The sequence below is a fragment of the Ruegeria alba genome (assembly GCF_022321465.1).
Lineage (GTDB): Bacteria > Pseudomonadota > Alphaproteobacteria > Rhodobacterales > Rhodobacteraceae > Ruegeria_B > Ruegeria_B alba.
The window spans coordinates 1-101,563 of sequence record NZ_JAKOEM010000016.1; the positions used below are offsets into that span (position 1 = coordinate 1).

Annotated in this window: 109 protein-coding genes and 2 tRNA genes; 40 read left to right on the forward strand and 71 right to left on the reverse strand. The window is 62.7% G+C overall.

The window, feature by feature from the left end:
• Window positions 1–183: 183 nt before the first annotated feature.
• On the reverse strand, window positions 184–783 hold the full coding sequence (locus tag MB818_RS15715) for a hypothetical protein (protein ID WP_234163923.1): 600 nt from the start codon (window positions 781–783) through the stop codon (window positions 184–186).
• 100 nt (window positions 784–883) lie between these two features.
• Window positions 884–3,232, reverse strand: a complete 2,349-nt coding sequence (locus MB818_RS15720; protein WP_238905704.1) for a DNA topoisomerase IV subunit A — start codon at window positions 3,230–3,232, stop codon at window positions 884–886.
• Window positions 3,233–3,446: 214 nt separating this feature from the next.
• Between MB818_RS15720 and MB818_RS15725 the strand changes: the two genes are divergently transcribed.
• The 4 genes from MB818_RS15725 (at window position 3,447) to MB818_RS15740 (ending at window position 5,852) form a co-directional block, all read left to right on the forward strand.
• Window positions 3,447–4,094, forward strand: coding sequence for an SH3 domain-containing protein (locus tag MB818_RS15725; RefSeq protein WP_238905705.1), 648 nt, complete (start codon window positions 3,447–3,449; stop codon window positions 4,092–4,094).
• 75 nt (window positions 4,095–4,169) lie between these two features.
• Window positions 4,170–4,997 (forward strand): SDR family NAD(P)-dependent oxidoreductase, encoded by an 828-nt coding sequence (locus MB818_RS15730; protein ID WP_238905706.1) that lies wholly within the window; start codon window positions 4,170–4,172, stop codon window positions 4,995–4,997.
• 78 nt (window positions 4,998–5,075) lie between these two features.
• Window positions 5,076–5,276, forward strand: a complete 201-nt coding sequence (locus MB818_RS15735; protein ID WP_234140789.1) for a twin transmembrane helix small protein — start codon at window positions 5,076–5,078, stop codon at window positions 5,274–5,276.
• A 3-nt stretch (window positions 5,277–5,279) separates the two neighbouring features.
• Window positions 5,280–5,852 (forward strand): cob(I)yrinic acid a,c-diamide adenosyltransferase, encoded by a 573-nt coding sequence (locus tag MB818_RS15740; protein WP_234176858.1) that lies wholly within the window; start codon window positions 5,280–5,282, stop codon window positions 5,850–5,852.
• Between the two features lie 228 nt (window positions 5,853–6,080).
• On the opposite strand, the gene MB818_RS15745 is transcribed toward MB818_RS15740, so the two are convergent.
• Window positions 6,081–6,446 (reverse strand): VOC family protein, encoded by a 366-nt coding sequence (locus tag MB818_RS15745; protein WP_238905707.1) that lies wholly within the window; start codon window positions 6,444–6,446, stop codon window positions 6,081–6,083.
• Window positions 6,447–6,644: 198 nt separating this feature from the next.
• On the opposite strand from MB818_RS15745, the gene MB818_RS15750 reads away from it, so the two are divergent.
• Together MB818_RS15750 and MB818_RS15755 are read left to right on the forward strand one after the other, a co-directional pair.
• Window positions 6,645–7,403 (forward strand): electron transfer flavoprotein subunit beta/FixA family protein, encoded by a 759-nt coding sequence (locus tag MB818_RS15750; RefSeq protein ID WP_234140783.1) that lies wholly within the window; start codon window positions 6,645–6,647, stop codon window positions 7,401–7,403.
• Complete coding sequence (locus MB818_RS15755; protein ID WP_234145625.1) at window positions 7,403–8,332, forward strand: electron transfer flavoprotein subunit alpha/FixB family protein; 930 nt, start codon at window positions 7,403–7,405, stop codon at window positions 8,330–8,332. Before MB818_RS15750 ends, MB818_RS15755 begins: the two co-directional genes overlap by 1 nt.
• 60 nt (window positions 8,333–8,392) lie before the next feature.
• Here MB818_RS15755 and MB818_RS15760 read toward each other — a convergent pair whose 3' ends face one another.
• Window positions 8,393–9,223, reverse strand: a complete 831-nt coding sequence (locus tag MB818_RS15760; RefSeq protein WP_234217519.1) for a DUF6473 family protein — start codon at window positions 9,221–9,223, stop codon at window positions 8,393–8,395.
• A 168-nt stretch (window positions 9,224–9,391) separates the two neighbouring features.
• Here MB818_RS15760 and MB818_RS15765 point away from each other — a divergent pair, with 168 nt between their 5' ends.
• On the forward strand, window positions 9,392–10,267 hold the full coding sequence (locus tag MB818_RS15765) for a 3-hydroxybutyryl-CoA dehydrogenase (protein WP_234140777.1): 876 nt from the start codon (window positions 9,392–9,394) through the stop codon (window positions 10,265–10,267).
• Between the two features lie 92 nt (window positions 10,268–10,359).
• Here MB818_RS15765 and MB818_RS15770 read toward each other — a convergent pair whose 3' ends face one another.
• From MB818_RS15770 to MB818_RS15800, 7 genes are read right to left on the reverse strand one after another with little or no spacing between them, the layout of a single operon-like run.
• Window positions 10,360–11,244 (reverse strand): lysophospholipid acyltransferase family protein, encoded by an 885-nt coding sequence (locus MB818_RS15770; RefSeq protein ID WP_439653293.1) that lies wholly within the window; start codon window positions 11,242–11,244, stop codon window positions 10,360–10,362.
• A 41-nt stretch (window positions 11,245–11,285) separates the two neighbouring features.
• Window positions 11,286–11,555, reverse strand: coding sequence for an HPr family phosphocarrier protein (locus tag MB818_RS15775; RefSeq protein WP_011046465.1), 270 nt, complete (start codon window positions 11,553–11,555; stop codon window positions 11,286–11,288).
• Window positions 11,556–11,571: 16 nt separating this feature from the next.
• Window positions 11,572–11,964 carry a PTS sugar transporter subunit IIA gene (locus tag MB818_RS15780; protein WP_011046464.1) on the reverse strand — a complete coding sequence of 131 codons (393 nt, stop codon included), beginning with the start codon at window positions 11,962–11,964 and terminating at the stop codon, window positions 11,572–11,574.
• A complete protein-coding gene (gene rapZ / locus MB818_RS15785; protein WP_234140769.1) occupies window positions 11,961–12,842 on the reverse strand; it encodes an RNase adapter RapZ in 882 nt (293 codons plus the stop codon). Before rapZ ends, MB818_RS15780 begins: the two co-directional genes overlap by 4 nt.
• Window positions 12,839–13,309, reverse strand: a complete 471-nt coding sequence (locus MB818_RS15790; protein ID WP_234140768.1) for an HPr kinase/phosphorylase — start codon at window positions 13,307–13,309, stop codon at window positions 12,839–12,841. Before MB818_RS15790 ends, rapZ begins: the two co-directional genes overlap by 4 nt.
• 4 nt (window positions 13,310–13,313) lie before the next feature.
• Window positions 13,314–15,023, reverse strand: a complete 1,710-nt coding sequence (locus tag MB818_RS15795; protein WP_238905708.1) for a sensor N-terminal transmembrane domain-containing protein — start codon at window positions 15,021–15,023, stop codon at window positions 13,314–13,316.
• 32 nt (window positions 15,024–15,055) lie between these two features.
• On the reverse strand, window positions 15,056–15,760 hold the full coding sequence (locus MB818_RS15800) for a response regulator transcription factor (protein WP_234140766.1): 705 nt from the start codon (window positions 15,758–15,760) through the stop codon (window positions 15,056–15,058).
• A gap of 337 nt (window positions 15,761–16,097) precedes the next feature.
• Between MB818_RS15800 and MB818_RS15805 the strand changes: the two genes are divergently transcribed.
• Window positions 16,098–17,696, forward strand: coding sequence for a phosphoenolpyruvate carboxykinase (locus tag MB818_RS15805; protein ID WP_234172546.1), 1,599 nt, complete (start codon window positions 16,098–16,100; stop codon window positions 17,694–17,696).
• Between the two features lie 51 nt (window positions 17,697–17,747).
• On the opposite strand, the gene MB818_RS15810 is transcribed toward MB818_RS15805, so the two are convergent.
• Window positions 17,748–19,115: an FAD-dependent oxidoreductase gene (locus tag MB818_RS15810; protein ID WP_238905709.1), complete on the reverse strand. Its 1,368-nt coding sequence runs from the start codon at window positions 19,113–19,115 to the stop codon at window positions 17,748–17,750.
• 237 nt (window positions 19,116–19,352) lie between these two features.
• On the opposite strand from MB818_RS15810, the gene MB818_RS15815 reads away from it, so the two are divergent.
• From MB818_RS15815 to MB818_RS15885, 15 genes are all read left to right on the forward strand, one after another.
• The gene (locus tag MB818_RS15815; RefSeq protein WP_234145632.1) at window positions 19,353–20,228 is read left to right on the forward strand and encodes a DeoR/GlpR family DNA-binding transcription regulator; all 876 of its coding nucleotides are present in this window, start codon (window positions 19,353–19,355) and stop codon (window positions 20,226–20,228) included.
• Window positions 20,225–22,264 (forward strand): ABC transporter substrate-binding protein, encoded by a 2,040-nt coding sequence (locus MB818_RS15820; RefSeq protein WP_234237777.1) that lies wholly within the window; start codon window positions 20,225–20,227, stop codon window positions 22,262–22,264. The genes MB818_RS15815 and MB818_RS15820 overlap by 4 nt, the downstream gene beginning before the upstream one ends.
• A gap of 60 nt (window positions 22,265–22,324) precedes the next feature.
• Window positions 22,325–23,329 (forward strand): ABC transporter permease, encoded by a 1,005-nt coding sequence (locus tag MB818_RS15825; protein WP_234176860.1) that lies wholly within the window; start codon window positions 22,325–22,327, stop codon window positions 23,327–23,329.
• Window positions 23,330–23,333: 4 nt separating this feature from the next.
• The gene (locus tag MB818_RS15830; protein WP_234163931.1) at window positions 23,334–24,458 is read left to right on the forward strand and encodes an ABC transporter permease; all 1,125 of its coding nucleotides are present in this window, start codon (window positions 23,334–23,336) and stop codon (window positions 24,456–24,458) included.
• Window positions 24,455–25,450 carry an ABC transporter ATP-binding protein gene (locus MB818_RS15835; protein WP_234145634.1) on the forward strand — a complete coding sequence of 332 codons (996 nt, stop codon included), beginning with the start codon at window positions 24,455–24,457 and terminating at the stop codon, window positions 25,448–25,450. The genes MB818_RS15830 and MB818_RS15835 overlap by 4 nt, the downstream gene beginning before the upstream one ends.
• Window positions 25,447–26,433, forward strand: a complete 987-nt coding sequence (locus MB818_RS15840) for an ABC transporter ATP-binding protein (RefSeq protein ID WP_234217522.1) — start codon at window positions 25,447–25,449, stop codon at window positions 26,431–26,433. The genes MB818_RS15835 and MB818_RS15840 overlap by 4 nt, the downstream gene beginning before the upstream one ends.
• Window positions 26,434–26,581: 148 nt before the next feature.
• Window positions 26,582–27,607, forward strand: a complete 1,026-nt coding sequence (gene gap / locus MB818_RS15845; protein ID WP_234217523.1) for a type I glyceraldehyde-3-phosphate dehydrogenase — start codon at window positions 26,582–26,584, stop codon at window positions 27,605–27,607.
• Between the two features lie 81 nt (window positions 27,608–27,688).
• Window positions 27,689–28,060 carry a winged helix-turn-helix domain-containing protein gene (locus MB818_RS15850; RefSeq protein WP_238905711.1) on the forward strand — a complete coding sequence of 124 codons (372 nt, stop codon included), beginning with the start codon at window positions 27,689–27,691 and terminating at the stop codon, window positions 28,058–28,060.
• Window positions 28,061–28,125: 65 nt separating this feature from the next.
• Window positions 28,126–28,875 (forward strand): molybdate ABC transporter substrate-binding protein, encoded by a 750-nt coding sequence (gene modA, locus MB818_RS15855; RefSeq protein WP_238905713.1) that lies wholly within the window; start codon window positions 28,126–28,128, stop codon window positions 28,873–28,875.
• Between the two features lie 3 nt (window positions 28,876–28,878).
• On the forward strand, window positions 28,879–29,571 hold the full coding sequence (modB, locus tag MB818_RS15860) for a molybdate ABC transporter permease subunit (RefSeq protein WP_238905715.1): 693 nt from the start codon (window positions 28,879–28,881) through the stop codon (window positions 29,569–29,571).
• A complete protein-coding gene (gene modC / locus MB818_RS15865; protein ID WP_238905717.1) occupies window positions 29,568–30,647 on the forward strand; it encodes a molybdenum ABC transporter ATP-binding protein in 1,080 nt (359 codons plus the stop codon). Before modB ends, modC begins: the two co-directional genes overlap by 4 nt.
• Window positions 30,648–30,710: 63 nt before the next feature.
• Window positions 30,711–30,786: transfer RNA gene (locus MB818_RS15870), tRNA-Val, on the forward strand.
• Between the two features lie 329 nt (window positions 30,787–31,115).
• Entirely contained in the window at window positions 31,116–31,361 is a 246-nt protein-coding gene (locus MB818_RS15875; RefSeq protein WP_234140739.1) for a helix-turn-helix domain-containing protein, read from the forward strand.
• A gap of 8 nt (window positions 31,362–31,369) precedes the next feature.
• A complete protein-coding gene (locus tag MB818_RS15880; protein ID WP_234140738.1) occupies window positions 31,370–31,933 on the forward strand; it encodes a hypothetical protein in 564 nt (187 codons plus the stop codon).
• A 124-nt stretch (window positions 31,934–32,057) separates the two neighbouring features.
• Window positions 32,058–33,752 (forward strand): acyl-CoA dehydrogenase family protein, encoded by a 1,695-nt coding sequence (locus MB818_RS15885; protein ID WP_234140737.1) that lies wholly within the window; start codon window positions 32,058–32,060, stop codon window positions 33,750–33,752.
• A gap of 53 nt (window positions 33,753–33,805) precedes the next feature.
• Here MB818_RS15885 and MB818_RS15890 read toward each other — a convergent pair whose 3' ends face one another.
• Entirely contained in the window at window positions 33,806–35,191 is a 1,386-nt protein-coding gene (locus tag MB818_RS15890; protein WP_238905720.1) for a multicopper oxidase family protein, read from the reverse strand.
• Window positions 35,192–35,372: 181 nt separating this feature from the next.
• Between MB818_RS15890 and era the strand changes: the two genes are divergently transcribed.
• Window positions 35,373–36,278, forward strand: a complete 906-nt coding sequence (gene era / locus MB818_RS15895; protein ID WP_234140734.1) for a GTPase Era — start codon at window positions 35,373–35,375, stop codon at window positions 36,276–36,278.
• Between the two features lie 58 nt (window positions 36,279–36,336).
• Window positions 36,337–36,669 carry a DUF1491 family protein gene (locus MB818_RS15900; protein ID WP_234140733.1) on the forward strand — a complete coding sequence of 111 codons (333 nt, stop codon included), beginning with the start codon at window positions 36,337–36,339 and terminating at the stop codon, window positions 36,667–36,669.
• Window positions 36,670–36,987: 318 nt separating this feature from the next.
• Here the strand turns inward: MB818_RS15900 and MB818_RS15905 are convergent, their stop codons facing one another.
• The 6 genes from MB818_RS15905 to MB818_RS15930 all read right to left on the reverse strand — a co-directional run bounded on the left by MB818_RS15905 (window position 36,988) and on the right by MB818_RS15930 (window position 48,482).
• Complete coding sequence (locus tag MB818_RS15905; RefSeq protein WP_234176865.1) at window positions 36,988–39,261, reverse strand: DUF6851 domain-containing protein; 2,274 nt, start codon at window positions 39,259–39,261, stop codon at window positions 36,988–36,990.
• A 359-nt stretch (window positions 39,262–39,620) separates the two neighbouring features.
• A complete protein-coding gene (locus tag MB818_RS15910; RefSeq protein ID WP_238905721.1) occupies window positions 39,621–44,189 on the reverse strand; it encodes a LamG-like jellyroll fold domain-containing protein in 4,569 nt (1,522 codons plus the stop codon).
• Between the two features lie 600 nt (window positions 44,190–44,789).
• Window positions 44,790–44,866, reverse strand: a tRNA-Arg gene (locus MB818_RS15915).
• A 63-nt stretch (window positions 44,867–44,929) separates the two neighbouring features.
• The gene (locus MB818_RS15920) at window positions 44,930–46,315 is read right to left on the reverse strand and encodes a sensor histidine kinase (RefSeq protein ID WP_234140584.1); all 1,386 of its coding nucleotides are present in this window, start codon (window positions 46,313–46,315) and stop codon (window positions 44,930–44,932) included.
• Window positions 46,316–46,329: 14 nt separating this feature from the next.
• A complete protein-coding gene (locus tag MB818_RS15925; RefSeq protein ID WP_238905722.1) occupies window positions 46,330–47,748 on the reverse strand; it encodes a dihydrolipoyl dehydrogenase family protein in 1,419 nt (472 codons plus the stop codon).
• Window positions 47,748–48,482, reverse strand: a complete 735-nt coding sequence (locus MB818_RS15930; RefSeq protein ID WP_234178059.1) for a TVP38/TMEM64 family protein — start codon at window positions 48,480–48,482, stop codon at window positions 47,748–47,750. The genes MB818_RS15925 and MB818_RS15930 overlap by 1 nt, the downstream gene beginning before the upstream one ends.
• 304 nt (window positions 48,483–48,786) lie before the next feature.
• On the opposite strand from MB818_RS15930, the gene rpmH reads away from it, so the two are divergent.
• From rpmH to yihA, 9 genes are all read left to right on the forward strand, one after another.
• The gene (rpmH, locus tag MB818_RS15935) at window positions 48,787–48,921 is read left to right on the forward strand and encodes a 50S ribosomal protein L34 (protein ID WP_008554144.1); all 135 of its coding nucleotides are present in this window, start codon (window positions 48,787–48,789) and stop codon (window positions 48,919–48,921) included.
• Window positions 48,922–48,945: 24 nt separating this feature from the next.
• Window positions 48,946–49,371, forward strand: a complete 426-nt coding sequence (rnpA, locus tag MB818_RS15940) for a ribonuclease P protein component (protein ID WP_234163758.1) — start codon at window positions 48,946–48,948, stop codon at window positions 49,369–49,371.
• A gap of 60 nt (window positions 49,372–49,431) precedes the next feature.
• Window positions 49,432–49,695, forward strand: a complete 264-nt coding sequence (yidD, locus tag MB818_RS15945) for a membrane protein insertion efficiency factor YidD (RefSeq protein ID WP_234140574.1) — start codon at window positions 49,432–49,434, stop codon at window positions 49,693–49,695.
• 118 nt (window positions 49,696–49,813) lie between these two features.
• On the forward strand, window positions 49,814–50,743 hold the full coding sequence (locus MB818_RS15950) for a calcium/sodium antiporter (RefSeq protein ID WP_238905723.1): 930 nt from the start codon (window positions 49,814–49,816) through the stop codon (window positions 50,741–50,743).
• A gap of 44 nt (window positions 50,744–50,787) precedes the next feature.
• On the forward strand, window positions 50,788–51,672 hold the full coding sequence (gene ttcA, locus MB818_RS15955; RefSeq protein WP_234140569.1) for a tRNA 2-thiocytidine(32) synthetase TtcA: 885 nt from the start codon (window positions 50,788–50,790) through the stop codon (window positions 51,670–51,672).
• Window positions 51,673–51,744: 72 nt separating this feature from the next.
• The gene (locus tag MB818_RS15960) at window positions 51,745–53,286 is read left to right on the forward strand and encodes a putative bifunctional diguanylate cyclase/phosphodiesterase (protein ID WP_238905724.1); all 1,542 of its coding nucleotides are present in this window, start codon (window positions 51,745–51,747) and stop codon (window positions 53,284–53,286) included.
• A 125-nt stretch (window positions 53,287–53,411) separates the two neighbouring features.
• Window positions 53,412–55,241, forward strand: coding sequence for a membrane protein insertase YidC (gene yidC, locus MB818_RS15965; protein ID WP_234140564.1), 1,830 nt, complete (start codon window positions 53,412–53,414; stop codon window positions 55,239–55,241).
• Window positions 55,238–55,975, forward strand: a complete 738-nt coding sequence (locus MB818_RS15970) for an MOSC domain-containing protein (protein WP_238905725.1) — start codon at window positions 55,238–55,240, stop codon at window positions 55,973–55,975. The genes yidC and MB818_RS15970 overlap by 4 nt, the downstream gene beginning before the upstream one ends.
• Window positions 55,972–56,625, forward strand: a complete 654-nt coding sequence (gene yihA, locus MB818_RS15975) for a ribosome biogenesis GTP-binding protein YihA/YsxC (RefSeq protein ID WP_234184396.1) — start codon at window positions 55,972–55,974, stop codon at window positions 56,623–56,625. Before MB818_RS15970 ends, yihA begins: the two co-directional genes overlap by 4 nt.
• A 12-nt stretch (window positions 56,626–56,637) precedes the next feature.
• Here the strand turns inward: yihA and MB818_RS15980 are convergent, their stop codons facing one another.
• Window positions 56,638–57,366, reverse strand: coding sequence for an SDR family NAD(P)-dependent oxidoreductase (locus MB818_RS15980; RefSeq protein WP_234140558.1), 729 nt, complete (start codon window positions 57,364–57,366; stop codon window positions 56,638–56,640).
• 115 nt (window positions 57,367–57,481) lie between these two features.
• Between MB818_RS15980 and argB the strand changes: the two genes are divergently transcribed.
• The 4 genes from argB to MB818_RS16000 are packed head-to-tail and all read left to right on the forward strand — an operon-like array spanning window position 57,482 to window position 60,323.
• On the forward strand, window positions 57,482–58,345 hold the full coding sequence (gene argB, locus MB818_RS15985; RefSeq protein WP_238905726.1) for an acetylglutamate kinase: 864 nt from the start codon (window positions 57,482–57,484) through the stop codon (window positions 58,343–58,345).
• A gap of 57 nt (window positions 58,346–58,402) precedes the next feature.
• Window positions 58,403–59,197 carry a sterol desaturase family protein gene (locus MB818_RS15990; protein WP_238905727.1) on the forward strand — a complete coding sequence of 265 codons (795 nt, stop codon included), beginning with the start codon at window positions 58,403–58,405 and terminating at the stop codon, window positions 59,195–59,197.
• Window positions 59,134–59,829, forward strand: a complete 696-nt coding sequence (locus MB818_RS15995) for a ferredoxin (RefSeq protein WP_369426335.1) — start codon at window positions 59,134–59,136, stop codon at window positions 59,827–59,829. The genes MB818_RS15990 and MB818_RS15995 overlap by 64 nt, the downstream gene beginning before the upstream one ends.
• On the forward strand, window positions 59,826–60,323 hold the full coding sequence (locus MB818_RS16000) for a SixA phosphatase family protein (RefSeq protein WP_238905729.1): 498 nt from the start codon (window positions 59,826–59,828) through the stop codon (window positions 60,321–60,323). The genes MB818_RS15995 and MB818_RS16000 overlap by 4 nt, the downstream gene beginning before the upstream one ends.
• A gap of 48 nt (window positions 60,324–60,371) precedes the next feature.
• Here the strand turns inward: MB818_RS16000 and MB818_RS16005 are convergent, their stop codons facing one another.
• The 34 genes from MB818_RS16005 to MB818_RS16170 form a co-directional block, all read right to left on the reverse strand.
• Window positions 60,372–61,163, reverse strand: a complete 792-nt coding sequence (locus tag MB818_RS16005; RefSeq protein WP_275671098.1) for an amino acid ABC transporter ATP-binding protein — start codon at window positions 61,161–61,163, stop codon at window positions 60,372–60,374.
• A gap of 10 nt (window positions 61,164–61,173) precedes the next feature.
• Window positions 61,174–62,487, reverse strand: a complete 1,314-nt coding sequence (locus MB818_RS16010; protein WP_238905730.1) for an amino acid ABC transporter permease — start codon at window positions 62,485–62,487, stop codon at window positions 61,174–61,176.
• Window position 62,488: 1 nt separating this feature from the next.
• Entirely contained in the window at window positions 62,489–63,757 is a 1,269-nt protein-coding gene (locus tag MB818_RS16015; RefSeq protein WP_238905732.1) for an amino acid ABC transporter permease, read from the reverse strand.
• Window positions 63,758–63,891: 134 nt separating this feature from the next.
• Window positions 63,892–64,908 (reverse strand): amino acid ABC transporter substrate-binding protein, encoded by a 1,017-nt coding sequence (locus MB818_RS16020; RefSeq protein ID WP_234140545.1) that lies wholly within the window; start codon window positions 64,906–64,908, stop codon window positions 63,892–63,894.
• 195 nt (window positions 64,909–65,103) lie between these two features.
• Complete coding sequence (locus MB818_RS16025) at window positions 65,104–65,811, reverse strand: ATP12 family chaperone protein (RefSeq protein ID WP_234217465.1); 708 nt, start codon at window positions 65,809–65,811, stop codon at window positions 65,104–65,106.
• Window positions 65,812–65,816: 5 nt separating this feature from the next.
• Window positions 65,817–66,488 carry an HAD-IA family hydrolase gene (locus MB818_RS16030; protein ID WP_238905734.1) on the reverse strand — a complete coding sequence of 224 codons (672 nt, stop codon included), beginning with the start codon at window positions 66,486–66,488 and terminating at the stop codon, window positions 65,817–65,819.
• Window positions 66,485–67,528, reverse strand: coding sequence for an RluA family pseudouridine synthase (locus tag MB818_RS16035; protein ID WP_234140538.1), 1,044 nt, complete (start codon window positions 67,526–67,528; stop codon window positions 66,485–66,487). Before MB818_RS16035 ends, MB818_RS16030 begins: the two co-directional genes overlap by 4 nt.
• A 162-nt stretch (window positions 67,529–67,690) precedes the next feature.
• A complete protein-coding gene (locus MB818_RS16040) occupies window positions 67,691–69,007 on the reverse strand; it encodes a replication-associated recombination protein A (protein ID WP_234142743.1) in 1,317 nt (438 codons plus the stop codon).
• Window positions 69,008–69,010: 3 nt separating this feature from the next.
• Window positions 69,011–70,393 carry a trypsin-like peptidase domain-containing protein gene (locus MB818_RS16045; protein ID WP_234140533.1) on the reverse strand — a complete coding sequence of 461 codons (1,383 nt, stop codon included), beginning with the start codon at window positions 70,391–70,393 and terminating at the stop codon, window positions 69,011–69,013.
• A 63-nt stretch (window positions 70,394–70,456) separates the two neighbouring features.
• The gene (locus tag MB818_RS16050) at window positions 70,457–70,864 is read right to left on the reverse strand and encodes a hypothetical protein (RefSeq protein ID WP_234140532.1); all 408 of its coding nucleotides are present in this window, start codon (window positions 70,862–70,864) and stop codon (window positions 70,457–70,459) included.
• 105 nt (window positions 70,865–70,969) lie between these two features.
• Complete coding sequence (rplQ, locus tag MB818_RS16055) at window positions 70,970–71,392, reverse strand: 50S ribosomal protein L17 (protein WP_011046271.1); 423 nt, start codon at window positions 71,390–71,392, stop codon at window positions 70,970–70,972.
• A gap of 135 nt (window positions 71,393–71,527) precedes the next feature.
• The gene (locus tag MB818_RS16060) at window positions 71,528–72,544 is read right to left on the reverse strand and encodes a DNA-directed RNA polymerase subunit alpha (protein ID WP_234140529.1); all 1,017 of its coding nucleotides are present in this window, start codon (window positions 72,542–72,544) and stop codon (window positions 71,528–71,530) included.
• 116 nt (window positions 72,545–72,660) lie between these two features.
• On the reverse strand, window positions 72,661–73,053 hold the full coding sequence (gene rpsK / locus MB818_RS16065) for a 30S ribosomal protein S11 (RefSeq protein ID WP_011046269.1): 393 nt from the start codon (window positions 73,051–73,053) through the stop codon (window positions 72,661–72,663).
• A 14-nt stretch (window positions 73,054–73,067) separates the two neighbouring features.
• Window positions 73,068–73,436, reverse strand: coding sequence for a 30S ribosomal protein S13 (rpsM, locus tag MB818_RS16070; protein ID WP_234140526.1), 369 nt, complete (start codon window positions 73,434–73,436; stop codon window positions 73,068–73,070).
• A gap of 202 nt (window positions 73,437–73,638) precedes the next feature.
• Window positions 73,639–74,280, reverse strand: coding sequence for an adenylate kinase (locus MB818_RS16075; RefSeq protein ID WP_234140524.1), 642 nt, complete (start codon window positions 74,278–74,280; stop codon window positions 73,639–73,641).
• Window positions 74,277–75,644 (reverse strand): preprotein translocase subunit SecY, encoded by a 1,368-nt coding sequence (gene secY / locus MB818_RS16080; RefSeq protein WP_011046265.1) that lies wholly within the window; start codon window positions 75,642–75,644, stop codon window positions 74,277–74,279. The genes MB818_RS16075 and secY overlap by 4 nt, the downstream gene beginning before the upstream one ends.
• Window positions 75,645–75,756: 112 nt before the next feature.
• Entirely contained in the window at window positions 75,757–76,230 is a 474-nt protein-coding gene (gene rplO / locus MB818_RS16085) for a 50S ribosomal protein L15 (protein ID WP_234140516.1), read from the reverse strand.
• A gap of 192 nt (window positions 76,231–76,422) precedes the next feature.
• Complete coding sequence (locus tag MB818_RS16090; RefSeq protein WP_234142737.1) at window positions 76,423–76,638, reverse strand: DUF1127 domain-containing protein; 216 nt, start codon at window positions 76,636–76,638, stop codon at window positions 76,423–76,425.
• Between the two features lie 148 nt (window positions 76,639–76,786).
• Window positions 76,787–77,428: a 2-hydroxychromene-2-carboxylate isomerase gene (locus MB818_RS16095; RefSeq protein ID WP_238905736.1), complete on the reverse strand. Its 642-nt coding sequence runs from the start codon at window positions 77,426–77,428 to the stop codon at window positions 76,787–76,789.
• 133 nt (window positions 77,429–77,561) lie between these two features.
• Complete coding sequence (rpmD, locus tag MB818_RS16100) at window positions 77,562–77,750, reverse strand: 50S ribosomal protein L30 (RefSeq protein WP_234140505.1); 189 nt, start codon at window positions 77,748–77,750, stop codon at window positions 77,562–77,564.
• Between the two features lie 12 nt (window positions 77,751–77,762).
• Window positions 77,763–78,335, reverse strand: a complete 573-nt coding sequence (gene rpsE / locus MB818_RS16105) for a 30S ribosomal protein S5 (protein WP_011046261.1) — start codon at window positions 78,333–78,335, stop codon at window positions 77,763–77,765.
• Between the two features lie 112 nt (window positions 78,336–78,447).
• On the reverse strand, window positions 78,448–78,807 hold the full coding sequence (gene rplR / locus MB818_RS16110) for a 50S ribosomal protein L18 (protein WP_234140503.1): 360 nt from the start codon (window positions 78,805–78,807) through the stop codon (window positions 78,448–78,450).
• A gap of 11 nt (window positions 78,808–78,818) precedes the next feature.
• Window positions 78,819–79,352, reverse strand: a complete 534-nt coding sequence (rplF, locus tag MB818_RS16115; protein WP_234142733.1) for a 50S ribosomal protein L6 — start codon at window positions 79,350–79,352, stop codon at window positions 78,819–78,821.
• Between the two features lie 12 nt (window positions 79,353–79,364).
• Entirely contained in the window at window positions 79,365–79,757 is a 393-nt protein-coding gene (rpsH, locus tag MB818_RS16120) for a 30S ribosomal protein S8 (protein WP_234140501.1), read from the reverse strand.
• A gap of 12 nt (window positions 79,758–79,769) precedes the next feature.
• On the reverse strand, window positions 79,770–80,075 hold the full coding sequence (gene rpsN, locus MB818_RS16125; RefSeq protein ID WP_234140500.1) for a 30S ribosomal protein S14: 306 nt from the start codon (window positions 80,073–80,075) through the stop codon (window positions 79,770–79,772).
• A 17-nt stretch (window positions 80,076–80,092) separates the two neighbouring features.
• Window positions 80,093–80,653 (reverse strand): 50S ribosomal protein L5, encoded by a 561-nt coding sequence (rplE, locus tag MB818_RS16130; RefSeq protein WP_234140498.1) that lies wholly within the window; start codon window positions 80,651–80,653, stop codon window positions 80,093–80,095.
• Complete coding sequence (gene rplX, locus MB818_RS16135; RefSeq protein WP_234140497.1) at window positions 80,646–80,957, reverse strand: 50S ribosomal protein L24; 312 nt, start codon at window positions 80,955–80,957, stop codon at window positions 80,646–80,648. The genes rplE and rplX overlap by 8 nt, the downstream gene beginning before the upstream one ends.
• Window positions 80,958–80,959: 2 nt before the next feature.
• On the reverse strand, window positions 80,960–81,328 hold the full coding sequence (rplN, locus tag MB818_RS16140) for a 50S ribosomal protein L14 (protein WP_005621870.1): 369 nt from the start codon (window positions 81,326–81,328) through the stop codon (window positions 80,960–80,962).
• A 101-nt stretch (window positions 81,329–81,429) separates the two neighbouring features.
• Entirely contained in the window at window positions 81,430–81,660 is a 231-nt protein-coding gene (rpsQ, locus tag MB818_RS16145; protein ID WP_011046254.1) for a 30S ribosomal protein S17, read from the reverse strand.
• A gap of 12 nt (window positions 81,661–81,672) precedes the next feature.
• Window positions 81,673–81,873, reverse strand: a complete 201-nt coding sequence (rpmC, locus tag MB818_RS16150) for a 50S ribosomal protein L29 (RefSeq protein ID WP_234140496.1) — start codon at window positions 81,871–81,873, stop codon at window positions 81,673–81,675.
• Window positions 81,874–82,056: 183 nt separating this feature from the next.
• Entirely contained in the window at window positions 82,057–82,755 is a 699-nt protein-coding gene (locus tag MB818_RS16155) for a Crp/Fnr family transcriptional regulator (protein WP_234219541.1), read from the reverse strand.
• 92 nt (window positions 82,756–82,847) lie between these two features.
• Window positions 82,848–83,345 (reverse strand): hypothetical protein, encoded by a 498-nt coding sequence (locus MB818_RS16160; protein WP_234217460.1) that lies wholly within the window; start codon window positions 83,343–83,345, stop codon window positions 82,848–82,850.
• 126 nt (window positions 83,346–83,471) lie between these two features.
• Window positions 83,472–84,092 (reverse strand): 2OG-Fe(II) oxygenase family protein, encoded by a 621-nt coding sequence (locus MB818_RS16165; protein WP_234140492.1) that lies wholly within the window; start codon window positions 84,090–84,092, stop codon window positions 83,472–83,474.
• Between the two features lie 66 nt (window positions 84,093–84,158).
• On the reverse strand, window positions 84,159–84,860 hold the full coding sequence (locus tag MB818_RS16170; protein WP_234163769.1) for a winged helix-turn-helix transcriptional regulator: 702 nt from the start codon (window positions 84,858–84,860) through the stop codon (window positions 84,159–84,161).
• Window positions 84,861–85,029: 169 nt separating this feature from the next.
• Between MB818_RS16170 and MB818_RS16175 the strand changes: the two genes are divergently transcribed.
• Window positions 85,030–85,278, forward strand: a complete 249-nt coding sequence (locus MB818_RS16175; RefSeq protein WP_234140488.1) for a YjiS-like domain-containing protein — start codon at window positions 85,030–85,032, stop codon at window positions 85,276–85,278.
• A gap of 87 nt (window positions 85,279–85,365) precedes the next feature.
• Here the strand turns inward: MB818_RS16175 and MB818_RS16180 are convergent, their stop codons facing one another.
• From MB818_RS16180 to pdxR, 16 genes are all read right to left on the reverse strand, one after another.
• Window positions 85,366–85,914 (reverse strand): amino acid synthesis family protein, encoded by a 549-nt coding sequence (locus MB818_RS16180; protein WP_234140486.1) that lies wholly within the window; start codon window positions 85,912–85,914, stop codon window positions 85,366–85,368.
• A 108-nt stretch (window positions 85,915–86,022) separates the two neighbouring features.
• Complete coding sequence (rplP, locus tag MB818_RS16185) at window positions 86,023–86,436, reverse strand: 50S ribosomal protein L16 (protein WP_234140485.1); 414 nt, start codon at window positions 86,434–86,436, stop codon at window positions 86,023–86,025.
• A 12-nt stretch (window positions 86,437–86,448) separates the two neighbouring features.
• A complete protein-coding gene (gene rpsC, locus MB818_RS16190) occupies window positions 86,449–87,156 on the reverse strand; it encodes a 30S ribosomal protein S3 (RefSeq protein WP_011046247.1) in 708 nt (235 codons plus the stop codon).
• Window positions 87,156–87,536 (reverse strand): 50S ribosomal protein L22, encoded by a 381-nt coding sequence (gene rplV / locus MB818_RS16195; protein WP_234140484.1) that lies wholly within the window; start codon window positions 87,534–87,536, stop codon window positions 87,156–87,158. The genes rpsC and rplV overlap by 1 nt, the downstream gene beginning before the upstream one ends.
• 3 nt (window positions 87,537–87,539) lie before the next feature.
• A complete protein-coding gene (gene rpsS / locus MB818_RS16200) occupies window positions 87,540–87,818 on the reverse strand; it encodes a 30S ribosomal protein S19 (RefSeq protein ID WP_093029006.1) in 279 nt (92 codons plus the stop codon).
• Between the two features lie 3 nt (window positions 87,819–87,821).
• Window positions 87,822–88,664, reverse strand: a complete 843-nt coding sequence (gene rplB, locus MB818_RS16205) for a 50S ribosomal protein L2 (protein ID WP_011046244.1) — start codon at window positions 88,662–88,664, stop codon at window positions 87,822–87,824.
• A 540-nt stretch (window positions 88,665–89,204) separates the two neighbouring features.
• Window positions 89,205–89,939 (reverse strand): hypothetical protein, encoded by a 735-nt coding sequence (locus tag MB818_RS16210; protein ID WP_238905738.1) that lies wholly within the window; start codon window positions 89,937–89,939, stop codon window positions 89,205–89,207.
• A gap of 226 nt (window positions 89,940–90,165) precedes the next feature.
• The gene (locus MB818_RS16215) at window positions 90,166–90,351 is read right to left on the reverse strand and encodes a helix-turn-helix domain-containing protein (protein WP_234140480.1); all 186 of its coding nucleotides are present in this window, start codon (window positions 90,349–90,351) and stop codon (window positions 90,166–90,168) included.
• Between the two features lie 68 nt (window positions 90,352–90,419).
• Entirely contained in the window at window positions 90,420–92,045 is a 1,626-nt protein-coding gene (locus MB818_RS16220; RefSeq protein ID WP_238905740.1) for a GMC family oxidoreductase, read from the reverse strand.
• Window positions 92,046–92,074: 29 nt separating this feature from the next.
• Window positions 92,075–92,440: a cupin domain-containing protein gene (locus MB818_RS16225; RefSeq protein WP_234140476.1), complete on the reverse strand. Its 366-nt coding sequence runs from the start codon at window positions 92,438–92,440 to the stop codon at window positions 92,075–92,077.
• 41 nt (window positions 92,441–92,481) lie between these two features.
• Window positions 92,482–93,318, reverse strand: coding sequence for an ABC transporter permease (locus tag MB818_RS16230; RefSeq protein WP_234140473.1), 837 nt, complete (start codon window positions 93,316–93,318; stop codon window positions 92,482–92,484).
• Window positions 93,318–94,202, reverse strand: a complete 885-nt coding sequence (locus tag MB818_RS16235) for an ABC transporter permease (protein WP_238905741.1) — start codon at window positions 94,200–94,202, stop codon at window positions 93,318–93,320. The genes MB818_RS16230 and MB818_RS16235 overlap by 1 nt, the downstream gene beginning before the upstream one ends.
• Before the next feature lies 1 nt (window position 94,203).
• Entirely contained in the window at window positions 94,204–95,292 is a 1,089-nt protein-coding gene (locus tag MB818_RS16240) for an ABC transporter ATP-binding protein (RefSeq protein ID WP_238905742.1), read from the reverse strand.
• Window positions 95,293–95,368: 76 nt separating this feature from the next.
• Window positions 95,369–96,409, reverse strand: coding sequence for an ABC transporter substrate-binding protein (locus MB818_RS16245; protein ID WP_234140465.1), 1,041 nt, complete (start codon window positions 96,407–96,409; stop codon window positions 95,369–95,371).
• 195 nt (window positions 96,410–96,604) lie between these two features.
• Window positions 96,605–97,912 (reverse strand): NAD(P)/FAD-dependent oxidoreductase, encoded by a 1,308-nt coding sequence (locus MB818_RS16250; protein ID WP_234140461.1) that lies wholly within the window; start codon window positions 97,910–97,912, stop codon window positions 96,605–96,607.
• Between the two features lie 125 nt (window positions 97,913–98,037).
• On the reverse strand, window positions 98,038–99,513 hold the full coding sequence (gene pdxR, locus MB818_RS16255; RefSeq protein ID WP_234145522.1) for a MocR-like pyridoxine biosynthesis transcription factor PdxR: 1,476 nt from the start codon (window positions 99,511–99,513) through the stop codon (window positions 98,038–98,040).
• A gap of 119 nt (window positions 99,514–99,632) precedes the next feature.
• Between pdxR and MB818_RS16260 the strand changes: the two genes are divergently transcribed.
• On the forward strand, window positions 99,633–100,736 hold the full coding sequence (locus MB818_RS16260; RefSeq protein WP_238905743.1) for a mandelate racemase/muconate lactonizing enzyme family protein: 1,104 nt from the start codon (window positions 99,633–99,635) through the stop codon (window positions 100,734–100,736).
• 273 nt (window positions 100,737–101,009) lie between these two features.
• On the opposite strand, the gene MB818_RS16265 is transcribed toward MB818_RS16260, so the two are convergent.
• Window positions 101,010–101,563, reverse strand: a 554-nt coding sequence (locus MB818_RS16265) for a DDE-type integrase/transposase/recombinase (RefSeq protein WP_234237798.1), incomplete at its 5' end; no start/stop codon positions are given.

Below are 101,563 nucleotides of genomic sequence, written 5' to 3' on the forward strand. Positions count from 1 at the left end.
TCTTGCCGTGGTCAACGTGGCCGATCGTGCCAATGTTGACGTGCGGTTTATTACGCTCAAACTTTTCCTTTGCCATTCCTCAGGCGCCCTTTTGCGGTTTGGGGGACCCTTCGTCCCGGTTTCCTACTGCGCGCGCGGGATATTTGGTTCAAAGAAGAAAATCAAGCCAATCCTGACCGATTGTCAGCCCTGCGCCGGTTTCACCGGCGCTTGCGGCGTCCCGGTCGCGGATTCTGCATCCGGTCGAGGCGCAAACCAGCCGTTTTCCTTGTGCTGCTCGACCAGCCAGTCCTCGATCTCGCCAACGGCGTTGCGCGAGAGGCCCATCAGCTGCTCTTCCTTGGTGCGCGCGTTACCCGACCCCATCAACCAGGATTCGCCTGTGGTGGCCTCGAACACGGTGAATTGCTCGACCTCGGGGTTCAGCTTGGTCTGCGAGGCATCGTCCCAGACGGTGACATTGATGATCAGCGCCGATTTCGGGCTGTAGATCACCGGAACGCCCGGCGGCGCCAGCATATACCCTTCGACGCTGATGCCCAGGTGGTAGTATTGCTCCCCCTGATAACGAGAGAAGCGTTCACCCACCGCGGCCTTGAGCGCGGTTTCCCATTCCTCGGCAGTGGCATCGCGCGAGATCGGGCCTTTTTGCGCCTTGGACGCGACCACCACATTGTGTCCCAACTTGAAGGCGCCCAGTTCCTCGAGCGGCTCGTCGGGCGTTGCAGCGGTACAGGCGGCCAGCAGGGCAAGCCCGGTCAGCAGGGTAAGAACTCGGATCATGATCGCATCTCGGCACACGTTGGGTTGGGGCGGATGTAGCGCACCGATGCGGCCCGTGCCAAGCCGCATCGGCAGGAAATGGCAAAGCGCGGCGGAAGTGTCACTTGAACTTGTAGCTGCGCGGGAAGCCGTAGGGTGGGCGCTTGCCGACGCTGGCGCGCTTGGCCAGCCATTGGCTCAGGTCGGTTTCGTGGCGGGTCTTGTCGCCGCCCATCGACCATTTCAGCCCCTCGGCCCAGGCGAATGTCGTCACATCGCTCAGCCCGCCATCCAGTTCCAGCGCCCCCTGCTTGCCGCGCGCCATGTTGTATTTCTGCAGGCGGACGCCCTTGCCCCGGCCCATTTCAGGCATCTCTTCCAGCGGGAAGACCAGGAACTTGCCGTTCTGCGACACCACCGCCACGTGATCGCCCGCGACCGGCACACAGATCAGCGCGCGTTCGTCATCGCGCACGTTCAGCACCTGCTTGCCGGTGCGGGTCTGGGCCACCACCTCGGTCTCGGGCACGACAAAACCGTTGCCAGCGGTCGAGGCGACCAGCAGCTTGCGGTCCGGTTGGTGGATCAGGATATCGACGATCTCGGCCTCGTTGGGCAGATCGACCATCAGGCGTAGCGGTTCGCCCATGCCGCGCCCGCCGGGCAGGTTGGCGGCACTGACCGTATAGAACCGCCCGTTCGAGGCAAAGATCAAGAGCTTGTCGGTGGTTTCCGCATGGAAGATGAAGCGTGGGCCGTCGCCATCCTTGAACTTCAACTCGCGGGTCAGGTCGATATGGCCGGTCATGGCGCGGATCCAGCCCATCTGCGAGCAGACCACGGTGATCGGCTCGCGCTCGATCATCGCCTCCAACGGCACCTCTTCGACCTCGCCTGCCTCGGCAAAGCGGGTACGGCGGGCACCGCCGGGATAGTCCTTGCCAAAGGTCTTCTTGGTCTCTTTGAGCTGATCGGCTATGCGCGCCCATTGCAGGGCGGGATCGGCCAGCAGGTCTTCGATCTCGGCGCGCTCGGCCATCAGGGCGTCGCGCTCGCGGATCAGTTCCATCTCTTCCAGTCGGCGCAGGCTGCGCAGGCGCATGTTGAGGATCGCCTCGGCCTGCACCTCGCTCAGCTCGCCCTCGCCCGGCGCGGGCGAGACATAATCCGCCTCGTTCAGCGCGCGGGGATGGTCGATGCCCCATTCCTCGCGCATCAGCGCGGCCTTGGGATCCTCATCATAACGGATGATGTCGATCACCCGGTCGAGATTGAGGAAGGCGATGATAAAGCCTTCGAGCACCTCGAGCCGGTGGTCGATCTTGCCCAGCCGGTGGCGCGAACGCCGCAAGAGCACCTCTTGCCGGTGATCGAGGAAAGCGCGCAGCACCTCTTTCATCGAGCAGACCTTGGGCGTGACCCCGTCGATCAGCACGTTCATGTTCAGGCTGAACCGCACCTCTAGGTCCGAGTTGCGATAGAGCATGCCCATCAGCACCTCGGGGTCGACGTTCTTGGTGCGCGGCTCCAGCACCACCCGGATATCGTCGGCGCTCTCGTCGCGCACATCGGCGAGGATCGGCACCTTCTTGGTCTGGATGACCTCGGCCAGCTTCTCGATCAGCTTCGATTTCTGGACCTGATAGGGGATCTCGGTGACCACGATCTGCCATTGGCCACGGCCAAGATCCTCGACCTCGTATTTGCAGCGCAGGCGGAAACTGCCCCGACCGGTGCGATAGGCCTGGGCGATGCTTTCGGCCGGTTCGACGATGATTCCGCCGGTGGGGAAATCGGGACCGGGCACATAGTTCAGCAGCGTGTCGTCGCGCGCGTCGGGCGTCTTGATCAGATGCAGGCAGGCGTCGCACAGCTCGGCAATGTTATGGGGCGGGATGTTGGTGGCCATGCCCACCGCGATGCCACTGCTGCCATTGGCGAGCAGGTTCGGAAACTGCGCGGGCAACACCACCGGCTCGGTGAGCGTGCCGTCATAGTTATCGCGGAAATCGACCGCATCCTCGTTAAGACCATCCAGCAGCGCCTCGGCGACGATGGTCATCCGCGCTTCGGTGTATCGGCTGGCGGCCGGGTTGTCGCCGTCGATATTGCCGAAATTCCCCTGCCCGTCGACCAGCGGGTAGCGGACGTTGAAATCCTGCGCCAGACGCGCCATCGCGTCATAGATCGCGGCATCCCCATGCGGGTGATAGTTGCCCATCACGTCGCCCGAGATCTTGGCCGACTTGCGGAACCCGCCCCCGGAACTGAGTCGCAATTCGCGCATGGCGTAAAGAATCCGGCGGTGCACCGGCTTCAGCCCGTCGCGTGCATCGGGCAGCGCCCGGTGCATGATCGTGCTTAGCGCATAGGTCAGATACCGCTCGCCAATGGCGCGGCGCAGCGGTTCGGACACCTGCTGCCCACCGCCGTCTTGCTTCATGTTGGGGTCGTCGATCGTATCGCTCATAGATGATGTGATACGCGCTCTGCTGTTTCTGGTAAAGCGACAGGCGGCGATTTTGCTGGGGACAACTTGCCGGACATCGACAATACCGGGGAAAACAATCCGTCTTTACCCCATTTTTGGACTCCATTTACGGGATATGCTAAGATTTGAGCGGTCAGTCTGCGGCCCGTTTCAATCAGTCGATTTTCATTTCCTGCGTTCACGGGAGGCGCGCATGCGCTTTGTCATCATCTCTTTCGCCGTTCTGGGCTTTGCCTTCTGGGAATTGAGTGGCGGCGCCGATTTCGAACCGCGCGGCATGCGCCCGGCCAAGCCCGAGCGGGTCGCGGCCAAGACGGTGGAAAAGGCCGAACCCCTGGTTCAGGTCGAACCCGCAAAGCTGGTGGCCAAGGTGTCGCTGACGCCCTACACGCCCGAACCGGCGCCGGTCGAAAAGGCGATACTGACCTCGGAAGAGCAATTGGAATGTCTGGCCCGCGCCCGCGCCAGCCTGAGCAAGGGGCTGACCCTGTTCGACGATGACACCGAGACGGGGACTTTGACACTTGCCTCGCTCTCAGGCGGATTGAGAGCGCTCGAGGTCGAGCCCGGCGAACCCGAGCCCGAAACCGCCCCAGCAAGCTCCACCACCGAAACGCAGCCTTATGACCGCTCTGCGCCCGATCTGCGCGAGATCACCGGATCAAGGGTCAACATGCGCGATGGGCCGGGCACGATCTATCCGGTCATCAACCGGTTGACCGTCGGTCACAAGGTCGAGGTTCTGGACGATTCGGGCACCGGCTGGCTGCGCCTGCGCGTGCTGCCCGAGCAACAGATCGGCTGGATCGCCGCATCTCTGGTCAGCAAAAAGCCCAACTGAGGCAACCGGCCCATTGCCCAGCCCCACCCGGCGCCCTAGCAATAGGCAGCAATCGGGACGGTTCTGGAATTTCTCATGGCAAAGACAATCCTCATCACCGGCTGTTCGTCGGGCATCGGACTTGCCGCCGCCCAGGGCATGCGGGCGCGGGGCTGGCACGTCTTCGCGTCCTGCCGGCAACAGCGCGATTGCGACCGGCTGCGCGCGATGGGCTTTGACAGCCCCCGTATCGACTATGACGACGCGGCTTCGATCGCCTCGGGATTGGCCGAGGTGCTGGAAGCCACCGGCGGCAGGCTTGACGCGCTTTTCAACAATGGCGCCTTCGGCATGCCCGGCGCGGTAGAGGATGTACCGACCGAGGCGCTGCGGGCCATTTTCGAGACCAACCTCTTTGGTTGGCACGAACTGACCCGGCGGGTGATCCCGGTGATGCGCGCCCAGGGCCACGGCCGGATCGTACAATGCTCCTCCGTTCTTGGACTGGTCGCCTTTCCCTGGCGCGGCGCCTATGTGGCGACAAAATACGCGCTGGAAGGGTTGAGCGACACGCTGCGCCTGGAACTGAAGGGCACCGGCATTCACGTGGTGCTGATCGAGCCGGGCCCGATCACGTCGAAACTGCGCGAAAAGGCGATCCCGCATTTCGAACGTCATATCGACTGGCAAGGGTCAGCCCTGCGCGCCAAATACGAGGGCAGCCTGCTGAAACGGCTCTACGAAGATCGCGGACCGGACCGTTTTGAACTGCCGCCCGCGGCAGTGACCGCCAAGCTGATCCGCGCGGTCGAAGCGCGGCGACCGGCCCCGCGATACTATGTCACCACACCCACCTATATCGCCGGAATCCTGCGCCGAATCCTGCCCACGCGACTGAGCGACCGCGTACTTGGCAGCATCTGATCGCAAAAACCGGTTCGCTTTTTGCGACCGGACCGCTAGATCAGGCGCGACACAGGGATTGGGAAAGCGAGGCTCTGCATGGATCTGTTGATGATCGTGATGTTGATGGCGATGGGCGCCGTCGTCATCGTGCTGATGATCGGGCTTGGTGGTTTCGCCAAGGGCGGGACCTTCAACGCCAAATACGGCAACAAGATGATGCGGCTGCGCCTCTTGTTTCAATTCATCGCGGTGGTGCTGATCCTGCTCTATGTCTATCTGCGCGGACAAGGGAGCTGAGCCATGGTGGTCCTGAACAAGATCTACACCCGCACCGGCGACAAGGGGCAAACCGCCCTGGGCAATGGCACGCGGGTCGCCAAGTATTCCGACCGCGTGGCGACCTATGGCACCACGGACGAGCTGAACGCCTTTGTTGGGGTGGCCCGACTGGAGGCAGCCGGTGACATGGACGCGGCCCTGTCGCGCATTCAGAACGATCTGTTCGACCTTGGCGCCGATCTGTGCCGCCCCGAGATGGAGAAGGATGCCGAGGCGGAATACCCGCCGCTGCGCATGGCCGCGGCGCAGGTGACCCGGCTGGAACACGAGATCGACGCGATGAACGCTGGTCTCGACCCGCTGCGCAGCTTCATCCTGCCCGGCGGATCGGCATTGGCAGCACATCTGCATGTCTGCCGCACCGTGGCCCGGCGCGCCGAGCGGCTGGCGGTGGAACTGAGTGAGGCGGAAACGGTGAACCCGCAGGCCATCACCTATCTGAACCGGCTCAGCGACTGGTTCTTCGTCGCCGCGCGCACCGCCAATAGTGGCGGCAAGGACGATGTCTTGTGGGTTCCCGGCGCGAACCGCTGAGCGATGCGAGGCGGCGGGGCGTCCAGTGGACGGCCCGGCGACGGGAAGCGCGAACCGCTGAGCGATGGCGAAGCGGCGGGGCGTCCAGCGGACGGCCCGGCGACGGGACGCGCGAACCGCTGAGCCGATCCGAAACTCCTAAACCTGTTCGCGCCCCTCAAGGCGGCGAGAAAATTCTTGAGAAAGAATTTTCCTCAAAAAATTTGCAATTTTTTGGCCCCGCCGGGTTCAGGCCGGTTGCCACAGCTCTATCGGGTTGCCTTCCGGATCGGTCAGCCTGGCGAAGCTGCCATTGGGATAGGGCGAACCCGGATCCGGCTGCACCTCGATACCTGCCGCGCGCAATTGCGCGATCATCGCCGCTAGATCGCGCACCCGAAAATTCAGCATGAACCCTTTTCCGGGATCGCCGAAATATGCGGTGTCCTGGGCAAAGGGGGCAAAAATTGTCGCACCCTCGCTCTGCTGCCAGCAGCGTCCGGAATAATCCCCTGGCGCCGGGTCGATCCCCATATGCCGCTGATACCACTCCGCCAGCGCTTTGGGGTCTTTTGCCCTGAAAAAGAAGCCTCCGAACCCGTCGACGCGTTCCATCTCTCCCTCCCGGCACCTTCCTGCCTGCAGGGTAACAAAATTTCCTTCGCGGCGCGAGAATTGGCGAAAACGCGACGTCGATTGCACATGACGTGACGATTTTGCCCTGTCCCGGCGCGCGCCAAGCCGCTATCAAACGCGGCGAGAGCATTGGGAGTCGCATGGCGGCTTGCCGTTTTTGAAGGAGAAAACGCAAAGATGAAGGTCCTTGTACCCGTCAAGCGCGTGATCGACTACAACGTGAAGGTTCGCGTCAAAGCGGACGGATCGGGTGTCGATCTCGCCAATGTGAAGATGTCGATGAACCCGTTTGACGAGATTGCCGTCGAAGAGGCCATCCGTCTGAAGGAAGCCGGCAAGGCCGACGAGATCGTCGTGGTCTCGATCGGTGTCAAGCAGGCACAGGAAACCCTGCGCACCGCGCTGGCCATGGGCGCCGACCGCGCGATCCTGGTTGTGGCCGCCGATGACGTACACACCGATATCGAGCCGCTGGCGGTTGCCAAGATCCTCGCCAAGGTCGTCGAGGAAGAGCAGCCGGGCCTCGTGCTGGCCGGCAAACAGGCCATCGACAACGACATGAACGCCACCGGCCAGATGCTGTCGGCGCTCCTGGGCTGGAGCCAGGGCACCTTTGCCTCGGAACTGAATGTCGAGGGCGATCACGCACTGGTCACCCGCGAGGTGGACGGCGGCCTGCAGACCATCAAGGTCAAGATGCCCGCCATCATCACCGTCGACCTGCGCCTGAACGAGCCGCGCTATGCGTCGCTGCCCAACATCATGAAGGCGAAGAAAAAGCCGCTGGACGAGAAAACCGCCGCCGATTACGGCGTCGATGTCAGCCCGCGTCTGGAAATCGTCAAGACCGAAGAACCGCCGGCACGGGCCGCGGGCATCGTGGTGGGTTCGGTCGACGAACTGGTTGCGAAACTCAAAGAAGCGGGGGCTGTGTAATGGCTGTTCTTCTCCTTGCCGAAGTCACCGGTGGCGAGCTGTCGGTTGACGCAACCGCCAAGGCGGTGAGCGCCGCCAAGGCGCTGGGTGACGTGACGGTGCTGGCCGCTGGTGCTTCCGCTGCCGCCGCCGGCGAAGCCGCCGCCAAGATCGACGGTGTCTCCAAGGTGCTGGTCGCCGAGGATGCCTCGCTGGGTCATCGCCTGGCCGAAGCGACCGCGGCGCTGATCGTGAGCCTCGCCGACGGCTACGAGCACATCGTCGCCCCCGCCACCACCGACGCCAAGAACGTGATGCCGCGCGTGGCCGCGCTGCTGGACGTGATGGTTCTGTCGGATGTGTCCGGCGTCGTCGACGGTTCGACCTTCGAGCGTCCGATCTATGCCGGTAACGCGGTGCAGACCGTAAAGTCGAAGGATGCCAAGAAGGTCATCACCTTCCGCACCTCGACCTTTGACGCCGCTGGCGAAGGTGGCGCAGCCCCGGTCGAAACCATTTCGGTCGGCGCCAACCCGGGCCTGAGCGAATGGGTCGAGGACAAGGTTGCCGCTTCTGACCGCCCCGAGCTGACCTCGGCCGGTATCGTGGTGTCGGGCGGCCGTGGCGTGGGTTCGGAAGCGGACTTCAAACTGATCGAAGCCCTGGCCGACAAGCTGGGTGCGGCGGTTGGCGCATCCCGCGCGGCGGTCGACTCGGGCTATGCGCCGAACGACTGGCAGGTCGGCCAGACCGGCAAGGTCGTTGCGCCGCAGCTTTACGTCGCGGTTGGCATCTCGGGCGCGATCCAGCACCTGGCCGGCATGAAGGACTCCAAGATCATCGTCGCCATCAACAAGGATGAAGAAGCGCCGATCTTTCAGGTCGCCGACTTTGGCCTGGTGGCCGACCTGTTCCAGGCCGTGCCGGAACTGACCGAAAAGCTCGGCTGAAGCCGGGGACAAGATTCTTCAACGAAAAATCTGCAAAGGCCCGCCCGGTGGCGGGCCTTTTCACGTATCGATGTCCTGAAGCGCGCGATAGATGCGATTGGCGATGACGCGATGCATGACCGGCCCGATGGTATGCTCTGCTGCCGGTTCCTGAAGCATGCCAAAGATCATGTCGTCCAATTCATCGGACTGACCCGCCATCTGTACTGGCACCTCGACGGTCGAGCGGACCCGTGGCGCCAGGGCTGCAACCATATCGGGCGAGACCATCAGCGGCTCAGGGCCCAGAGCCTCGGCGGGATCGTCAGGTCGCTGGTGGCGATAGCGCAGCCAGAGCAGGACCACACCATCCCCCAACGCATCTATGGCGCTGCGCATCCGCGCTTGCCACGCTTGTTGAAGTTCGGCACGGACAACCCCGAACCGCTCCTCCGAGATCTCGTTAAGACGACCCAGCATGTGCTTGTTGAAGTGGAATTCGGTAAAATCCACCTCGTCATACAGCGCAGTCAACATGGGCGAGGCTTCGAGAAACCGGTCGTTGCGACGAGGATGCACCCGGTAGAGGCGGTTTGACAGATTCTGCGCGCCGGGCACCTGCAATATGCAGAACTCGGCCGCCCGGGCCAGACGCGCCAGCTCCGGGTCTAACAGGATCGCATCGAGCCCGCTGTTGATGCTTCCGAGATTGACACAGGTCTCTCCTAACCGCCGTTCCAGAAGAGCGGGATAGGGGTCGGACACGAAACGTCCGAATGTTTCGGTGCCGCCGATACAGGCCACATAGGGTGCGTTCAGGTCCCGCTCGGGACCGCGAAAACGCAGTTTCGACACACCATAGCGACAGGTTACGGCATCGGACGCCCCCGCGCCCGGCAATTCATAACTCATGGCTCCCACCATTTTCGATTTTCACCCAATGGTCACTTTGCCGCCGCAACCGTTGCGATTCGCCTAATGCGCGGATTTGAAGCGAATTGTCCCGGTCAGCCCCTCTTGCCGCGCCCCCCGCCCTGCCGATAAGGTCGCGACAACCTCACATGAAGGGCAGATACGGTAATGGATATTCAGAAGGTCGGAGTGATCGGCGCAGGCCAGATGGGCAACGGGATCGCTCATGTGATGGCGCTGGCGGGATATGACGTGCTGCTCACCGATATCAGCCAGCAGGCACTGGACGCCGCGCTCTCTACCGTGCGTGGCAACCTGGCCCGGCAGGCCGGGCGCGGCAAGATCAGCGAAGCCGATATGGAAGCGGCGATGGCGCGCATCTCGACCACGCTGACGCTGGGCGATCTGGGACAGACCGACCTGGTGATCGAAGCCGCGACCGAACGCGAGGCCGTGAAACAGGCGATCTTTGAGGATTTGCAGCCGCACCTGTTGCCTCATACCATCCTGACCTCGAACACCTCGTCGATCTCGATCACCCGTCTGGCCAGCCGGACCGACCGGCCCGAGCGTTTCATGGGGTTCCATTTCATGAACCCGGTGCCGGTGATGCAGCTGGTGGAACTGATCCGGGGTATCGCCACCGACGAGGAGACCTTTGCCGCCTGCAAGGCGGTGGTCGACAAGCTGGGCAAGACCGCTGCAAGCGCAGAGGATTTTCCCGCCTTCATCGTGAACCGTATCCTGATGCCGATGATCAACGAGGCGGTCTATACCCTTTACGAAGGGGTGGGCAATGTCCGCTCCATCGACGAGTCAATGAAACTGGGCGCCAATCACCCGATGGGGCCTCTGGAACTGGCCGATTTCATCGGGCTGGACACCTGCCTGGCGATCATGAATGTGCTGCATGACGGGCTGGCCGACACCAAGTATCGTCCCTGCCCCTTGCTGACCAAATATGTCGAGGCCGGGTGGCTGGGCCGCAAGACCCAGCGCGGGTTCTACGACTATCGCGGCGAGATACCGGTTCCGACACGCTGAAGCGGGAAAGAGTCAAGGGGGCGCTGCCCCCGCCGCCCGTTCCGGGCGACTCCCCCGGAGTATTTGAAGCAAAGTGAAAGAAGGGCCGTATGCTATCCCTTGAGCGATAGCGTGTGCTGGCGCAGCCAGGCCATGAAACCGCGCGGGTCACGGCCCAGCATCTCCATGTCCTGATCCGGGATCGGCGCGCCAATCACCGGCGCCTGCGGTTTCTTGCAGGAACGGACGATTTCATGCAACAGGAGACCCTGCCGCAGGATCGGCGAGACCTGACAGGCAATCTGATAGGCGCGCGAGTTGCGACCGGGGAAATAGATCGGCACCACGCGCGCGCCGGACCGGCGGATCATCTGGGCGGTGAACACGTTCCATTCCCGTTCGACCGGCGGCCCCCACCAGCTGTCCGAGGACATCACCACGCCCGACGGGAACAGGGCCACCACGCCACCGGCCTTGAGGTGAGCCATCGCATTTGCACGCATCTCGACCATCTTGCGTTGGGCTTCGGGATCATGCGGAAACGGTACCGGGATCATGAAGCTGGTCGCCGCCTCGTCCAGCCCGGTCAGGACCGAGCGGGTCAGAATGCGATAATCCTGCCGGACCCGGCCAATCAGCTCGGCTAGGATCATCCCATCGACCATGCCATGTGGATGGTTGGCAACCACCACGACCGGTCCCTCCTTGGGAATGTGGGCGATCTGTTCGGCAGGCGTCAGCAGATCGATCCCCATTGTCCTGAGCGCGCCGCCCCAGAACTTCTGCCCACGGTATTGTTCGTTGGTCTTCTCGAAACGGTTGACCATGCGCAGAATGGTCAGCTTGCCCGTCATCCATTCGATCGCCCGGATCCAGGTCGAGGTCCAGCGGTCGTCAAAGGAGTTGGCATAAGTCAGGGTCCGGCGGTCATAGACTTCGCCCGGCGGGGTGAACGGTTGCGCCGCCGTTCCTGTCTTGCTGTTCTGCGCGGTTTCCACCACTTGGTCTTTTTCCGTTCTTCAGGTCGCGCACGACAGGGTCAGAAACCCTCGCCGAACTTGTCGTTCACCAACGCCTCGAGCGCATCCGCTAGGGCATCCGCATCCGGGCCGGAGGTCTCGACGTCAATAGTGGTTCCGCGCGCCGCTGCCAACATCAAAAGCCCCATGATACTATCCCCCGAGGCGGACAGACCGTCGCGGGACACCTCAGCGGTTGCGTCGAACCCTTCGACAACCTCGACCAGCTTGGCCGAGGCCCGGGCATGCAGGCCCTTTTCGTTGATGATCTTCAATGTACGTTGCGCCATTCGGTTCCGTCCAGGATCAATCCAAAGTCACGTTCTGGGTGTTGATGTATTTGCGGCCCGCTTCGATCGCCGCGCGCACCGCGTCCCCCACCGGCAAGTGCCGGCTTTTTGCCAGCTTGATTAGCATCGGCAGGTTGGCACCGTAAAGGATGCGCCGGTCCGCTGGCGCGCAGGCCCGCAGACTGAGGTTCGAAGGCGAGCCACCGAACAGATCGGTCACTACGACGACACCGTCGCCGGTATCGACCGCATTGGCGGCGGCGAGGATTTCCTGCTGCTTTTCGGCCCGATCATGATCGGCCTCGATCGCAATCGCGACCAGACCCGGTTGATGCCCGACCACATGTTCGACCGCGGCCAGATACTCCCGGGCCAGCCCCCCATGTGCAACGATCACTATTCCGATCAATCCGGCCTCGCATCCGGCTTGCGCCGGTCCATTTCGCGATGCCTAATTGACACCTGCTCGCCCGCCTCTGCAAGGGCCTTTGCCACCGCTTCGGCCATTACGACTGATCGGTGTTGCCCCCCAGTACAGCCGAAACCTACGCTGAGATGCGTTTTCCCCTCGCTGCGAAAGGCCGGGAGCAGGGATTGCAGCAGGTCGATGACCCGCGAAAAAAACGGCAGGTATTGCGGATCGGCATGCACAAACGAGGCCACCGCCGAGTCGCGCCCATCCGCTGCACGCAGATCGGGCTGCCAATGCGGATTGGCCAGAAACCGGCAGTCGAACACCATGTCAAGCCCGCGCGGCAGGCCGCGCTTGAAAGAGAAGCTCTCGACCGAGATGGCCAGCGGTCCACCACCGGGCGGGGCGAACCAGTGCGCGACCTCATCCCTGAGCTGATGCACATTCATACTTGAAGTGTCGATTAGCGTATCGGCCACATCGCGGATCGGTCCCAACAGGTCGAGTTCTCGGGCCACTCCTTCGCCGGGGCTGGCTCCGGCAGCCATCGGATGACGTCGACGCGTTTCGGAGAACCGACGCAGTAGAACCTCGGAGCTGCAGTCGATATAGAGCGTCGTGACCTGTAACCCGTTGCGCTTTGACAGGCGCTTCAACAGTTCGAGAAATCCGTCAGTTGAGAAATCTCGATTTCGCACATCCAATCCCAGCGCCAACGGGCGGCGTAAAGCCGGTCCGTCAAGCAATCGCAGCACCAGCCCCATCGGCAGATTGTCGATGGCCTCAAACCCAAGGTCTTCGAGCACATGAATGGCCGTCGAGCGCCCTGCGCCTGAGGGGCCCGTCACGAAAACGACCTGCGAAGTTGCGCTCATGAGGAAATCGCTTCCGGGGCCGCGCGCCCCGCCCTGAGGAGTTGCACTAGTGATGCCGCCAAATGAGGGGGCGCCGGCCGGAAAAGCAAGGGAACGGAATGTCTCAGCAATCGGATTTCGTGGGCATCCGGCAGGCGCGCCGTCTCTTTGCGGTCCAAGTCCAGCACATAGGATAAGCGCACGGGCCCCGCAGCGTCAGCCCTCAGCAGGCCCAGCCCACGCACCTCGATCAGACTGCGGATCGGTTCCGGCACATCGGCGTACACCCCTTCGGGGCTGGAGAAGAGGATCACCCGATCATCCGCAACCAAGTCCGCACCCAGGGCCATCATGTCCAGCGCCAAGCCTGACTTGCCGCTGCCAGAGACTCCCAAGATCAGCAATCCGCGTCCATCGACGGCGACACAGCTGGCATGGACAATGGCTTGCTCACTATCCTCCAGGCCTTGCAATGCGGCGGGTTCCACAGGCTTAGATCGGCAGGCCCACGACAAAGCGCGCGCCCAGCGGATCCGAAGTGACATCGGCCTCGGTCGGGCGGATGTTCTCAGCCCAGATCACGCCGCCATGCGCCTCGACGATTTGTTTTGAAATTGCCAAACCAAGGCCTGAATTGTTGCCGAAATGCTCTTCTGGGCGCTGCGAATAGAACCTCTTGAAGATCTTTGACAGGGCCTCGTCGGGAATGCCTGGTCCGGTATCCTCAACCACAATTAGCACTCGGTTGGCGCGGCGGCGCGCCCAGACACGAATTGCATCACCATCCTCGCAGAACGAAATCGCATTGGTGATCAGGTTAACAAAGACTTGTGCAAGGCGCGCTTCAAGACCCTGAATCATGATCGCATCAGGCGGCATGTCGGTGATATAGTCTATGCCCTTCGAGCGGGCATCTTCGCCCAGATATTGATTGAGGTTGTCCAGCATGGTGAGAAGATCAAAGGATTTCTCCTCTTCCTTGACCAATTCGGCATCCAGCCTTGAGGCATTCGAGATGTCGCTGACCAACCGGTCGAGCCGACGCACGTCATGCTCAATCACCGATAAAAGCTTGTCACGCTGATCGTCGCGCTTAACCATGCGCAGGGTCCCCACCGCCGATTGCAAGCTGGCGAGCGGATTCTTGATCTCATGTGCAACATCGGCAGCAAACTGTTCGTTCCCTTCGATCCGGTTATAGAGCGCAGAAACCATACCTCTCATCGCGCGGCTCAACCTGCCGATTTCATCGGGACGGGCAGAAAGATCAGGGATACGGACGCGGCCCGGGTTCATGCGCCTTGAATTGCGATCGCGGCCCAGTTCAGCAGCCTCGGCGAGATCGGCCAGCGGATTGGCGATGGTCGAAGCAAGCACCAAGCTCAAGCCGACCGACACCAGCAAAGCGACGACGAACATCTGCAATACCCGCTCGCGATCGCGGCGGGCCAGCGCATCGATCTCTCCGGCGGGGCTGGCCATTGCAACGGCCCCTATGGGTGTCCCATCCTGCAGGATCGGCGTAGCCGCAGCGATTACGGTGCCGCCCGCCGTGTTCAGGACAGTTTCGATGCGGGTATCTCCTGCCAATGCATCGGGCAGCAGCAATCCAATCTGTTGTTCCAGAGAGGGTGCCCCGGTTTCCGCACTCGAGACAAATACGGACGACACTCCCCGCCACACCCCGGTGAGTGCATCGGTGATGATCGTACTGCCAGCCTTGTCCTCAAACAGGGCTTGGAGGCCCGGATTGACGTCCATACCTTTGGTTTGGCCCACGATACTAAGCGCGGCATCGAATACAAAGACCTCGGCACCGCGGCGCAAGCTTAGACCGTCGAGCGTGGCAATCACGTCGATCCCGTCTCCGGTGGCTAGGTTGACCGGCGCACTGCCAGTTATCTGCGCCTCAAACACATCGGCCACAAGCTGGGTTTCTCCCACCAGGGCGCCAGCACGCTGAACAACCAATCCGTCGCGGGCGTCGTTAAGGTAGAGAATGCCAGCAACCAGAATGATCAGGGCTATCAGGTTGAAGGTAATGATCTTGCGCGTCAGCGGCGAGCCGCGCAGCGAAAACAGGCTGCGGCGAGCCCGTTTGACCCGCAGTTCTTTGGACACAGTACTTTGCGGAGCGACCCAATCGTCGCCCAGCACAACGTCCCCGCTGCGATCACTTTCTGAAGTGCCGGTGTCGCGCACGCGCTCCCCCTAGAGGCGCCCGATCCGGGCGGTTATTCTTCGTTATACCTGTAACCGATCCCGTAGAGCGTCTCAATCGCTGCAAAATCCGGATCGGCACTGCGCATCTTCTTGCGCAGGCGCTTGATATGGCTGTCGATCGTACGGTCATCAACATAGACCTGATCGTCATACGCCACATCCATCAACTGGTCGCGACTCTTGACGAAGCCGGGCCGTTGGGCCAGCGCCTGCAACAACAGGAACTCTGTGACGGTTAGCGAAACGTCGGCCCCTTTCCAGCTAACCGCATGGCGCAGCGGGTCCATCCGCAAATGGCCGCGCTCCATCACCTTGGTTTCGCCAGTTGTGGTTCCGGCCACATCGCCCGCCACCGCTTCTTGCCGCCGCAGCAAGGCTCGGATCCGCTCCACCAGCAGTCTCTGCGAGAACGGTTTCTTGACATAATCGTCAGCGCCCATGCGCAAGCCAAGAACCTCGTCGATCTCGTCATCCTTCGAGGTCAGAAAGATGACAGGCATCTGACTTTTCTGACGCAATCTCTGCAGCAAATCCATGCCGTCCATGCGGGGCATTTTGATATCCAGCACCGCCATGTCCGGCAATTTCTTGTTGAACGCGTCAAGGGCGGCTTGACCATCGTTATAGGTTTCGACTTCGAATCCCTCCGCCTCGAGAGTCATCGAAACCGATGTCAGGATGTTCCTGTCATCGTCAACCAAAGCAATCTTTGACATTTTGGGTGCCCCTATACTGCTCGCATCTGCCTTATTTTTTTCCATTCATCGCTCTTTTGGCTTTGCGAATCAATCCGAAACTACGAATCGCCCGCTCCACAACGCCAATTGGTGCAAAAAAATCCTAATGTGTTCTGAATTCTGGCCCAGAAAAATGGCGCGCTTTTCGTGGTTGCGCTAAACTACGCCCTGGTTGCGCTAACTGCGCCAAAGCGTCCTGTTCATGTCCCAAAGCGTCATGTTAAGACCCCGCTCACCGGCCGATTTGCCGGGTCCAAGCCCCAAGGGCGCCAGCATACCCACGCGGTGCACGCGCCGACACACGGAGAAAAAACGCATGACATCTGGACGGGTTAACCCGCAATTCCGCCTCGAGGATCAGGGCATCGAGGGTCTGGGCAATGTCTATTACAACTTCATGGAACCGGCGCTGATCGAAGCGGCGCTGAAGCGGGGCGAGGGAACGCTGGGCAATGGCGGCGCCTTCCTTGTCACCACCGGCAAGTTCACCGGTCGCTCGCCCAAGGACAAGCACGTGGTCAAGACCGCCAGCGTTGCCGACAGCATCTGGTGGGACAACAACGCCGCGATGACCCCCGAAGGGTTCGACGCGCTCTATGACGACATGCTGGCCCATATGAAGGGCAAGGATTACTTTGTGCAGGATCTGGTCGGCGGCGCCGACCCAGCCTATTCGATCAACGTGCGCATGGTCACCGAACTGGCCTGGCACAACCTGTTCATCCGCCACCTGCTGCGCCGCCCGGCGCGCGAGGATCTGAACGAGTTCGTGGCCGATTTCACCGTCATCAACTGCCCCAGCTTCCAGGCCGATCCGGCCAAGCATGGCTGCCGCAGCGAGACCGTGATCGCGATGAATTTCGACCGCAAGCTGATCCTGATCGGCGGCACCGAATATGCGGGCGAGAACAAGAAATCGGTGTTCACCCTGCTGAACTACATGCTGCCGGAAAAAGGCGTGATGCCGATGCACTGCTCGGCCAACCACGCGGTCGGCAACCCGGTCGACACCGCCGTCTTCTTTGGCCTCAGCGGCACCGGCAAGACCACGCTGTCGGCCGATCCGGCGCGGGTGCTGATCGGCGATGACGAGCATGGCTGGTCGGATCGCGGCACCTTCAACTTCGAAGGTGGCTGCTATGCCAAGACCATCAACCTCAACCCCGAGGCCGAGCCGGAAATCTACGCCACCACCACCAAGTTTGGCACCGTCATCGAGAACATGGTGTTCGATGAAGAGACCAAGGAACTGGATTTCGACGATGACAGCCTGACGGCCAACATGCGTTGCGCCTATCCGCTGGAATACATCTCGAACGCCTCGGCCTCGGCCCTGGGCGGGCATCCCAAGAACATCATCATGCTGACCTGCGACGCCTTTGGCGTGCTGCCGCCGATCGCGCGGCTGACCCCGGCACAGGCGATGTATCACTTCCTGTCGGGATTCACCTCGAAAGTGGCCGGAACCGAGCGGGGCGTGACCGAGCCGCAGCCGACCTTCTCGACCTGCTTTGGCGCGCCCTTCATGCCGCGCCGCCCCGAGGTCTATGGCAACCTGCTGCGTGACAAGATCGCCCGTCACGGCGCAACCTGCTGGCTGGTCAACACCGGCTGGACCGGCGGCGCCTATGGTGTTGGCAGCCGGATGCCGATCAAGGCCACCCGCGCCCTGCTGACCGCCGCGCTCAACGGCTCGCTCAACAATGCCGAATTCCGCAAGGACGCCAATTTCGGCTTTGACGTGCCGGTATCGGTGCCTGGCGTTGCCGAGGTTCTGCTGGACCCGCGCCGCACCTGGGACGATCAGGGCGCCTTTGACAAGCAGGCGGCCAAACTGGTGCAGATGTTCGCCGACAATTTCGAACAGTATGTCCCCTATATCGACGAGGACGTGAAGGCCGTCGCCATCGGCTGATCCGTTGGAAACCAGATCAAAGGCCCCGCCACCCGGCGGGGCCTTTTTCGTTCAGTGGTGCCGCCCGCCCTGACGCTCCAGTTCCTGCTGGATCAGCAGCGGGTCGATTTCGTCCAGCGGGCGGTTCGATTTCACCGACAGCGCCGCCGCGATACCGGCCCCCTGTCCCGTCACCGCGCAGCAGGCCATGTTGCGGGTGGCCGCGTGGCTGATCCGGTCACCGCCGGTGATGCGCCCCGCGACCAGCAGGTTTTTCACCTTGCGCGGCAGCAGGTTGCGATAGGGCATCTGGAAATAGCGCCCCGTGGTGGGCAGGATCAGGATGCCGTAGCCATCAATGAACTCGGGGAAGATACCGATGGAATCCTCGAACCGACCCTGTTCGCGTACATCCGTCTCGGTCATGTTGTAAAGGCAATCGACCTTGCGGGTATCGCGGATACCGATCGACATGCCGAAGTTGCGCAGGCGAATATTCTCGCATCCGGGCGTATAGCGGCGCAGCGCCTCGATGGCCAGCATGGTCTGGCGGCGGCCCTCGATCTCGTAAGTGGTCAGGCTGTCGGGGTCGGTGCCGTCGCATCCATCGAGATGGATTAGGTTCATGTATGTGAGCTCGCCGGTGTCATGCACCGCGCCCCAGGTGCCCGAGATGGTGTTAAGGTGCGGCGGGATCAGCCCGTCGCGGATCGCCTGCTGGAACGGCTTCTTGAGGAAGGGCGAGAACATGTCATCCTCTTTCCCCGAGGTCTCGATATTCCACTCGCCGCCGCCCCAGTCCTTGTAGGTCTGCGGATCGGCCTTGATCCCGTCCATGAACCGCTGCTTGTCCACTCCGGCCAGATGAAACATGACCGAGGCCGCCATCATCTGTTCCGCAGGCGTCTTGTGAACGGGCGCTCCGGCGCGGGCCACGACGTCGGCATCGCCGGTGGCGTCGATCACCCGCTTGGCCAGGATCGCCTCGCGCCCGGATTTCGATTCGGTGACGATGCCGATGATCGTGTCGCCCTCCATCAGGGGTGCCACAAAGAAGCGGTGCAGCATGGGGCGGATAGCGGGCTCGTCCAGCACCATCCGGTCGGCGACCAGCTTGAACCCCTCGCTGTCGATCTCGTGACTCAGCGACTGGCTTTCGGGCACGGCGGCCCCCATTTCCTTGGCCTTCTCCTCGAACTCGCGGGCGATGCCGTTGGATTCGATGGTCTGTTCGTGGCGATACCAGTGCATCCCCTCGACCCCGACGACGGTCAGGTTGCCGCCGAAACAGCCAAACCGTTCGACCAGCGTGACCTCGGCGCCAGCCCGTGCAGCTGCCAAGGCGGCAGGAAGGCCACCCGGCCCCGAGCCCACCACCAGCACATCGGTTTCATGTACGATGTCGATTTCGCGCGCCGGTTCGGAGATGCGTCTGGCCATATGTGCCCCTTGTCGAGAATCTGTTGAACGCTCGCCGCAGCTTTCGCCCAACCGAGACAGGTTCTCGTCGCCGGCGCGACCGATTCTCTTCCATTTGCGACGTTTTCTGTGCCCGACCGGGCGAACTGCCCGCAAAAAACATTCAGAGTTAACAGAAATAACACCCGTAAGTCATACGCCTGTTACACGTGTTTGTTTTTTGTGGATTAATGACGGCATTTGTGTGTTTCATTCCCCATGTCCGATGCAGACCCCAAACTCCCCCATCGGGGCCACGAGCTTCTCGACGTTCTCGCCCGCCTCGGCGGATCCGCGCGCAACGCCCAGATCGCGCAGGTGATGGACGTCTCAGAAGAGACGGTCCGCCGCCTGGTCAAAACCCTGGCCAAGCAGAGCAAGGTCGAACGGGTGCATGGCGGCACCTACCTGCGTGGCTCGCAGGACGCGCCGATGTACTCCGGCGCGCTGGAGCAGCAACCCAAGGAAAAGACCCGCATCGCCAAGGGTGTACTCGAACTGATCCGAGACGGCATGACCCTGTTCATCAATGTCGGTTCGACCACAACCTATGTCGCCGAACAGCTGCGGGAACGGCGCGACCTGACCGTGGTCACCAATTCGATCTCGACCGTCGCGTCGCTGGCAGAACACAATGGCAGCCGCGTGTTTCTTGCCGGGGGCGAGGTGTCGCGCTCGGAACGGGGGTGTTTTGGCCGTGCCACCGAGGAGTTTGCCCGCCAATTCGCCTTTGACGCTTTGGTGATCGGCGCCGATGCGCTGTCGCCGGAACTGGGCGTGCTTGCCGCCAATCCGCGCGAGGCCGATCTGACCCGCGCGCTATTGGGCAATGCCAGCCGGGTGATCGTGGCCGCCGATTTCCGCAAGTTCACCGCTCTTGCCCCCTGTATCGCCGCACCGCTGGAGGCGGTTACCGACCTGGTGACCGACGCCGCACCGCCGGATGCGCTGCAAGACGCTCTCGACCGTTGCGGGGTGGCTACGCACCTCGCAGCAAAATCGGGCCGTATCACGACCCGGACACCGCCGCCCCGGGACAAGGGGCACTCAAACACAAACCACAAAACGCTAACCATTCCGACGGAGGTCTCATGAAACGCATTCTTCTCTCCGGCGTCGCCGCCCTGGCCCTGCCCGGTGCTGCGCTTGCCGCCTGTCCCGCCGTGACCGTTGCCGACCCGATGGGTGTCGCCTCGGGCACCTTTCCGCAGCAATACGACCTGGCCGAGTTCCAGTCTGCTGCCGGCTGCACCATGGATTTTGCCGAAAACCCTGCGATTGGCGACCTGAACGCCCGCATCAAGGGCAACCCCGCTCTGCCGCCGTTGGCCGAACGCCTGCCGTCCGAGCCGCTGGTTGTCGCTCCCTATGACGGGATCGGCCAGTATGGCGGTCAGTTCGACGCGCTGTCGAACGCCACCGAATCCGGCACCTCGGATTTCCTTTCGGTGCGCCATGTGAACCTGTTCCGCTATTCGGACGACCTGCAAACCGTGGTGCCGAATGTCGCCAAGTCCTGGGAATGGAACGGGGATTTCACCCAGCTGACGGTGCATCTGCGTGCCGGTCACAAATGGTCGGATGGCGCGCCCTTTACCGCCGCCGACGTGGTGTTCTGGTATGACAACCTGATGATGGACACCAATGTCATGGCCGAGCCCAAGGACTATGCCCTGGCCGGTGGCAAGCCGATGAAGGTCGAGGCTGTCGATGACACCACCGTCCGGTTCACGCTGGAAGCGCCCAAGCCGGGCCTGATCGAGACCTTCTCGTTCACCTATGTGCAGCCCTTCCAACCCAAGCATTTCTTTGGACAGTTCCACCCGGCGCTGGATGCCAACGCGGACGCCAATGCGCAGGCACTCGGCTATGAAAACGGGTATGAGCTGATCAAGGCCTATTACGGCAACTCGGACTGGATGGACACGCCCTCGCCCATGCTGACGGCGGGCGACAAGCTGGCCGGGCTGCCCAAGGACACCATGCCGACGCTGGAAAGCCATATCCTGGTGAAGGAAACCACCGAGGGCCGGCACTATGTCGCGAACCCCTATTTCTTCCAGGTGGACACGGCGGGCAACCAGCTGCCCTATATCTCGGAAATGGACGAGACCTATGTGGGCGACGAAGAAGTCCGCACGCTGAAACTGTTGAACGGCGAGGTGGATTACAAGTCGCAGGCGGTCAACCTGACCCAGGCGCCGGTGCTGCTGGAAGGCCAGGAAAAGGGTAACTACACCGTCGACGTGAAACCGGGCATCGCCAGCGCGACGCTGACCTTCAACGTCACCTCCGAGGACATGGGCAAGCGCGCCGTCTTCAACGATGTGCGGTTCCGTACCGCCATGTCGGTGGCCATCGACCGCGATCAGCTGAACGAGGTGGTGGCATTTGGCCTGGGAACGCCCAACCAGTATATCGGCTTCTCGCCGCGCCCCGATTTCATCGACGAGAAATGGTCGAACCACGAGATCGCCTTTGACCCCGACCGCGCCCGCGCCCTGCTGGACGAGATCGGCCTGGTCGACAAGGATGGCGACGGTGACCGTGACCTGCCCAATGGCGACCCGTTCGTTCTGGACTGGCAGTTCTCGACCCAGGCCAGTTCCTCGCAGCTGGTGGAACTGATCGCGCAGAACTGGACCGAAGTAGGCGTGACCACCACCATCAAGGAAGTTACCTCGGATGAATACCGCTCGTCGCAATCAGCCAATACGCTGGACGTGATGATGTGGGGCAAGGGCCAGCCTGCCGGTTCGATCCTGGGCGATGGCGAGATTTGGGTGCCGCCGTTTGACGGCTATTTCGACGTGCGCACCGGCATGCTCTGGGCCGAGTGGATCAGCTCGAACGGATCCGCCGGGGTGGAACCCCCCGCATGGGTGGCCGAGTTGAAAGGCGAACTGGACACCTACCAGTCGAGTGCACCGGGCACCGAAGCCTCGATTGCCGCCGCGCAGAAAATGGTCGAGATCATGACCGGCCAGGTCCTGTTCATCGGCACCATCAACGCCCCGGCCCCGGTCTATCACTCGAACAAGCTCAAGAACTTCCCCGAGTTCAAGACGCAGTCCTACGAGTTCTATCGGACCTATCCCTATCGCCCCGCCCAGTGGTGGCTGAGCGAATAAGGACGCCTTGGAAACGGGCGGCGCGGCTGCCCGTTTCCCCTTCCCTTCAACGAGGTCTCGATGCTTCATTTCGCGCGCTTCGCCGCCACACGGGCGGTCATGGCATTCGTCACTCTGGTGATCGTGTCGCTGATCGTCTTTTCGCTGATGGAGCTGGTGCCCGGCGACTGTGCCGAGCGTTACCTCGCCTACAAGAATACCCAAGGCTCCGCCATCACGCTGGCCGATATCGCGGCCGAGCGCGCCCGGCTTGGGCTGGATCAACCATTCCTGACCCGCTGGACCAGCTGGCTGGCCGGCGCGTTCCAGGGCGATTTCGGCGATAGCTGCATCCTGCGCGTCGATATTGCGCAACTCTTGGGCGACAAGTTCTGGATCTCGCTCTGGATATGTCTCGGCGCGCTGTTCGTGGCCTATATGATCGCCATTCCGGTCGGCATCATCTCGGCCGCCTCGCGCAATCCGTACCTGAACAACTCGCTGCGCGTGGTCAGCTATCTGGGGCTGGCGATGCCGAACTTTCTGCTGGCGCTGATGGTGATGCTGATCTCGACCGTCTATTTCGGCGAGACGCTGACGGGCCTGTTTTCGCCCGAATACAAGGAGGCGCCCTGGTCGGTGGACCGGGTGCTGGACCTGCTGAAACACGCCTGGCTGCCGGTGTTTATCCTGGGTTGGTCGGCCACCGCCTTTGCCCTGCAAACGGTGCGCGCGCTGATGTCGGACGAGATTGGCAAGCTTTACGTCACCGCCGCCGCCGCGCGCGGGCTTTATGGCCGGCGCCTGTTGTGGCGCTATCCGGCGCGGCACGCGCTGGGGCCGATTGTCAATTCGCTGGGTTTCGACCTCAACCGTATCTTCAACGAACTGCCCATCGTGGCGCTGATCCTGACCCTGACCGAGGCCGGATCGCTGCTGCTCGAAGCCCTGGCGCGCTCGAACGACCAGCAACTGGCGGGCGCCATCATTTTCCTTCTGACCGCCTCGATCGTGACGTTGAACTTTGCCACCGACATTCTGCTGGCGGTGATCGACCCGCGCGTGCGCAAGAGCATCCTGAGGTGATCCGATGACAGCCCCAAGCCAGACCGCCAAGGAAGCCTATTTCACCGCCTCGCAGCGGCAGTTGATCTGGGCACGTTTCAAGAAACAGCGCGCCGCCATGGTGGCGGCCACCGTGTTGGTGGTACTGATCCTGTCGGGCCTCTTTGCCCCCTTCCTGTCACCCTATGACCCCACGGTCGCGGGACGCGACAAGGATTATCTGAACGGCGCGCCGCAGGTACCGAAGTTCTGCGACAAGAACGGCTGCTCGCTGCGCCCCTTCCTGCATACGGTCACCCGTGAACGCTCGCTTGCCACCAATTTCCGCTGGGTGGAAAAGGTGAACGAGGATGAACGGCGCTATGTGCAGTTCTTCGTTCAGGGCGACAGTTACAAGCTCTTTGGCTTCATCCCCGGCAACATCCACCTGTTCGGCATGGATCAGGGCTATGTCCACCTGTTCGGCACGGACAGCGCGGGCAAGGATATCTTCAGCCGCACCCTGCACGCGGTCTGGACCTCGCTTCAGGTCGGAACGCTAGGGGTTCTGATCTCGTTCGTGCTGGCGCTCGCCATCGGCGGGATCGCGGGCTATTACGGCGGCATGGTGGACAGCGTGATCCAGATGGTGACGGATGCGGTCCGAACCATACCCTCGATCCCGCTCTTCATGGCCATCGCCGCTTTCATCCCGCCGGAATGGTCGGCCGAGACGCGGTTCTTTGTCATTACCCTGATCCTTGGGCTGGTGGGCTGGCCGACGCTGGCGCGGCGGGTGCGCACCCATCTCTTGACCGAGCGCAATCAGGAATACGTGCTGGCAGCCCAGCTGTGCGGCGCCTCGCCCAGCCACATCATCCGGCGCCACCTGCTGCCCAGTTTCACCAGTTACATCATCGTCGATCTGGTGATCTCGTTTCCTTATGTCGTGCTCAGCGAAACCGCGCTCAGCTTCATCGGGCTTGGCCTCAAGGACCCGGTCAACAGCCTGGGCGTGATGTTGCAGAACGTGACCAAGGCCGACGTGCTGCTGAACTATCAGTGGTATTTCATCCCGGTCCTGTTCTTCATCGCGCTGGTCATGGCCTTTGTCTTTGTCGGCGACGGGCTGCGCGACGCGGCCGATCCCTATTCGGAGAGCCGCAAATGAGCCTGATCGACGTCGAGAACCTGACGCTGCAATTCCGCACCGACGAGGGGCTGATCACCGCGGTCGAGGATGTGTCGTTCTCGCTCGCCCCGGGCGAGGTTATGGGGCTGGTGGGCGAAAGCGGTTCGGGCAAATCGGTGACGGCCAAGGCGCTGATGAAACTGAACGCCGCCAATGCCGTCTATGACCCCGCCACCCGGATCACCCTGCACCTGGACAGCGGGCCGGTGGATGTGATGTCGCTGAAGCGCCCGCGCGACATGGAGATCGTGCGCGGCGGCGCTGTCAGCATGATCTTTCAGGAACCGATGGCCAGCTTTGCGCCAGCGATGACCATCGGCAGCCAGATGGTTGAACAGCTGCTGATCCACACCGATCTGAGCAAACGCGCCGCGCGCGACCTGTCGATCGAGATGCTCGACCGCGTCGGCATCTCGGACGCGGCCAGCCGGTTCAACCAATACGCGTTCGAACTGTCGGGCGGCATGCGCCAGCGCGCGATGATCGCCATGGCACTGTCGACGCGGCCTAAGCTCCTGATCGCCGACGAACCGACCACGGCGCTGGATGTGACCATCCAGGCGCAGGTGATCGACCTGATGAAGGATCTGGTGGCCGAGTTCGGCATGGGCATCATCTTTATCACCCATGACCTTGGCGTGGTGGCGCAGACCGCTGACAAGGTGGCGGTGATGTATCTGGGCCGCATGGTCGAACAGGGCCCGGTGCGCGAGGTGATCCGAAACCCGCGCCACCCCTATACCCGTGGCCTGATCGACGCGCTGCCGCAACTGGACGATCTGGACAAACCCTTGATGCCGGTGCCGGGCGACATCCCCTCGCCTCTGGAACGGCCCGAGGGCTGCGTGTTCCACACCCGCTGCACCCGGATCATCGGCGATATCTGCCGCACGGCAGTGCCCGGCTGGGCCGATACCGGCCCGGATCACCGCACCGCCTGTCATCTCTGCCATCAGGACACCGCCGCATGACCGAGGAACTGCTGATCGAGACCCGCGACCTGACGGTGGGCTTTCCCGTGGGCGGGCGTCTCTTCAACAAGAAGACGCTCAAGGCGGTGGACGGGATATCCATCGGCATTCCGCGCGGGTCGTTCTTTGGCGTGGTGGGCGAAAGCGGCTCGGGCAAGACCACGCTGGGCCGGGCGCTGCTCAACGCGGTGCCGATCACCGGCGGCCATGCAACCTATGACGATGGCGAGGTGCGTTACGACCTCGCCACCCTGTCGGGCGGTGAGTTGAAGGATTACCGCAAACGCGCGCAACTGATCTTTCAGGACCCTTATGCCGCGCTCAGCCCGCGAATGACGGTGCGAGACATCATCGCCGAACCGCTTGAGGTGATGGGGCTGACCGCCTCGCGCGAGGAGACCGACACCCGCGTGCGCGAGATCGCGGCGAAATGCCGGTTGAACCTGGAACATCTGCGGCGCTTTCCGCATGCCTTCTCTGGCGGGCAGCGGCAGCGGATCTCAATCGCGCGCGCGCTGGTGTCGGGGCCGCGTTTCGTGGTTGCCGATGAATCCGTCGCGGCGCTGGATGTGTCGATCCAGGCCGATATCCTGAACCTGCTGAAAAACCTCCAATCCGAGCTGGGCCTGACCTATATGTTCATCAGCCACGATCTGAGCGTGGTGGCCCATAGCTGCGACCATGTGGCGGTGATGTATCTGGGTCGGATTGTGGAAAGCGCGCCGACCCGCAAGCTGTTTGCGGCGCCGCGCCACCCCTATACCAAGGCGCTGTTTTCAGCGATCCCGTCGCTCGACCCCGATGACCGGGACCGTGCGCAAAAGCTTGAGGGTGAGATCCCCTCTCCCACCAACCAGCCCCCTGGGTGCAAGTTCCACACCCGCTGCCCGCATGCGACGGATCTGTGCAAGACCCGCGAACCCGTGTTGCAAACAGAGGGCGGCCACGCGGTTGCCTGCCACCGCTGGCAAGAGCTTCTTTAGACCGAGGTTATCAAGAGCGTTGCGCTGCAGGATCGCCTGACCAGGTCAGGCGCCCCCTTCACCTGTCCCAGAAAGCGGTTGCTTTTTCGATTTGTTAGCGCTAACAGATTCTCAACCGAGCCAACCGGGCACATCGATGGAGGACGGCATGACACTGAAAGTGGCAATCAACGGCTTTGGCCGCATCGGGCGCGGGGTGCTGCGGGCGCTGGTCGAAAGCGGCGCCGAGGATATCGAGGTGGTGGCGATCAACGACCTTGCCAGCCCCGAAACGCTGGCACATCTGCTGAAATACGACAGCGTGCATGGCCGTCTGCGGGCGCGGGTACTGGTCGAGGGCGACCGCATGATCGTGGGCCGCAACAGCATCCGCCTGACAGCGATCCGCAACCCCGAGGATCTGCCCTGGTCCGATGTCGATATTGCCTATGAATGCACCGGGCTGTTCACTGCGCGCGAACAGGCCGCGCGGCATCTTGAGAACGGGTCGAAACGGGTGCTGATCTCGGCCCCCGGCAAGGATGCGGACCGTACCGTGGTCTTTGGCGTCAACGACAATACGCTGACCGCTGACGATCTGATCGTGTCCAATGCCTCGTGCACCACCAATTGCCTGGCGCCGATGGCGATGGTGCTGGACCGCGCCTTTGGCATCAAGACCGGCTACATGACCACCATTCACGCCTATACCGGCGACCAGCCGACCCATGACACCGCCCATCGCGATCTCTATCGCGCGCGGGCGGCCTCGGTGTCTATGATCCCCACCTCGACCGGCGCGGCACGGGCCATTTCCGAGGTGCTGCCGCATCTCAAGGGCCGGCTCGAAGGCTCGGCGATCCGGGTGCCCACCCCGAATGTCTCGCTGGTCGATCTGAGCTTTGTGCCCGAACGCCCGGCCACCCGCGAGGCGGTGAACGCCGCTATCCGCGCCGCCGCCGAGGGGCCGCTGGCCGGTATCCTTGCCTATGAAGAGGATCCGCTGGTCTCGGTCGATTTCAACCACGACAGCCACTCCTCGTGCTTTGCCGCCGCCCAGACAAGCGTCACCGCCGACGGGCTGGTGCGCGTGGTCAGCTGGTATGACAACGAATGGGGCTTTTCCAACCGGATGCTGGATACCGGGCGCCGGATCGGCGCGTTGCTGATCGCTCCCCAGCGGTTGGCGGGTTGAGCCATCTGGCCGGGCCCTGTTCCCTCTCATCCGGGTCCGGCCTCTCTTGCACCCGCGCGGATGACGCGCCAGACTCGGGCTATGAGCGACACGCGCCCGCCCCCTGCCTACAAGCTGCGCCTCGTTTTTGGCGAAACCGGCATGATTGGCCCGGGCAAGGCGGCGTTGCTGGACCATATCGCGCAGACCGGTTCGATCGCGGCGGCGGGGCGCGCGATGGGGATGAGTTACAAGCGGGCCTGGCAATTGGTCGAGACGATGAATGCCATGTTCCGTGACCCGGTGGTGACGCGCGCCCGAGGCGGCGCCCAAGGTGGCAGTGCCACGCTTACCCCGACCGGACAGGAGGTTCTGGCCGCCTATCGCCGGTTCGAAACCGCCTGCCACAAAGCGGGCGCCCCACATGCGAAGCAGCTGCAATCCCTGCTACGAAAGGACGAGACCGGCAGTTAGCCCTTGCACCCGCTGGCGCCCATAGCGATATTTCCGTCCAGACATATCGCCTGCCGGAGCCTCGCTTGCCATTTACCCTGTTCTTTCGTGCCCTGCTTTGCGCCCTGCTGCTTGCCGGACCTGCGCGCGCGGAACAGGTTACCGTCTTTGCGGCCGCCAGCCTGAAAACCGCGCTGGACGAGATCGCCGCCGGTTTCGAGGCGGCGACAGGCAACAGCGTTACCCTCTCTTTTGCGGGGTCCTCGGTTCTGGCGCGGCAGATCGGGCTGGGTGCCCCGGCGCAGGTATTTGTCTCGGCCAATCCCGGCTGGATGGACTGGTTGGCTGATCAGGGCCGGATCGACCCCACCAGCCGGCGCGACTTGGTGTCGAACCGGCTGGTCTTGGTCGCCCCGGTGGAACACGCTTCGTCGGACCCACTTAACGAACTGGCCGCCGGGACAGGGCGGATCGCCATGGCACTGGTCGACGCAGTACCGGCAGGGCAATACGGCAAGTCGGCACTGACCCAATTGGGGCTGTGGGAGCAGCTTTCGCCGCGGGTGGTCCAGACCGACAACGCCCGCGCCGCGCTGGCGCTGGTGGCCACCGGCGCCGTGCCCTTTGGCATCGTCTATGCCACCGATGCGCGCGCCGACCCGCGGGTCACTCAGCTGATGACCTTTGCCACCGACAGCCATCCGCCGATCCTCTATCCAGCCGCATTGGTCGCGGGGCAAGAGAATGCCGCGGCGCGTTCATTCCTTGTGCATCTATTTGGCACCGAGGCGCAGGCGGTCTTTGTCCGGCATGGTTTCCTGCCGGTGGAGGATTGACCGATGGACTGGCTCGGCCCCGATGAATGGCAGGCGGTGGCCCTGTCGCTGAAGGTCTCGGCCTGGGCCACGGCAGTGTCGCTTCCGCTGGCGCTGTTGGTGGCACATGCGTTGGCGCGCGGGCGGTTTCCGGGCAAGACGCTGCTCAACGGGCTGGTGCACCTGCCGCTGATCCTGCCCCCGGTGGTGACGGGCTATCTGCTGCTGCTCGGTTTCGGGCCGACTGGCACGCTGGGACAGGCGCTGGCTTCGGTTGGCCTGACACTGGCCTTTCACTGGACCGGGGCGGCGCTGGCTGCGGCAGTGATGGGCTTTCCGCTGATGGTCCGCGCCATCCGCCTGTCGATCGAAGCGGTTGACCCGAAGCTGGAACAGGCCGCCGCCACGCTGGGCGCCTCACGCATCTGGGTCTTTGCCACCGTCACCCTGCCCTTGATCCTGCCCGGCCTGATCGCCGGGGCGATCCTCGGCTTTGCCAAGGCGATGGGAGAGTTCGGGGCGACGATCACCTTTGTCTCGAACATACCCGGCCAGACCCAGACCGTGCCCTCGGCCATCTATGCCTTCTTGCAGGTTCCCGGCGGGGAGAGCGCTGCTGCGCGGCTGGTGATGATCTCGGTCGCGCTGGCGCTGGGGGCACTCCTGGCCTCCGAGGTACTGGCCCGGCGCGCCGCCAGACGGGTGGCCGGCACATGAAGCTCGAGGTCGAACTGCGCCATCCGATGCAGGGTTTCACTCTGGACGTGGCCTTTGCAGCGCCGCCTGGTCTGACCGTGTTGTTCGGGCGCTCGGGCAGCGGCAAGACCACGGTGATCAACGCGGTGGCCGGTCTCTTGAACCCCGAACGGGGGCGTGTCGCGCTAGGGGACCAAGTTCTACAGGATAGCGCCAGTCGAACCTGGCTGCCGCCGCATCGTCGGCGCATGGGTTATGTGTTTCAGGACGCCCGCCTGTTCCCGCATCTGACCGTGCGGCAGAACCTGGGATATGGTCGCTGGTTCTCGGGCCGGGCCGGGCCTGCCTCTCCGGCACAGGTGATCGAGATGCTGGGGATAGGCTCTTTGCTAGACCGCCGCCCCGGTGCCCTGTCGGGGGGAGAGCGTCAGCGGGTCGCGATCGGCCGCGCGCTCCTGTCCAATCCGCGCGCGATCCTGGCGGACGAACCGCTGGCCGCCCTGGACGAGGCACGCAAGGCCGAGATCCTGCCCTATCTGGAAAGGCTGCGTGACGAGACCCGGATTCCGATCCTCTATGTCAGCCACTCCGCCGCCGAGGTCGCCCGGCTGGCCACGACCGTCATCGTGCTACAGGACGGGCGCGTGATCCGACAGGGCAGCGCCGCCGAGGTGTTGGCCGACCCCGCCGTCACTCCGCTGGGCGCCCGCGCCGCGGGCGCGATCCTGACAGCGCGGGTGATTGCCCATCACACCGACGGCCTGACAGAGCTTGAGTCCGGGGGCGAACGCCTGTTCCTGCCCCGCATCGCGCAGCCCGTGGGCACGGAGCTGCGCCTGCGTATCCCGGCACAGGACGTGATCCTGTCCCGGCAGCGCCCCGAGGGGCTTTCGGCACTCAATATCCTGTCCGGTCATGTGGCGCAGATCCGCAGCGGTGACGGGCCGGGTGCGTTAGTCTCGGTATCCACCCGTGCGGGCACCGTTCTGGCCCGCATCACGCGACGGTCTGCTGCAACGCTGGAACTGCACGAAGGCACGCCCTGTCATGCGGTCGTCAAATCGGTCGCCATCGCACCCGAAGATATCGGCCGCTGACGGGCCGTGAACCACAAATGCCTCTTGCACCGGCATCGCGGCTTGGCTAAACCCGCGCGGCAAGGGTGATTAGCTCAGTTGGTAGAGCGCTTCGTTTACACCGAAGATGTCGGGAGTTCGAGTCTCTCATCACCCACCAGCCTCTTCTAAGAATTGGCAACCAACAGCAAGATTTTGCGTATCGGCCAGCTATCAACACATATGAAAAACCCGACACCTTTCGGTGCCGGGCGTGTATCTTGAAAGTGCCTATTGGCTGCCACCACTCACTCTAATCGCAGCCCTATTAGAGCCAACACCCTAGAGGTTTTCGATATTGTGTCAATATGATACTGATGCAAAACTTGGCATATAGGCCAGAATGCTATATTCGGTCGCAGATGTCATTTCATGACTCAAGAACAAGGATCGACACTCGGCATGCAGACTCTCTCAAAACTGGCGGAGCTGCGCCGACTATTGCATAGCATGGAACGCACACTTGGCCTGCAAGACCTGAGTCCTGTTGAGCGTGACATCTATTACGCGGCGAGTGAACTGTCAGAGAATGATCGCCGTGTCCGTACTGTCGGGCTGATCGAGCACGCACTTCTCGAAACCGTGTCGCGACCGACTTTCTTCCGTGCGCTTAAATCGCTGGTCAACAAAGGATACCTAACGCAATGCAGCACCATGAATCGGGGCTGCTATCTCGTGCGCTCTCCTGAAAGCTGATCCCGCGCATGGGTGACAAAGAAGGGAGTTTAGGCAGGCTTGGCGTTGAAACAGCTGTTGCTTCGAGCGCCTATTTTGCCACGATCCTGCTGACTTTTGAACTGGTCGTGCCGCTCCAGAACCTGGTCTTTCCCGAGTATTCCAGCCGCGCCAGCCTGCTGTTCCTGCCACATGGGGTGCGGGTTCTGTCCGCCTGGCTGCTGGGCTGGCGGGCGGTTCCGGCCCTGCTGCCCGGGGTGATCGCGGCATTTGCCTATGTCGGCGGCATGGATGTCTTGCTGCCCAGTCGGATGATCGCCATTGCCATTGCCGTGTGCACGGTCCCTCTCTGCTTGCACCTGCTTCGTGTCATCGGGCTGGACCTGTTTCCAAGCCAGGACCGCGCACCTTGCTGGCTCTGCGTGATGGGGGTGGGGATCGTGACCTCGCTGATCATCGCCAGCCTGACCAACATGGCCTTTGGCAGCGATCCGATCGAGGCGATCGCCTATCTGATCGGCGATATCTCTGGCCTTTTCTTTGGCATGCTGGCGCTGCTCTATGCCTTTCGCCTGTTGGGCCGGAGCGCCTGAGCGCTCCGCTGCGGCAGCAAAGTCGTCACGTAATTTTCGATCCATTTCCCTTCATTCTTCGCATTTTTGTTGCGCTGCATGTGCAAAATGATATGACCGGGACGACCCAGAGAGGATGTGATTCATGGCCCATGACGGACAGGACCCGATGACGATGACCACGCAAACCGTTCTTTTGCCCGACCTTCTCAGCCTGACCGGCGCGGCCCTTGCCCCGGTGGATGCGCTGTTCGAGCGCGCCCGCGACTCCGTGCGCGAGATGGTGAGCGAAGGCGGCCGTGTGTCCGGGGCCCTGATCGACGCCAATCAGACCGCCGCGCATGGCCTGTCCTGGCTGGCCACCTATCAGCAATCGCTGCGCCAGATGCAGCGCTGGGCCGAGGCGCTGCAGGCCGAGGGCAAGTTCGGCGAGATCGAACAGCTGATTCACCAGATCGCCTTTGGCGAGTACCTGCACCAGATGGCCGGTGGCATCCCGATGAACCAGGGCGAGGTGGTCCGGCTTCAGGATCTGGGCCTGGGTTGGGACGCCCTGTCGGGTTTCCAGGCCGCCGAAGTGCAGACCCTGATGGCGAAGGCCAACACACAGGCCGCCCGCACCCGTCTGGTCGAGCTGATGCAGGAGCAGGCCGGCGCCACCATGTTCGGCGCCTCTGGCCTGGACGAAGAGTTGGAGATGATCCGCGACCAGTTCCGCCGCTATGCGGTGGAAAAGGTCGAACCCTTTGCCCATGACTGGCACCTCAAGGACGAGCTGATCCCGATGGAGGTGATTGAGGAACTGGCCGAGATGGGCGTGTTCGGCCTGACCATCCCCGAGGAATTCGGTGGCTTTGGTCTGTCTAAGGCCTCGATGGTGGTGGTCTCCGAGGAACTCAGCCGCGGCTATATCGGCGTCGGCTCGCTGGGTACCCGGTCCGAGATCGCCGCCGAGCTGATCATCGCGGGCGGCACCGAGGAGCAGAAAGCCAGCTGGCTGCCCCGCATCGCCAGCGCCGAGATCCTGCCCACTGCTGTCTTTACCGAGCCGAACACCGGTTCCGACCTTGGCAGCCTGCGTACCCGCGCGGTCAAGGACGAGAACGGCGATTACAAGGTCACTGGCAACAAGACCTGGATCACCCATGCCGCGCGCACCCATGTGATGACGCTCTTGGCGCGCACCGATCCCAACACCACGGATTACCGCGGCCTCAGCATGTTCCTGGCTGAAAAAACGCCGGGTACCGATGCCGAGCCCTTCCCCACCCCCGGCATGACCGGAGGCGAGATCGAGGTTCTGGGCTATCGCGGCATGAAGGAATACGAGCTGGGCTTTGACGGGTTCCACGTCAAGGGCGAGAACCTGCTCGGCGGCGAAGAGGGCAAAGGCTTCAAACAGCTGATGGAGACCTTTGAAAGCGCCCGCATCCAGACCGCCGCCCGCGCCATCGGCGTGGCGCAATCGGCGCTGGATATCGCCATGCAATACGCCCAAGACCGCAAACAGTTCGGCCGCGCTCTCATTGCCTTCCCGCGCGTCTCCAGCAAGCTGGCGATGATGGCGGTCGAGATCATGATCGCGCGCCAGCTGACCTATTTCAGCGCCTGGGAAAAGGATCACGGTCACCGCTGCGATCTCGAGGCCGGGATGGCTAAGCTGCTGGGTGCCCGCGTGGCCTGGGCCGCCGCCGACAATGGTCTGCAGATCCATGGCGGTAACGGTTTTGCGCTGGAATACAAGATCAGCCGCGTGCTCTGCGATGCGCGCATCCTGAACATCTTTGAAGGGGCCGCCGAGATTCAGGCCCAGGTGATCGCCCGCCGCCTGCTGGGCTGAGCCAACTTCAACAATTTGAAAAGCCCGGCCCAGCGCCGGGCTTTTTCGTTGCCTCAGGTCACCCGCAGGAACCCTGTCAGCCCGGTCTTCTGATGTTCGATCACATGGCAGTGGAACGCCCAGTCGCCCGGATTGTCGGCCACCAGGGCGATGTCGATCACCTCGTCCTTCAACAGCAGCATCGTATCGGTCCAGAGCGGCGGCAGACTACGCCGGTTCGACGCGATCGGCACGAATGCCAGACCGTGCAGGTGGATCGGGTGTTGGTTGGGCGATTCGTTGCGCAGGCGTAAAACATAGCTCTTGCCGCGTTCCAGCACCGCCAGCGGCGCCGTGCCCGTCGCCCCATCACCAGCCCAGGGCGTGCGATTGATCGACCAGAACGTATAGCCCAGCGTGCCGCAGAACCCGTCATTGGGGGCATCCCCTTCGGGTGTCCAGCCAAAGACAAACTCGTGCAGTTCGGCGCGGTCGAGGTCGGGCTGGGCCAGCGGGTTTTGCGGCAGCGGTTTCAACTCGGCCAGATCGCGCTGGGGCCCGGAGCCAACAGCGCGCAGCCCGGCCATCAGCCGGGGCGGCTGGCCGGGCAGATCGGCCATCAGGCCGACCTGCCGCCCCTCCTCCACCGGCATAGCCACCGCCAGATCGACCCGTTGACCGGGCGCCAGCAACAGCGGCGCCCCCGCGCGCGGCACCGGCAGTTCGACGCTGACCGGGTGCCCATCCCAGGCGATGATCCGGGCCATACCGCCATCGAGATAGAGCTTGTAGATCCGCGTCGTGTCGGTATTGACCACCCGCAACCGCACCAAAGACCCGGCGCTGTGATCATAGACAGGCCCCTGCCGCCAGTTGGCGGTCTGCACATTGCCCATGGTACCGCCCCGTGCCGCGCCCCGCGCGGTAAAGGCCGGCAGGAAGGCATCCGCCGCGTCCAGCCGGAAATCGCGCAGATTTATGACCCCTTCGCTGTCAAACCCCGGATCCTCAGCCTCGGCGATCACCATCACCCCGGTCAGGCCATGGGCCATCTGTTCCATGGTCATGCAATGCGGGTGATACCAATAGGTGCCCGCATCGGGCGGGGTAAAGGCATAGGCGAACCCCTCGTCCGGGCCGATCGGCATCTGGGTCAGATAGGGCACCCCGTCCATCGCGTTGGCGATCCTCAGCCCGTGCCAATGCATCGCGGTGTACTCATCCAGAGAATTCCGCACGGTGAACCGCATCTCTTGCCCCTGCCGCCCGTACAGAACCGGCGGCGGCGCATCGGACGACAGGCTGACCATGCCCGCCGTCCGCTGGTGGCGCAGCTGGTAGGTCGCTTGCTGAACCACCAACTCCTGCACCCCGTGTGGGGCCATCGCGGACCCCAGACGCGCCAAGCCGGCGGCCCCCAACAGGGCGGCGCCTCCAAACAACAGATCGCGACGAAACATGCGACACCTCATTTCTGCAATTGGGAAAGAGGCCGGGCTGTCAGTTGGCTGGACCTGAGACACAGGCTGACATGGGACGGCACCGCCCGCAATGCGCCCTCTGGTCGCTAAAGGGCATTTGCCCTCTGGCGAGCGCGCGCAAAACCCTGTAGAGGATGCGACTTGCAACCAGGACCCGCCCATGACCACACGCGCCGGATTTGTCGCCCTGATCGGAGAGCCCAACGCGGGCAAATCGACCCTGTTGAACCGCATGGTCGGGGCCAAGGTGTCGATCGTCACCCACAAGGTCCAGACCACACGCACGCGCATTCGTGGCGTCGCGATGGAGGGCGATGCACAGATCGTCTTTGTCGACACGCCGGGCCTGTTCCAGCCGCGCCGGCGGCTTGACCGCGCCATGGTTGCCGCCGCCTGGGGTGGCGCTGCGGATGCCGATATCGTGGTGCTGATGGTCGAGGCCCATCGCGGTATCACCGAAGGGGTCGAACGTATCCTCGAAGGGCTGACCGAGATCGCCAAGGGCCGCACCGTGGCGCTGGCCATCAACAAGATCGACCGGGTGCCTGCGGAAAAACTGCTGGGTTTGTCCGAAGCGTTGAACGCGCGTTTCGAATTTGCCCGCACCTTCATGATCTCGGCCGAACGTGGCCATGGGGTCGACGACCTGCGCAAATGGCTGGCGGCGGAACTGCCCGAAAGCCCCTGGCTCTATCCCGAGGATCAGATCGCGGACCTGCCGATGCGGATGATCGCAGCCGAGATCACCCGCGAGAAACTGACCCTGCGCCTGCATCAGGAACTGCCCTATCAACTGACCGTCGAGACAGAGAACTGGGAAGAGCGCAAGGACGGCTCGGCCCGGATCGACCAGGTGATCTATGTCATGCGCGACGGCCACAAGGGTATCGTGCTGGGCAAACGCGGCGAAACCGTCAAGGCAGTGGGACAGGCGGCACGGGCCGAGCTGGAAGAGTTCCTGGACCGCAAGATCCACCTCTTCCTTCAGGTCAAGGTGCGGCCCAACTGGCTGGAAGAGGCCGAGCGCTATTCCGAAATGGGCCTCGATTTCAAGGACGGCAACTGAGGCGCGCGGGCCGAGATTTTTCGACGAAAAATCTCTCGCGCCGCCGAAAGGAAAGTGTATGGCAAGGCTGACGGCGGAATTCTGGGTGCATGCCTATCTGGCGCGCCTGCGCCTGATGAACATCCCCGCCTATGTGATGGCCCATGGTGACGATACGGCGGGGGCTGTGTTGATCAAGCTCAACACCCTTGACGGACAGGCTGTGGCCTATCACCGGGAATACGACCTGATGAGCGGCGAGCGGTCCTGGACCGCGCTGGCCAGTGGTCGGGAATCAGAGGTGGATGCCGCGATCACCCGCCAGTGTAGCTTCGACCCCGATCTTTGGGTGATCGAGATTGAGGACCGGAAAGGTCGTCATCTTCTGGATCAAGACGGGCTAAAACAATAAAAGTGTCGCAGCCACCTACCACGCAAGCCGACTTCGTTGACCATCTTCAAGGCGGCAATTCAGAGAATTCTGTCAAAAATTGGGGAAATAGCCCTTCAGCCGGCGATGCTATGCAAACTGTGCGAGTGCCGCCCTGCCCGCCTCAAGTCAGGTTCCTTTGACAGCAGCGATTTGGTTGCTTGCGCGGGGACAAGAAACTCGGCAACTGGCCAGTCGTCGGGCCGTTCTGCAACACTGGTTGCGAGAGCAGGATTTGACCTTTACCGAACACCCGATCGGTTGACTTGATCCTAATCCTGCTTCGCCACCTCTCAAACGCTATCCAAGCAGATCGAACACGTTCCCACCGATCTGGAGGTTGATCTCGCTCTGCCCCTCGCCATCGACCAGCGCCCAGATGATCTGGCCGGTGGGCTTGTAGATCACGAACGCCTCCTGCACGTCGTCATCGCCCGAGCGTTCGCCCTCGGCATTGGCGGTGTGGGCAAGATCGATCTGGAACTGGTCGGCTGTAGCCGAAGCATTGCCGAAGACCAGAACGTCGCCCTCGGCAGCGTTATAATCCTGCACCCAGTCCGAGCCGTGGCCGAAGATGCCGAGGTGATAGAACTTGTCGGCACCCGAACCGCCGTTGATCCGGTCGTAGCCGAAACCGCCGTTGATGAAATCCGCGCCTTCACCGCCAAAAATCACGTCGGAAGATGCACCACCTGCGATCACGTCGTTACCCGCCTGGCCTAGCAACGTGTCTGCGCCAGCGCCGCCGAGGAGAGTGTCATTTCCTTCCATGCCATAGATCAGGTCGTTTCCAGCCCCGCCGTCCGCCAGATCATCCCCGATACCAGCGTAGATAAGGTCGCCCAAATCGGCATCGGTGTCTCCGCCCAGCAGCACGTCATTTCCGTCTCCGCCACTCATCGTGTCGGCGCCATCGCCACCCCGAAGCGTGTCATCTCCTGCCTTGCCTAGCAGGATGTCGTTGCCAGTGCCGCCCTCGAACAGGTCGTAACCCGCCTCGCCCAACATCAGATCGTCGCCGGAGCCCGCGACCATCAGCCCACCATCTGCGCTTGCAGAGAGTTTATCGTCCCCCGCGCGGGTGAATAGCGCTTCCCAGCGCTTCTGAGCTTGCTCGGCCACCTGCCGCCCAACCTCCAGCGCTTGCAGGTTGCCATCCTGGATGTGGATACCGCCGTACAACCGGCTGATACCCGCCTCTTCGGCAGCCTCAGTCAGAGTATTCCAGCGCAGAACGATGGGATCCTCGCCAACTCCGAAATCCTCGAAGGCAAGGTGGGTCGCGACATATTCGCCCAACAGGTCGACCCCTTCGACATCATCAAGGTCGTAACTGCCGTAGGTTGTCCCGTCATAGTAGATGTCCGAACCCACGAAGCTGGCGATGGTACGCGCGGCAGCCATCGAGAAAGTGGAATGGCCGGAAACGAACTCTGGGAAAGGCGGGGTGACAAAAGTGACGTTCTGATAAGGCTGCCATTCCTGCCCAAGCATGGTCACCGTGCCCTCATTCGGGCCACCCCAGGACTGAATTTCCTGGTCATGGTACAGATGCCGGATTGCAGATTGCGGGCGAATGAACTCATAGGCGTATTTCGCCTCCCATGTGGCGATCCCAGCATCAAACACGGCAGTATTCAGGGCAAAGAACAGCTTGGCGTCCTCGTCGATACCGTGACCTTCGCGCAGAGCGATGTCTTGGGCGATCTGGTTCCAGTGGCCCGGAGGCGATTCCGTACGCGGCCCGTCAGCCCAATACTCCGCAATCACCTTCTGCTCGGTGGTCAGATTAGCGCTATAAGTTACCACTTCGGAGAACTGGTCGCGCCAAGCTTGGTCCCCGGTGGTCACATTGCCAAGCCCATCCACATATTCGCCGAAGTCGCCCAACTGGGGTGGAGCCGGGGGGCGGAACTGGTCACCCGAGGTCAGAGCGAACGGTGTGACACCGCCCCAGTGTGGGGTCAGCGCGACTTGGTCGTCATAGGTCGAGGGATCGTCATTGTCGTAGACCGGCACACCGTTTTCGTCGACCAATGTACCATTGGGAACCCGCAGGGGTTGCCATTTGTTGGGATCGAAATCCGGTCCGCCGGGCGCGTTGGACGCGGTTTCGTCGGGGTTGTTGACCGGCACGTACCCGGTCGTGTCCGCGAATTCGCCGTCGTAGTTCGATCCGTCTCCGGCTCGGGCCGCAAGGACGGTGGCCGCCGCCAGATTGCCCACGCCGGCCGCAGTCGAAGGGTCTGTGCCAGTATCCGACGGATCATATCCCAGATCGTTCATGAAATCGTCGAAATGCGCCTTTTGGTCGGGAAAGAACTCAACCAGCATTCGATAGGCGGCAAAGCTGACCGCGGCAGCCTTGTTGACGTCGGTATGTTCTGCGCCCGGGCGCATTATATCGCCATAATAGCCGTTGGCATCCGCGTCATAGGCGGCCCATGCATCATAAACGGCAGCAGAGGTGAGATGCAGCTGGTACGTCGTAGCAGTCGGCTTGGCGCCGCCCGACCGGATGGCCTCCAGCAGCATTTCGTTCCATTGGGCAACAATCGATTGTTCGGCTGGCATCTTCGAAGTATCCCGATCAAGCAAAAAAGGAGAAGCGCTCACGGAGCGCTCACGAAATCGTGATAACGACAATGCGGGAGTCTGCCGGTTAGCACCACCCCCTTTTGGGTACCTACGGCTTGAACTGAATTACAGACAGCATTCCAACCTGTCATCGGTCCGGCTCGGCCAGCCCACCGGAGTTTCGGGAGTACGCCAGAGTGTTTCCAGTTGGGAGACTGCGACGCGAATTGCCTGCCGAGTTAAGTGTTAACCAATTGGTATTAATCTGTGACTTCTTCGCCGAAGCAGGACTTGGCCAATACCAAGTAACTGCTTGTTGAAAGTAGTCCCGATCCCGCTCTACTGTTTCCCAATCACTACGCCAAAAGGTCGAACACGTCCTCACCGACCCTTAGATTGAGACTGCCCTGGCCCTCACCATCCACAAGCGCCCACATGATCTGGCCGGTGGGCTTGTAGATCACGAACGCCTCTTGCATATCGTCACTGCCCGAGCGTTCGCCCGCAGCATTGGCGGTATGGGCCAGGTTGATCTGGAACTGGTCGGCAGTGGCGCCGGCCTGGCCAAAGACCAGCACGTCGCCCTCGGCGGCGTTGTAGTCCTGCACCCAGTCCGAGCCGTGGTCGATTACCCCGACGTGATAGAACTTGTCGGCACCGGCGCCTCCATTGATCCGGTCGTGACCGAAGCCGCCATTGACAAAATCGTTTCCGTCGCCGCCAAAGATCACGTCCGAGAAGGCCCCGCCCGTGATCATGTCGTCGCCACCCTGTCCCCGCAGCTCATCAACGCCGAAGTCGCCGTAGATCGTATCGTCACCATCCATGCCGAAGATCAGATCGTTACCGTATCCTCCGTCTACATGGTCGTTTCCGGCGCCTGCATAGATTTCATCTCGCGTGTCGCGTTCGCTTTCACCGCCATGGATACGGTCGTGACCGTTTCCTCCGATTACCGTATCTGACCCATCGCCGGCGCGGATCGTGTCGTTGCCGTCTTCGCCCTTCAAAACATCGTCATTGTCCAATCCGAAGATTTCGTCGTCCCCCGACCCGCCAGACAGCCTGTCGGCCTTGCCACCGCCAGTCAGAACGTCGTCGCCGGCGGTCCCTGACATTTCGATGGTTGCCTCGCTCTTTCCCAGTTGCTCACGATCTCCGGTTCCAAATCCCGCCTCGCGCAACTCTTCACTGGTCAAGACTTGGTCAAACATGACGAAATCGCTGATCGTTCCGTTGAAGGAGCTGTGAATTCTGTCAGCCAAGCCCGGCGTGTTGTTCCAGCCACTGGCCCCGACCACAAGATGCTCGAAGTTTCTGGCCAAGTCGAATTCGACATAAGGGTTGTGGACCTCGGGCACACCGTCGAGAAGCAATTTCACCCCTTCATCACCGAAAGTCAGTGCAAAATCGTAGTAACGCCCAGCAACAACGGCGAGATCCGCTGTCATGTAATACGATCGTTCCGCATCCTGAACTCGAACGCTGAGGTTGCCGAGTTCATCAAGATAGGCCGTAACGTGCCCGCCTTCTCCATTGCCTTGTGCGTCCTTTGAGAACAGGACTTGGTGTTCGACCAATTCGCGGGCCATGAAGTTAAATGCGATCGTACCCCTGGCCAATGCCATGGAACCCTCATGCGGCAGAACCAACGGCGCCAATAGCTCGGAATCGAAATCGTAGGTTCCCGCGATTGCGAAGACGGGGTCGGGCAGGCCCTTGATATTGAGGTCTGCGGTATCTGGCAGGTCGGCGGGGGCAGTGATGGTTGCGGCTTCGGTGCCCCGGTTCTTTGGCGCCAGTGCCTCGGCGAGATCATCAATGGCCTTTACAATGCCATAGGCCGGTTTCGACGTATGTTCGATGTCAGATCGTTTCACCAGGTCACCATAGACCGTGATTGACCCAAGCCGGTCCTTGTCATGGGCGCCGCCACCGCTGCCCTGGTCGGAATAGAGCGCGATCACCGAATGGTCCATCACACCATTGCCGTCCGCATCCCCATAGGTGATCGAAAAGATCTTGGTCGTGTGGCCCTCAATCACCAACCGGTCGCCCTCTGCCCGGCTGAAATCCCACACTACATCGTGGCCAATGCCGTCGACCCAGTGATCGTGCAGCTTATCGTTCTCGCCTGCCACGCCGTGCCATTTGATGCTGCCATCGTCGCGCGTATGCTTCTCGATATAGCGCTCCTTGGCATTGATCAGCGTCTGGAAATAGAAGATGTCAGCGCCCGCGCCGCCAACCAGAAGATCATCTGCCGGGATCGGCTGGTCGGGATAGAGCTTGCCACGGGTCAGCTCGCCCAGCGGATCGCCCTCGTCACGCGCGGGATTGGGGTGGATATACGGCTCGCGGCCATCAGCGCGGCTGATCAGCAGGTCGTTGCCAGCCCCCCCATACAGCCGGTCCTCGCCGTGCCCGCCGTCAAGAATGTCGTTGCCGCCATTGCCGCCCAGCGTGTCGTTGCCATAACCGCCCTGCAGGATGTCGTCGCCGTCAAGGCCGGTCAGAAGGTCCGCATCCATCCCCCCATCCAAGCCGTCACTGCCACCGGTACCATCCAGCGTGTCGGCGCCGTCGCCACCGGTCTGCAGCGCCGGCATCGGCATCAGGTGACCATGGTCGTCGGCACCATAGGATTTGAGCATCGCCTGCAGCGTCTCCGATCCGTGATGCATGTCGCCCAGCAGCGGCAACAGCGCCTCCATCCGCGCCGCCATCGTCGACGCATCAGCCAGCGCCGGGTCGATCGCGGATGCCAGGCTGCGCATGTCGACCCCGCCCAATTGCTGGTCGAAGACCATGACATCGCCGATCTCACCTTCGAACAGCGTATGCGCCTCTTGCGTGTCGCCCTCGCGCCAGGCCCTCGTGCCGCCGATCACCAGCGGATGAGTGTTCGTTTCGATACCCTGCGTCCATTCCGGATCGGCCGCAACCAGTGCCCCGTCAAGCCAGACTTCCAGCCCGTCCGCGCCAAAGCCCAAGCCAAGGTGGTACTGCCGACCCGCCTCCAGCACCAGGTCCGGCACCTTCAACCAGCGCGTATCCGTGGCGCTTTCCAGCGTGACGATCAGTGTGCCATCCTTGACCCAGACCGTGAAACCCCCGCCGTCGCCACGGCCCGATCCATCCTTGCCGATGATCGCCCGGTCACCCGGAAGATGTGCCACCGAGAAACCCAAAGAGATTGTCCCGGAACGCAACCCCAGCGACCCATGATGCCCCGCATCCAGATAGTCGCCCTCATCCCCGGTAAAAGCGCGTGTTCCCGCGATTGCGAAGACGGGGTCGGGCAGGCCCTTGATATTGAGGTCTGCGGTATCTGGCAGGTCGGCGGGGGCAGTGATGGTTGCGGCTTCGGTGCCCCGGTTCTTTGGCGCCAGTGCCTCGGCGAGATCATCAATGGCCTTTACAATGCCATAGGCCGGTTTCGACGTATGTTCGATGTCAGATCGTTTCACCAGGTCACCATAGACCGTGATTGACCCAAGCCGGTCCTTGTCATGGGCGCCGCCACCGCTGCCCTGGTCGGAATAGAGCGCGATCACCGAATGGTCCATCACACCATTGCCGTCCGCATCCCCATAGGTGATCGAAAAGATCTTGGTCGTGTGGCCCTCAATCACCAACCGGTCGCCCTCTGCCCGGCTGAAATCCCACACTACATCGTGGCCAATGCCGTCGACCCAGTGATCGTGCAGCTTATCGTTCTCGCCTGCCACGCCGTGCCATTTGATGCTGCCATCGTCGCGCGTATGCTTCTCGATATAGCGCTCCTTGGCATTGATCAGCGTCTGGAAATAGAAGATGTCAGCGCCCGCGCCGCCAACCAGAAGATCATCTGCCGGGATCGGCTGGTCGGGATAGAGCTTGCCACGGGTCAGCTCGCCCAGCGGATCGCCCTCGTCACGCGCGGGATTGGGGTGGATATACGGCTCGCGGCCATCAGCGCGGCTGATCAGCAGGTCGTTGCCAGCCCCCCCATACAGCCGGTCCTCGCCGTGCCCGCCGTCAAGAATGTCGTTGCCGCCATTGCCGCCCAGCGTGTCGTTGCCATAACCGCCCTGCAGGATGTCGTCGCCGTCAAGGCCGGTCAGAAGGTCCGCATCCATCCCCCCATCCAAGCCGTCACTGCCACCGGTACCATCCAGCGTGTCGGCGCCGTCGCCACCGGTCTGCAGCGCCGGCATCGGCATCAGGTGACCATGGTCGTCGGCACCATAGGATTTGAGCATCGCCTGCAGCGTCTCCGATCCGTGATGCATGTCGCCCAGCAGCGGCAACAGCGCCTCCATCCGCGCCGCCATCGTCGACGCATCAGCCAGCGCCGGGTCGATCGCGGATGCCAGGCTGCGCATGTCGACCCCGCCCAATTGCTGGTCGAAGACCATGACATCGCCGATCTCACCTTCGAACAGCGTATGCGCCTCTTGCGTGTCGCCCTCGCGCCAGGCCCTCGTGCCGCCGATCACCAGCGGATGAGTGTTCGTTTCGATACCCTGCGTCCATTCCGGATCGGCCGCAACCAGTGCCCCGTCAAGCCAGACTTCCAGCCCGTCCGCGCCAAAGCCCAAGCCAAGGTGGTACTGCCGACCCGCCTCCAGCACCAGGTCCGGCACCTTCAACCAGCGCGTATCCGTGGCGCTTTCCAGCGTGACGATCAGTGTGCCATCCTTGACCCAGACCGTGAAACCCCCGCCGTCGCCACGGCCCGATCCATCCTTGCCGATGATCGCCCGGTCACCCGGAAGATGTGCCACCGAGAAACCCAAAGAGATTGTCCCGGAACGCAACCCCAGCGACCCATGATGCCCCGCATCCAGATAGTCGCCCTCATCCCCGGTAAAAGCGCGTGTTCCCGCGATTGCAAAGACGGGGGACAAGGCAAGTGGCCCCGTTGAATCCAGCTCGGCCATTCCGGAATGCTCCAATCACTTTTTTCGACGGCTCCGATTATTAGGATCAAAAAGAGGATATTCTTTGGCGCACAACCGGGTTGCGTTTAACTTGGCGCAAACCGGCGGTTTTCTGCAGAAGCCCATCTAAGAGACTGGCATAAATGTGCTTTTCTTTTGACTAGGCAAAAATAGGCATTGGCGAATGTGGTCAAAATAGGGCAACTTCACGGTCGAATGCCGTATCTTGTCGCGCGGGATAGGTCCAGGTTTCACATTCAGCAGATGACAAGCGGCGTGAGAGCAATGGCTGACAGGAAGACCGTGAGGCATCTGTCATAGCGCATCCATGACCAGATCGCCGCTGTCCGAGAGGCCTGCGAACCACCTGAGAGGTCACCCCGGGACAGACAGCCGGCAAGTCTGCCCGCGCCCTTGCGGACTCTGTCAAACCCCTGTTGGAAAAGCCTCGCGGCACAGGGCGTCGGCGCCTCAACAACTCCGCACAACTTGATAGCTTGGTTCCGACACAATCCGCGTTAATGCGGGAGATGGTGTGGGGGGTACATACTAGATAATCGCGAACATATCTCGCAAATTCAACTATCTAGGAGATTGCCATGGCGGACCGAGGAGGATTCGAACCCCCGACCCCTTGATTCGTAGTCAAGTACTCTATCCAACTGAGCTATCGGTCCGCTTGGTGAGGCGCTATCTAGACTTTAGGCCGGAGGGGCGCAACCCGATTCTGCGAAATTCTCTCAAAAAGTTTCGCCCCCTTTCGGGAGCCTTATTTCAAAGGCTGTTCCGCTCGGACCGCTGTCTTTCAGAACTAATGCACCTCCATGGCCGCGCACCAGTTCGGCGGAAATTGCCAGGCCCAGGCCCGAGCCACCCTTGCGCACGCCGCCCTGGAACGGGGTGAACAGATTCTCTCGCGCCTTTGGAGGCAGTCCCGGGCCGGTATCGCGCACCTCGATCACCCAATCCGCCTCGGTCTCGTGGCCCGAGACAGCGACCAGACCGGGCTGTCCGGTGACTTCCAGCGCCTGGCGCGCATTGCGCACGAGGTTCATCACCACCCGAAACAGCTGCTCGGGGTCGGCCCGTGCGCTCAACGTCTCGGGCACCTCGTTGACGATCTCGATCGCGCCCTCGCCCAGCGCAAGCCGCTCGCTGGCGACCACGTCCTCGGCGACCGCATGCAGGCGCACCATCGTGAGCATCGGCGAGGGTTCCTCGGCCCGGCCAAAGGCCAGCGTGCTTTCGCACAGCGACACCGCGCGGGTGATCGAGTTGACCAGCTTCGGCGCCATCCGGCGCACCAGCGGGTCCTCGCTGGTTTCGATCCGGTCGGTAAACAGCTGCGCCGAGGTCAGGATATTGCGCAGATCGTGACTGACCTTGGCCACCGCGCCACCCAGTTGCGCCAGCCGCTCGCGCTGACGCAGCGCCTGGGTCAGCTGCCGCTGCAGCATCTGCAAGGCTTCCTCGGCCTCTCGCAGCTCGGTCACACCTGAATTTGGGGTGATGATGCCACGCACATCCTCGGGCGCGCGGGCATAGCGTTGCATATAGTCGACAACACTCCTGATCGGACGCACCAGGATTGCCCGCACCGCAAGGAACAGGAAAAAGGCGGTGATGATCGAAATCACCAGCGACAACAGCAAGATACGCGCGCCATAGTCGATCATCGCCGTTCTGAGCGGCTGGCTGTCCATGGTGACCTCGATCAACAATCCGGCCTCCTTGACCGGTTCGCCGATCACCCGGATCACCTCGTTCTCGGGCATGAAAAACCGCAACAGCGCATCGCGCATCAAGATCCAGGGCGAGGCCTGCCTCAGGTCATAGCTCTGCCCGATCCGGCCGGGAATCGGAGAGCTGAGCATCAGCTGCCGCACCTCGTCGCGGCGCAGCACCACGTTATAGACGCCCGCGTTTTCCAGCAGCTCGGCCTCGAGATCGGTCGCCAACATGTCATCCGCCAGCAGTGCCAACGAGGCGATCTGCGCCCGTTCCAACCGGTTTTGCAGGAAATCCTGCCGGAACCGCGCGATCGAAGGCACAAAGATCAGCACTTCGGCCAACATCACGAAGGCGACCGTCAGGATCAGAAACCGGCCCGAAAGCGAGTTCAGCATGATGTCCTTTCCCGTCAAGGAAGCCAGCGCTGCACCAGCCCGACCACCCGTTTCACTGTCTGATTTTCAAACAGGCGCGGCGAGAAATAAGCCCCCGCCGCACGCTTGCTGATCTCGCCGATGGTTGGATATGGCGACACCATCGCGGCAACCTGACTCATCTTCAGATTATTGGCCAGCGCCAGCGACCACAAGTTTGCATGTTCCCCGGCCTGATGGCCGACGATGGTGACCCCCACCGGGCGGCCCCGGACCACCATCACCTTGATGAACCCCTCGGTGCGGCGTTCAGCGATGGCGCGGTCGTTGTGGAGATAGTCGAACCGGGCCAACTCGACCCTGTCGCCGTGCGTGTCGCGGGCCTCCGCCTCGGTCAGGCCGATCTGGGCCAGTTCCGGGTCGGTATAGGTGGCACGCGGGATATGGTCGGTCCGCGCCTTCGAGGGCAGGCCAAACAGGGCCGAGCGCAGGATCACCCCGGCGTGATAGCCCGCCACATGGGTGAACTGCAGGCCACCCGCCACATCGCCGATGGCATAGACACGGCGGTTGCTGGTACGCAGCGACGCATCGACCCGGATGCCGGTCCGGGTGGTCTCGACCCCCGCCGCATCAAGGTTCAGCCGGTCGGTGCTGGCCTTGCGCCCGACCGCCACCAGCAGATGGGTGCCCGCAAAGATACGGCCCTCGGCGCTCACCACCTCGATGGCACCGGCCCGGCCGCGGATCTGGGCGGCGGCGGTCTCCTCGGCGATCTCGACGCCTTCGGCGCGCAGATTTGCCAGCACCAGCGCGGCGGCCTCGGGATCCTCGCGGTTCAGGGCGCGGGCGGCCTCAATCACGGTGACCTTGCAGCCCAGCCGCACATGCGCCTGCGCCATCTCCAACCCGATCGGACCACCCCCGATGATCAGCAGATGCTCGGGGCGCTCGCGCAAATCAAACAGGGTCTCGTTGGTCAGATAGGGCACGCTGTCCAGCCCCGGGATCGGCGGGATCAAGGGGGTCGAGCCGGTGGCGATGACGGTGCGCCGGGCCGCGATCAGATGCGGCCCGGCCTGCACCTCGGTCCGTGAAACGAAATGCCCGTATTCGCGGATCACCCGCACGCCCAGCCCCTCGAACCGGTCCTGACTGTCGACCGGCGCGATCTGCGCGATCACCGCGGCGACGTGATCCTTGACCGCGGCAAAGTCCACCTGCGGTTCCTGCCCGGCCACACCAAGACCGGCGCCCCGCATACAGGCATGGGCGGCCTTGGCGCTGGCGATCAGCGCCTTGGACGGGACACAGCCATAGTTCAGGCAGTCGCCCCCCATTTCATGCCCTTCAAGCAGCACCACCCGCGCGCCCATCTGGCTGGCACCCGCCGCCACTGACAACCCACCGGACCCGGCGCCGATCACCAACAGGTCGGTTTCGATCCGCTCCATCAATCCCCCTCCGGCTTGCCGCGCAGGGCTTTGATCGCGATGGGCAGCGCCGCCAACAGGCAAAGGCCCAGGATAGGCCCGATCACGAAAGGTTCCCGGAACAGCGACAGGTCAGGGGTTTCGCCGCGATCGAACACGCCACCCAACCCCACCCCGATCCAGGTGAAAACGATCGCACCGGGCACGATGCCCAGCGCCGTGGTCAGCACATAGTTGCGCAGCTTTACCCCGACCAGCGCCGGGATCAGGTTGGCCGCGAAGAACGGTACCGCTGGTACCAGCCGCAGCAGGAACAGCACCTCGACCTCGTTGCGCCGCAACCCGTCCTTGAGCCGTTTGACCGTGCCCTCCGAGGCCTCGAGCCGCGCGGTCAGCATCGCCCCCAGCCCGGCGCGGGCGGCCAGAAAGATCGCCACCGCTCCGGTGGTGGCCGCCAGAACGTTCAGCACGGTGCCGACAGCGAGGCCAAACAGAAAGCCACCGGTCATCGAGGCCACCGCCGCACCGGGCAGGGAGAAGGCGACGATTAGCACATAACTCGCGACAAAGATCGCGGCCAGCGCCGCGTAATGCGCCTCGCGATAGGCCAGCAGCGCCTGGCGATTCGCCGCCAGTGTGTCGAAACTGAGATAATCTCGCAGGGTGATGGCCCCGATCGCCGCGATCAGCACGATCACGATCAGCGGCAGATGGCGCAGCAGGCGGCGCGGCGCGGGGTGAGCGGTTTGGCGCATCGAATCCGGCTCTGTTTTTGGGTCTCGCTTCATTTGCTCCAAGATGCAGACCCGCGCCGGCAAACAACAGGGCATTCACGCCCGGTTGAACGCAAAGGGACAAAAACGTGAGAAAACCAGCCCCCGCAGCCGGAAACTGAAACCTTTCCACTGGCGGTCGGGGGGAAATTGTTGCAAAAGCCCGCAAAACCCCTCTCAGAGGGTTTGACTTGCCCGGCCTCTGGCATTAGAGGACGGGCTTCGACAGACACACGGGTGGCGAATCCGCGCCGCGCCCGACCGCAAGAAATTGGAGTACGGAGCGATGAAACGCACCTATCAGCCTTCGAACCTGGTTCGCAAACGCCGCCATGGCTTCCGCGCGCGCATGGCCACCAAGGCCGGCCGCAAGATCCTGAACGCACGCCGCGCGCGTGGCCGCAAGGAACTCAGCGCCTAAGCGCTGCGACCCGTTCTGACGGATATGACACCGCCGGAGGCCCCCAGGGATGGCACCGCCAACCACGGGGAAACGCCTCCGGCGGTGTCCGTTTGCGCGTCGACCACGATAACCGTCCTGCGCAAGCGCAGCGATTTCCTGAAGGCCGCGCGTGCGCGCCGTCAGGGCGCGGGTTCGATGATGGTACAGGCCCTCAAGCGCGCCGAGGGTGAGGCGCAGGGCATCCGTGTCGGGTTCACCTGTTCCAAGAAGGTCGGCAACGCCGTGGCCCGCAATCGCGCCAAACGCCGCCTGCGCGAGGCCGCGCGGCTGGTGTTGCCGGAAATGGGTCGCCCCGGCTGGGACTATGTGCTGATCGGGCGCCCTACAGACACAGCCGCGCGCCCCTTCGACGCGCTGCTGGACGATCTGCGCCGGGCGCTGCGCAAGCTGCACGCGCCCAAACCCTGACCGACTGCATTTCGTCGCAACCTGCTTGGCAGTGACAGGCCCGCCCCCTAGATTGGCGCCATGACCCCGCTTGCCCATATTCTGGCCCTGCCCGTGCGCGCCTATCGGCTGATCTTTTCGCCCTGGGTCGGATTCAACTGCCGCTATCAGCCGACCTGCTCGGCCTATGCGCTGGAGGCACTGGAAAAACACGGGGCCATTCGCGGCGGCTGGCTGGCCGCGCGACGGATCGGGCGCTGTCACCCGCTGGGCAGCGACGGCTATGATCCGGTCCCCGACCCCAAGGTCGACAACGGCAAACCGAGGCATCCGCCAGCTGGTTGACGCTGCGCGCCGCTCCGCCGACATGGGGCAGTATATTTCCTGCCCCATCTTGCAGCGCAGCAATGCTGCGCACAGGTATCAGTCGCAGTCGGACACCACCTAGTCGGGATATCTGAAATTGGATTACCTCTACATCGCCGCCGGGCTGATCGGTTTGTTTCTGGGTGGCGAGGCATTGGTGCGTGGAAGCGTCGGTCTGGCCCGCCGCCTTGGTCTGTCGCCACTTTTGATCGGCCTGACCGTCGTCGGATTTGGCACCTCGACCCCGGAGTTGCTGGTCTCGGTCGACGCCGCGTTGCGTGGCGTACCCGATATCGCCCTGGGTAACATTCTGGGATCGAATATCGCAAACATCCTGTTGATCGGAGGCATCACCAGCCTGGTCTGGCCGATCAATGGTAAATCTGCGGGTCTGTGGCGCGATCTGACGGCGATGCTGGTGGCAACTGTCGCATTGGGGCCGCTTCTGCTGAGCGGCCAGATGACCCGGGTCGTGGGCCTGTTCCTGCTGCTGTCTCTCGCTGCCTACCTGATCTGGTCCTACCGTCAATCCGGCGGTTCTTGCGCCGACAGTGCCGAAACCGACCTGCCGGAACTGCCCTCACGCCCCCTTGTCACTCCGCTGCTGATCGGTGCGGGCCTGCTGGGCCTGATGATCGGCGCCCGGTTGCTGGTCGATGGCGCGGTCTCGGTCGCACAGGGGCTGGGCGTGTCGGATGCCTTCATCGGCCTGACCATCGTTGCCGTCGGCACCTCGCTGCCCGAACTCGCGACCTCGGTCATTGCCGCCTTCCGGCGCCAGTCCGAAATCGCGGTGGGCAATATCGTCGGTTCGAACATCTTCAACATTCTCGGCATCCTGGGTGCCACCGCCGTCATCGCACCCATCCCCGTAGCGGCACGCTTTGCCCTGTTCGACCTGCCGGTCGCTCTGGCCGCGTCAGTCGCCTTCAGCGTGCTGCTCTTGTGGCGCGCGGGCGTCAGTCGCCGCGCGGGCATCCTGTTACTGCTGGCCTATGCCGTCTATGTCTGGGCCGCGCAGGGCTGAGCGCGGCGCTTGCCCGGCTGATGCAAACACTGTAAGGCCCGCCCATGCTGGACGAGAACGAAGACATCCACCCGCTTTTTGCCGGCGCCCCCGCGACGACCGAGTTCAAGAAGCTGCGCAAACGCATCGTGCGCTACACGCGCGAGGCGATCGAGCAATATGGCATGGTCGAGCGCCGCGCCGATGGCAGCACGCCGAAATGGCTGGTCTGCCTGTCGGGGGGCAAGGACAGCTATACGCTTCTGGCGGTTCTCTATGAGCTGAAATGGCGTGGCCTGCTGCCGGTTGACCTGCTGGCCTGCAACCTGGACCAGGGACAGCCCGGCTTCCCCTCGACCGTGTTGCCCGAGTTCCTCGACCGCATGGGTGTGCCCAACCGGATCGAGTATCAGGACACCTATTCGGTTGTTGTCGACAAGGTGCCCGAGGGGCGCACCTATTGCGCGCTCTGCTCGCGGCTCAGGCGCGGCAATCTCTATCGGATCGCGCGCGAAGAGGGCTGTTCGGCGGTGGTTCTGGGTCATCACCGCGACGATATCCTTGAAACCTTCTTCATGAATCTCTTTCATGGCGGGCGTCTGGCGACGATGCCGCCCAAGCTGGTCAACGAAGAGGGTGATCTGTTCGTCTTCCGCCCGCTCGCCCATGTGGCCGAGGCCGATTGCGAGAAATTCGCGCGCGCGATGAATTATCCGATCATCCCCTGCGACCTGTGCGGCAGTCAGGACGGGCTGCAACGTCAGCAGGTCAAACAGATCCTCGATGGCTGGGAAAAGAATCGACCCGGCCGGCGCCAGGTGATGTTCCGAGCGTTGATGAATGCGCGTCCGTCGCATTTGCTGGACCCGAAACTCTTCGATTTTCAGGGACTTGAGTTGGGTTCCCGTGAAAAAGGCGAAAATTTTGGGGAAATTCCGCTGCTGCGTTAACGTCTGACTCAGACTGGTTTCCTACGGTCCAACAAGGCGCGCGTTGCGCCTTGCGAAAGGCCAGTAGACCCGATGCGGATAAAACCGTCCCTGACCCGAATTCGACATGCAATCGTGCCGGTGCTGACAGGCCCGCCGATTCTGGCCTTCTTGCCGGCAATCACTCTCGGGGCGTTCTGGCTGGGGGGCGAAATTGCCCTGCTGCTGGCGTCTCTGGGCCTGCCTTTGATGTTCGCCTTTGCCGGGGCCTTCGGCAAATGGCCCGCAACCTATCAGGTGCCGCGTGACAGCGTGACCGGTCTGATGCTTCGGGACGGGTTCGAAAGCGCCGCGACCCATATTCACGCGATAGCGGCCGAGACCGACCGGAAATCGGCCTGTTTTCTCATTGAACTCGACGACTACGCCGAACTGGTGGACCATCACGGACAGACAGCAGGCGACCTTGTCGCCCAACGCAGCGGCGAGCGGATTCTGGCTGCGCTACGCAACAACGATGTGGTGGCGCGCTTGGGTGACAAACGGTTTGCCGTCTGCCTGGCGCCGGTGCCGCAACTGGATCTGGAACTGTGTATCCAACTCGCGGGCCGGATGCAGAGCGCGGTAGAGGACCCGATCTCTCTCAATGGGGTGGCCGTCTATGTGTCCTGCTCGATCGGCTTCTGTCAGAACCGCCGGGCGCCCGGACACAGCGCCAGCGACTGGCTCGATGCCGCGAATGTGGCCCTGGCTGCGGCGCAGGGTGCCGGCCCCTCCTCCATCCGCGCCTATGCCCCGGACATGGAGCGCAAGCCGGGCGGTGCATCCGAGTTGCGCGATGAGGTACAGGCAGCGCTGGAAAACGGGCAGATTCAACCCTGGTACCAACCGCAGATTTCGACCGACACCGGCAAGGTCACCGGGTTCGAGGCGCTGGCGCGCTGGAACCACCCCGCGCGCGGCCTGCTGACGCCAAACGTTTTTCTGCCGGTGATCGAAGAGGCCGGGCTGATGGAGCGTCTGGGGCAAGTGATGCTGTATCACGCCCTGACAGCGATCAAGGCCTGGGACAGCGCGGGGGTCGATGTTCCTCGGGTCGGTGTCAACTTCGCCTCGGACGAGTTGCGCAATCCGGGCCTTGTCGAACGGGTGCAGTGGGAGCTTGACCGGTTTGACCTGACCCCGGACCGGCTGTCGGTGGAAATCCTGGAGACCGTGTTCTCGAACACGCCCGATGACGTGATCACCCGCAACATCGCAGGGCTGGGCAAGCTTGGCTGCCGCATCGACCTTGACGATTTCGGTACGGGCCATGCCTCGATCGCGTCGATCCGCCGCTTCGACATCTCGCGCATCAAGATCGACCGGTCCTTTGTGATGAAGGCGGACCGCGACCCCGAGCAACAGCGCATGATCGCCGCCATCCTGACCATGGCCGAGCGGCTGGAACTGGAAACCTTGGCCGAAGGGGTGGAAACCGTCGGCGAACATGCGCTGCTGGCGCAGTTGGGTTGCGACCATGTTCAGGGCTTCGGGATCGGCAAACCGATGCCTTTCGACCAGACCCTCGATTGGATCGCACATCACGACGCGAAACTGCAGGATGCCCCGAGGATCGGTCGCGAAACCGGCTGAACCGGATCAAAACCACGACTCGGCCGGCGTTTCCCACGCGACCCAGGGCCGATTCCGCTTGACCTTTGTGCCATCACTCTGTTGAACCCTGCGTGGTCTTTCACTGCACAAGGTGGCTGTCCCCGATGGACGATCAGAACAAGAATCTCATCCTCGCAACAGCGCTCAGCTTTCTGGTGATCCTGGTCTGGTTCATCCTGTTCCCGCCACCGGAACAGACCGACGCGCCCGCGACCGAGATCGCAACCACCGACGGCACCGCCGTGCAGGCCCCCTCTGCCGCCACGACCCAAGCCGGCTCAGGCGAGGTTCCCCTGCTCGACAGCAACGCCCCGACCGAAGCCGAGGCCCCGCGGGTTCAGATCGACACCCCGCGCCTGAAGGGCAGCGTGTCACTGCTCGGTGGTCGGATCGACGAGCTTTCGTTGAAGGATTACCGCGTTTCGCTGGACGCAGATGCAGAGATCGTCGAGATGCTGACCCCGGCCGGCTCGACCTCGGCCTACTACGCGCTTTATGGCTGGGCGCCCGGCACCGGCCTGAACGCCGCCGACGTGCCCGGACCGCTGACCGAATGGTCGCTTGAGTCCGGTGAGACGCTGAGCGTAGGCAGCCCGGTGACACTGCGCTGGTCCAATGGAAGCGGCGTTACCTTCCGCCGCATTCTTGCCGTGGACGAGGACTATATGTTCACCGTCACCCAGTCGGTCGAGAACAGCTCTACCGCTCCGATTGGCGCCGCGCCTTATGGGATCCTGGCCCGTCACGGTGTTGGCGAGGATGCCGACCTGCCGGGGTTGAAGAACTTCTTCATCCTGCATGAGGGTGTCGTCGCCATGAATGACGGCACCCTGTCGGAAATCGACTATAAGGATGTGCGCAAGTTCGACATCGACCCGAACGAGGGCGCGCAGGCCGAAGTATTCCAGAACAAATCCGACGGTTGGATCGGGTTCACCGATCACTATTGGATGGCGACCCTGATACCCGGATCGGGCAGCGCCTTCAAATCGGCTGCCAAATATGATGCGCGACGCAAAATCTATCAGGCCGAAACCGTCCTGCCGACCATGACCGTGGCACCAGGCGAAAGCGCCGAGGTGACCACCCGCCTGTTCGCAGGCGCCAAGGAATGGGAAAGCATCCGCGCCTATCAGAAGGACGGCGTGCAGAAGTTCCTCGACAGTATCGACTGGGGCTGGTTCTTCTTCCTGACCAAACCGATCTTCTGGCTGCTGCACCAGCTCAACGGGCTGATCGGCAACATGGGCTGGTCGATCATCGGCCTGACGCTGATCATCAAGGCGATCGTGTTCCCGCTGGCTCTTAAATCCTATGTCTCGATGGCCAAGATGAAGGAGCTCCAGCCGCAGATGGAGGCCCTGAAAGAGGCCGCCGGCGACGACCGCCAGAAGATGCAGCAGGGCATGATGGAGCTTTACAAGAAGGAAAAGGTGAACCCGGCCGCCGGCTGTCTGCCGATCCTCTTGCAAATCCCGATCTTCTTTTCGCTCTACAAGGTGATCTTTGTCACCATCGAACTGCGCCAGGCGCCGTGGTTCGGCCCGTTCCGCGACCTCAGCATGCCGGACCCGACCTCGATCATGAACTTCTTCGGCTGGCTGCCCTGGGCCGGGCCCGAGGCGGGCTCGCTGGCGGCGACCATCCTGATCGGTATCCTGCCGCTGCTTCTGGGCATCTCGATGTGGCTGCAACAGAAACTCAATCCGGCGCCCACCGACCCGACCCAGGCGATGATCTTTGCCTGGATGCCCTGGGTGTTCATGTTCATGCTGGGCAGCTTCGCCAGCGGCCTGGTGGTTTACTGGATCGCGAACAACACGATCACCTTTACCCAGCAGTACATCATCATGCGCAGCCACGGGTACAAACCGGACGTGTTCGGCAACATCAAGTCCGGCTTTGCCCGCAAGCCCAAGGCAGACAAGAAATGACCGGTACGGTCACCGGGCTCTGGCGGCATCCGATCAAGAGCCATGGCCGCGAGGCGCTGGACAGCGTCACCCTCAACCCCGGGCAGACCATGCCCGGGGATCGTGTTTGGGCGGTGGCGCATGAGATGTCCCAGGCGGACGGGTCCGAATGGGTGCATTGCGGTCATTTCAGCCGGGTGTCCAAGGTGCCCGAGCTGATGGCGATCACTGCCACGCTCGACGGCGATCGCGTCACTCTTCGCCATCCCAAACGCCCCGATCTGGAGTTCGCCCCCGAGACCGAGGCCGACCGCTTCCTGGAGTGGGTCAAACCGCTGATGCCGCAGGATCGGGCGCAATCGGCCCGAATCATCCGAGTACCCGGACGCGGCATGACCGATAGCGATTTCCCCTCGGTGACGCTGTGCAACATGGCTTCGCACCGGGCAGTGGAACAGCGGATCGGGCATCCTCTGTCGCCACTACGCTGGCGCGGCAATATCTGGTTCGACGGCCTGCCCTTGTGGGAGGAGTTCGACTGGCTCGACCGCGAGGTGCAGATCGGCGAGGTGGTGTTCGCCGTGCGCGAACGCACCGACCGCTGCGCCGCGACCACCACCAATCCCGAAACCGGGATTCGCGATGCCGACACGCTGGGCGCTCTCGATCACTGGGGTCATCGTGATTTCAGCGTCCGGGCCGAAGTGATCCGCGGCGGCACCATCCGCCTTGGAGACGAGGTGCGCCCGCTATGACCGCCCTGCCCTTTCCCATTGCCGAAGAGCCCGACGCGTTCGCAACTGAAACGGGGCGCAAGCTGTTCGCCGGCCCGTCCGAATTCGTCAAGGGCGTGGTGGCGATGTCCGGCCTGCCCCCCGCCGACCGGGTCGAGGTCTGCTTCGCCGGCCGCTCGAACGTGGGCAAATCCAGCCTGATCAACGCGCTGACCGGCACCAAGGGGCTGGCACGCGCCTCGAACACGCCGGGCCGCACTCAGGAAATCAACTTCTTCACCCAGGGACCCGAGCTCTATCTGGTCGACCTGCCGGGCTATGGCTATGCCAATGCGCCGCTGAAAGTGGTCGAGAAATGGCAAAAACTGCTGAAACAGTATCTCAGCGGTCGCCAGACCCTGCGCCGCGCCTTTGTGCTGATCGACGCCCGCCATGGGGTCAAGGCGGTCGATGACGAGATCATGAAGCTGCTCGACACCAGTGCCGTGACCTTTCAATGCGTGCTGACCAAGGCCGACAAGGTCAAGGCCGCCGAGCGCGACAAGGTGCTGGCGCAGGTGCGCGCGGCACTGGCCAAGCACCCGGCCGCCTATCCTGAAATCGTCCTCACCTCGTCGGAAAAAGGTGACGGTATCGCGACACTCAGGTCCATCATCGCCCATCTCGAGTAGGTGGCGGCGAGGTCAAACGTGCTGCGCGCCGTTCACCTCGATCTCGGTCCCCGAGATGTAAGAGCTTTCCTGCGAGCAGAGGAAATAGATCGCGGCGGCCACCTCGCTGGGCTGACCCAGCCGTTGCAACGGAAGCTTTTCGACGATCTTGTCGGTGCCGGGGCTGAGGATCGAGGTTTCGACCTCACCCGGAGCAATCGCGTTCACCCGAACGCCCAAAGGCCCGAAATCATGCGCCATCTCGCGCGTCAACGCCGCCAGCGCCGCCTTTGAGGTGGCATAGGCCGCCCCGGCGAACGGATGCACCCGTGACCCGGCGATCGAGGTCACGTTGACCACCGACCCCTTGGCCGCGGCCAGTTCATCCTTCAGCGAGCGGGCCAGCACCACGGGGGCAAAGAAGTTGACGTGGAACACATGACCCCAATCGGACAGATCGGTGCTGAGCGTGCTCAGTCGTTCGCCATTGGGGCCCTTGGGCGAGATGCCAGCATTGTTCACCAACGCATCCAGCCGCCCGTCCAGCTTGGCCCGGATGGTCTCGGCCCCGGCGATGGTGGCCTGCGGGTCGCTCAGGTCGATCTGGACATGGTTGTTCTCGCCGCTGCTCCACGGACAGCCTGGCGGTACCGGCTCGCGCGAACAGGTGATGACCCGCCAGCCTTCGGCCACGAATCGGCGCACGGTTGCGTGGCCTATTCCCCGGCTGGCACCTGTCAGGACAAGGGTCTTGCGCGTCATGATCCGGCCTCGCGTCTGATTTCGGGCGGAGCCTATCACAGCGCGGCATCTTGGCAACGCCCCTTGGCAGAGGGGCGCAAAACCCCTAACACAAGGCCCCAAAGGAACCCTTGCCATGAAGACACGAGACATGAATCGCGACTGGATTGCCACCGCTGCCACGCTGAACGCGGCCTTGCCGTATCTTCAACGCTATGATGATGCGATCGTTGTCATCAAGCTGGGCGGACACGCCATGGGCAGCGACGAGGGCATGGAGAGCTTTGCGCGGGATGTCGTGTTGTTGCGGCAGGTGGGTGTAAACCCGGTTGTGGTACATGGCGGCGGGCCGATGATCAACGCCATGCTGGACAAGCTGGGCATCCAGTCCGACTTCGTGAATGGCAAGCGGGTCACCGATGCCGCCACGGTCGAAGTGGTCGAAATGGTGCTGTCGGGCGTGGTCAACAAGCGGATCGTGCAGGCGATCAACCGCCAGGGCGGCAAGGCGGTGGGCCTGTCCGGAAAGGACGCCAACCTGATGGTCTGCGATCAGACCGATCCCGATCTGGGCTTTGTCGGCACGCCTTCCGAGATGAATCCGGACCTGCTGCGCAACCTGTTTGCCCATGACATCATCCCGGTGATTGCGCCCCTGGGCGCGGGCCGGAATGGCGAGACGTTCAACATCAACGGCGATACCGCCGCCGGTGCGATTGCGGGCGCCCTCAAGGCTGACCGGCTCTTGCTGCTGACCGATGTATCCGGTGTCAAGAACGGCGCGGGCGAAGTGTTGACGGAGCTGAAAGCAGCCCAAATCCGCGAGATGGTGGCCGATGGCACTATCGCGGGCGGAATGATCCCCAAGACGGAAACCGCGCTGGATGCGCTTGAAAAGGGCGTGCGCGCTGTTGTCATCCTGGACGGCCGCGCACCCAACGCGGTGCTGCTGGAGCTTTATACCGAGCATGGCGCGGGTTCGCTGATCCGCCGCGACTGACGCAATCGTCAGTCTGACGGGCTTGCCTATTTCATTTACATGCCGAATTGTGAATGAATGGAAAACGAAAGCCTGATCCGGCTGGCGGTGTTTGTCGGCCTTTTTGTCCTGTTCGCACTTGCCGAGCGGCTGGCCCCGCGCCGGATGGTTCATCCACGGCGCCCGCGACGCTGGTTGACCAACCTGACAATATCGGTGCTGAACACCGCGACCCTGCGCGCCCTGGCGGTGGGCCTGCCGCTGCTGGCGGTGGGTGCGGCGCTGGACGCCAGCGCGCAGGGCTGGGGCCTGTTCAACCATCTGGGCTGGCCCGGCTGGATCGAGGCGCTACTGGCCGTTCTTATCCTAGACTTCGCCATCTGGGGCCAACATCTGATCACCCACAAGATACCGCTGCTGTGGCGGCTGCACAGGGTGCATCACGCCGATACCGATATCGACGTCACCACCGCGATCCGGTTTCACCCGGTTGAAATCGCGCTGTCGATGCTGCTCAAGATCGGCCTTGTCTATCTGCTGGGTCCTTCGGCGCTGGCGGTGGTCCTGTTCGAGATCCTGTTGAACGGCACCGCGCTGTTCAATCACTCGAACCTTCGCTTGCCGCTTGCGCTCGACGCGGTGTTGCGCAAGGTTCTGGTGACCCCCGACATGCACCGGGTGCACCATTCCGTGCTGCGCGAGGAACATGACAGCAATTACGGCTTTGCCTTGTCGATCTGGGACCGGATGATGGGAACCTATGTTGCACAACCCGCCAAGGGCCATGACCAGATGACCATCGGGCTGGCATGGCAGGACGACCGGCCCGCGCGGCTGGGATGGAGCCTGCTGCTGCCGTTTCGCCGCCGATGACGCTGGAGCGGATTACGGCAGAGGCCGCCGCCTCGGCCCTGATTGTCATGGGGGCGCTCAATCCGGCCGATCAGGCGGGCACTGTCGTTCTGCTTGGCACCGGTCCCGGCTTCTGGTCCGTCTTCAGCGCGGCGCCTGAATATGCCGATGGCCAGCGTGACCCGGTCGACCGCTGGTCGAAACGGGTGATCGGGGTGATGGCCGCCAATCTGGGTGCGAATACCGCCTATCCTTCGGACGGGCCGCCCTATCCGCCCTTCATCGCCTGGGCATTGGCCTCGGGCCGGTTTCATACCAGCCCGGTTGGCATGATGGTGCATGACCAGGTCGGTCTGATGATCTCGCTGCGCGGTGCGCTGCTGCTGCCAGAGCGGACCTGCCTGCCTGTGGCCAACGCCCCATCGCCCTGCGACAGCTGCGCCGCGCCCTGTACCCGGGCCTGCCCGGTTGGTGCGCTTGCGGCAGATCAGGCCTATGATGTCGATGCCTGCCGCGGATATCTGGACACCGCCGCTGGGTCTGCTTGTATGGGGTCAGGCTGTGCCGCCCGACTCGCCTGCCCGCTCAGCGCTGGCGCGGCGCGTGATCCGGCGCAGTCCGCATTGCACATGAAGGCTTTTTTGCGCAGATGACCCGCATTCTGATCCTGACCCGCCACGCCAAATCCGCCTGGGACGATATCAGCCTTGGCGACCACGACCGCACCCTCAACAAGCGTGGCAGGCGGTCGGCGCAGGCGATCGGGGCCTGGTTGCGCCAGCATGGCTATCTGCCGGATCAGGTGATCAGTTCGGACGCCGTCCGCACCCGCGAGACCTGGACCGAGATGGGGCTGGGCGGCTGTGAACCTGAATTCACCCGCGCGCTCTATCTGGCCCAGCCAGAGCAGCTCCTTTCCAGCCTCAGACAGGCCAGCGGGCGGGTGGTGCTGTTGCTGGGGCACAACCCCGGTATCGCCGAGTTCGCAGGCCAGATCGTCGATGAGGCACCCGCCCATGCCCGTTTCTTCGACTATCCGACCGGTGCAACCACGGTGATCGAGTTTGCCACCGACGATTGGGCGGAGATCGGCTGGCACAAGGGCGAGGTGCTGGATTTCATCGTTCCACGAGAGCTGACGGATTGAAAAAGGGCGGGGAAATCCCCGCCCTTTCCGTGTCATTACAGGCCCTGTTCAGTGACCTAGGATCTGGCTCAGGAACAGCTTGGTCCGCTCGCTCTGCGGATTGTTGAAGAACTCTTCCGGCTCGTTCTGTTCCACGATCTGGCCCGCATCCATAAAGATGACGCGGTTGGCGACCTGGCGGGCAAAGCCCATCTCGTGCGTCACGCAGAGCATGGTCATGCCTTCCTCGGCCAGCTCGATCATGGTGTCGAGCACTTCCTTGATCATCTCGGGGTCCAGCGCCGAGGTCGGTTCGTCGAACAGCATGATCCGGGGCCGCATGCACAGCGAGCGGGCAATCGCCACGCGCTGCTGCTGGCCGCCCGAAAGTTGACCCGGATACTTCAGGGCCTGTTCGGGGATCTTGACCTTTTCCAGGAAATGCATCGCGGTTTCCTCGGCCTCTTTCCGGGGCGTCTTGCGCACCCAGATCGGGGCCAGCGTGCAGTTCTCCAGAATGGTCAGATGCGGAAACAGGTTGAAGTGCTGGAACACCATCCCGACCTCGGACCGGATCTTGTCGATGTTCTTGAGGTCATTCGACAACTCGGTGCCATCCACCACGATCTTGCCCTGCTGGTGTTCCTCCAGCGCGTTCAGGCAGCGGATCAGGGTCGACTTGCCCGAACCCGAAGGCCCGGCGATGACGATCCGTTCCCCCTGATTGACGGTCAGGTTGATGTCGCGCAGCACGTGGAAGGCCCCGTACCACTTGTTCATGTTGGTGATTTCGATGGCGACCTCGTCGCTCACCTGCATTTTCGAACGGTCGATTTCACGATCGATTGCGAGTTCAGACATTGGGCCCTCCTTAACGATGGCCAGTGTGGAGCTTACGCTCCAGATACATGGAATAGCGGGACATGCCGAAGCAGAAGACAAAGAACAGCAGGGCGATGAAGCCGTAGAGTTCCCAGACGACGCCGTTCCAGTTGGCGTCCGCACGAATGGCGTTCGACAGACCCAGCGGATCGAGAAGCCCGATGATCGAGACCAGCGTGGTGTCCTTGAACACCCCGATGAAGGTCGACACGATACCCGGGATCGAGATCTTGAGCGCCTGTGGCATGATGATCAGGCGCTGCGCCTGCCAGTAGTTGAGGCCAAGCGAATCCGCCCCCTCATACTGGCCCTTGGGCAGCGCGGCCAGACCGCCGCGGATCACCTCGGCCATATAGGCCGCGGCGAACAGCGTCACCATGATCAGCACCCGCAGGATGATGTCGAAATTCGTGCCGGGCGGCATGAAGATGTTCAGCAGGGTCGAGGCCACGAACAGCAGCGTGATCAGCGGCACACCCCGAATGAACTCGATAAAGCCCACGCAGATGTATTTGACGATCATCAGGTCCGACTGACGGCCCAGCGCCAGAACGATGCCCAGCGGCAGCGAACAGGCAATGGCGACGACGCCGATGGTGATCGACAGCATGAAGCCACCGAACTTGCGGCTTTCGACCGCCTCGATGCCGATCGGCAGGATGGAATCCAGCGCGCCGACAAAATAGCCGGACAGAACAAGCCACCAGACCAACGCCGCCGCAGCGCCAAGAAGAATGCCCATCAGGCTGCTCATCGTCTTGCTGAGCGCCGAATAGACCACCCAACCAATGACAAAACCACCCAGCGCCGCGACCGGCCCCCAGATGGTGCCGCCCCACAGAAGCCAGGGGAAGATGAACGGATAGAGACCCGAGAAGATCAGCATCTTCGAAGGCACCTTATCCGCGAACAGGACCGGGGCCAGGGCCACGGCCAGCAGGACAAAGGCAAGGATCGGGCGCCAATACAGCTCGGACGGGTAGAACCCGAACAAAAGCTGGATCCAGCGCTCGCGAATGACGCCCCAGCAGGCACCCGATGTGCCGTGATCGCCGACCGAACCGGCGGCGGTCAGGATCTCGCGACAGTTGTTGAGCGAGGTCCCGTTCCAAGTGGGCGAGAATACCCAAGGCAAGATCGCCGCGAGAACCGCATAGATCGCGTAGAGTGACGCCAGCGTCAGAATGCTGTTGAACCAGTTCGAGAACAGGTTGGCGCGTGCCCAGCCCAGCGCGCCGACGGTCGAGGCCGGCGGTTCGCGCTCGGGGAGCATTTCGGTGCGGACAAATCCGATGGCAGACATCTCAACGCTCCTTCAGTTTGACGGATTCATTGTACCAGTTCATCACCGCCGAAATGGACAGCGAGATGGTCAGGTACACCAGCATCAAGAGCAGGATCGTCTCCAGCTCGCGCCCGGTCTGGTTCATGGTGATACCGCCCAGCGTGCCGGTGATATCCATGTAACCCACGGCGATCGCCAGCGACGAGTTCTTGGTGAGGTTGAGATAGTTCGAGATCAGCGGCGGAATGATCACCCGCAGCGCCTGCGGCAGGATCACCAGCGACATGATCTTGTTCGCGCGCAGCCCCAGGGCCGAGGCGGCCTCGGTCTGACCCTTGGAGATGGCCAGGATACCGGCGCGCACGATCTCGGCGATGAAGGCGGCGGTATAAAGTGACAGCGCCAGCCAGAGCGCGATCAGCGAGTTCCGCAAATGGGTACCGCCCTGGAAGTTGAAGCCCTTGAGCTCGGGATAGCCAAAATGGAAGCCCAGCAGCACCAGCACCAGCCCGGTCGGGATCACCACCACGGCCAGACGCTGCCACCAGGTCACCGGACGGTCGCCGGTCTGTTCCTGGATGCGGTCCGCCCGCTTGCGCAGGAAGTTCGCCACCCACAGGCCGCCGCCAAGCACGATCAGGATCAGCATCAGATCAAGGCTGATATCAAACCGCAGGCTGCTTTCGCCGAACAGGTGGATATTGCCCAGACTGTTGGAAAACAGCGCTTCGGGGATATAGACGCCGCGATTGGTCACGGCCACGCTGTCGCCAAGCATCATGCTGGCAGTGGCATTGTCGCCCCGGAACGCCCGTGGCGCCGGCAGGGTTTCGATCAGGATCGCCATGATGAACACGATCCACAGCAGGACCGGAACGTTGCGGAACCCTTCGACATAAATCGTCATCAGCCGCGCGACGATCCAGTTGTTGGACAGGCGCAGCACACCGATGATCACACCCAGTATCGTGGCTGTGATACAGCCCAATACCGCCACGACCAGCGTGTTAAGCAGACCGATGAAGGCCGCCCGCAGGTGCGTGTCGCGCGAGGAATAATCCAACAGCCGCTGGTTGATGTCATAGCTGGCCGGTTCGCTGAAAAATCCGAAATCAATGGGCTTGCCCAAGGCGGCCAGGTTTTGCGCGGTATTGCTTATGAGCCATGCTGCCAGCAGCATGAAGCATATCATCGCAATGACCTGGATTGTGGCCGACCGGTACCGCGTATCATAAAGGAGCATGGACAGCCGGAACTGCTCCTTCGGCGGGTCAGTGAGAGTCGTCATGACCTATGTATATCCCCGTGAGGTCCTGGCTTGTCTCTCTCCGGCGAGGTTTCTCCCCGCTCCCACCAGCCAGGCACTTTGTATTCATGGATGCAAAAAGGGCGCAGGTTGCCCTGCGCCCCTTCGCTGTTTTGTTAACGGAACGGCGGCGAGTACAGCAGGCCGCCGTCGGTCCACTGTGCGTTCAGGCCGCGTGCCAGACCGATCGGGGTGCTTTCACCGATGTTCTGAGCAAACACTTCGCCATAGTTGCCGCCCACCTTGATGGCGCGCTTGGCCCACTCGGCGTCCAGACCCAGCATCTCGCCCAGGGTACCTTCGGTGCCCAGGATACGGTTGATTTCCGGGTTGTTGGTGCCGGCCGACATTTCGTCGATATTGGCCGAGGTGATGCCCATCTCTTCAGCCGAGACCAGCGCGTTCAGGGTCCAGCGGACCACATCGCCCCACTCGTGGTCGCCATGGCGAACCAGCGGGCCGAGCGGCTCTTTCGAGATGATTTCGGGCAGCAGAACGTGGTCACCCGGGTTCTCGAAGGTGGCGCGGGTTGCGGCCAGACCCGAGGCGTCGGTGGTGTAGACGTCACAGGCGCCGGCCAGATACTGCTGCTGCGCTTCGGCGTTGGTTTCGATCGGAACCGGCTCGTAGCTGATGTTGTTGGCGCGGAAGAAATCCGCGAGGTTCAGCTCGGTGGTGGTGCCGGTCTGGATGCAGACGGTGGCGCCATCAAGTTCCTTTGCCGAGCTGACGCCCAGCGATTTCGGAACCATGAAGCCCTGACCGTCATAGTAGTTCACGCCGACGAATTCGAACTTCAGGTCCACATCGCGCGAGAAGGTCCAGGTGGTGTTACGGGCCAGCATGTCGACTTCGCCCGATGCCAGCGCGGTGAAACGGGTCTTGCCGGTGGTCGGCACGAATTCAACCGCGTTGCCGTCACCCAGCACGGCCGCAGCAACGGCACGGCACAGGGCCACGTCAAAACCTTTCCACTCCCCATTCGAATCCGGTGCTGCAAAGCCAACAAGACCGGTGGTCACACCGCAGTTCAGCTTGCCGCGCGCCTTGACGTCGTCCATGGTGCCCGCCGCAGCAACGCCAGCGGCCATCCCGGCGACCGTGAGAGCGCCCAAAAATACGGATTTCTTCATTTTTACCTCTTCCTGATTTTCCACCCCTGTCCCGGGGCGGTTCGACCGGCACACGTTGGCGCCGGAGCGGATCGCGAAGGGGTTAACCCTTCGATGGGCAGGAGTTTGGGCGCAATATCCGACAAAGGTCAAGGCTTCTATGTCGCTTTCCGCCCCATATCCGTTGAGGTTTTCGTCAGTCTGACGGAATCAGTCTCATGTCGAGATATCGTAGACCGCCTTGGCATGCAGAAAGGCCACGCGTTTCAACGCGGCCAGCGCGCGCGCTTCTTCATCGGGACCCCATTGTTCCTCTTGCCAGGTCTCGTCGAGGCGTGAAATCTGCCAGATTTCGTCAGCTTCGCGCCAATTCAGCGCCGCAGCAAAGCCAAGCACCAGCGAACCGGACAGGCTGACCAGATCGTGAAAAGCCGCCAGTTGGAACGGGTTCAGCGCGTGGACCTGCCGTGTCAGCGTTTCGATCGCCGAAGCAGGTTGTGCTTGGTGCATCACTCCTTGTACCGGCAACAGCCGCGCGCCCAGGGTTTCCGCGGCCCAATCCAGCACCGGGTCCCAGGAAAGCGCCTGTCGTTCCGTCAATTCGGCAGGGCTATCCGCCCGATAACACAACAGATCCGAATCGCCATAGGCCGCCAGCATGTCGGCCACTTCGCCATGCTGAATGCGCACCTTGTCGATGGCCGCGTTGGCAGTGCGGGTATAGGGCATGCTGGTCGGATCGACCTCTTTCTCCTGAGCATCCCATTCCGCGGCAATCGCCTCGGCCAAAGCCCGTGTCGGCAGCAGCAGCGGCTCCTTGGCCGGGGTGCGCACCTGGCGACCATCCAGTTCCACCGTATAGCCCTCGGCCATTTCTGCCACGGCCGCCTGTTTCCAGAAGCGTTTCGGTTTCCAGTCGCTCATATCTTTCACATCCAGATCTGTGTCAGTGCCGGGGGCAACTGCGTAAAGTCGTCGATGATACAGCTGGCCCGGTCCAGCGCATGGGGCGGGTGATAGCCCCAGCTGACCCCGATCCCCGCGACCCCGGCCGCGGCCGCCATCTCCATGTCATACGAGGTATCGCCAATCATCACAGCGCCCCCCGGCGCCGTCCCGGTTTCGGCCAATGCGGTCTCGATCATCGACGGATGCGGTTTCGACGGGTGATGATCGGCCACCTGCCGGGTGACAAAGATGCATTCCAGCCCATGCACCTCGATCAAGGCATCAAGCCCGCGCTTGGATTTGCCCGTCGCCACGCCCAACAGGTAATGTGGCACGGCATGCAACTGTTCCAGCATCTCGCGCGCACCGGGATAGAGCGGCGAATGCGCCTCACCCAGCGCCAGCCGGGTCGCGTGATAGGATTGCTTGTAGGCCTCGACCAACCGCGCCTGTGTGGTCTCGCTCTGCCCCGGTGCCAGCCGCGCCATCGCCTGCGGCAGGGACAGACCAACAATAGACAGGATATCGGCACGCGCGGGCACCGGCAGCGACAATGCGTCGAATGCGGCGGTCATCGACCCGACGATGGCCGCCTGACTGTCGACCAGCGTCCCGTCCACATCGAAGAGGATCAGGTGCAGCGGCTGGATCACATCAGCTCCTCGAACGGATCCTCCGCCGCCAGATCCTCGGTCCAACCGAACGTGTCCCAGCTCTCGCGCATGTGATCTGGCAAGGGCGCGGTAAAACTGACCTGCTTGCGGGTCGAGGGGTGCTCGAAGCTCAGCCGCCGCGCATGCAGGTGCAGTTTCTTGCTGATGATACCGCCCAGTTGCGCGCCCCATCCATCGCCCAGATTCTCTTGCCCCGAGCCGCCATATTTGCCGTCACCGATGATCGGATGCCCGATCCCGGCCATATGTGCGCGCAGCTGGTGGGTGCGGCCGGTGACCGGCTCCATCGCCACCCAGGACGCCCGCCCCGCCACCCGGTAGAGCGTGGCGTAATAGGTATGGGCCCGCTTGGCACCGGGCGTGTCGTCGATCTCGCTCAGATGCACCACGTTCATCTTCTCGCCCTCGCCCCGGGCGCCATGCCCACCGGCCTTGACCAGACCGGTCTTGATCTCGCCCAGATAGGGCGTCGGCACCCCGGCCACCAGCGCCCAATAGATCTTGCGCGTGTTGCGGTGGCGAAAGGCGGCGGTCAGACGCGCCGCCGCCTCGCGCGTGCGCGCCAGCACCAGAACACCCGAGGTGTCCTTGTCCAGCCGGTGCACCAGGCGCGGGTTCTCGTCATTGCCAAAGCGCAGCGCCTCGGACAGGCCATCCACATGGCGTGTCTGGCCGCTGCCGCCTTGCACCGCCAGCCCGGCGGGCTTGTTCAGCACGATGATATCATCGTCGCGATACAGGACACAGGCACGGATCATCTTTGCATCGGCATCCGAGACGCGCGATTTCACCGGTTCAGGCCGTTCGCCGGGTGCGGGCAGCGGCGGGATACGGACCTGCTGACCAACCTCGAGCCGGGTCGCGGGCTTGGCCCGTGCGCCGTCGACGCGCAGCTCGCCCTTGCGGCACATCTTCTCGATGCGCCCCTGCCCCACATGCGGGAACATCCGGCGAAACCAGCGGTCAAGCCGCTGGTCGCCGTCCCCCTCACCCACGGTGATCATCTGTACGCCGCTCATGCCAGCAACCCGTGCGCGGGGCGGTTTCCGGCCCGCCGCACCCCTCGTTGAAGATCGAAAGAAAACATCGCCGTCTCTCACCCGCACGCGCCCGAGAGTCAAGGGACCAAGGGCAGTCCGCGGGCGCGGGCGGGTGGGTGGGGCGGCCGCGGACTGCCCGCCCTATCCCTGTTCGCGCTGCGCCCGCAGGCGTGCAAAATAATCGAGCCGCTTTTTCAACTCGCGCTCAAAGCCGCGTTCGACCGGCTGATAAAGCTGCGGGCGCTCCATCCCGTCGGGAAAGTAATTCTGGCCTGAAAACCCGTCCTCGGCGTCGTGGTCATAGGCATAGCCCGCGCCATAGCCCTGATCCTTCATCAACCCGGTGGGCGCGTTGAGGATATGTTTGGGTGGCGGCGCTGAACCCGATTGCTTGGCCAGCCGCATCGCCGCCTTGTAGCCCACATAGGCCCCGTTCGATTTCGGGGCCAGCGCCAGATAGACAATCGCCTGCGCCAGCGCCAGTTCTCCCTCGGGGCTGCCCAGTCGCTCGTAAACCTCCCAGGCATGCAGGCAGATCGACTGCGCCTGTGGGTCGGCCAGCCCGATATCCTCGACCGCCATCCGGGTGATCCGACGTGCCAGGTAACGCGGGTCCTCACCCCCCGTCAGCATCCGCGCCAGCCAGTAAAGGGCCGCGTCCGGGTCCGAGCCGCGCACCGATTTGTGCAGCGCCGAGATCAGGTTGTAATGCTCATCCCCGCTCTTGTCGTATTTGGTGGCCCGCCGCATCAGCCGGGCCGCCAGAGCTTCGCGGTCGAGTGGCGCCGCCACTTTCCACGCCGCCACCTGTTCGATCAGGTTGAGCAGCGCGCGCCCGTCGCCATCTGCCATCTCCTGAAGCGCCAGCCGCGCCTCGGGCGTCAGCGGCAATTCGCGGCCCAGTTCGCGCTCGGCCCGTGCGGTCAGATGTTCCAGATCCTCGGCGCTCAGCCTCTCCAGCACCAGCACCTGGGCCCGACTCAAGAGCGCGGCGTTCAGCTCGAACGAGGGGTTTTCGGTCGTGGCCCCCACCAGCAGGATGGTGCCATCCTCCATATGGGGCAGGAACCCGTCCTGCTGCGCCTTGTTGAAGCGGTGGATCTCGTCGACGAACAACAGCGTGCCCTGCCCGTTGCCCCGCCGGATGCGCGCGGCCTCGAACACTTTCTTCAGGTCCGGCACCCCGGTGAAGATCGCGCTGATCTGCACGAAATGCAGATCGGTCTCTTGCGCCAGCAGGCGGGCGATGGTGGTCTTGCCCACACCCGGCGGCCCCCAGAACACGAGACTGGAAAGAGAACCCGAGGCCAGCATGACACCCAGCGGCGCCTCTGGCCCCAGCACCTGCTGCTGCCCGATCACCTCGGACAGGCTCTGCGGCCGCAGCCGGTCGGCCAGGGGCCGGGGTGGCTCACGCTCAGGCGTCGGTTTGGCACCGGTATCGAACAGGTCCGCCATCGCTCAGAGCCGGAACCGCAGCGAGACCCATTGGCCCCGCCGTTGCAGGTCGATCTGCACCCGGCGCCCGGTCTCGGTCAGCGCCCGTTCCACATCGCGCGGGGTTTCAACCGCGTCGCCATTGATCGCGCCCAGCACGTCACCCGGTCGCAACCCCGCCCGCGCGCCATAGGGGCCGGGGTCAAGCACCACGACCCCTCGCGCCGACAACGGCAGGCCAAGGCGCGCGATCACGGCCGGGTTCAGCCGGGCCACGGTCAGGCCGGGCAGTGCGGTACGATCCGTCAGCGTGGTTTCCTGCGCGGGGGGCGTATCGGGCGCCTCGATCAGGGCCACTGTCAGGGTCTCGCGCTGTCCCTGCCGCAGCCGGGTCATCCGCGCCTCGCCACCGATCCCGGCCACCGACATGCGGAACTTCATCTCGGCCGGAGAATTGACCGCCTGTCCATCGACCTCGGTCACCACATCGCCCACGGCAAAGCCCGCCCGCGCCAGCGGGCTGTCGGGATGCAGGTCCGAGATCACCACCCCCTCGGGCAGGCCCAGCCCCAGCGAGTCGGCAATGTCGGCGGTCATCGGCTGACCCGCGATCCCGGCCCAGGGCTGGGCAAAACTGCTGTTGCCCTGCCGGGCCTGACGCAGGAATTCGGCCACCAGATTGGCGGGGATGGCAAAGCCGATCCCGTTCGAGCCGCCCGACCGGCTGAGGATCGAGGTATTGATGCCGATCAGATCGCCATTCACGTCGATCAGCGCCCCGCCCGAATTGCCCGGATTGATCGGCGCATCGGTCTGGATGAAATAGCCTCGCCCGTTGCCGGTGGCCGCCCCGGAACGTGCCAGCCCCGAGACGATGCCGCTGCTGACGGTCTGGCCCACGCCAAACGGGTTGCCAATGGCCAGCGCCAGTTCGCCCACCTCGACATGATCGCTGTCGCGCAGCGCCAGAGACGGCAGATCGCGCGCCTCGTCCAGGCGCAGGATGGCGATATCGCTCTCCTCGTCGCCCAACACCACCTGTGCGGTGAACTCGCGCCGGTCGGTGGTGACCACCCGGATCTCCGAAGCCATGCCGACCACGTGGTAATTGGACACGACATAGCCGTCATCCGACAGGATCACGCCCGATCCCAGCGAGTTCTGAACCCGCGGCTGCGGCGTCCCAAATCCGCGAAAGAAATCGCGAAAGAAGGGGTCGTCAAAGATCGGGCTTTGCCGCCCTGCGGTGATGATGCGGGCATAGATGTTGACCACGGCGGGGGCTGCTTTCTTGACCACCGGGGCAAAGCCCAACCCGATCTCGGCCTGCGAGGTCGGCACCCGGGTTTCCGCCTGAACCGGCGCGGCCAGGACAAACGGCAGACAAAGCAGGATGGCGCGGATCATGGGACCTCCATTTGCAGTCCCCTGCGATATGCGGGGCATGGGCCACAAATGCAAGCCGCGCGCTCAACCCCGGCGGCGCAGGAATTTCAGCCCGGACCAGTCCGCATCAATGGCGCAGACCTTTACATCGACCCAGCCCAGCGGCAGCACCTCGTCGCGCAGCAGGTCCTCGGTGATGCCCGCGTGTTGGGGCGAGGACTTCTTGGCCCAGGACAGCCACAACATGCCGCCTACCCGCAAATGGGCGATCTCGGTCGCGACGGCCTCGGCCAGAAGTTCGGGACCGTGCAGGAAAAGATGCGCCGCATCGGCATCTCGGGCGCCGGGGTCAAAGACGATATCCACCGCCTCGGCCATCAGGTCGGCGTAGTGGGGTGGCGCGTTGACGGCGCGGACGATCCAGCCGGGCTTGAACCCCAGCTTGGCCACCAGCGGTCGACCCGAATAACCCGCAGCAACAGAGTTGGTCATGCTTTCACGGTAGAAGCGCAGTCAAGCCGGGGCAACACACGCCGGAAACGAAAAACCCCGCCCGGTGGACCGGGCGGGGCGCAATCGGGACATGTCCCGGAAAGCTTATTCTTCGGCGGCTGCCTCTTCTTCGGCCAGACGGGCCTTGTCTGCGGCACCCTTGGCATCGACGTCGCGATCGACGAATTCGATGATCGCCATCGGCGCCATGTCGCCATAACGGAAGCCGGCCTTCAGGATGCGGACATAACCGCCCTGACGATCCTTGTAACGCTCTGCCAGAACGTCGAACAGCTTGGCGACGTCCTTGTCCTCTTTCAGCTGTGCTGCGGCCTGACGGCGCGCGTGCAGGTCACCGCGCTTGCCCAGCGTGATCAGCTTTTCGACGATCGGGCGCAGTTCCTTGGCCTTGGGCAGGGTGGTCTTGATCTGTTCGTGCTCGATCAGCGAGCCCGCCATGTTGGCAAACAGGGCCTTGCGGTGTTCGTGGGTGCGGTTGAGGCGGCGGTAACCACGTGCGTGACGCATTTTCTATCTCCTAACTTGCGTTTTGCTTTGTCCGACCGGCGATGCGTGTCACCGGCTCTCCTTGGGGCATTGGCCCTGATGTTCCCCGGCAGGTCCGGGCATTTGCAGGGCGGGCTGTTCGCCCGCCCCTTGTTCTCAGAACGCGTCTTCGAATTTCTTGGCCAGATCTTCGATGTTGTCCGGCGGCCAGTCCTCGACATCCATGCCCAGGTGCAGGCCCATGCCCGACAGCACTTCCTTGATCTCGTTCAGCGACTTGCGGCCGAAGTTCGGGGTGCGCAGCATCTCGGCTTCGGTCTTCTGGATCAGGTCGCCGATATAGACGATATTGTCGTTCTTGAGGCAGTTGGCCGAACGCACCGACAGTTCCAGCTCGTCCACTTTCTTGAGCAGAAGCGGGTTGAACTCCAGACCGTCATCGTCGTCCTGGCGGCCAGCCGATTCCGGCTCGTCGAAGTTGACGAAGATCGACAGCTGGTCCTGAAGGATACGCGCGGCATAGGCCACGGCATCGTCCGGCGAGATCGAACCGTCGGTTTCGATCTTCATGGTCAGCTTGTCATAATCCAGCACCTGGCCCTCGCGGGTGGGCTGCACGTCATAGGCGACCTTCTTGACCGGCGAATAGATCGCGTCGATCGGGATCAGGCCGATGGGCGCGTCTTCGGGGCGGTTCTTGTCGGCCGAGACATAGCCCTTGCCGGTATTCACGGTCAGTTCCATGAACAGGTCGGCACCATCGTCCAGGTGACAGATCACGTGGTCGCGGTTCAGGATCTCGATACCGGCGCTTTCGCTGATGTCACCGGCGGTGACGACAGCCGGGCCCTTGGCATTGATCGACAGGCGCTTGGGCCCTTCGACATCCATGCGCAGCGAGACCTGCTTGAGGTTGAGGATGATGTCGGTGACGTCTTCGCGCACACCGGCGACGCTCGAAAACTCGTGCAGGACGTTGTCGATCTGCACGCTGGTGATGGCCGCGCCTTGCAGCGAGCTCATCAGGATGCGGCGCAGCGCGTTGCCCAGCGTCAGACCGAAACCGCGTTCCAGCGGTTCGGCGATCACGGTCGCCTGGCGTGCCGGATCGTTGCCCGGCTTGACCTCAAGCTGGGTCGGCTTGATCAGTTCTGCCCAGTTCTTGTGGATCATGTAATCCCTCCATTCCTGTTCGCACCCCATGTCCAGCAAGGTGCAAACGCCCGAGGTTTCAAACGGCGTGCTGGGGCCGTGTACCAGACACGGCCCCAGCGTAATTCCTGGGTCGCTTAGACGCGGCGGCGCTTCGGCGGGCGGCAACCGTTGTGGGCGATCGGGGTCACGTCGCGGATCGACGTGATGTTGAAGCCCACGGCAGCCAGAGCGCGCAGAGCCGATTCACGGCCCGAACCGGGGCCCTGAACTTCGACTTCCAGCGTCTTGACGCCATGATCCTGCGCCTTGCGGCCGGCATCTTCGGCAGCCAGCTGTGCGGCGTAGGGGGTCGATTTCCGCGATCCCTTGAAGCCCATCGTGCCAGCCGACGACCACGAGATGGCGTTGCCTTGCACATCCGAGATCAGGATCTTGGTGTTGTTGAACGTCGAGTTCACATGGGCCACGCCCGATGCGATATTCTTGCGTTCTTTTTTCTTCGTGGTGCGGGTCTTATCGCGTGCCATATCTCAACGCCCCCTTATTTCTTCTTGCCGGCAATGGCCTTTGCGGGGCCTTTGCGGGTACGAGCGTTGGTGTGGGTCCGCTGACCGCGAACCGGCAGGTTGCGGCGGTGACGCAGACCGCGATAGCAGCCCAGGTCCATCAGGCGCTTGATGTTCATCTGAACTTCACGACGCAGGTCGCCTTCGACGCTGTAGTTGGCGTCGATATGCTCGCGGATGGCCAGAACCTCGGCATCGCTCAGCTCGTTCACACGACGGGTCGCGTCGATGCCCACGGCTTCGCAAATGGCTTTCGCCGTGGTGTTGCCGATACCGGTGATATAGGTGAGGGCGATGGGTACCCGTTTGGCAGTCGGGATGTTTACGCCGGCAATACGTGCCACGTGTCACTTTCCTTTTCGTTGCGGTTCCGTAGCGCCAGAACCTTTTTTCACAACGCTTGACCATGGCAGTGTCGCCAGTAGATCCAGCATTATTTGAGGTGGTCTTGCGCAAATGGAACGAATCCCGTCCGCGCGGTTGATTCCCCGAGGGGATGGTGGTCGATATGGGCTTTTGAAGGGGCCGTCAAGCCCCTAACCCATGTCAGCCCAGTATCGCCTCGATCGAGGCGGTCACTTCCTTGATATCGGCGAGCCCGTTGACCGGGCGCAGGTCGCCCTTGGCATAGTAATAGCCGATCAAGGGTGACGTTTTCTTGTAATATTCCATCAGCCGGGTGCGCAGGCTGTCCTCGTTGTCGTCGGCACGGCGCTTGAACTCGGTGCTGCCGCAATTGCTGCACTTGCCATCGGCCGGGATCGGTTTGGTGATGTCGTTATAGACCTCGCCACAGCCGCCGCAGGTCGAGCGGGCGGTGATCCGGCTGACCAGCGCCTCGTCATCGACGCGCATTTCGATCACGGTATGCAGCGACTGGCCGTGCTTGGCCAGCAACGCGGCCAGCGCGTCGGCCTGGGCCAGGGTGCGGGGGAACCCGTCGAAGATGAAACCGGCACCTTTCTTGGTGGTCAGTTGCTCCTCGATCAGGCCGATCACGATCTCGTCGGTGACCAGCTTGCCCGCATCCATGATGGCAGCGACCTTCTGGCCCATTTCGGTGCCAGACGTGCGCGCCTCGCGCAGCATGTCACCGGTCGACAGCTGGATCATGCCACGTGTTTCGACCAGATGCCGCGCCTGGGTGCCTTTGCCCGCACCCGGGGGTCCCAACAGAATGATGTTCATCGACGCGCCGGTCCCTTCCTGTTCGTGCGCTTGCGATTCTTGCCGCGAAGCTGCGATTTTTCGATCAGACCTTCGTACTGGTGTGCCAGCAGATGGCTCTGGACCTGTTGGATCGTGTCCATGGTCACCGAGACGATAATCAGCACCGAGGTGCCGCCGAAATAGAACGGCACGTTGAACTGGCCGCGCATGATCTCGGGCAGCAGGCAGACGGCGGCCAGATAGGCCGAGCCCAGCACCAGCACGCGGTTGACCACGTATTCCAGATATTCGGCGGTCTTCTTGCCCGGACGGATACCGGGGACAAAGCCGTTCTGGTTCTTCAGGTTCTGCGCAACGTCATCGGGTTTGAACGAGACGTTGAAGGTGTAGAAATAGGCAAAGAACACGATCATCGACACGAAGAACAGCAGATAGAGCGGCTGTCCGGGGCCGAAATTTGCCAGAAGCCAGGACATCACCGGCCCGTTGGCCGCGCCCGAGGAGAAGGTCGAGATGGTCACCGGCAAGAGCAGCAGCGAGCTTGCGAAGATCGCGGGGATCACGCCTGCGGGGTTGACCTTGACCGGCAGGTGGCTGGAGCCGCCGTCATAGACCTTCATGCCCACCTGACGGCGGGGATACTGGATGTGGATCTTGCGCAGGGCGCGTTCCATGAACACGACGAATGTGATGACCGCGATCACCATCAGGATGATGGCGATGATCACGGCGGGGCTGATCGCGCCCGAACGGCCGCTGGCAAAGAACTGTGCCAGCGCGGCGGGAACCTCGGCAATGATGCCGACAAAGATGATCAGCGAGACGCCGTTGCCGATGCCGCGCGCGGTGATCTGTTCGCCCAGCCACATCAGGAACATGGTGCCACCCACAAGGGTGATCATGGTGGCAAAGCGGAAATACATGCCCGGTTCGGTGGCCAGGTCGCCCGATTCCAGCGAGACCGCAAGGCCATAGGCCTGCACGGTGGCCAGGGCCACGGTGCCGAGACGGGTATACTGGTTGATCTTCTTGCGGCCCTGTTCGCCCTCTTTCTTGAGTTGCTCAAGCGAGGGGACCATGGCGGTCAGCAGCTGAACGATGATCGAGGCCGAGATATAGGGCATGATGCCCAGGGCAAAGATGCCCATCCGCCCAAGCGCGCCGCCGGTGAACATCGACACCATGCCGCCGATGCCCTGCCCCGCCTGTTCCATGAACTCGCGCAGCGCCACACCGTCGATGCCCGGCACGGGAATGAACGTGCCCAGACGATAGACGATGAGAAGCCCCAGCGTGAACAGGATCCGATTGCGCAGGTCCGTGGCCTTGCCCAGGGCGGACCAGCTGGTGTTGGCCGCCATTTGTTCTGCTGCTGATACCATGTTGTATCGGTCTCTCTGATGCAAACGCCGCCCGGAACCGTTTTCCGGCTCGGGCGGCGTTTTGGAAAACTTGGGTGTCTATGTAAGCGGGTCGGCGCCCGCTCACAAGCCGTTACTCTGCCGCAGCAGCGTTTGTGACCTTCAGCGAGCCGCCCGCCTTTTCGACAGCCTCGACAGCCGATTTCGACGCGCCGGTGACTTCGATGTTCAGCTTGGCGTTGAAATCGCCCTTGGCCAGCACGCGAATGCCGTCCAGCTTGCGGCGCACCAGGCCGGATGCGACCAGCGCGTCCTCGGTGATGGCGGCGGCGCCGTCCAGCTTGCCGGCTTCGACGAATTTCTGGATCAGGCCCAGGTTGACCACGGCGAATGCCTTGCGGTTGGGCTTGTTGAAGCCACGCTTGGGCAGACGCTGATAGAGCGGCATCTGGCCGCCTTCATAGCCATTGATGGCCACACCCGAACGGGATTTCTGACCCTTGATACCACGGCCACCCATCTTGCCCTTGCCCGAGCCGGGGCCACGGCCGATGCGCATCCGTTTCTTGGCTGCGCCCGGATTGTCGCTGAGTTCATGCAGTTTCATATCGCTTCTCCGTCGCCGGATGTGACCCACGAAGCGTGACGGGCCAACCTCGGCATTTCTTGCTTGTTGATTCTCGCGGCCTTGCGGCCACCGGGGGCGTATAGACGCTGAAAGCCTGTCATGCAAGCGCCCCGAAATGCAAAACGCCCCCGGATTTCCGAGGGCGGTGCAGCAGTCCGTCAGATGGGCCGATCAGGCACCATAGACGTGAAAGCGGGCGATATCCTCGATATCGCAACGGCGGATGCCGATATCTGCCAGTTCCCGGTTCGACAGGCGGTCCAGCTCGTTGAACGTACGCTTGTAGGCGGCGTTCCGGGCCCAGGTGGCGCGGGTCGATTTCAGGGCGGACAGGACGCGGGCCACCACAGAGGGGGCGCGGTCGGCGGTCACGGTTGCATATGCCATTTTCTCTTACCTCATACGGATGCAGCAGGGCCCTTCCCCACTGCCTGTTTTTCGGGCATTCCGAACATGGCTGGCAGATAGTGCTGCGCCGCAGCATCAGCAAGAGGTGCTTTGGTCTAGCCGCCATGCAGCGGCGGCATGGCTTGGCTCAGCCAACCGGCGGATTGTGCCAATTGCCGGGCCGAAACGGCCGCGTCAGGGCGCGGGCCATCAGTTCCAGCCGGTCCTGGCCATAGAATGGGTCGCCATTGACCACATAGGTCGGCGAGCCGAACAGCGCGCGGTCGATCGCCTCTTGCGTATTGACGGCCTGCTCGTCGATTGCCGGGACGGATCGGGCCGCCGCCAACAGCGACTCGACCGGCAGGTCCAGTCGCGCCAGCAACTCGCTCAACAGTCGGGGATCGGCGATATCCGCATCGTCGCGCCAATGCGCCTGGAGTATCGCAAAGGACAGCGCGTTCACATCCAATCCGTCCCGCTGCGCGGCGATGATCAAACCGTTGGGCAGATCCAGCGGGTTGTCATGATAGGTCGGGCGGTGGTCGATCACCGGCAGCCCACGCCATTCGGCCCAGCGTTCGATCTCACGGCCAAAGAAATAGTCGACATGCGCCTGGCTGCGCGCGGCGAAGGACAGGCCGCCCACCGCCTCGACCACCGGGCTGAGCAGGATGGGGCGATGCACCAGCTCTGTACCGGGATGAGCGGCGCAGACGCGATAAAGCTCCTGCGCGCCGAGATAGGCATAGGCGGAATGGGCGGAATAGAAATAGTCGATGCGTGCCATGAGGCGCAGGGTATGCGGCAAAGAGCGGCGGCGCATCCCGCGCCATGTCCGCACACGCGAAATTGATCCGCGCGGCGCAAACGAAAACGCCCCCGGCGAACCGGGGGCGTTTCAACTGTCCATCGAGAGGGGCTTAGCCGCGCTCTTCGACGATCTCGACCAGATGCGGGATCTTGCGGATCATGCCGCGGACCGAGGGGGTATCCTCCAGCTCGCGGGTCTTGTGCATCTTGTTCAGGCCCAGACCAACCAGGGTTGCGCGCTGGTCGGCGGGGCGGCGGATCGGCGAGCCGATCTGCTTGACGACGATGGTTTTTGCCATGGGTGCGTCTCCTTAGGCTTCAGCGGCTTCAGCAGCCGGTGCTTCGTCCCGCTTGGGCAGGATGTCGGCGACCTTCTTGCCACGACGCTGTGCGACCGAACGCGGGCTCTGCTCTTTTTTCAGGCCGTCGATGGTGGCGCGGATCATGTTGTAGGGGTTCGCGCTGCCCAGCGACTTGGACACGACGTCCTTGACGCCCAGCATTTCGAACACGGCACGCATCGGACCACCGGCGATGATACCGGTACCTTCGGGCGCGGCGCGCATGACGACCTTACCGGCGCCGTGACGGCCTTCGATGTCGTGATGCAGGGTGCGGCCTTCGCGCAGCTGCACGCGGATCATCTGGCGCTTGGCCTGCTCGGTTGCCTTGCGGATGGCCTCGGGCACTTCTTTCGCCTTGCCCTTGCCAAAGCCGACGCGGCCTTTCTGATCGCCCACGACCACCAGAGCGGCGAAGCCGAAGCGCTTACCGCCCTTGACGGTTTTCGACACGCGGTTGATCGCGACCAGACGGTCGGCGAATTCGGGGGCTGCTTCCTCGCGGTCGCGACGGTTGCCCCGGCGGTTTTCACGTTCTGCCATGCGGCATTCCTCTTTCTCTGTTGGCGCCTGGGCGCCGTTGTCTCCGATCCCTGGTGGCCACGCGGGCGCGGCCCCGGATCATCGGGGGGGCGGCAGGCGCCCCCCTCAGGTCTTAGATCTTCAGACCGCCTTCACGCGCGGCGTCGGCCAGAGCCTTCACCTTGCCGTGGAACAGAAAGCCGCCACGATCGAAATAGGCCTCTTCGATGCCAGCCTTCTTGGCGCGCTCGGCGATTGCCGCGCCCACCTTCTTGGCCGCTTCGACGTTGTTCTTGCCAACAACGCCAAGGTCCTTTTCCATGGTCGAGGCTGCCGCCAGGGTCACGCCGCGAACGTCGTCGATCAGCTGGGCGCTGATGTTCTTGTTCGAGCGGTGCACGCTCAGGCGCAGGCGCCCGGCGTTGACCTTGCGAAGCTTGTTCCGAACGCGCAGGCGGCGTTTCAGAAACAGGGTACGTTTGCTGTTTGCCATTGTTCGCGTCCTTACTTCTTCTTGCCGTCTTTGCGGAAGATGAACTCGCCCTTGTAGCGGATACCCTTGCCTTTGTACGGCTCGGGCGAACGCCACTCGCGGATTTTCGCAGCCACTTCACCAACCTGTTGCTGGTCGATGCCTTCGACAACGATCTCGGTCTGCTTCGGGGTGCTCACGGTGACGCCCGCCGGAACGGCGAAGTCGACATCGTGGCTGTAGCCGAGGTTCAGCTTGAGCGTGTTGCCCTGGGCGTTGGCGCGGTAACCCACACCGGTGATCTCCAGCTCTTTCTTGAAGCCTTCGGTCACGCCGGCGACGAGGTTGGCCACCATGGTGCGCGACATGCCCCACTGCTGGCGTGCCCGCTTGGACATGCCACGGGGGGTGACGCTCACCACATTGCCGTCGACGGTGATGGTCACGTCGTCGGTGGCGGTGAAGCTGCGGGCGCCCTTGGGGCCCTTCACTTCGATGGTCTGGCCCGACACAGAGGCGGAAACGCCACTGGGCAGCTCGACCGGTTTCTTACCAATACGAGACATTTGCAGACCTCCTTAGAAGACGGTGCAGAGCACTTCGCCGCCAACATTGTTGGAGCGAGCGTTTGCGTCCGACATCACACCTTTCGGAGTGCTGACAATCGACACGCCCAGGCCCTGACGGACCGAGGGGATGTCCTTGACGCCCATGTAAACGCGACGACCGGGTTTCGACACCCGCTTCAGTTCGCGAATGACGGGTTCGCCTTCGTAGTATTTCAGCTCGATGTTCAGCGTCGGGTGGCCATTGGCATCCGTCGACTTCTCATAGCCGCGGATATAGCCTTCGTCCGCCAGCACATCCAGAACCCAGGCGCGCAGTTTCGAGCCGGGGGTGCTGACCGTGGTCTTGCCGCGCAGCTGAGCGTTGCGGATACGGGTGAGCATATCGCCGATAGGATCGTTCATATCACTCTCTCCTTACCAGCTCGATTTCACCATGCCGGGGATCTGACCAGCAGACCCCAGCTCGCGCAGCATGATCCGGCTGACCTTGAGCTTACGATAGTAAGCGTGCGGACGGCCGGTAAGCTGGCAGCGGTTGTGAAGACGGGTTGCCGAGCTGTTGCGCGGCAGTTTCGCCAGTTGCAGACGCGCCTTGAAGCGCTCTTCCATCGGGCGGCTCTCGTCGTTTGCGATTTCTTTCAGCTCGGCGCGCTTTGCGGCATATTGTGCCACCAGGCGCTCGCGCTTCTTCTCGCGTTCGATCATGCTTTTCTTAGCCATGTCTAATCCTCGCGCGCTTAGGCGTTGAAGGGCATGTTGAAATGCTTCAACAGGCTCTTGGCTTCGGCGTCGGTTTTCGCAGTGGTGGCGATGATGATGTCCATGCCCCAGACTTCGTCGACCTTGTCGAAGTCGATTTCCGGGAACACGATGTGCTCCTTGATCCCCATGGCAAAGTTGCCACGGCCATCGAACGAGGGCTTCACACCACGGAAGTCGCGGATGCGGGGCATCGCGATGGTGATCAGGCGATCGAGGAATTCATACATACGCTCGCCGCGCAGGGTTACCTTGGCACCCATCGGCATGTCTTCGCGAACGCGGAAACCGGCGATCGACTTCTTGGCCGTGGTGGTGATGGCTTTCTGGCCGGCAATCTTGCTCAGATCTTCCTGAGCCGATTTGGCCTTCTTGCTGTCTTTCACCGCCTCGGCGCCGCAGCCGATGTTCAGAACGATCTTGTCCAGCTTGGGGATCATCATGTCGTTCTTGTAGCCGAACTCTTCTTTCAGAGCGGCCCGGATGGTTTCTGCGTACTGTGCTTTCAGACGCGGGGTATAGTTTGCAGCATCAAGCATCGATCACGTCCCCCGTGGTCTTGGCAAAACGGACCTTCTTGTCACCTTCCATGCGGAAGCCGACGCGGGTTGCCTTGCCGTTCTTGTCCAGCAGCGCCAGGTTGCTGAGGTCGATCGGCAGTGCCTTGGGCAGGCGGCCACCTTGCGAGGTCTGGGTCTGGCGGGTGTGACGGATGGCGATGTTCACGCCGTCGACAACAGCTTTGCCGGCTTTCGGGTCAACCGAGGAGATGGTCCCCTCTTTGCCCTTGTCCTTGCCGGCCAGCACGACGACCTTGTCGCCTTTGCGGAGTTTTGCGGCCATGATTACAGCACCTCCGGAGCCAGCGAGATGATTTTCATGAAGTTCTTCGCGCGCAGTTCACGAACAACCGGGCCAAAGATACGGGTACCGACCGGCTCGTTGTTGTTGTTCAGGATGACGGCGGCGTTGCGATCGAAACGGATCGCGGTGCCGTCTTCGCGACGGACTTCTTTGGCGGTGCGCACGACGACGGCCTTGCGGACGTCACCTTTCTTCACGCGGCCGCGCGGGATGGCTTCCTTCACCGAGACGACAATGATGTCGCCGACGGAGGCGTATTTACGCTTGGAACCACCCAGAACCTTGATGCACTGAACCCGGCGAGCGCCGGAGTTGTCAGCAACATCCAGATTGGTTTGCATCTGGATCATGTGGTTTCTCCCGACCTTTGGGGCGCCGATGCGTGGCGGTATCCCCAGGGTTTCGACTGTGCCAAGAGGCCTAGTCGCCAGGAGCCTGAAGGATCAGGCTCTTAGGCTTCCAGAACTTCCCAGCGTTTCGTTTTCGATTTCGGCGCGCATTCGATGATGCGGACAGTGTCGCCGACCTTGAAAGCGTTCTTTTCATCGTGAGCCCGGTATTTCTTGGACTTACGGATGGTTTTCTTCAGAACCGGATGGGTGAAGCGACGCTCCACCAGGACGGTCACGGTCTGTGCGTTGGCGTCGCTGGTCACGGTGCCTTGCAGAATACGTTTGGGCATCTCTCAGGCTCCTCAGTTCGCAGCTTCAGCGGCTTTTTCGTTCAGCACGGTCTGCACACGGGCAACGTCGCGGCGGACGGTGCGGATGCGGGCCGTGCTTTCGAGCTGACCGGTGGCCTGCTGGAAGCGCAGGTTGAACGCCTCCTTCTTCAGGTTGACCAGATCTTCCCGGAGCTGATCCGGGGTCTTGTTACGCAGTTCCTGGGCGTTCATCGCCTTTTCCTTTGCTCAAAACACCAGAGGGCCCCGTGGCCGGGTCACCCTTGACCTGGTGGATGAATGACAAACAAGCGAATCCCCCGCTGGCGCGGGGGAACGCAAGATGCCGCTCTATAGGAGAGTTGCCATGGGAGGGCAAGGGAAAGTTCGCCCGTACACATGACCGGCGACCTGCTGTCAGTCGGCCGTCCCGCCAACCGGTCGAACGGCGGTTTCGGCACCGGCGTTCTGATAGGCCAGCTTGGCGCGCATGTCGCGGGCAACACCCGCCTCGACGGCCGCCATGGCTGCCGGGTTGCTCTCGCGCAGGCGGTCGAGCTTGGGCCGCTCGATCCGCCAGACCCACCCCTCGTTCTGCATCACCGCCGTCGCCACCGCCAGTCCATCCCCCATCAGGGACATCTCGCCGATGAAATGGCCCTCGCCCACCAGCCGCAGCAGCCGACCTTGTCGTTCAATCCGAACCACGCCGGACGCCACATAGGTCAGGAACTCGGGTCGTTGCCCTTCATGTGTCAGCACCGTCTCGGATGGCAGCGTTTCCCAGCGCCCCATATCCAGCAACCGGCGGGTACGCCCCGGCGAGAGCCCGCTCAGCAGGGTTTCGCGAAACCGGTCCTCCTCAGGGGTGAACCGCGCGCGCCGGTCGTTGCGCCACAGCAGGGCAAGCTCGGCAACGTTCACCACAACCAACAGGCTCTGCCAGAACACGCCCACCGGGTTTTGCAGCCAGAAATGATCGAACGCGATGCCCGCCAATGCCGAGGCGATCACGAACAACCGCAGCCACAGCATGTGGCGCATCAGCATCGACAGCACGAGCAGCAGATAGGACAAATGCCCCGCCCAGCCTTCGATGATGAACCCCAGATCCATGCGCGCGATGTCCGCTAGTCCCGCCGGTGTTTCTCCGGCCTCCTTTCAGCGATAGCGGTCCCCTCGGTTGCATTCAAGCACGGCGCGGGGGCCTAACGGTTGGCGGTCGCGCGTTTCAACACCTCAAGCATCTGGGCGACCTGTTCCGGGGTCAGCCGGCCATGCCCCACCAGGAACGTCGCGATATCCCGATCCGTATAGCGACCGGTCAGCACCCCCTCGCGCAGAATCAGACTTTGGCGCGCCAGATCGCGGGCCGAAACATGACAGGCCCGGCATTTCTGCCGGAACAGCTGCCCCGAGGTACGGATCATGTCGAAATGGGCAAGCAGGATCGCAGCCTCCTGCGGGGTCAGGCGGCCATGGCCTGCCTCCAGCATGGCCGCAACGGAGCGTCCGGACCGTTGCCCCGTCAACCCCTCTTGCGTCAGCGCCAGATCCTGCCAGACGAAATCACCGGCATGCGGCAGATGGCACCCGGCGCAGCGTTCCTCGTACAGACGATGCGGATCGACCGATTGCGCCCGCCCGGGCGCAGCCAGAAACAGGGCAAGAAGGGCAGTCAAAAGGGGCAGAGAGATACGCGGCATGGCACATTCGCGACCAAGGACAAGCGCTGCCGCTGGCGCGTCACGCCGAAGCAGCGCGCCCAATTTGGAGCAACGCGCGAATGATCCCCATGACTTCGGTCAAATCCGGTGCTGCCGGCGCCGGGATCACTCCCACCGATAGTTGAAGCTGACCGAGATGCGTTCCTCTTCAGCCATGTTCATCGGAACCTCGTGGCGCAGCCAGCTTTCCCAGAGCAGCACATCGCCCACATCGGGTTTCATATAGATAAAGGGCTGCAATTCGCGCCGGGCGGTCTTGGTGCGCGTCGGCGCCGCCATCATCCGGCCCGAACGGGGGTCTTCCAGCTTCAGCGCGCTGGCACCGTCGGGCATGGCGACATAGGTGGTGCCGGAAATCACCGAATGCGGATGCAGGTGGCTGGAATGCATGCCGCCCTGCGGCAGGATGTTGATCCAGAGATCCTCGAGCACCAGTTTGCGCCCGTCCAGATCGAACTCCAGATCGGCTGCAAAGGCCGCGACATGGGCGTCGAGCGATGTGACCAGATCGGCAAAGATCGGAAACCGCCAGGGCAGATCGGTGAGCGAGGCATAGGAGGTATAGCCGGGATAGCCGTTTTCCTCGCACCACTCCTGCCCGGCCTCGTCATCCTCGGCGATGGAATAGCAGGACGCCTCCATCTCGTCAGGGTCAATGGCGGGGCCATGTTCGGACAGGCGGGCGCGATAGAGGCGGGTGACAAAGAGGGATTCGATCTGGGACATGGCGGAGTCATAGACCAACCCGGGAACACGCGCGAGAGCCAGTCGCCGCCACAGCAATATTCGATCTCAAACGGCCCGAGCCAGACCCTCGACCCCAGCGTACATGCTTAGTCTGAGCCATCGCCCGATCGTCTTTTCCAGTCGTTTGTCTCCTGACATGAAAAACCTTCCGCTGTCGATCTCGCGACCGTAAGACATCCGGCCAAGATAGATGCCGGTCATCACGGACACACCCGTCTCGATGAACAAATCCACCTCAAAGCCGGGATCCGCAGCACACAGTTCCACCGGAACACCCGGACGAACGACCAGCCAATAGGTCGACGCAGGGGAGGTTGCGTCCGAAAAGTTGAAACGGACAACTGTCCGGCCCGGCGGCAGCGCATCGACCACGATCCGGTTTCGAAGGGTCCACATCAGGACATCCGCATCACGGTCTTCGAGCGCCACATCGACAGATACATTGCGCTGCGCCCATCGCGCGAGACCTTCGAGGATCGGATCCAGTTCGACGGCCTTCTCGGTACGGATATAGTCTATGACCCCGCTGGCTGGGTCATCGATCCGTTCGACAAGCCCATTCTGCTGCATCTCTTTCAGGCGTTTGGCCAGCAGAGTCGGCGAGATTCCGGGTAGGCCGCGCTTGATATCGTTGAAACGGGTCGAACCGGTGGAGAGCTCTCCGAGGATCTGAATGGTCCAACGGGGATTGAGGACTTCGCAAGCCTTGGAAGTCGGGCAAAAGAGACCAAACGGTTTGGTCGTCATCTCGTACCTCCATCTTCTGGTCTGTCGGATATGTGACAGTCTATCCGGGCCCGGGATATCGCTCCAGTACAGAAGCTGTACCGGTTCTGGTTCACTTCCTACACTGCCCCGCGCCATGATTGAGGTGGCACCCTGTCGTCAGATGAACCCCGAACAAGGACTACGACAGATGATCTCCCTCGCACATGCCGCAACCGAGCAGACCCGCCTTCACAATGCCCTTTCCGTAAATCGGTTCCTTTTGATCGCCCAAGGGCTATTGCTCCGCTGGCATGCGATGGCCACTTTGTCCCTGCTATCGGACCGCGGATTGCGCGACATCGGGCTGACACGCGACGATGTCATGTCGATTGCACGAGATACCAGCGGAGTTGACCAGATTGAGCAGACGCGGCTTCGCCAGTCCAGAAACTGGTAGAATGCACAGCAATGAACAAAAAGCGCCCGTCGGGAAATCGGCGGGTCTCCTTGTGGTTTGGCGCACCACTTTCCACACTTTGCCTGTTCAGGTCTGGACCGGACCCTTGCCGCAGCGGGGGATCGGGCGTCCGCCGTCAGCATAGGCCAGGCACATGACAATCTCGTCCGGGCCCGGTGCATCCGCCATGACCAGGGTCATCGTGTCGAAATGATCAAAGGACCAGGGGTTGTCCTTGTGACCCAGCGGCACGTCAATCGTTGTGCCCGGTCCGCCCAGTTTTACATTGGAAGGGATCACCGCCGCCCCGCCGCCCGCTGCCACGCGCATCGGCGCACCCAGTTTGGGATGCACAACCGCCCCGCCCTGTTCCATGTCGCCATTTGCTCCGACAATCGCGGCCTTGCCGTAGGAAATCGGGGGATTGCCCAATTCGGCGATGGCTTGCCGTGCCAGAGCTTCGCCCAATTCGCGACCGATCTCGAACAGGGGCGAGAGGTCACGAAAGAACCGACCCGCCAACGGATTGCGAAACGCGACCATGACAGCCACCCGGGTCACGGGATGGCAAGGTTCACCGAAGGCATCCGCGGTAATGATTTCACGCTGAAAAACGGTCTTGCGGGGCTGCGCCAAGGGTCACCTCCGGACACGGAATGCACAAATTCTACGATGGATACCGAAAAAGGAAAACCCCCGCCGGTGTCCCGGCGGGGGTTTCAATGTCTTGTCGTAAGACCGGGATTACCAGTCTTCGCGGACCACGACGCGGGTCTTGATCGGCAGCTTCATCGCGGCCAGGCGCAGGGCCTCGCGGGCGATGTCGTCATTGACGCCATCGATCTCGAACATCACGCGACCGGGCTTGACCTTGCAGGCCCAGTAATCCACCGAACCCTTACCTTTACCCATACGGACTTCGGTCGGCTTCGAGGTCACCGGCGTATCCGGGAAGATCCGGATCCAGACGCGGCCCTGACGTTTCATGTGACGCGTCATGGCACGACGTGCGGCTTCGATCTGGCGGGCGGTAACCCGCTCGGGCTCCAGAGCCTTCAGACCATAGGTGCCGAAGTTCAGGTCGCTTCCGCCTTTTGCCAGACCGTGGATACGGCCCTTGAACATCTTGCGGAATTTAGTGCGCTTTGGTTGCAGCATCTCTAATCCTCCTTAGCGGCGGCCACCGGCGCCACGCGGGGCCGGACCGTCCTGGAGTTCCTGTGCCTTGCGGTCACGCGCCTGCGGATCATGCTCGAGGATCTCGCCTTTGAAGATCCAGACCTTGATCCCGATGATCCCGTAAGGGGTCGAGGCCTCGGCCAGAGCATAATCGATGTCGGCGCGCAGGGTGTGCAGGGGCACGCGGCCCTCGCGATACCATTCGGTCCGTGCGATCTCGGCACCGCCCAGACGGCCGGCGACGTTCACACGGATGCCCAGGGCACCCATCCGCATCGAGTTTTGCACCGCGCGCTTCATCGCACGGCGGAAGGACACGCGGCGTTCCAGCTGCTGGGCGATCGACTCGGCGACCAGCTGAGCATCCATCTCGGGCTTGCGCACTTCGACGATGTTCAGGTGCAGCTCGCTGTCGGTCATGTTCGCCAGCTTCTTGCGCAGGGTCTCGATATCGGCGCCTTTCTTGCCGATAATCACGCCCGGACGCGCGGTGTGGATCGTCACGCGGCACTTCTTGTGCGGACGCTCGATGATCACACGGGCGACACCGGCCTGCTTGCACTCTTCCTTGATGAACTCGCGGATCGCGAGGTCTTCGAGCAGCAGATTGCCATAGTCCTTGGTATCTGCGTACCAGCGGCTGTCCCAGGTGCGGTTGACCTGAAGACGCATGCCGATCGGATTGACTTTATGTCCCATTAGGCTTGCTCCTCAACTTGACGCACCTTGATGGTGAGCTCCGAGAACGGCTTCATGATCTTGCCGAACCGGCCACGGGCCCGCGGGCGGCCGCGCTTCATGACCAGGTTCTTGCCAACCCATGCTTCGGCAACGATCAGCTCGTCCACGTCCAGGTTGTGGTTGTTTTCGGCATTGGCGATGGCGGACTGAAGGCATTTCTTCACGTCCTGCGCGATCCGCTTGTTCGAGAAAGTCAGGTCGGTCAGGGCCTGTCCGACTTTCTTGCCGCGGATCATCGCTGCAACCAGGTTCAGTTTCTGCGGGCTGGTGCGAAGCATGCGGGTTTTCGCCATTGCTTCGTTTTCGGCCACGCGGCGGGGGTTCTTTTCCTTGCCCATGACTTACTTCCGCTTCGCTTTTTTGTCAGCCGCGTGACCGTAATAGGTCCGGGTCGGCGAGTATTCACCGAACTTCTGACCGATCATGTCTTCGGAGACGTTGACGGGGATGTGTTTCTGGCCGTTGTACACGCCAAAGGTCAGACCCACGAACTGGGGCAGGATGGTGGACCGGCGCGACCAGATCTTGATGACTTCGTTGCGGCCCGACTCGCGCGCTGCTGCTGCCTTCTTCAGGACATAAGCATCGACGAAAGGACCTTTCCAAACAGAGCGAGACATTGCTTAACGCCCTTTCTTCTTGGCGTGACGCGAGCGAATGATCAGCTTTTGCGACGCTTTGTTCTTGTTGCGGGTACGGGTACCCTTGGTGTCCTTGCCCCACGGGGTCACCGGCGTACGGCCACCCGAGGTGCGGCCCTCACCACCACCATGGGGGTGGTCGATCGGGTTCATTGCAACACCGCGGACCGACGGACGAATGCCCTTGTGGCGCATGCGGCCGGCCTTGCCGTAGTTCTGGTTGCTGTTGTCGGGGTTCGACACGGCACCGACGGTGGCCATGCATTCCTGACGCACCATGCGCAGTTCGCCCGAGCTCAGACGGATCTGAGCGTAGCCGCCATCACGGCCCACGAACTGGGCGTAGGTGCCGGCGGCACGTGCGATCTGACCGCCCTTACCGGGCTTCATCTCGATGTTGTGCACGATGGTACCGATCGGCATGCCCGAGAAGGGCATCGCGTTACCCGGCTTGATGTCGGCCTTGGCGGATGCCACGACCTTGTCACCGACCGCCAGACGCTGCGGGGCCAGGATATAGGCCTGCTCGCCGTCTTCGTATTTGATCAGTGCGATGAACGCGGTCCGGTTCGGATCGTACTCGATCCGCTCGACGGTGGCCGCCACATCGAATTTGTTCCGTTTGAAGTCAACGATCCGGTAGAGGCGTTTCGCCCCACCACCGCGGCGACGCGAGGTGATCCGTCCGGTGTTGTTCCGGCCGCCCGACTTGGTCAAACCCTCGGTGAGGGATTTGACAGGACGTCCTTTCCAAAGCTCCGAACGGTCGATCAGCACCAGCCCGCGCTGGCCCGGCGTCGTCGGCTTATACGACTTGAGTGCCATGCTTTCTGTCTTCCGTTTAGCAACGGCGGGTTGCCCCGCCTATGTATTGAGGCCCCCGTAGGTGCCCATTGTATAGGGCCCCGAAGGTCCCCGGCTGCAAAAATCACGAGCCCCGGGACGAATCCCAGGGCGCAAGATTGGAAGCATGTAACAAGGCAGTAAATGATTGTCTATAGAGAACCAAGAAAATAAGGCGGTGACGCTTTCAGCGCCAAAGTGTCAAATATACTTTCCCAACGGGACGCTGAAGAACTGACTTTGGCAGTTAGAACTCAGCCATCGCCCAGATCCAATGTCGCTTGCTGTCAAGCTCACCATAGCAACTGAAGAAACGCTCGGCCAGGACCGCGTCATCGCTGCGTAAAAATTCGAGACAGCGGCCAACGGCTTGCCAGTCTGGCCGAAGGCTTTAGCCAGGGCCTGGGCGTGCATCTCGTGCAGATAGTAACTACCGCTCCAATTCAGCACGTATGATCCGGTGCCCACGCGCTCGTCCGCTATGATCGCGGCGAGAGAGCGCGTATAGGTCTCGCGCACGCCCTACCCCGTACCCCAGGCGTCAAGCGGGTTCTCTGCCGCGATACCGGGTTCGAGCACCGCCTGAACCGCCGCCATGGTGCCGGGCGACAGCTCGGCATAGTCAAGGCGGTGATCGTCTGCCATGTCAGCCATTAATTCGAGCTCGCAACCGGAATTGTGGATCGAGGCGATGCCCGGAGCGGATGCCCCCCCCCAACCCAGCGCAAATTGCGCCAGCATCGCCGCCACCTCGTCGATCGACCCCGCCATATAACCGCCCAGCCGCCGCACCAGCGCGCGGAACAGGGCATCGTCGCCCACCGGCGCGCCCGTATGCGAGCTCGCCATGCGTGCACTCAGGGCCGAGCGCCCAGCCTTGAGGATCGCCGCCGCAATGTCGCGGGTGGCCACCTCCTCAATCGCGGCGACAACTCCCTCCGGGTCGTGCACGGTTTCGAGGAACAGGCCGACCACGCGGGTTTCCGGCTGGTCGACCATCCAGCGCGGGTAGTCGGCGGTGGTGGTCACCGTCTCGGAGCCGGTGCTGACCGCCGGCGAAAACCGCAGCCGCCGGTCGTTGTTCATCAACGCCCAAGGATCGAGCCCGATTGCGCAATACCCCCCCGGTTTCAGGTTCAGCAGTACCGGAAACGGAGTCACCCGCAGCGCACAACTGAAGTTATGAAACCCCATGCTGTTGGGGCCGCAGAGCGCGGCGCCAGCCGCGCGGACCCGATCGCCGATAAGGCGGCGCATCTCTGGATCGGGACATTCCGAATTGGAAACGAGCGATTTACCCGGCTTATACCGGGCCGCTAATCGGCAACATGGCCCGAGCCGCCGTCTTGTCGCAGATCAGTGGGACAAAGCCCCACGCGGGCACCGACAGCCCGGCCCCGCCCTGCCTGATCAGGCGCGCCCGGTTAGCAAACTGCTCGACCGCAAGGATCGACGGTTCCGCATCCATATACAGCAGATACGCCTATGGGGGGCGGGCAAAAAGGACCTTGGATCGATGGAACAGGGGAAAGCCCAGCATATCCTCGAGCCGCGAGAGCGCGATGCTGATGGCGGGCTGGGTCAAGTGGAGCCGGTCCGCCGCCTTCGAGACCGAGCTCTTCTCCATCAGGGCGTGGAAGACTTCGAGATGGCGCAGCTTCAGATGCATGGCGAGACTAAAAGAAACCAAACATCAGGGGACAGGCAGATTATCATTTTGTTACATTGCAGCAAGATTTACCCGCCTGCACCGCAATCTTCCAGGATCATGTCGGCGCCCTTTTCGCCCACCATGATCGCCGGGGCATTGGTATTGCCGGAGGTCAGCGTAGGAAAGATCGAGGCATCGACCACCCGCAGCCCGCTGATGCCATGCACCCGCAGGCGTGCGTCCACCACGTCCCGCGCCACGTCCGGCCCCATCCGGCAGGTGCTGACCGGGTGGAACACGGTTCCGGCCCGCTGCCGGATGTCGGCGATCAGATCGTCATCGGAACGAATATCCGCACCGGGCAGCATCTCGGCCTCGATCAGCCGGGCAAGCGCCGGGGCCTCGGCCAGCCGCCGCAGCAGCCGCGTACCTTCGAGCATCTCCTGCATGTCGATCTCGGTGGCAAGGTAATTGGGGTGGATCGCCGGTGGCTCTTTCGGGTCCGAGGAGCGGATCTCCAGATGCCCCCGGCTGGTGGGTCGGGTCGGCTGGGCGCTGAGCAGGAAGCCAGGGAACGGGTCGGGGTTCATCAGCGGCCGTTTGCCCGGCGGCGCCTTGGTATAGCTGACCGGCGAAAAGAACAGCTGCATGTTCGGACGATCCAGACCGGGACGCGAGCGCACGAAGCCACCCGCCTGGTTGACGCCCAGCGACAGCGGCCCGCGCCGTGTCAGCACATAGCGCAGCCCGTGCCACAGCTTGCCATACCACGGGTGCAGCTGGGTGTTCAGCGTCGGCACGCGCGAGCGGTAGAGATGGTCGATACTGAGATGATCCTGCAAATTCCGCCCCACCCCGTCCAGCGCATGCACCACCTCTATGCCCGTGTCCCGCAACAGGCGGGCGGGGCCGACGCCAGACAGTTGCAGCAATTGCGGCGAGTTGATCGCCCCGCCCGACAGGATCACCTCGCGCCGGGCGCGCACGGTCTTGACCTGCCCGTTCCGGCGATACGCCACCCCCACCGCCTGCCTGCCCTCGAACAGCACCCGTTCGGCCAGCGCCCCCGTCTCGACACGCAGGTTCGCGCGTCGCAAAACGGGGCGCAGATAGGCCCGCGCCGCCGACATCCGCATGCCCCCCTTGGCGGTGTTCTGATAGGTACCCACCCCCTCTTGCGTGGCGCCGTTGAAATCGGGGTTGTGCGGAAATTGAAGCTCTCCGCCCGCAGCGATGAAATCCCGGCAGAGCGGGTGCAGATCCCGGTCCATGGTCGCCACATGCAGCGGGCCATTGTCGCCGCGAAAGGCGTCTCCACCCCGGTCATTGGTCTCGGAGCGGCGGAAATAGGGCAGCACATCGTCCCAGCCCCAACCCGGATTGCCCATCGCCTGCCAGCCGTCGAAATCCTGCGCCTGTCCCCGGACATAGACCATCGCGTTGATCGAGCTTGACCCGCCCAGCACCTTGCCGCGCGGCCAATAGCTGACCCGCCCGTTCAGCGCCGCATCGGGTTCGGTATGGTACATCCAGTTGACGCTGGGCCGGTAAAAAGTCTTGCCATAGCCGATCGGCATCCAGATCCAGAAGTTCAGATCGCTGCCCCCCGCCTCCAGCAGCAACACCGTGTGCCGGCCGTTCTCGCTCAGCCGGTTGGCCAGCACGCAGCCGGCCGACCCCGCACCCACGATTATGAAGTCATATTCGCTCATGGCGGGCACCGCCCCCTGTTGCCGAGCATCTAGGTCGCAGGTGCCGCGCTGATGACAAAAAGTTTGCGCATGTGGTCATGTATCTCCCATTGACCGGTCCAGCCCTGCGGAAGCACCAGAAGGTCGCCCGGCCCGATGTCGCGGCTGCCACTGCCATCGGCATTTGTCACAGTCGCCCGTCCGGACAGGATATGACAATATTCGCCGCCCCCGGTGCGGTCTGCGGTAAACCGGCCCGGCGTGCACTCCCAGACCCCGATCATGGTGCCGCCATCGGCCGACGTCCACAACACAGTCGAGGCCTCGGTCTGACCCTTGGTCAGGCTGGTGGGCTTGTCGGCAAAGGCGCCCAGCGGTACCGAGGCAAGGTCGGCGAATGTTTGCAGGTCGATCATGGCAGCTCTCTCGATCAGGGGGGAATGCCCGAACCCGGGCATCACTCGCTTGGTTTCGTTGATTTCTTCTGTTGTCCAAACACCTGCGCCAGCACCATCATCCCCGTCGTCACCAGGATCATGATGGTCGAGATCGAGGCGATGGTCGGGTCGATCTGGTCGCGCAGCGCGTTGAACATGTTGCGCGTCAGGGTCGGGTTGTCGCCGCCCGAGACGAACATCGCCACCACCACCTCGTCAAACGAGGTGAGAAAGGACAAGAGCGCGCTCGTCACCACGGCAAAGCGGATCTGCGGCAACGTCACGGTCAGAAACGCCTTCCACCGCGGTGCGCCCAGGCTGCGGGCGGCCTCCTCCTGGCTCATGTCGAAGCTTTTCAGCGCCGAGCCGGTGACGATCACCACCAGCGGCAGTGCCAGCACCGTATGCGCCAGCACCAGCCCGGTGATCGTATAGAGGATCTGAAGCTGCACATAGGCGTAGAAGGCCCCGATCGCGACCAGCACCACCGGCACCATCATCGGCGTGATCATCAGCACGAAAGCCGCGCGGACAAACCGGATTTTCGAGCAATGCAGGCCATAAGCCGCCAGCACGCCAATCGGTGTCGCCACCAGCATCGTCAGGAACGCCGCCTTGAACGAGGTGCGCGTTGCCAGCATCCACTCGGGCGAGCCGAAGTAATGGTCGTACCAGCGCGTCGACCAGGTCTCGGGTGGAAACTCCAGATACTGGCTGTCCGAGAATGACATCGGCACCACGATCAGCGTGGGTGTCACCAGCAGCACCATGGTGATCACCGCAATGACGTAGAGCCACAGGCGCTGGCCATGGGTGATCTGGGTCTCGGTCGCGGGGCTTTGGAACCAGCGCAGCATCAGTGCCCTCCCCCGGTCATCTTCTCAAGGTTCAGAAAGCGCGAGGCGATCCACAGGATCACCATGGTCGAGATCAGCAGCACCACGCCCAGCGCGCTGGCCGCCCCCCAGTTCACGAAGAGCTCGATATTGGACACGATCTTCATCGACACCATGATCACCTTGCCGCCACCCAGCACCGCCGGGGTAACAAAAAAGCCAAGGCAAAGGATGAACACCATCAGCGACCCGGCAAAGAGGCCCGGCAGCGTCAGCGGAAAGAACACCGTCCAGAACGCCCGGCGCGGGCTGGCACCCAGGTTCGAGGCCGCCTTCATCAGGTCGCGGTCAATCGCCTTCATCGCGCCATAGACCGGCAGGATCAGGAAGGGCAGCATGATATGCACCATGCCGATCAGGGTACCGGTCATGTTGTGGACAATCTTGATGGGTTCGTCCCACAGCCCCAGCGAGATCGCCCATTCGTTCACCAGCCCGCGTTTTTGCAGCAGCACCAGCCAGGCATAGGTGCGCACGAGAAGCGAGGTCCAGAACGGCAGCAACACCGTGATCAGGCACAGGTTGGCAATCCGGTTCGGCAGGCCGGCGATGAAATAGGCCAGCGGATAGCCGATCAGGATACACAGGCCGGTGGTCAGGAAACTGACCTCGAACGTGGTCTGAAAGATGCGGGCATAGGATTTCCGCTTCAGCATCCGCTCGTAATTTTCCAGCGAGAAGGTGCCATCCGCCCCGATGAACGAGACATAGAACAGCCAGCCCACCGGGATCACCAGAATGACAAGGATCAGCAGGATCGCGGGCGAGCCGAGGCCAAAGAGCTTCATCCGCTCCAGCCATTCGTCGCGCCTCAGCCCCGCCTCGTTGGTGCGTACCGCCTCCATCCTAGGCCTCGCTTCCGTCGATCAGCACCGTATCCTCGGGCGCCAGGCACAGGGTCAGCGCGTCGCCCACCGCAGGCAGGGCGGTGATATTGGCGCCCCGCATGGCGCCGCGCAACACGATCTGCGCGCCATCGGCCAGCGCCGCATGCAGCAGGAAACTGTCCCCCTGGTAAACCACCTCGGTCGCGGTGGCGGCAAAATTGTTGACCCCCTCGCGCGGCCCCTCGCGCGACAGCACCACCCGTTCGGGGCGGACCATCAAGAGCAGGCTGGCGGCGTCGGGCGGCGGGCTGTCATGCAGCAGGGGCGTACCGTCGAACAGCACCGTGTCACCCTGGCGCGACACCGGCAGAAAGGTGGATTCACCGATGAAATCGGCCACAAAGCGGTTGGCGGGCCGCTCGTACAGGTCGCGCGGCGTGGCCAGCTGCATGATGCGGCCATGGTTCACCACCGCGATCCGGTCGGACATGGTCAGCGCCTCGCGTTGGTCATGGGTGACATAGACCGTGGTCATGCCCAGTTTCTCATGCAGGTGCCGCAGCTCGATCTGCATCTGGTCGCGCAGCTTCTTGTCCAGCGCCGACAGCGGCTCGTCCATCAGCAGGATGCGCGGCTCGAACACGATGGCCCGTGCCACCGCGACGCGCTGGCGCTGGCCGCCGGACAGCTGGTCGATCCGCCGGTCGCCAAAGCCCCCCAGTTGCACCGTGTCCAGCGCCGCCTCGACGCGGGCGGCGATCTCGGGCTTGGGCACCTTGCGCAGCTTCAGCGGGTACCCCACGTTGCCTGCCACCGTCATATGCGGGAACAGCGCATAGCTTTGGAATGTCATGCCCACATCGCGCAGATGCGGCGGCGTGCGGATCACCTCGCGGTCGCCGAATTTCAGACTGCCGCAATCGGGCCGGGTGAACCCCGCCAGCACCATCAACAGCGTCGTCTTGCCCGACCCCGACGGGCCCAGAAGCGTCAGGAACTCACCGCTTTGCACCTCTAGCGAGACATCATTGAGCGCATGCACCGGGCCATAGGTCTTGGTCACGTTCTTGACCGAGATCGGCAAGGCTTCGTTGGTTCTGGAGGTCAAGACAAACCCTCGCAATCTTCGTTCGAGAAACAAGCGGGCGCCGCAGCGCCCGCCCTTGAATGGCTGGAAACCCGCCTCACTCGGTCAGCATTTCCTGATACATCTCGGCCGCGATGGTCTCCCACTTGGCGTACCAGTCCAGCGAGACCGGCAGCTGCATCGCCGCGTTTTCGGGCGACGAAGGCAGGCCCGCCGCCACGTCGGCGGTGATCACGCCGGTCTCATAGGCCGCCTTGTTGGTCGGCCCATAGGTGATGTATTTCGGCAGATCGTCCTGATACTCGGGCTTGGAAATCTCGTTCAGGAATTCCATCGCCGTATCGCGGTTTGGCGCGCCCTTGGGCACCGCGAAACAGTCGTAGTCGAGCAGCGCCTGGTTGAAGCTGTAGGCCACCTTGGCGCCGTCCTTGGCGGCATTGTCGAACCGTCCGTTCCAGCCGGTGGTCATATCGACCTCGCCGTCCTTCATCAGCTGCGCATGCTGCGCGCCGGATGTCCAGAACACCGAAATATGCGGTTTCAACTCGCGGATCTTGTCGATCGCCCGTTCAATCCCCTCTTCGCTGTCGAGCACGCTATAGACATCGGCAGGCGCCACGCCATCGGCCATCAGCGCCCCTTCGAGCGCGCCCGCCACCTTGCCGCGATAGGCGCGCGAGCCGGGGAACTTCTCGACATCCCAGAAATCGGCCCAGCTCTGCGGTCCGTTCTCGCCATAGGTGTTGGTGTTCCAGGCATAGACGGTCGAGAACACATCGCCGCCGATGCAGTAATCGTTGTAAAGACCGGGATAGAAGGTCGAGACGTCGATCACGTTATAGTCTAGCTTCTCCAGCAGCCCCTCGGCCGCAGCCCGCGCCGCGGAACCGGAACCGCTGGCCACGATATCCAGCGTCACCTGCCCCGAGCTGACCTGAAGTCGCACATCGGACATGCCGCCATAGGTCTCCTGCTTGACCTCGATACCGGTATTGGCGGCGGCGGGTTCGAACAGCGCCTTGCTTTGCGCCTCCTGATACGAGCCGCCCCAGGACGCGATGGTCACGCTCTTGCCCTGCGCAAATGCGCCCGTCGCCAAGACTGCGGCAGAGATCGTCAGAATTGTTCTCGTTTTCATTGGTTTCCTCCCTTTGGTGGTTTTCCGGGTCCTGCCCCGTCCAGATCGGCAGGCAGCGGGCAAGGCGCCCTAGTCGTGTTCCACCTGTCGCGATAGTGCGGGCACCAGCGGGACAAATGAAATTTCGAATCCTAAACCTTGGTTTCGATCCGTTAATACCGGGTCAGGCTGGCGGTGCCGTCCTGCCCGGCCCGTTCAGGTCATGCGCAAAGCCTTTCGAAACTGTCGTTGATCCTTCCAGCGATACCAGGCCACCGCCGCGGGCAGGAACCAGGGCTTGCCGCGATAGAGGGGCCGGGTGGGAAAGGGCAGACCGTCGAACGCGGTTTGTCCCTCGGCCAGGCCCAGCACCTTTTGCCCCGCGCGCATGCCCAGATAGGGCGCCATCGACACACCCGATCCGCAATAACCCATGGCATAGTGAATGCCGTCCTGCACCCCGGTATGGGCCAGTTCGTCGAAGCTGTAGGCGACCGTGCCGCTCCAGGCATGGCTCAGCGCGACGTTTTCCAACTGGGGAAAGATGCGGCACATGTCCTGTCTCAGCCGGGCTGCCCCGGCCAGCGCCGTGGTTTCCGAGGCCGAGACGCGCCCCCCGAACAGCACCCGCCGCCGGTCGGGCGAGGCGCGATAGTAATAGACCACCTTGCAGGTGTCGCTGGCGATGCGGTCGCCGGGGAACAATTCGTCAATGGTCGCCTCGGGCAGTTCCTCGGTGGCGATGATATAGCTGCCGATCGGGATCACCCGGCGCTGCAACCAGGGCGTCAATGCGGTGGTGTAACCATTGGTGGCGACGATCACGTCGCGCGCCTCGACCACGCCCTTGGCGGTCTCGACCCGGAACCCTGTTCCGGAACGGGTGATCGCGCCAACCCGACACTGGCCCACCACCTCCACCCCGGCCCCGATGGCGAGGCGCAGCAATTCGCGGTGAAACTTGCCCGGATGCAGCGAGCAATGCGCAGAAAACACCACGCCGCCGAAATAGGCATCCGTGCCCAACTGGCGGCGTTGTTCGGATCGCGGCACGGCAAAGCTTTCGATGCCTTCCTGCTGGCGCAGCTTCTCGGCATCGCGTGTCAACTCCTCGTAATGGCCCGGCGTATGCGCCGCGTGAAAGCGCCCGGCCCGGCGGAAGTCGCAGTCAAGCCCTTCGCGCGCGACGAACTCGCCGATCCAACGCAGCGCATTGGCACCCTCGGCCCGGATGCCCCGCGCCCGCTCCAACCCGAATTTCGCGGCCAGCTTTTCCAGCGAGGGTTTCACGCTGGTGCTGATCTGGCCGCCATTGCGGCTGCTGCACCCGTATCCCGGATCCTCGGCATCGACGACCAGCGTCGAGCGGCCGCCGCGCGCCGTGGTCAGCGCGGCACTCAGCCCGGTATAGCCCGCGCCGACAATCAGCACATCGACCCTGGCCGATGGCTGCGTTTGCAAGGCTGGCATGGCGCCCAGCTGATCGTGCCAGAATGGCGTCTGCCTGATGGTCGAAAGTGGCATTGGATTGAACGCGACGCTCCCTACAGCCGGGGCAGGACATCCCCCACCCGCTGGCTCCGATTGAAACGCTAGGCCAATATTGGCTCACAATTCATATCCAATATGACAAAACTTTCAGACCAATCTTAGCGCAAGGCAGGAAGCCCGCCCAGGATACCCATCCCTCTTGCGATATCCTCGGGCGTGGCGCAGCCAAAGCCGAACACGAGACCGGATTGCGAAATCGGGGTCAGGCAGTAGCGCCGCAGCGGTGCCAGCGTGACACCCTGCTGCATGGCCTGCGCGACCACCTCGGCCTCGTCCACGCGCGCATCCAGAAATGCGGGCGTGTGAAACCCGCTGGTCGTCTCTTGCAGGCGGATGCTTTCGGGCAGACCGTGCGCGGCCTCCATCAAGGCCTCGTAGCGCGCCTTGTACAGCTGGCGCATCAGCCGGATATGGGTGGCGAAATGCCCCTCGTCCATGAACTCGGCCACGATCGCCTGCGTCGCGGTCGAGGGTCCGCTGGCCCAGGTGTCGAACATGCCATCAAAGGCCGCGACCATCCGCTCGGGCACCAGCACGAACCCCAGTCGCAACGAGGGAAACAGCGATTTCGAGAAGGTGCCGACATACAGAACCCGCCCATTGGCGTCGATACTGTGCAGCGCCGGGCGCGGCGCGTTGCCAAAGTAGAACTCGCCATCATAATCATCCTCGATGATCAGCGCCTGCGCCTGTTCGGCCGCCTGCAACAGCTCCAGCCGCCGGGGCAGCGACATGACATGGCCCAGCGGCTGCTGGTGCGAGGGCGTGACAAAGGCCAGCCGGAAATGCGGCGCCTTGGCCAACCCGTCAGACACCACCATGCCTTGCGCATCCACATCCACCGGCACCAGTTCGGCCCCTTCGGACAACAGCGCATTGCGCGCGCCCGAGGCGCCGGGATTCTCCATCCAGACCCGGTCGCCCGGATTGAGCAAGAGCCGCCCGATCAGTGAAAACGCATGTTGCGCACCCGAGGTGATGAACACCTGTTCGGGGTCACAGCGTATGCCCTTGAGCGCGCTCAGATGGGTGGCAATCGCCCGGCGCAGCGCGGCCAGCCCCTTGGGCTGGCCATAGCCCATGACGTCGCCGCGCCCGCCCCGCAGGTGCCGCGCCGACAGCCGTGCCCAATGCGCCATCGGAAAGGCATCGAGCGCGGGCAACGCTGTGACAAAGGCGCGCGGCTTGTGCGGCAACCACGCGCGCTGGGCATAGGCGCCCTGCGCGTGGCTGATGACATAAGACAGCCTGGGCTCGCGACCGGCACTGACCGCCCCCTGACTGGGGGCGGTTACGCTCTGGTCCTCCAGTGTTTCGCTGACATATGTCCCCGCCCCGATGCGCGACACCAGCATGCCTTCGGCCACCAGCCGGTCGATGGCGTCGATCACCGTTGTGCGCGACACGCCCACCTCCTTGGCCAGCGTCCGGGTCGCCGGCAGCCGCTCACCCGCGCGCAGGGCGCCCGACAGGATCATGTCGCGCAGCGCCATGTAGAGCTGAACGCTGACACTGCGCCTGAGCGTCCGGTCCAGCCGGATCGAGGACAGCAAGGCGCCTGCGGCATGTTTCACGGGCAGCCCTCTTAATTGGTCTGGCGAAAATGTCGAAATGGATATACCTGCCAGCCCGATTTTTCGCCAGCATTTTTGCAATGCCCGTCCGCCCCGGCCGGCCAAAACCGGAAAACCACATGAAGCTTGCCAAACTCGAAACCTTTTCCACCGAATTCGTCTGCTTCGTCCGGGCCACCGCCGAGGACGGCGCGCAGGGCTGGGGACAGGTGGCGCCCTATTACGCCGACATCACCGCACAGGTGCTGCACCGGCAGGTCGCACCCTATGCGCTTGGGATGGACTGCACCGACATTGACGCCATGCTCGACATCGTGCGCGACCGCGAGCACAAGTTCCCCGGCTCTTACCTGCGCCGGGCGATGGGCGGGGTCGACACCGCGCTCTGGGACATGCACGGGCGGCGCGCGGGCAAGCCGGTCTGCGAGTTGATCGGCGGCACACCCGGACCGGTGCGCGCCTATGGCTCGTCGATGAAACGCGACATCACGCCGGTGGACGAGGCCGCGCGCCTCACCCGCCTCCGCGACGAACTGGGCTTTGACGCCTTCAAATTCCGCATCGGCGCCGAGGTCGGCGGTGACCGGGACGAATGGCCCGGCCGCACCGAAGAGATCGTGCCGACCATGCGCCGCGCCATGGGCGACGATGTGGCGCTGCTGGTCGATGCCAATTCCTGCTACTCCCCCGCCCGCGCCATCGAGGTGGGACGGATGCTGGAACAGCACGGCATCTCGCATTATGAGGAACCCTGCCCCTACTGGGAATTCGCGCAGACCCGCGAAGTGACCGAGACGCTCGACATCGACGTCACCGGCGGCGAGCAGGATTGCATGATGGAGCGCTGGCAGACTATGATCGCCGACCGGGTGGTCGATGTGCTGCAACCCGATATCTGCTATCTGGGTGGCCTGTCGCGCACCCTGCGCGTGGCCCGCATGGCCCATGCCGCCGGGATGCCGATCACCCCGCACGCGGCCAACCTGTCGATGGTGACGCTTTTTACCATGCACCTGCTGCGCGCCATCCCGAACGCAGGAAAATATCTGGAGTTCTCCATCGAGGGGCTGGATTACTATCCTTGGCAAGACGGTCTTTTCACGTCGACCCCCTTCCGGATCGAAAATGGCCATGCAACAGTGACAGACGCCCCCGGCTGGGGCGTCGAAGTGAATCCGGATTGGCTGGCGCGGTCGAATTACCTGGTGACCGAGCCGGAGTGAAGTCCTCCCATCCTTTCGGACAGGGCACAGCATATCCAAGGTGCGCCTTGCTTGGGTACCATGCCGCGAATTTGCGATCTCGACCAATCCAGCATGTCTCCTTCGGTGTTTTCTGATCAAGGGACAAATCAGCTCATTACGAATCGTCAAAGGTGATCCAGTCGCGGATCAACTGGCGCGACTGGAAGCCATCAAAAATTGTCCGTCGTCAGAGTTTTCCGGACATCATGAGCGGTTTCGTATCGGAGGCTCTGGTTCGCTTTCTGTCAGAGTTTAGGCGGCAGCGGCTTGGTGCTGCAACCGGCGTTTTCGGATTGTCTGTTTCTTGATCTCCTCTCTCATCTTCAGGATCTTCGCGCCTCGGCCGTGATAGACATCGGCGGGTGTCAGGTTGGCCAGGCTCTCGTGGTATCGGTGGTTGTTGTAGTGATCGACGAAGGCGCCGATCTGTCGTTCCAGGTCGTCGGGCAGGAAGTAATTTTCCAGCAGAACCCGGTTCTTGATCGTTTGGTGCCAGCGCTCGATCTTGCCTTGGGTCTGTGGGTGATGCGGCGCGCCACGAACATGGTCCATTCCCTTTTGCTCAAGGTATTCGGCCAGATCAGAGGCAAGGTAAGACGAGCCGTTGTCGCTGAGTAGCCGAGGCTTTTGAATGATCGTCGCGCTATCGCAACCGGACGCCTCCAGCGCCAGGTCCAGCGTGTCTGTGACATCGCTGGCCTTCATCGTCGTGCACAGTTTCCACGCGATGATGTAACGGCTGTAGTCGTCCAGGATTGTGCTGAGATAGAACCAACCCCAGCCGATCACCTTGAGATAGGTGAAGT

What these genes read in the sequence shown, in the direction of transcription:
- MB818_RS16175 (WP_234140488.1), top strand. Translation starts at nt 85,030, where the DNA reads ATGATCTCCCTCGCACATGCCGCAACCGAGCAGACCCGCCTTCACAAT.
- rpmD (WP_234140505.1), bottom strand. Translation starts at nt 77,750, where the DNA reads ATGGCAAAAACCATCGTCGTCAAGCAGATCGGCTCGCCGATCCGCCGC.
- MB818_RS16020 (WP_234140545.1), bottom strand. Translation starts at nt 64,908, where the DNA reads ATGAAGAAATCCGTATTTTTGGGCGCTCTCACGGTCGCCGGGATGGCC.
- MB818_RS15775 (WP_011046465.1), bottom strand. Translation starts at nt 11,555, where the DNA reads ATGGCGCAACGTACATTGAAGATCATCAACGAAAAGGGCCTGCATGCC.
- rplR (WP_234140503.1), bottom strand. Translation starts at nt 78,807, where the DNA reads ATGGCAAACAGCAAACGTACCCTGTTTCTGAAACGCCGCCTGCGCGTT.
- rplE (WP_234140498.1), bottom strand. Translation starts at nt 80,653, where the DNA reads ATGCTTGATGCTGCAAACTATACCCCGCGTCTGAAAGCACAGTACGCA.
- MB818_RS15970 (WP_238905725.1), top strand. Translation starts at nt 55,238, where the DNA reads ATGACCGGTACGGTCACCGGGCTCTGGCGGCATCCGATCAAGAGCCAT.
- MB818_RS16170 (WP_234163769.1), bottom strand. Translation starts at nt 84,860, where the DNA reads ATGACGACCAAACCGTTTGGTCTCTTTTGCCCGACTTCCAAGGCTTGC.
- MB818_RS15835 (WP_234145634.1), top strand. Translation starts at nt 24,455, where the DNA reads ATGAGCCTGATCGACGTCGAGAACCTGACGCTGCAATTCCGCACCGAC.
- MB818_RS16225 (WP_234140476.1), bottom strand. Translation starts at nt 92,440, where the DNA reads ATGATCGACCTGCAAACATTCGCCGACCTTGCCTCGGTACCGCTGGGC.
- MB818_RS15725 (WP_238905705.1), top strand. Translation starts at nt 3,447, where the DNA reads ATGCGCTTTGTCATCATCTCTTTCGCCGTTCTGGGCTTTGCCTTCTGG.
- rpsK (WP_011046269.1), bottom strand. Translation starts at nt 73,053, where the DNA reads ATGGCACGCGATAAGACCCGCACCACGAAGAAAAAAGAACGCAAGAAT.
- MB818_RS15995 (WP_369426335.1), top strand. Translation starts at nt 59,134, where the DNA reads ATGGCAGGACGACCGGCCCGCGCGGCTGGGATGGAGCCTGCTGCTGCC.
- rnpA (WP_234163758.1), top strand. Translation starts at nt 48,946, where the DNA reads ATGACACCGCCGGAGGCCCCCAGGGATGGCACCGCCAACCACGGGGAA.
- yidC (WP_234140564.1), top strand. Translation starts at nt 53,412, where the DNA reads ATGGACGATCAGAACAAGAATCTCATCCTCGCAACAGCGCTCAGCTTT.
- secY (WP_011046265.1), bottom strand. Translation starts at nt 75,644, where the DNA reads ATGGTATCAGCAGCAGAACAAATGGCGGCCAACACCAGCTGGTCCGCC.
- rpsE (WP_011046261.1), bottom strand. Translation starts at nt 78,335, where the DNA reads ATGGCAGAACGTGAAAACCGCCGGGGCAACCGTCGCGACCGCGAGGAA.
- MB818_RS15760 (WP_234217519.1), bottom strand. Translation starts at nt 9,223, where the DNA reads ATGAGTTATGAATTGCCGGGCGCGGGGGCGTCCGATGCCGTAACCTGT.
- MB818_RS16060 (WP_234140529.1), bottom strand. Translation starts at nt 72,544, where the DNA reads ATGATCCACAAGAACTGGGCAGAACTGATCAAGCCGACCCAGCTTGAG.
- MB818_RS15810 (WP_238905709.1), bottom strand. Translation starts at nt 19,115, where the DNA reads ATGGCCAGACGCATCTCCGAACCGGCGCGCGAAATCGACATCGTACAT.
- MB818_RS16090 (WP_234142737.1), bottom strand. Translation starts at nt 76,638, where the DNA reads ATGGCATATGCAACCGTGACCGCCGACCGCGCCCCCTCTGTGGTGGCC.
- MB818_RS15990 (WP_238905727.1), top strand. Translation starts at nt 58,403, where the DNA reads ATGGAAAACGAAAGCCTGATCCGGCTGGCGGTGTTTGTCGGCCTTTTT.
- MB818_RS16220 (WP_238905740.1), bottom strand. Translation starts at nt 92,045, where the DNA reads ATGAGCGAATATGACTTCATAATCGTGGGTGCGGGGTCGGCCGGCTGC.
- MB818_RS15880 (WP_234140738.1), top strand. Translation starts at nt 31,370, where the DNA reads ATGGGTGACAAAGAAGGGAGTTTAGGCAGGCTTGGCGTTGAAACAGCT.
- MB818_RS16035 (WP_234140538.1), bottom strand. Translation starts at nt 67,528, where the DNA reads ATGAGCGGCGTACAGATGATCACCGTGGGTGAGGGGGACGGCGACCAG.
- MB818_RS15920 (WP_234140584.1), bottom strand. Translation starts at nt 46,315, where the DNA reads ATGCTGAACTCGCTTTCGGGCCGGTTTCTGATCCTGACGGTCGCCTTC.
- gap (WP_234217523.1), top strand. Translation starts at nt 26,582, where the DNA reads ATGACACTGAAAGTGGCAATCAACGGCTTTGGCCGCATCGGGCGCGGG.
- MB818_RS15730 (WP_238905706.1), top strand. Translation starts at nt 4,170, where the DNA reads ATGGCAAAGACAATCCTCATCACCGGCTGTTCGTCGGGCATCGGACTT.
- MB818_RS16160 (WP_234217460.1), bottom strand. Translation starts at nt 83,345, where the DNA reads ATGCCGCGTATCTCTCTGCCCCTTTTGACTGCCCTTCTTGCCCTGTTT.
- MB818_RS15815 (WP_234145632.1), top strand. Translation starts at nt 19,353, where the DNA reads ATGTCCGATGCAGACCCCAAACTCCCCCATCGGGGCCACGAGCTTCTC.
- MB818_RS16025 (WP_234217465.1), bottom strand. Translation starts at nt 65,811, where the DNA reads ATGAGCGACTGGAAACCGAAACGCTTCTGGAAACAGGCGGCCGTGGCA.
- rpsC (WP_011046247.1), bottom strand. Translation starts at nt 87,156, where the DNA reads ATGGGACATAAAGTCAATCCGATCGGCATGCGTCTTCAGGTCAACCGC.
- rplO (WP_234140516.1), bottom strand. Translation starts at nt 76,230, where the DNA reads ATGAAACTGCATGAACTCAGCGACAATCCGGGCGCAGCCAAGAAACGG.
- MB818_RS15885 (WP_234140737.1), top strand. Translation starts at nt 32,058, where the DNA reads ATGGCCCATGACGGACAGGACCCGATGACGATGACCACGCAAACCGTT.
- MB818_RS15765 (WP_234140777.1), top strand. Translation starts at nt 9,392, where the DNA reads ATGGATATTCAGAAGGTCGGAGTGATCGGCGCAGGCCAGATGGGCAAC.
- MB818_RS16050 (WP_234140532.1), bottom strand. Translation starts at nt 70,864, where the DNA reads ATGACCAACTCTGTTGCTGCGGGTTATTCGGGTCGACCGCTGGTGGCC.
- MB818_RS16045 (WP_234140533.1), bottom strand. Translation starts at nt 70,393, where the DNA reads ATGATCCGCGCCATCCTGCTTTGTCTGCCGTTTGTCCTGGCCGCGCCG.
- MB818_RS15960 (WP_238905724.1), top strand. Translation starts at nt 51,745, where the DNA reads ATGCGGATAAAACCGTCCCTGACCCGAATTCGACATGCAATCGTGCCG.
- MB818_RS15820 (WP_234237777.1), top strand. Translation starts at nt 20,225, where the DNA reads ATGAAACGCATTCTTCTCTCCGGCGTCGCCGCCCTGGCCCTGCCCGGT.
- modB (WP_238905715.1), top strand. Translation starts at nt 28,879, where the DNA reads ATGGACTGGCTCGGCCCCGATGAATGGCAGGCGGTGGCCCTGTCGCTG.
- era (WP_234140734.1), top strand. Translation starts at nt 35,373, where the DNA reads ATGACCACACGCGCCGGATTTGTCGCCCTGATCGGAGAGCCCAACGCG.
- MB818_RS16155 (WP_234219541.1), bottom strand. Translation starts at nt 82,755, where the DNA reads ATGGATCTGGGGTTCATCATCGAAGGCTGGGCGGGGCATTTGTCCTAT.
- MB818_RS15930 (WP_234178059.1), bottom strand. Translation starts at nt 48,482, where the DNA reads ATGCGCCAAACCGCTCACCCCGCGCCGCGCCGCCTGCTGCGCCATCTG.
- MB818_RS15745 (WP_238905707.1), bottom strand. Translation starts at nt 6,446, where the DNA reads ATGGAACGCGTCGACGGGTTCGGAGGCTTCTTTTTCAGGGCAAAAGAC.
- MB818_RS15720 (WP_238905704.1), bottom strand. Translation starts at nt 3,232, where the DNA reads ATGAGCGATACGATCGACGACCCCAACATGAAGCAAGACGGCGGTGGG.
- argB (WP_238905726.1), top strand. Translation starts at nt 57,482, where the DNA reads ATGAAGACACGAGACATGAATCGCGACTGGATTGCCACCGCTGCCACG.
- yidD (WP_234140574.1), top strand. Translation starts at nt 49,432, where the DNA reads ATGACCCCGCTTGCCCATATTCTGGCCCTGCCCGTGCGCGCCTATCGG.
- MB818_RS16075 (WP_234140524.1), bottom strand. Translation starts at nt 74,280, where the DNA reads ATGAACATCATTCTGTTGGGACCCCCGGGTGCGGGCAAAGGCACCCAG.
- MB818_RS15825 (WP_234176860.1), top strand. Translation starts at nt 22,325, where the DNA reads ATGCTTCATTTCGCGCGCTTCGCCGCCACACGGGCGGTCATGGCATTC.
- modC (WP_238905717.1), top strand. Translation starts at nt 29,568, where the DNA reads ATGAAGCTCGAGGTCGAACTGCGCCATCCGATGCAGGGTTTCACTCTG.
- MB818_RS16210 (WP_238905738.1), bottom strand. Translation starts at nt 89,939, where the DNA reads ATGCGCCGCCTTATCGGCGATCGGGTCCGCGCGGCTGGCGCCGCGCTC.
- MB818_RS15800 (WP_234140766.1), bottom strand. Translation starts at nt 15,760, where the DNA reads ATGTCAAAGATTGCTTTGGTTGACGATGACAGGAACATCCTGACATCG.
- rpmC (WP_234140496.1), bottom strand. Translation starts at nt 81,873, where the DNA reads ATGAACGCCCAGGAACTGCGTAACAAGACCCCGGATCAGCTCCGGGAA.
- rplF (WP_234142733.1), bottom strand. Translation starts at nt 79,352, where the DNA reads ATGTCTCGTATTGGTAAGAAACCGGTCGAGCTGCCCAGTGGCGTTTCC.
- rplQ (WP_011046271.1), bottom strand. Translation starts at nt 71,392, where the DNA reads ATGCGTCACGCACGTGGTTACCGCCGCCTCAACCGCACCCACGAACAC.
- MB818_RS15805 (WP_234172546.1), top strand. Translation starts at nt 16,098, where the DNA reads ATGACATCTGGACGGGTTAACCCGCAATTCCGCCTCGAGGATCAGGGC.
- MB818_RS16235 (WP_238905741.1), bottom strand. Translation starts at nt 94,202, where the DNA reads ATGGAGGCGGTACGCACCAACGAGGCGGGGCTGAGGCGCGACGAATGG.
- MB818_RS15740 (WP_234176858.1), top strand. Translation starts at nt 5,280, where the DNA reads ATGGTGGTCCTGAACAAGATCTACACCCGCACCGGCGACAAGGGGCAA.
- MB818_RS15830 (WP_234163931.1), top strand. Translation starts at nt 23,334, where the DNA reads ATGACAGCCCCAAGCCAGACCGCCAAGGAAGCCTATTTCACCGCCTCG.
- MB818_RS15980 (WP_234140558.1), bottom strand. Translation starts at nt 57,366, where the DNA reads ATGACGCGCAAGACCCTTGTCCTGACAGGTGCCAGCCGGGGAATAGGC.
- rpsN (WP_234140500.1), bottom strand. Translation starts at nt 80,075, where the DNA reads ATGGCTAAGAAAAGCATGATCGAACGCGAGAAGAAGCGCGAGCGCCTG.
- rpsS (WP_093029006.1), bottom strand. Translation starts at nt 87,818, where the DNA reads ATGTCTCGCTCTGTTTGGAAAGGTCCTTTCGTCGATGCTTATGTCCTG.
- MB818_RS16005 (WP_275671098.1), bottom strand. Translation starts at nt 61,163, where the DNA reads ATGTCTGAACTCGCAATCGATCGTGAAATCGACCGTTCGAAAATGCAG.
- MB818_RS16010 (WP_238905730.1), bottom strand. Translation starts at nt 62,487, where the DNA reads ATGTCTGCCATCGGATTTGTCCGCACCGAAATGCTCCCCGAGCGCGAA.
- rpsQ (WP_011046254.1), bottom strand. Translation starts at nt 81,660, where the DNA reads ATGCCCAAACGTATTCTGCAAGGCACCGTGACCAGCGACGCCAACGCA.
- MB818_RS16000 (WP_238905729.1), top strand. Translation starts at nt 59,826, where the DNA reads ATGACCCGCATTCTGATCCTGACCCGCCACGCCAAATCCGCCTGGGAC.
- rplV (WP_234140484.1), bottom strand. Translation starts at nt 87,536, where the DNA reads ATGGGCAAGGAAAAGAACCCCCGCCGCGTGGCCGAAAACGAAGCAATG.
- MB818_RS15890 (WP_238905720.1), bottom strand. Translation starts at nt 35,191, where the DNA reads ATGTTTCGTCGCGATCTGTTGTTTGGAGGCGCCGCCCTGTTGGGGGCC.
- MB818_RS16015 (WP_238905732.1), bottom strand. Translation starts at nt 63,757, where the DNA reads ATGACGACTCTCACTGACCCGCCGAAGGAGCAGTTCCGGCTGTCCATG.
- rplP (WP_234140485.1), bottom strand. Translation starts at nt 86,436, where the DNA reads ATGCTGCAACCAAAGCGCACTAAATTCCGCAAGATGTTCAAGGGCCGT.
- MB818_RS16250 (WP_234140461.1), bottom strand. Translation starts at nt 97,912, where the DNA reads ATGCCACTTTCGACCATCAGGCAGACGCCATTCTGGCACGATCAGCTG.
- MB818_RS15715 (WP_234163923.1), bottom strand. Translation starts at nt 783, where the DNA reads ATGATCCGAGTTCTTACCCTGCTGACCGGGCTTGCCCTGCTGGCCGCC.
- rapZ (WP_234140769.1), bottom strand. Translation starts at nt 12,842, where the DNA reads ATGAGCGCAACTTCGCAGGTCGTTTTCGTGACGGGCCCCTCAGGCGCA.
- MB818_RS16095 (WP_238905736.1), bottom strand. Translation starts at nt 77,428, where the DNA reads ATGGCACGCATCGACTATTTCTATTCCGCCCATTCCGCCTATGCCTAT.
- MB818_RS15925 (WP_238905722.1), bottom strand. Translation starts at nt 47,748, where the DNA reads ATGGAGCGGATCGAAACCGACCTGTTGGTGATCGGCGCCGGGTCCGGT.
- MB818_RS15905 (WP_234176865.1), bottom strand. Translation starts at nt 39,261, where the DNA reads ATGCCAGCCGAACAATCGATTGTTGCCCAATGGAACGAAATGCTGCTG.
- MB818_RS16040 (WP_234142743.1), bottom strand. Translation starts at nt 69,007, where the DNA reads ATGGCGGACCTGTTCGATACCGGTGCCAAACCGACGCCTGAGCGTGAG.
- rplB (WP_011046244.1), bottom strand. Translation starts at nt 88,664, where the DNA reads ATGGCACTCAAGTCGTATAAGCCGACGACGCCGGGCCAGCGCGGGCTG.
- MB818_RS16260 (WP_238905743.1), top strand. Translation starts at nt 99,633, where the DNA reads ATGAAGCTTGCCAAACTCGAAACCTTTTCCACCGAATTCGTCTGCTTC.
- rpmH (WP_008554144.1), top strand. Translation starts at nt 48,787, where the DNA reads ATGAAACGCACCTATCAGCCTTCGAACCTGGTTCGCAAACGCCGCCAT.
- rplX (WP_234140497.1), bottom strand. Translation starts at nt 80,957, where the DNA reads ATGGCCGCAAAACTCCGCAAAGGCGACAAGGTCGTCGTGCTGGCCGGC.
- MB818_RS15850 (WP_238905711.1), top strand. Translation starts at nt 27,689, where the DNA reads ATGAGCGACACGCGCCCGCCCCCTGCCTACAAGCTGCGCCTCGTTTTT.
- rpsH (WP_234140501.1), bottom strand. Translation starts at nt 79,757, where the DNA reads ATGAACGATCCTATCGGCGATATGCTCACCCGTATCCGCAACGCTCAG.
- MB818_RS15875 (WP_234140739.1), top strand. Translation starts at nt 31,116, where the DNA reads ATGGAACGCACACTTGGCCTGCAAGACCTGAGTCCTGTTGAGCGTGAC.
- MB818_RS16165 (WP_234140492.1), bottom strand. Translation starts at nt 84,092, where the DNA reads ATGTCCCAGATCGAATCCCTCTTTGTCACCCGCCTCTATCGCGCCCGC.
- MB818_RS16215 (WP_234140480.1), bottom strand. Translation starts at nt 90,351, where the DNA reads ATGCATCTGAAGCTGCGCCATCTCGAAGTCTTCCACGCCCTGATGGAG.
- MB818_RS15750 (WP_234140783.1), top strand. Translation starts at nt 6,645, where the DNA reads ATGAAGGTCCTTGTACCCGTCAAGCGCGTGATCGACTACAACGTGAAG.
- MB818_RS15755 (WP_234145625.1), top strand. Translation starts at nt 7,403, where the DNA reads ATGGCTGTTCTTCTCCTTGCCGAAGTCACCGGTGGCGAGCTGTCGGTT.
- ttcA (WP_234140569.1), top strand. Translation starts at nt 50,788, where the DNA reads ATGCTGGACGAGAACGAAGACATCCACCCGCTTTTTGCCGGCGCCCCC.
- MB818_RS15900 (WP_234140733.1), top strand. Translation starts at nt 36,337, where the DNA reads ATGGCAAGGCTGACGGCGGAATTCTGGGTGCATGCCTATCTGGCGCGC.
- MB818_RS15910 (WP_238905721.1), bottom strand. Translation starts at nt 44,189, where the DNA reads ATGGCCGAGCTGGATTCAACGGGGCCACTTGCCTTGTCCCCCGTCTTT.
- MB818_RS15735 (WP_234140789.1), top strand. Translation starts at nt 5,076, where the DNA reads ATGGATCTGTTGATGATCGTGATGTTGATGGCGATGGGCGCCGTCGTC.
- MB818_RS16245 (WP_234140465.1), bottom strand. Translation starts at nt 96,409, where the DNA reads ATGAAAACGAGAACAATTCTGACGATCTCTGCCGCAGTCTTGGCGACG.
- rplN (WP_005621870.1), bottom strand. Translation starts at nt 81,328, where the DNA reads ATGATCCAGATGCAAACCAATCTGGATGTTGCTGACAACTCCGGCGCT.
- MB818_RS15840 (WP_234217522.1), top strand. Translation starts at nt 25,447, where the DNA reads ATGACCGAGGAACTGCTGATCGAGACCCGCGACCTGACGGTGGGCTTT.
- yihA (WP_234184396.1), top strand. Translation starts at nt 55,972, where the DNA reads ATGACCGCCCTGCCCTTTCCCATTGCCGAAGAGCCCGACGCGTTCGCA.
- MB818_RS16230 (WP_234140473.1), bottom strand. Translation starts at nt 93,318, where the DNA reads ATGCTGCGCTGGTTCCAAAGCCCCGCGACCGAGACCCAGATCACCCAT.